Origin of the sequence: Enteractinococcus coprophilus (genome assembly GCF_006716305.1) — a bacterium.
GTDB classification, from domain to species: domain Bacteria; phylum Actinomycetota; class Actinomycetes; order Actinomycetales; family Micrococcaceae; genus Yaniella; species Yaniella coprophila.
In genome coordinates this window covers 1-115,343 of sequence record NZ_VFOU01000002.1, presented here as the reverse complement: position 1 = coordinate 115,343, position 115,343 = coordinate 1, and the positions used below count along the sequence as shown (strand labels likewise).

Genomic DNA, 115,343 nt, shown 5'->3' with positions numbered 1-115,343 from the left:
AGTAACCACGCGACATTTCTCCGGATGTCAGAGAGCCATCCCAAACACGACTAAACGCTAGCGGCTTATCGTGCATTCCCACTATTCGCTCAGATCCATAGTACTCTGCGAGGCGCGTATAAAATTCAGAGTCGCCACCGCGATTCACCGGATCCCAATCACCAACTTCACTCGGAACAGTGCGGCGGAACATCAAGGAAGAATAATTCATCTGCATGAACTTGGCTTGAATATTCAATCGACGCAGGACCGCATCTTCGGTCGCTCGAATATGAGCAGTGGTTGTTGCGACGACAGCGGGTTGTTGCAACAGCACCCGCGCTTGAGTTGCGATCTTGTCTGGATGAGACCAGTCATCATCGTCGTGGGTAGTAATGAACACACCGCTGGCCACCGCGAGCCCTGCATTGCGGGCAACGTATGGACCTAGGTTTTTTTCTTGATGCAGCACCCGAATTCGTGGGTCAAGCTCCTCTACTTCCTTAAAGAGATCGTTGAAGCGACTCGGAGATGCGTCATTTACGACGATAATCTCTAGGTTTTGCCATGATTGGTCCAGTAAACTGCCTAGCGCGGTACGTATCCCGGGCCCAGGGGCGAAAGTGGGCATAATGACGGACACCTTGGGACCGTCCAGAGGTCTTGTAGGCCCAGCTGTGAGTCGATCCATCAGAGGAAGCGATGCATTAGATAGTAGCCGAACATTCGACATATCGAGCGAGGTATAGATGGCATTAAGGGCACTGAGCCACGCGTCAGCAGATGGATTGACCTTTCGAGTTCGCTGTAACTCGAGTAATTCGGTCTGTAGAGGCGCAATGTCATTGATGTCAAATGCTCTTGCAAGCTGCACAGATCGGTCATATAAACCTACTTCATTAAGTGCTTCAACGTACTGCAGAATGTGCTGTTTCAAAAACGGATTTTGACCATATAGCTTGTATGCGAAAGCGTAGATCTGGACCGCCGCGTGCGTATCTAAATCATCACGTGCTGTATTGGCTAAAAGATCAGCAAGTGTTAATAACACTGAGCTGTCGAAACGGTCCTTCAAGAAACTTGTCTCGGGCTCCGTCAGGTGATCCGCATCCAGGTTCTCTACGACGGTTAGCAGGTCCGCAAGGTCCCACCCGTCCGATGATGCCGCTTTTGCAAACGTGTCTCGTATAGCTAAGGAACGTGTTTGAAGAGCAAAGCGGTAGAACACCGGGAGGTTAGTCTTCACCTTGTGGCGATAGTAGCTGTCGACAGGATTGGTAACCTCAGTGGAGCGTTCCGAGTCTACGCCACGGGGAGTGCTATCTGATTGTTTCGCCATCCTCCATGATCTCTTCAACCACGACTTCAAATTTCCTACGCCCTCTGAGCTCACCTTAGACTCCCCCATAATTGCGTTAATGTATTTCAGATCAATACTGAAATGAGTACAAAAGAAAAAATAGGCCATCTAACCAACATACTCACGGTTAAATGGCCTATTTCGACTGTTTTATTAGCGACGACGGTCGGTATCGACCACGTCAACGCGCACCGAATATCCTGCAAGTCCTTCAACTACAGCACGAAGAGCATTCGCTGTGCGGCCTTTTCGCCCGATCACTCGACCGAGATCATCTGGATGAACGTGGACACTCAGCATTTCTCCGCGCCTGTTGTTGCGAAGATCGACCTGCACGTCTTCGGGATAATCAACAATCCCGCGTACTAGGTGCTCCAACGCTTCTTGCAACATGGACACTATTCAGCTGCCTCTTCAGTCTTTTCCTCAGCAGGTTCAGCTGCGGCAACTTCAGTCTTAGGTTCTGGTGCTTCAGGAAGCACAACGGAACCCTTGTCTGGCGCCACGAAAGCCTCTTTTTCAGCAGGGTGCTTCATGAGCGATTCATCGTACTCTTCGCCTTTGAACTTCTGCCAGTCACCAGTCAGCTTCAGTAGTGCGGTGACCTGTTTGGATGGCTGTGCGCCAACGCCCAACCAGTACTGGGCACGGTCAGAGTCGATCTTGATAACCGACGGATCTTTTGTCGGGTGGTAGATGCCGATCTCTTCGATGACAGCACCGTCACGCTTTGCGCGCTGGTCTGCAACGACTACACGATAGTGTGGAGAACGGATTTTACCAAAACGCTTTAAACGGATTCTTACGGCCACTTTTGTGGGTGCTCCTGTTTCATATATTTTGTGATCTTTCTTTCGCGCCTGGGGGCAGGAGCGAAGATACATCACGAACGGACACATCGATCAGAGAATAGAGGGTAATCTGACCGACGGATCAGTACCGAACTATTATGACAGACTCCGATAGCATTTATCCAATTGGCATGGCTTTTGGTTACAAGATATATGCTTCTTCACTATTTGCCACACCGCGTGTGTCAAAAAGTAGCTTGGCTTTCGAGGCAATATCAGAAAGATCGTATTCACGGTGTGCTTGCAGCAGGATCACGATATCTGCTTCCTCGACGGCGGCATCTAGATCTGTGACGGAGTGATACTCTGTACCGTTGAATGCCCAGGTCGGCACATTGGCATCGTGGTAGGAAATCTGCGCGCCCTTGCCCGCTAGGCCGTTTCCTACTGGAATAGCTGGTGAGTGCCGTTGATCTGCGATATCGGCCTTATAGCTCACTCCGAGGAGCAACACTTTCGAACCTTTGAGAGACTTTTGGTGTTCGTTCAGAAGATCCTGAACCCGCTGCACCACATAGTTTGGCATGGAGTTGTTTATATCTTCTGCCAAATCGACGAAACGGAAGGGGTGACCGAGTGCTTTACGGACCGAATAGTTTAGGTAACTAGGATCAATCGGGATACAGTGACCGCCGACTCCTGGGCCTGGATAAAACGCCTGGAAGCCGAAAGGTTTGGTTTTGGCAGCTTTGATGACTTCCCAAATATCGATGCCAAGTTCATGACTGAATTTGGCCATCTCGTTCACTAAGCCAATATTGATGTGACGGTAGGTGTTTTCTAGCAGTTTCGCCGTTTCGGCTTCTTTGGCCCCTTTGACCTGGACAACCTCTTGGATAAAGCGATTGTAAAATGAGACGGCACGCTCCCCGGAGTCGGGCGAGACGCCACCCACGACTTTCGGAGTATTCTCTAACCGGTACGTTTTGTTGCCCGGGTCGATACGCTCGGGGGAAAAAGCGAGGTAAAAGTCTTCATCGAGCTTTTTGCCCTCAGCTTCTAGGGCTGGCAATAACAGTTCCTCAGTTGTTCCAGGGTAAGTAGTGGATTCGAGGACCACCAAGGACTTGCGACGAAGGTTTTGGACGATCGATTCAGTAGCAGATTCGACCGCTTGTAGATCAGGGCGACCAGCATCACCGAGCGGCGTCGGTACACAGATCACTACGACATCAGCCTCTTGGATGACCGTACTGTCCGTCGTAGCTCGGTAGCCGTTGTCAAGCATCTCTTGTAGATCAGCGTCAGGGATATCTTCGACGTGTGAGGTGCCTGCATTGAGGTCATCGACAATGCGCTGGCTCACGTCGAGGCCTGTGACATTGAACCCAGTCTTACTAGCTGCCTGAGAGAGTGGCAAGCCGACATATCCTTGACCTATAACTACGAGATCTTTCACGCGGTTTACTCCAAACCAATATATTCTTCACGAAACAGACTTTGTGTCGTGGCAATTTTAGAAACAAATAGGTGCGCTCAGCCGAATTTGACGAGGCTGAGCGCACTGTGTGAAGTCGTCACCCATGGCGGGCTTACTTCAAGTATTTTTCGAATCCCTTGGGAAGGTTCAGCTGGGAAGGATCGAAGTCTTTCGGATCAGCACCGGCTCCGAATGCTGAACCGATTTCCTGAGTCGCTTTTTTGGCTTGGCGTTCTTGCTCTTTCCGAGCTTCGGCTTCCGCTCGGGCTGGGTTGCCAAAACGCTGCTGTTTACGGTTTTTGGCCTTGCCTTTACCCTTCCGGTGGGTACGGCGCCCGCCAGCACCACCGCCAGGCATTCCAGGCATGCCTGGGATCCCGCCACCTGCTGCCATACGCTTCATCATCTTCTGGGCTTCGCGGAAACGCTCTAGCAAAGTATTGACTTCGGAAACGTGAACGCCAGAACCAGCAGCGATACGAGCCCGACGAGAGCCGTTAATAATTTTTGGAACGTTGCGTTCGTAGGGGGTCATGGAACGAATGATTGCTTCGATGCGATTCACCTGTGAGTCGTCGAATTGCTCGAGCTGCTGACGCATGCCCTGTGCTCCAGGCATCATCATGAGCATCTTCTTCATCGAGCCCATTTTCTTGAGCTGCTGCATCTGGTCCAAGAAGTCTTCAAGTGTAAAGTCTTCTTGATCGACAAACTTCTGCGCCATTTTTTCGGCTTGCGATTTGTCGATCGTCCGCTCTGCCTGTTCGATGAGCGACAGCACGTCGCCCATGTCGAGGATGCGGGAGGCCATGCGATCGGGGTGGAAGACTTCGAAGTCATCCAGACCTTCACCGGTCGAGGCGAACATGATGGGCTTACCGGTGATGTATTTGACGGACAGTGCAGCACCACCACGAGCGTCACCGTCCATCTTCGACAGGACTACCCCGGTAAAGCCGACGCCTTCGTTGAATGCCTGAGCAGTGGCTACCGCGTCTTGCCCAATCATTGCGTCAATAACAAATAGAACTTCATCAGGATTGGTTGCAGCGCGGATATCAGACGCCTGCTGCATGAGCTCTTGGTCGACACCCAGGCGGCCTGCGGTGTCGATAATCACGATGTCGTGCTGGCGGGTCTTTGCTTCTTCGAGGCCAGCTCTTGCAACTTCTACAGGGTCACCAGTTGGATCTTCGTGTTCGGACGAAACACCAGGGTGTGGAGCAAATACCGGTACTCCGGCACGCTCACCGTTGACCTCCAACTGTTTGACAGCGTTTGGTCGCTGAAGGTCAGCTGCGACTAACAGAGGGGTATGGCCCTGTTGTTTCAAATGTTTGGACAGCTTCCCAGCCAGGGTAGTTTTACCGGCACCCTGCAAGCCCACGAGCATGATGACCGTCGGAGGGTTTTTCGCAAGCTGGATGTTTCGAGTCTCTCCACCAAGGATCTCCTCGAGCTCATTTTGGACAATCTTGACGACCTGTTGGCCAGGGTTGAGAGCTTCGGATACTTCCTCACCAAGGGCACGTTCTTTAACGTGGGCAATAAATTCACGAACCGCTGGTACCGCAACGTCAGCATCCAGTAAGGCGCGGCGAATTTCGCGTGCTGTTGCATCAATATCTGCTTGTGTCAGTCGCCCTTTACCACGAAGATTCTTGAAGGTAGAGGACAGACGTTCCGTCAAAGTATTGAACACGTGCGATTATCCTTGTTGTCGACTCAGCTCGAATTAGATGTGTCGAGCAGTAAAAAATGGTACCTGGCATCTCACTTTATCAAGTCAGAGCGCCAGGTACACATCCGCTGTAATTGTTTTATCTTGCAGCAAAGCAGTTTTAGCTCGCAATGAGGGCATCAACAAATGCTTCTGCTTCGAATGGTGCGAGATCATCCGCACCTTCGCCAAGTCCAATGAGCTTGACGGGCACACCAAGTTGACGTTGGATCGCTACGACAATACCGCCCTTGGCTGTACCGTCCATTTTCGTCAGCACGATACCGGTGACGTTGACGGCTTCGGTGAAGACTTTTGCCTGAGCCAGACCGTTTTGTCCTGTAGTCGCATCGATGACCAAGAGTACTTCGCCAACCGGAGCCTGTTTTTCGGCAACACGTTTGACCTTACCGAGTTCCTCCATGAGGTTTGCCTTGGAGTGCAGACGTCCTGCGGTGTCTACAAGCACCACGTCGGCCTCTTGTGCTATGCCTGTCTCAACAGCGGAAAAAGCTACCGAGGCAGGGTCGGCACCTTCTTGTTCAGAACGGACGGTTTGGACACCTACGCGTTCACCCCATGTGGTCAGTTGTTCTGCGGCTGCCGCGCGAAAAGTATCTGCGGCACCAAGAACAACCTCACGATCTTCAGCGACAAGCACCCGGGCGAGTTTACCAACGGTCGTTGTTTTGCCAACTCCGTTAACACCAACAACCATGATGACAGCGGGCTTATCGTCCTTGCGGGTGGCAGATAGCCTGCGATCCATTGCCGGGTCCACCATGGCAACGAGCTCTTCGCGCAACATAGCCCGTACGCTTTCAGGATCGCGAGTGCCTTCGACGGTGACACGTTCCTTGAGACGATCCACGAGTTCCAGAGCCGGGTCTGCGCCCAGGTCTGAGATCAGCAGGGTCTCTTCGATCTCATCCCAGACATCTTCATCGATATCGTCCTGGGCAAGAAGAGCGAGCAATCCTTGAGAGAAGACGTTATTCGACTTTGCCAGGCGCGCACGTAACCGAGCCAACCGCCCTGCCGCAGGGGCAGGCTTTTCGAGCTCAACTTCCGGCTCAGCGATGACCTCGGGCTCTGGATCAGGTGCTAGCTCTGGCTCAGGCTCGACAACAGCTTCTTCTTCAACTGTTGGCGCTTCAACCGGCGCAGGAACCGTCACTGGTTCAGGTGCGGGTGGCTCAAGTACTTTGACTTGGGGTTCGTCGACGGGACGGTCAAGTGCTACAACTGCGCCGGCACCGACCAGGACAGGTACAAGAAAGGCAATAAGAAGAAGTTCCACAGGTTATAGTTTGGCATACTTTTCACGTGACGCAGTCTTCGTGTTATGCCACCGGCACAGCTTGGCGCTGCGAATCGCGATTTCTTGCGTGTCATAATGAGCTGTATGTCTGCGTCGATGGAAAAGATTAAAATCCCCGGTGAAGTTCGTGTTCTTATTGCAGCGGCTTTCATCATCGCTATCGGCTTTGGCATTATCACCCCGGTCCTCCCCCAATACGCCGAGTCCTTTGGGGTTGGAGCCTTTGGTGTATCTGCAGTCGTATCTATCTTCGGCTTGGCAAGGTTGATACTCGCACCGGTATCGGGCCGAGCAACGATGAAGTTTGGCGAATCAGGGGTATACATTACCGGGGTGACCATCGTTGGCATCTCGATGTTCTTGGTTGCTTTCGCTCAGACATATACGCAACTATTGATTTTCCGAGGCATGGGTGGTTTCGGTTCCACGCTGTTTACCGTGTCAGCGATGTCATTTCTAGCGGCAAAATCACCACCCACCATCCGCGGTCGAGTGTCCGGGGCCTATGCTTCCGCATTTTTGATCGGGAACATTACCGGCCCCCTCGTGGGAGGTCTCCTAGTTTCTCTGGGGCCTCGAGCGCCATTCCTGATTTACGGTGGTGCTTTGCTGATTGCGTCACTCGTGGTCTATCTCGGCCTGCATCGGCGTAAGAATGGCGAGCGCCATAAGGTGGTCGATGAACGCGTGGCGTGGTCGTTCACTGATGCTGTCAAAGAACATCCCTATCGAGCTGCATTAGGATCCTTCTTTGCTAACGGGTGGGCCACCTTCGGTGTCAGGAACGCCATCATGCCGCTCTTCGCGGCATCAGCTTTTGCTGGGACCGGGTATTTCCTTGATGGTGCCCAGACTGCTGCTGTTGCTTTGTCCATCTTTGCTGTGGGCAACGTTGTTGCAGTGACATTCTCCTCCCGGCTCTCAGATCAATACGGGCGCAAACCGCTGATCGTTATAGGACTGGCTGTAGCAGCGCTTGGAACCGGAGTGCTGGGCTTCATGACGAGTCCGTTCCTGTTCTTCCTCGCCTCACTGATTGCAGGAGCTGGGACCGGTATGCTCAATGCTCCTCAGCAAGCAGCCATTGCAGATCTTGTGGGTCAAGAACGAAAAGCGGGTTCGGTAATGTCCGCTGCACAGATGGCTTCTGATGTGGGCGCCATCATCGGCCCGTTATTCATCGGCTGGATCGTAGATGTTTACGGCTTTGAACTCGGGTTTGCGATTACCGGCACCATTTTGGCGCTTGCTTGCATTGTGTGGATATTCGCGCCAGAGACCAATACTCGAGCAATTAATCGAGAACCAAAATCCTATGCCAGTTCGAACGTGTCACAGGCAGAGAAGCGACATGGTCCTGACACTGATTAAACGTGATCAAGTTTTTGACTAATCACCTGCGATACCCCATCGCCACGCATGGAGACGCCATAGAGCGCATCTGATATCTCCATGGTCCGTTTCTGGTGGGTGATAATGATCAGCTGCGAATCGACCTGGAGCTCTTTGAAGATTGTCAGCAGTCTTGTGAGGTTGGTGTCATCTAAGGCGGCTTCGACTTCATCCATGACGTAGAACGGCGACGGTCGGGCTTTGAATATCGAGACAAGCATGGCAATCGCCGCCAACGATCGCTCGCCACCTGAAAGTAGCGAGAGACGTTTCACCTTCTTGCCAGCGGGCCTTGCTTCAACTTCGATACCGGTCTCTAGCATGTTGTCCGGCTCGGTAAGCGACAATCGTCCTTCCCCACCGGGGAACAGCGTTGCGAAGACATGCTCAAATTGCGCTGCAGTGTCCTCGTAAGCCGAAGTGAAGACCTTCAGCACTGTCTGGTTGACATCTTCGATGATCTTCAGCAGATCTCTGCGTGAGGTTTCGAGGTCTTCAAGCTGCTGGGTCAGGTATTCGTGGCGTTCTTTCACCGCAGCGTACTCTTCGAGCGCTAGTGGATTGATCTTTCCCAAGGCGCTGAGATTTCGTTTGGCAGTACGCAAACGGTTCTGCTGCTCCTGCCGATCATAGAAGACAACTACCGTTGACTCATTGTCACCAGTATCCACTGGTTGATCGGGGCCGAAATTCTTCACCAAATACTCGTGTGAGTAGCCAAGCTCGGTGAGCGCTCGCTCGCGAAGTTGTTCCAGCTTGATCTCGTGTTCCTGACGTACCAATCGTCGTTCATGCAGGTTGTCTTGTACCTGTGCGAGTTCTTTTCGCAATCTCGCTATGGCTTTTTCGCTATTCTCAAGCTGAGTTGCCATCTCGGCACGCTGTGATTCGAGTGTCGTGTGATCAGATTCAGCTCGGGTCACACTCTGCTCGATGTGCTGTATCGCGCTTTCAATTCCTTCTGAAAGCGCTGTGAGGCGTTGTCGCATTCGGTGCTGCCGTGCCAGCGCACGTTGATACTCTTGATGCGCGATCTTCACAGCGGATAACCGTCGCCGAGACTGCTCTACTCGCTGCTCTGCTTGCTGAGTAACATTCTCAGCAGTTCGTAAAGCTAGACGTGCTTCGGTCTCACGAGCCCGGGCCGTTGTAGCATTTTGTTCGACCTCTTGTTGGGCTGCAGCAGCCTCTTCAGTTCCCCCAGCGGTAGCTCCGACCAGAGAGGCTGCTGCCTGTAGTGCCTCGAAGCGTTCAGTAGCCTGCTCGTATACTTTCCGAGCTTCGGCGAGCTCCCTGTGCAGTTTTTCCTGATGCTCAGCGCGACGTTTCTGAGCCTTACGCTGTTCGTCGATAGTACGTGTCTGGAGCTTGATGCGCTCACGCAGGGTTGTACCTTGTGCTTGCAGCTGCTGAATCGCGGATGCATACTTCTGGCGAGCTTGGATTAGCGCCTCATGGCGTTGTGCTGCTGCTTGCACTTCGAGTCGTGCCTGTTCGAGTGTGTTCGCGACATGATCAGCGTCTGCAACGGCACGGTCATAAGCTGCGCGCTGTTCGAGCGAAGACGTGGTCCCATCACCACGAACCTCTACCCAATGCCGGGTAACCAGATCCCCCTGTTTTGTGGCGATACGAAGCTCAGGATATGCGCTAAATAGATCCTGGCTCTGCAAGAGTTCTTGTACCTGCTCGAGGCTTTCCACTGCTATTGAAGAAGCAAAATACGACCTGAGAGTTTCAAAGCTGGCGTGCTGCCCGTCGCGCGGTCGCAAAATCTCCGAAAGCTGTAAAGCATTCTTGACAGGTACCTCGATCGAGGAGGGTTGTGAGAAGTCGGCAAAGAATATGCGAACATCAGGAGCTTCCTCGTGCTGAAGTTTCTCCGCAGCCCGGTATCCGACTGTCCATGTGTTGAGCCACAAGGATTCGGTAGAACCCGATAAGAGCGCCGCAATCGCTTTTTCCCATCCCGGTTCGATATCAAGAATCTCGGAGAAATCCTGTCCTCCGATGTTTGCAATGGAAGCCTTAGCGGAGCCTGGCACAGGTTGCAAGGATTGGGCTAGCACTTCAACACGCGCCTGAGCTGCGCTTTGAGCATTTCGCAGCTCGTTGGCCACGCCTTCAGCGGTTTTAAGTTGCTGGCGTGCTTCTTGTTCCTGATCGCGGGCTTTGGTCTCCTGCTCTCGTTGCTGTCTCAGCTCGCTTTCTACCTCAGCCAGGGTCTGCTTATCTGACGAAATTTCCTGCTCAGCGTCAGTATATGACTCAGCATGGAGAGATTCGTCCTGGGTAATCCGTGCAACTTGCGCTTCGATTGATTGCAATTTCGTTTCTGCTGAAGCTTTTCGACTCTCGGCCAGGACAAATGATTTCTGCTGCTCCGCTTCCTCGCGAACCAGTTGAGTATAAGTCTCGCGAGCGACCCGAACCTGCTTCTCCGCTTGTTCACGCACCACCACAGACTCGTTCAGAACATGGGTGAGTTCTTCTTGTTTCTGCCGACTCTCCTCGAACGCCTGTTGGTTTTCGACGAGCTGAGTCTCGGCTTCTTCCGGTGACAGGCCCGATGAAGCAACGGCAGGTCTGGTGTTGGTTTTCAGACGTTCCTTTGCCAATGCTTGGAGAGACCGGAAGCGTTCGGCGAGCGATCTCAGTTGATACCGGTGGTCACGCGCACTCGCTGCTGCTTGAGTCGTTTGTTGGGTACGTGTGGCAAGTTCTTGGCTACGCTTTTCGGCCTCTTCCAGCTGCTGGGTAAGCCTCTCGTGTTGCTCTTCTAGTGTGTTGTCAGCGTCGAGAAGTTCTTGGAGGCGTGACGAGGCGGTGACAATGTCATCTGCTAAAAGCCGTGATGTCGCGTCGCGGACATCGTGCTGAACGCGCTGAGCTTTGCGTGCGGTATTTGCTTGCCGAGATAGCGGTCCTAGTTGTCTGTGAACTTCTTCGGTGAGATCTCGAAGCCGATCTAAGTTGGCACGCATGGATTGGAGCTTGCGTTCTGAACGCTCTTTTCTCCGCCGGTGTTTTAGGATTCCTGCAGCTTCCTCAATGAAGCCTCGGCGTTCTTCGGGAGTTGCTTGCAGGATGCGATCAAGCTGGCCTTGGCCGACGATGACATGCATTTCGCGGCCCAGGCCAGAATCTGAAAGAAGCTCTTGGATGTCGAGAAGGCGTGCCGCCTCGCCATTGATGTGATATTCCGAACCGCCAGACCGAAACAGCGTTCGACTGATGGTGACTTCCGAATAATCAATTGGCAGCGTACCGTCGGAATTGTCGATGGTAAGTTCTACCTGAGCACGGCCTAATGGTGCTCTTCCAGTGGTGCCAGCGAAGATGACATCTTCCATCTTCCCACCACGCAGGTTTTTTACTCCCTGCTCCCCCATAACCCATGCCAAGGCATCAACCACGTTTGATTTGCCCGAACCATTAGGACCGATAACAGACGTGACGCCCGGTTCGAATTCAAACGTGGTCTTCGATGCAAAGGACTTGAAACCACGAATCGTGAGGGTTTTGAGGTACATGGGGAAGCTAAGCGAGCCGTGGGGATCTAATTATTTAGACCATCATCAAATTCTGGCATTCGTTCGCCCACGCCTAGTAACTGCGCAATGGCGGATACGGTGCGAACACCCGCCTTGCCATCACCATAGGGGTTTACGGCTTCTGCCATCGCATCGTAGGCTCCTGCATCTGTGAGCAGGGTGTGGACTTCGTTAAAGACACGATCCTCATCAGTGCCGATCAGGCGGACGGTTCCTGCGGTGACAGCTTCTGGACGCTCAGTGTTTTCGCGCATAACAAGTACTGGCTTGCCGAGACCCGGAGCCTCTTCTTGAACTCCTCCAGAGTCGGTGAGCACGACGTTCGATAAACTAATCAGGTGCGTAAACTGCCCGTAAGCCAACGGCTCGGTAACAACTACATTCTGCTTGTCTTCGATATACGGCAGGACGGCTTCACGAACGACCGGGTTCTTGTGAGCCGGCAAAACGAACACAACGTCTGAATGCGTTTCGGCTAGGCGCGCCAAGGCGCGACCTACGCCGCGCATTGCATCGCCTTGGTTCTCTCGGCGGTGTGTAGTGACCAGGACCAGCTTCTTCCCCGCTGCAACTTCGGCCGCGACTTCACGGAGTCGCTCATCCTCGAATGGGACTTTCTTATCGACAACGTCGTACAGGGCATCGATAACAGTGTTACCGGTGACATAAACATCATTGGCCGGCACCGTTTCTCGCAGCAAGTTATCACGGGATACCGACGTGGGCGCTAGATGTAATGAGGCCAGCTGGGTGGTGAGCTTGCGATTGGCTTCTTCCGGGAATGGTGAAAAAATGTTGAATGACCGAAGTCCGGCTTCGGCATGCACTACCGGTATGCCACGGTTGAAAGCAGCGATTGCACCAGCCGTTGAGGTTGTTGTATCGCCCTGGACGACAACGGCATCTGGTGCAACCTCTTCTAAAATTTCATCCAGTCCCATGAGGGTCTTTGCCATGACGGCATTAAGCGTTTGTCGCGGCTGGATAATGTTCAAGTCGTGAACGGGTGTAATGCCGAACAGCTCGTTTACCTGATCTAACATTTCCCGATGCTGACCGGTCACCGCGACAACTGGCTCTAAAACATCTGATAGTTCCAAGGCTTTGATGATGGGTGCCATCTTAATGGCCTCAGGACGCGTGCCATATACAGGCATTACTTTTTTCAACGTGCTCCTCTATTTGTGTACCAGCACTCAAGGATGTGCTTTTAGGACTGCTGAGCTGAAACCGGACGTTCTCTACCCTATCCTTGGACTAGTGTAGTCTCTCAAACCGTGACGGCACGGGGTTGATGAGAGATAACTGACACCGCTCAGACGGACGGGACCCTGCTCACATGTTCTTAAGCGATCGACGCAGCGATTACCGCCGTATCTAGAATTGTGAAAGTATTATAGGTCGATACCGTAGCGTGAGCTTTTGGTTACGAACCCCGTGTTCGTAGTCACTGAAAGGAAACTACATGGCGACTGAGGGTGTACCCAACCCGTCTCGTGAAGGTGGTGCCGAACTTATACAAGTCGACGGCACCGGTTTCAACCGGGTAGGACGTCGCGAAGGCCTGTGGACATATCTTAAGCGGGTGTGGGATTTCCGACACTTCGTCATTTTTGATTCAAAGTCTCGAATCGCCGGCGAATCCTCTGACGATAACCTCGGCCGCTTGTGGATGGTACTGAACCCCATACTCAACGGTGCCGCCTATTTCTTGGTTTTCGGTATTTTGCTGGGCACCAGTCGAGGTATCGAAAACTTCATCGCTTATCTCATTATCGGCGTCTTTATGTATCGGTTCACGGCATCGACTATTGTTGCCGGGTCGAAGGCGATCTCAGGCAACCGTGCCCTCGTGACAGCGTTTAACTTTCCGCGGATGACGCTGCCTCTTGCCATTAACGTGCGAGAGATGATGCGAAACGTGACAACCTACGTCACGATGTTCGCCCTGATCCTTCTCATTCCACCGTTGGAGCCCATCACGTGGAAATGGCTGGTATTCATCCCGATTGTCGCCCTGCAGTTTTTATTTAATCTTGGCTTGAGTCTCGTGCTAGCGCGGATTGTTGCCGATTGGAATGATTTCACGCACATCCTCACCTTCGGTACTCGTATCTGGATGTACCTATCCGCTGTGTTCTATAGCGTTGATCGTTTTGCTGATTTGCCCCTTATTCTTGCTCTCATGAATGCCAACCCGCTGTTCAATGTGCTCGATATGTCTCGTGATGTGCTGCTCTACGACACATGGCCCGACCCTATGCGATGGTTGATTCTGGGAGGATGGACCGTCGGACTACTGATCATCGGAACTCTGATGTTCTGGCAAGGCGAAGAAAAATATGGAAGGGAACGCTGATGAGCACAACACACGCCATCCAAACTGCGATTACGGATGCCACCGTGGTTGCAGACCAGGCTTCTCTGACCTACACAGTACGGAGCGCGTCCCAGGACAATAGCCCACGCGGTCTCCGACAACGGATCAAAGGGCTGGCGGGAGTCTCTGAGCAGCACGTAGAAGCCTTGAAGCCGCTGTCGCTTGTTGTCCGCACCGGCGAATCCGTCGGCGTGATCGGAACTAATGGCTCCGGTAAATCCACGCTCATGAAGCTTCTCACTGGTCATTTACCTCCGACCCAGGGGGCAATCTACGCGACTTCGACACCGATCATGCTCGGAGTCAATGCAGCTCTTGTTCGCCAGATTTCTGGTTATGACAACATCACACTTGGATGCTTGGCTATGGGAATGACACGTCAGCAAGTCGATGAAAAGCGCGAGGCTGTCATTGAACTCTCGGGCCTGGATGACCGGGCGCTCAGATTACCGATGAAGGCCTACTCATCCGGTATGGCCTCCAGGTTGCAGTTCGCAATTGCAACAAGCATGGATCCAGAGATTCTCATTATTGATGAAGCCCTTAATACCGGTGACGCACAATTCCGAGATCGTACTGCGGCACGGATCACCGAGCTTCGCGAACAGGCAGGATCTGTCTTCTTGGTAAGTCACTCATTACCTACGATTCGTGAGATGACAAATCGGTGTATCTGGATCCAAAAGGGCGAACTCGTCATGGACGGTGATCCAGCCGAGGTTACGAAGACCTACCATGGCTATACCAAGCGCATGGCTCAAAAGAAATACGAGGCTGGAGCTGCCTACTTGGAAGAAGTTCGCAGTGCATATGTCTCCCAAACCGTTTCCTGGGTTTAGAACCACAGCGCTCACCCCCGCTCCGTCCTTGATAGACGTTCAAACGCCACACATGGGTCCCGTCTCACCAAAGCAGTTATCATTAGGGCCGAACGTTGTAACGAAAGGCTGTTAGATTCATGCGATCCTGGGCTAAGCGCCTTTACGAGTTTTTCCGAGGTACAGGCCGTCCCCAGCAGTTTCGCGCTCAACAGCTGACCTATACTGAGCATGACTTTACCTACGGCAATCTAAATTTTGCGGCAGCTAAACGCCAAGCATCGATTGGTAAACACTATGCCCGCCACGCTCAATCAGAACAAGAACTGCGCGACCTGAAACAAGGGACTATCACGCTACCCCCGCATAAGCCCTGGACGGGCGATTACACTGACTGGACCGCAGACCCATTCAGTGATCTGAACTGGCGTTTCCAGTTCCACACACTTCGCTGGATCAACCCCCTTCTGTGGGCCGCTCTCGATAGAGATGAAGAAGCCAAGGCCGAATGGAAACGAATTGTCCGTTCCTGGTCTGAAGCCAACATCCCCCCAGAAAACGCAGAGGACAAATACGCCTGGATGGATATGACCGATGGCAATCGAGCTATCCAGGTCAGTTTGGGGGCTCCTTTAATGGACTCCTCCGATCACTGGTATGTCGACTGTTTAGCGACACACCGCAACTGGCTTCTCGACGACGACAACATCGTGCCGGGGAATCACGGCCTGCATCAAAATTTGGGGCTCTTCGTGGTGGCCAGCGTGCTCGACGATGATAAAGGGGTGTTGCGAGCTATCGAACGCCTCGGGGCACAAATCCTTGACGCCTTCGACAGCGAGGGGCTCAACGAAGAAGGTTCCGTGGCATACCACCAACACAACCTGGTCTGGTGGCTCGAGGCCCGAGAGCGACTCCAGCTCGAAGGATACGATTTTTCACAAGAAGCGCTCGATCGGCTAGATAAAGCCGGTGAGGCAATGGGCTATCTTCTCTTACCAGATAAAACCATGCCGCAAATCGGGGATGGCGGGCGGGGCATGGGGCGTCGCGGTATTCACCCCCTAGTTGATGAGGTCCTCTCCCAGGATATCCAAGACAAAAGCCTGCCACTATTCCGTACATTCCCCAATGGCATGGCGGTCTCGCGCAGCGGTTGGGGGCAGGACAAGCCGTTAAGACATGAATCGCACACTATCGTCCGTTACGGCCCGGACCTCGAACGACACTCGCATAATGACCGAGGTAGCGTCCATATATATACGCTGGGTCGGCGGTGGATAACAGATGGCGGCTTCCACAGTTATCAGCATCGAAATAGCGACCGGAACTATACCAAGTCCAGGTCTGCACATAACCTCGTTAACCTCCCGGAGCAGAAACACGACAAGACAGGAGATGTTCCTGCTCTTCTTGTCCAGCATGACGAAGATCTGCATGTCGTAGAAGTTGTCGATGAAAACTTCGAAGCAGCCCGGTGGCTACGCCGCGTCATGTATCTGCCCGCCCCGAACTGCTGGGTGATATGGGATCGTATTGAAACTGACACCCCACAAAAGATCCGTCAGCAATGGCTCATGGACATAGGTATTGAAGTGACACAAAACGATACGACATCACTCCAGTTGACAGATAGCAAGCGTCAGCTGGGTATGCGCTGGTTCGGAGACCAACCGACCTTCGATATAGTCAATGGTGACCGCAAGACGAAGTCCAAGCGCGGACTGATCGGAATTCGTTGGAAAAGAATGAAAGAAGGCACCTCAGTGCACGCTAACTTCATGGCTGACGAAGCAGAATCTGTAGTGGTTATTGCACCGGGACTAAATCAAGACCTGAACGTTTCGCTCACAAAGCGTTCAGAGATGCACTCTTTCGAGCTGGCTATTAGATCACCACAAAACTTCTATGATCTAGAGGTTGGTGCAGACCACACACGACTTCACAAGCACAAACCATAGACACCGGGGAATATCCTGAGTACTGACGGCAAAGTTCCTGAGCTGCAGCGATTGTATTTGCCTCCTGACTCTATGGTCACTATTGTCAGAGCATGCCGAGCATGACCACACAGCCACCGCAGACGTCGGCTCCCATCAGAGGCTCATTTCGTTTAGAACTTCAAGGGCTCCGTGCCCTAGCAGTGGGTCTTGTTCTGCTTTTTCACCTGTGGCCTCACCACATCAGTGGCGGATTCGTCGGTGTTGACGTTTTCTTCGTCGTATCTGGCTTCTTAATCACCGGTCACCTCTACCGGGAATTGTCACAGACGGGACGCATTTCTTTATCGAAGTTCTGGGCGCGCCGTGTGATGCGCTTGCTACCGTTGGCTTTCACAGTCCTGGTGATCAGCTTTATCGCCATGTTGGTGTTCCTCCCCCAGACCGTTTGGTCGATGAACGTCCGACAGTTGTTGGGATCTTTGTTCTATATCGAAAACTGGGTATTAGCAGCTGATTCAGTGGACTACATGGCCGCGGATAACGAACCGTCACTGGTCCAACATTACTGGTCATTATCGATTGAGGAGCAGTTCTATGTCCTACTCCCCCTCATCTTCGTCGGGATATACCTGTTAACGAAGCACCGAGGCGATCAGTTAACATCACAGCAACATGCTCGACAGGTCATTATCTGGTCTCTGACCGGCATCATCGTGTTGTCGTTTATATTCTCAGTTGGGTTCACCAACTACAATCCAGCACAAGCCTATTTCGTCACGCCAACGCGCTTTTGGGAGTTTGCGACTGGCGGATTGCTGGCTATGCTCCCAGCTACATCTCGGATCCCTACCGGCTGGCAAAACGTGTTGGGATGGGCCGGCATCGTGGCCATCGTCATCGCAGGACTGCTCTACAGCGGCGAGACTCCATTCCCTGGTTATACGGCACTGCTACCAGTCCTTGGTGCAGCATTGTTCATTCGCTACGGCTCTCATCAGCCAGGCTCTGGCGTCTACTGGTGGGCCTCGCTTACGCCTTCGGTTCGGATGGGTGACTGGTCGTACGCTATCTATCTTTGGCACTGGCCGCTTATCATTGTCGCAACTTATCAGTTGGAACCATTCTTGTGGTATCAGAAACTTGTGATCATTGTCGTCACTTTTGTCCTTTCAGCGGCGTCGCAGAAACTCGTTGAGGATCCACTGCGTCGGGCTAAACCCTTCAAGGTGCCACGGCGAGCCTTCACTCTCATGGCTTCGAACATGGCGCTCATTGCTGCAGTGACGTTTTTTATTCCGCAGGTGGTGGCTCCTGAAACACACGAGGAGATCGCAGTCTCAGAGTGTGTGGGTGCTGATGCGTTTCTATCTGACTGTGAGGAACTGGGTACGAACGGTGAGCCTAAGATTCCGGCGACTCAAGTGCAGGTGGAAGCTGAAGAACCGACCTATCCGGAATGCAATATTCCCGATGGCTATACCAATTTCGATCGGTCAGGCTGCAGTCTCGGTGCTCCCGAAGACTCGGCCGCACTGAAGATCGCTGTCATAGGTGACTCCCATGCTCGGGCCTGGTTACCCCTCTTCGATGAACTCGGTAGAGAGAACAACTGGAATATTCAGGGATATACCAAAAGTGGCTGTACGCCTGTGCCACTGTCGAGTGCTGCCCCCGGGACAAGTGGCGCTGGTCGCGATTCCGCAGATGCATGTGCGGAATTCGTGGTCAATTCCTCAGAAGATTTCCAGCATGATGCAGAGCTGGATCTCATCGTGACCGCTGCTGCTGCCACGGATAGGGACTTTTATGGTGCTGATGGTGAAAGCTCAGAATCGATTACGACCCAAGCTGTAGCTGATATGTGGTCGGCGTGGAAGAAGGCCGACAAAGAAGTCCTGGTCATGGGTGAACTACCACACTTCAACCAAATGAACGTGCCAACCTGCGTAGCTTCAAACCCAGGTCAGATCGCCGAAGAGTGCTCACAGAATGTCGAAGGCCTTATCGGCGACCGGGGAACAATCCTCGCGGACACTGCACTACAGCACTCATCATCAGTGAAATTCTACGACCCGACTCCTGGCTTATGTGATGACCAACGCTGTTACAGCATGGTCGGTGGGCTCATCACACGCTACGACCATCATCATGTATCGAGTGATTTCGCAAGATCCTACAGTGCCGACTTTATGAGATTTCTCGAAGAACATCGCGGCTTAGATTTGTAATCTCTTCGTACTACCTGGAGCTAACCGTTGCGACGTTGCAATACTGCTAGCCTGCTCGTCCCGTGCTCAATTTTCTCAAAGTCAGGATATGCTTGCAGCCATGCATCAACGATATTAGCTTCGTCTTTACGGTGGGCGTCATCGAGAACAACTAAGGCCTTTGGAGCCAAGCGATCAATAAGCTTCGGCAAGGATGGGTACCGCGCCTGGGGTCCTGTTGATTGCGGCGGGCCGTCTGCTATAAGCAGGTCAATATCGTGCTGATCTTCTAAGGCGTCGGCTGAGTACCAGTCAAAAGTTCGGCCGTCACATTCGGTTTTCTCTAAAGGTGCGAAACGGCACTCTATCTGTTCTTCGAGCTGATGACGTTTGACTGCTTGCTTCGTTAAGGCTAAATACTTCTCTAAGTGGTCTAAAGAAACCAGCTTGCCACCGTAAGTGCGACAGAGGTAACCAAGCCATATGGTCGAGGTGCCACTGCCTAATTCAAGAATTCGCATCGGCTGACGCTCATCGACCAACGTTATGAGATGTCCGAGCGCTTGCGCGTCGATGGCGTAGCCACCGGTGTTGGGCATCGGGAGTTTGAGGTTGTCATACCGTCCGTACAACTGCAGCATTGCTTCAATTTGTTGTGTGCTATCGTGCACTATACTGCGAACGTTTCTGGCGTTGCCGCGCAGGGTATTTTGGAGGTTTTGATCCAGGTCGTTCATTCTCGTCTCAGCACGCTTATATGACCGTTGTGAATCATTGTTCCCCTCATGGATCAGCTTCTGCGTCTTCAGAATCTGTCGTTGAAGCTGAGCATGCGACTTTTCGAAACCTTGCGTCGCCACATTAATTCTCGCCGCTAGTTTCTGTGTTGTAAGCTTCGCGTTGCGTTCACTCGTGCGCACATTATGTGTCATGAACTGCACACCGAAGAAGATCGATATCATTGTCAGCAGAAGTGTGACATAACCTGTAATCGCGGCAAGTACCCATTGCTGGTACGCCACCGCTAAGGTACCGATCACGGCTAACGCTATGAGTGTGACAATGCCTATGAGGCTGATCTTGCGCAAGCGTGTCATGCGTGTTCTCCAGTCGTGGTAGGGCGCTGTGGCTTGTCAGTCAAGACTATGCGCGGGTCTTGTATCCGGCTACAAGTTTGACAGATTTAGGAATGTTATCTGATGAACTGTGTACGACTGTAATCTATGAGCTCGCGAGGTTCTGGTAGCTTTCGACAAAAGTCTCGGCCACGATCCCCCAGTTCCGATGCACCACGACCCAGTCTCGGCCGTGTTGTCCCAGAGAGACCCGCAGCTCTGGCTCATCTACGAGCCGCTGAATAGCACGCGCAAAACCTTCGATATCACCGTTACGGAATACCAGACCGCGTTCATTATCTCCGGCAATCTCTGCCAGTGGTGCTACGTCACTCACGATAATTGGTTTAGCCAACGCTAGCGCTTCGAACGGTTTCAACGGAGTAATGGTCTCAGTAGCTCCGGTTGATCGTCGTGGATAAACCAGCACGTCCATCATCTTGTACTGATCAATCACTGCTTCATGCGGCACCCTGCCGGTCAGTTCAAAGACTTCATCGAGGCCGTCAGCTTTGATCCGCGAACGAACAGCGTTGTACTGTAACCCGTCCCCCACCATGCGGACGCGGACTTGCGTTCCACGGACCCGAAGGATTTTAACTGCCTCGATAATATCTTCGAGTCCTTCATAGTCCTGGAAACTGCCAAGATAACCAATGGTGAACACTTCATTGTGGGGAGGCGGTAACGGTGAGAAGCTATCTACGTTCACCGCGTTCGGTACAACCTGAATCTTGCTAGCATCTACACCACGATCGATTGCAATCTGTCGGACCGCCTCATTCATGACCACCAGCTGATCAACCTTGGTCATGGTGAGCGTCTCGGCAAGTTCTGCAAACGGTGACCGTTTGAGCAAGTGAGACGCCTGCTCACGATCTTGGTATACCAGTTCCCACAGACCGCTGACCTCGTAGAGGATTTTCAGTCCGAGTTCACGTGCAGCAATCAATGCCGGTAAGGCAATTAGAAAGGTCGACCTGACATGAATGATCCCGATCCCCCGTTTTTTGAACAACGCTTTGAACGGCTCGATGAATGACATCATGTACCGGATCTCGCCGTGGTTTCGGGTAACATCCGTGGCAGGAAGGCGTTGATAGTCAACCTCATCAATGGTGACGGTAGAACGCTCCGTAAGTACCCCAGTCGGAAAACCTGGACGAGTCACCGCGGTAATCTCTACACCAGCATTCCGCAAGGATTTCAGGATGCCATGGGCACGAATGGCGTACCCGCCTGTCTGATCAGGTACAGAAGCGTGCGAGACACAAAGTATTTCATCAGGGTAGGAAACCTGTATGGTGCCAACGGTGGACGGAAGGTGTGCTACACGGTCAGTCAGGGCAAGTGCGGCCTGTGCTTCACCGTAGAAGAACTGAAATGCAGGCTCGAACCCGTAGGGAATTTCCTCAATGTATTCAATTACTTCTTCAAAGCGGTTCTCACCAAATAGCTGTGCGGTGCGAACCAGGTGTTGATAAAAACTATCGTTTTTGGAAAGTACTGAGGCACTGTTTCTGTGAATCCAGGACTCCCCGACCAGCCGTATGGCTAGTCTGGACCGAAACATGCTGACGCGTTGAGTTGCGGGAAGTTTCTCCAAGAATGCTAAAGCGAGGCCTCTTACGTCGTCCGCTTGATAGGTCGTGCGAGCTGCCGAGAACTCTCTGCGACGGAATCCCCAGATTGGTTGTGACGGTGTGAGAGCTCGGACCAGCCCCTTATCTAGGGGACACAAATTGATCCCTTCGCGCAGAAGACCTGACACCGCCAGAAGTACGCTGATTTGATCGTATATCCCAGTAGAGCCGAGCCCCTGCAATTCTTGACCAGTATGGACTTCAGTGATGTCCCACTTGTTTACGGTTTGGGGTTCTGCGACGATTCGCCAGTGCGGTGCCCACAGGGCTGCGGGGGCTGCTGAAACAAAATGATCCGGTGCGTGGGGTTCTAAACTGATCTCTAGGTATGGAGCAGCGAGTACCTGATGTAATATTCGCGCCCACTCATTGTGCTCGTCCGCAAACGTCATGATCGCCAGTTGGAAAATTCGAACGTCTGCTGCAAAAAAGTGTTGCAGAACGGCAGAGATGTCCTGAACCCTCAATTCATCGTTCTGTGCGTGCTCTACGAGTTCCTGGATTGGAGTGGTTCGGCTGGTCCAGACCGGGGCATCTGGACGGCGAAGATTGGTGCCGTCACTGACGAGTTTCCAGTCTTTGATTGAGTACGTTGTGTAACCGGTGCGTTCGCGAAGGATTTGGAAGTGTTCTGCAAGATCCGGTCGCGATTTCAATACGGCTTCAGTATCCCCGATACGCGCTAAGATCCTAGGCCCATACTTTTTCCAACTCGTATGCCGAATTGTATCTAGGAGGTTTATTGCATCGGGAATGCTCTCTAAGCCTGCTACCAAACGGTGCAAAAGGAGCTCTTGGATCCCGTCAGCAGGTTCGTCGGCAATCGATGAGAAAAACTGGACCGATTCGAACCGTCCGGCACGAAGTGCCTGGGACTGCAATAACGCACCAAGATACTGTCGTTGCCAGCCTTGTATAGCCATATCTAGTCGTCCCCACTCGCCTGCTGGTCGGTCGCTTCATGAACCATCAGTGTCCAAAACTTTTGGGCTTCTTCAGATTGCCATTCATGGTCCCCATATATTTGGCCGAGTTCTGCGATCGTTTTAATGGCTCTGGGGCGTTGATCGGCAGGAACATCGGCTAACTTGCGCAAGTACCATCCCGTGAAGAACGTTTCCATGCGAGTACTCCGGTAGTCCTCAACCAAATCTACTTCGCGTAGCCACTGACTGCGTGCTTTTTCTAGCGGCAAATATTTATCGAAGAATTTTGCATTGACCGTGTTGACTACGGAGTTTTCGACCTGTGCGTAATAGGTATGCGCGGGCAGTTTCAAGATAGCAAAAGTGTCCGCGTAGTACAGCATCTGTTGGAAGAAATACGAGTCCTGTCCTACAGCCCCAACCGGTTGTGTAATCCCGGTGTCGCGTAACCAGTCGGTACGGGCTACTAAGGCTTGAATGCTGATCGGCATGAATTGCATATCCACAAGAGCTTGTGGCCCACCGCGGCCTACGCGACCTTCTATTCCAAGACGGTCTTGGAGGAATTTTGTGTAGCGCACCGCGTTATTACTGCCGCGCCATCTCGTCATGTCTCCTACTGCGAAGTCGACATTCGTTTCGATGACTGCGTGTAAAAGTTTAACGTATGCGTCATTGAGGGCTTCGTTATCGGGATCGAGATACGTGACGTAGTCACAGCTCGCCAGTTCGAGACCTTTGTTCCGTGGCCGTGATGCGCTCCCAGAGCCGCCCGGCTCGAATCGGTACACCTGGACCCAGTCCAGCTCCTGTTCCAGTTTGTCGATTGCTTGTATGGTCGCAATATCGGTTGAGCCATCGTCCACGAGTACGATTTCCAGTTGGTCGAATATGCTCGACCTCCGTAAAGAAGCTATGCACTTGTGTAATAGGTGCGGGCCATTATTGTAAATCGGCACGACTACGGAAAGAATTGCGGGCTTCTTTGAACCTCTTAGCGGTTCTGTAAGTTTTATAGATGAGCTCCGGGGTGTGATCCCGATTTCATCAATACGGTAGCCACTACGTGGATTAATGTGGGCAGGCACGTCCCCAATGTATTCGGCCCCAAACCTTGTTACATTGTCGGGCTCTGCGTACATATGTCGGAGTGCGCTTCCAACGGTCGACGGCACCTTTTCGACAGTGCGTGCATCGGTATAGCGGAACGCATTGACTAGATCTTCCACGTGGGTCGGAGCGTACTCGTAGTCGGTATCGACGTGCACGACAATATCCGCCTGTTCCTGCAGTTGCCGTACCTCAGCTACGGTTTCTTTTTTGATGACCTCCACGATATTGCGGTAGGTCTGGCGGTCGATTTCTGTATCCAGATGATCATCGTTACCGTGTTTCACGACCACCACTCGGGGGTCTGCAACGTGGGCACTAGTCCCGACAGTTTCGATAATTTTTGCGATACGCATCAAGGCCAGATCGTTAGAGAACACCGAACGAATACCAGCTGCCTGGATCTCTCTGATCTGAATATCATTTAGGCTATTGAGCGCTGCCAGAGTATCCGTGAAACCGTTGCTGATGTGCACATGCGGGTACCGCGAATTCAAACCGACGTTGTAGTTACTCAGTACGACCGTACCTTGTGCTTGAAGTTCGATGGCGCGGTTAGCAAACATCGATGATGAGTTTGATACCGAATTGAGGTTGATGCTGACATCTACCAGTCGCTGGATATCCAGCAAGGGCTGATGCTCTATTGCAGGTGTGACAAGATGAGCGAACCGATTCGGGAACTTGTAACGCTCGTCGTTGAGACGGGAATTGCGATCAAAAATGACGAGATCATAGCCTTCAGATGCGACGACCGCATCGAGGATGTCATTCCCCCAGCGACTACGGTCTTCGTATTTGTGGTTAAACCACGAACCGGCAAACGGAATGATCCGCTGAATCTCTCCTTGTTGGCTTCCAATCGGTGAGTGATGGTTCGGGTTAATCCCGAACGGTAGAACGTCTATGCTCTTCGCTTCGGAGCAATCACGCTGGTATTTTGGAACCATTTCTGCGGCAGAGGTAAAGATATAGTCGGCCTGTTGAGCAAATGGCAAAAAGTGATTGTAGTTTGGGGGGTCTTCTTTTGAGTAAAAGACAATTGGGATGTCCAACGCCCGGTAGTACGGCAGGATTTCTTCAAACAGTTTCTGACGTTTCTCGCTGGTCTTCGTGGTCACACCTTTCCACGAAACACCATCGACGCCACGCCACGTCGAAACCATCAAGAGAATATCGAGGTCGGGAAATTGCGTGTAGTTATCCGGATAGATGGGTTGGAAATCCGCGAGACCTTCGAAGCTCTTGTACAGAAAGAGATCTGCGATAATGCCAATTTTGGTGGTGAACGGTTTGTTCGCAATACCAGCGCTTGTCGGTGGTAAGTCTGCGATCTGCTCCAGAAGGCCTGCTCGCAGTTCTGGCCCCGACGGGGCTGAGAATGCATATTGCAGTCTTTCGGTGATCGGCTGTGCTTTGACCGCTGTGATTTGCTCTAGTGAGCTTTGTGAAGCGAGGTCTTGGTAGGTCGAGGCACGGTTGGCAACAGCGCGCTTTTGCAGCGCAAGTTCATCAAGGCGTTTCTGCAGGACATCGAATCGGCGTGGTGAAGCCTCTGGTGCCAGACCCATTAATGAAACACTTTCTTTAGACTATGTGCGACAGCATGGAACGGGGCTACTTACCGAGATTCTTGAGACCGTGGTAAGCGCGATGCACCCCCGGGAGTTTTCCGAGTGCGCCGCGGACGCGTTTGCGTAGCGTCCGGTTTTTAGGCGCCTGGATTTCGCCTTGCTTCTGAAGCTCAACGGTAAGATCGCTACCTTCCGCCATACGTTGAAGTAGTTGCTGAGCGTCTTTTACACGATTGGGGTATTTGCGTTGCAGATATGCCCACAGCAGGTCGTTCTCGAGACGAAGACTCCGCTCGCTTTCCAGCGCAGCGCTGAGTTCCGACTGCAAACGTTGCTGTGCTTCGAGTTCTTCCAGCAGGCGCTGTTGAACCGTCTCAAGACTCGCTTCGTCAAGGTTCATGCTCATAGATCGACAGTCTACTTGCTATCGCGCCATTGGCCGCGGGTGTCTATGACGCGTTTTTCGTAGGCTTTTGGACCCAGGTCGGCAAACGCGGTGTGATCCACGAGCAGTACGACGATATCGGCACGATCCAGGGCTGTCGCGACGCCGCAGAGCTCCAGGTTGTCGTACCCCTGCAAGCGAGCGGGGAGTTCGTCAATATGGGGTTCCACGGCCAGGATGTGCGAGCCGGTGAATTCTTTGGCGAGAGCCTCGGTGATATTCAAGGCTGGGGATTCGCGCAGATCGTCAATGTTCGGTTTGAAGGCCAGTCCGAGGGTCGCGATGACGGGGGTGCGTCCGGTGGCTTGTTGGACATCAAAGGCTTCGGCCTTGATCTGACGGATGACCCATTCGGGTTTGGCGTCATTGATCTCGCGCGCATTGCGAATGATCGTGGCCGTCTCGGGAGCGGCGGCGACAATAAACCAGGGATCCACCGCGATGCAGTGCCCGCCGACGCCGGGCCCGGGCTGGAGGATATTCACCCGCGGGTGGCGGTTGGCTAATTCGATGACTTCCCAGACGTCGACGCCGATTTCATCGGCAATCATCGACAGCTCATTGGCAAACGCAATGTTCACGTCGCGGAAGGAGTTCTCCACGAGCTTGGACATCTCGGCAGTCCGAGGGTCAGTGGTCACGAGTTCGGCTTCACAAAATGTCCGGTACAACGCTACGGCCCGCTCGGCCGCCTCGGGCGTGGAGCCGCCAATAATCCGGTCGTTCGTGACCAGTTCTTGCATGACTTTGCCGGGTAGGACTCGCTCGGGGGCGTGGGCAAATTGCAAGGTGCCCGCAGCCTTCAGATCCGGGCGTTGTTCGTGGATGACCTCGGCGAGGCGTTCGGTGGCGCCCGGCGGCGACGTCGATTCCAGGATCACCAGCTCATCGCCCGATAGCTGGGCGGCCAAGGTGCGCCCGGCGGCCTCAATGTATGATAAGTCCGGAGTTTTGTTCTCCAGAAACGGGGTCGGGACCGCGACGATATAGGCATCAGCAGCCGGCGGCTCGGTGGAGGCGGTAAGTCGACCAGCGGCCACATTGCGGGCGACAAAGTCTCCCAGCGCGGGTTCGACAAAAGGGACCGAGCCGGCATTGACAGCTTCGACCGTCTTCGGGTTGACATCCACGCCATACACGCGCAACCCGTTGTCCGCCAGGATCGCCGCCGTTGGCAACCCAATATAGCCCAGCCCGATCACGGCAACACTGGAAATATTCGACATTCACTATCCTTCTCACGGCACGGCTTTGCACCATATTGCTTGGAGACTCTAACTAACCAAAGTTATCCAGCTGACTATTATAAGTCAAAACCAACAGTGCCCTTCCGTGCCGGTCACGTAACTCGACTTCTACTGTTATTGAGCCAAAATTCGGCGATAAAGCTCATCGTACTTTTGAGCGTTAGCCTGCCAGGTGCGTTCTTCCATTACCCACTGTCTCCCAGCAGTGCCCATCCGGTGAGCTAGATCGGGATCGTCTAGCAGACTTGCAATTGCGGCCGCCCAGGCCGCCGGATCTTCAGCGGGAACCAAGAGACCGGTCTTTTCATGATGAACTAGTTCTGATAATGCCGGCAGATCGGAAGCTAGGACTGGTTTTCCGCTAGCAGAGGCTTCCACTGACTTCATAGGGGTCACCATGCGGGTCACTTTGGTCGATATTCTCGGCACGACGAAAATATCGAGAGCTTGATGATACAGGTGAGATTCTTCTCTACCGACGCGGCCCGGTGCGATGACCCGGTCCGCAATGCCAAGCTTCCGAGCCTTCTCCAGAATATTGGGCAGCGCCGTGCCATCCCCCACTATCAACAAACGCAAGTGAGGGCGTTCTGGCACTAGTTTCGCGGCTGCTTCGATAACAGTCTCAATACCTTCGTAGGGAACTAGTGAGCTGACCGTTCCGACATATTCCAGATCAGGGTCTAACCCCAGCTCGATACGGGCCTGTCTTGTGTCGCCGGGTTCTTGGAGGAATTGACCACCAACAGCATTTGGGGATAGTACAATGCTTTCACTCTCAGCACCGAAGTCAACGAGGTTGGCCTTCATCTGCTCTCCCAGGGTCACCAACCCGTCAGCCGCGAGGGTCGCCTCTTTTTCGCGAGTCTGGAACAACCGGTAATAATCCGTGTAGATCGCGTCCTCGCCTCGGGTAGAAGCCCACGTGTCAGCAAGCTGTCCGCGCACTTCATAAACCCATGGAATGCCAACAGCGTTAGCAACGGCTTGCACCACGACTGCATTAGTCCAATGGGTGGTGGTATGGAGCAACGCCGGGCGTTTCCAAAGAACGTGCTGGAGGAGCATCTCAGCATTTTGTTGCAATCGCTCACTGAAGTGCGACGCTAACTGTTGAGGCAAGAGCCGTTGATAGCCGATACCGTCGACGAAATCTTGAGATTCAGCCAGCAGCGCGCCGGTTGTGATCGGCCAGCCGATTCTGGTGACTGCAGACAGATCCCAGCCGAGTTCTTTGAGGGCTAACATGATGGAATGTGAACGCTGAGCATAACCGGAGGGCGTATGCGGCAGGGAGTTTGTCAGAACATGTAGCACTCGCCCTTCGGTGGGGTGATACTCCCCTATCGGCTGCAGCTGCGGCATGGCACCTTGGAAGCTTTTAAGCTCCGATGACCAGCGCGCCACAGTTTTCCGTTCACGCTCTGCGGTTTTCATCAGCTCAACCGCTTGTGCCATATCCCCACGAGTCCATGCCACCCAGGCGCGAGCCGCAACGAGCCCACGGGTGTTTGGTCGCACCCGATCAAGGAACCACTCGGCGGTCTGAAGATCACCCAGCGCAATAAAAACCCGAGCGTAATCAATAATCTTTCGATCGGTCCCACGCTTACCGAGGAGTGCACAAGCTTGAGTTTCCAGCTCATCGGTTCGACCAAGCACTGCTTTCCCTATAGCTGAGACGGTATCCAGAGGTCCACCATTAAAGTTGGACGCGACCATAGCTATCGGCTCGCGTAGCCGCTGTGGTAGACGCCGAAGAACGAGCAGGCCAAATAACGCCCGGTTATTTTTCAGATGCTCTAAAGCAGCCGTAGCTGAGATCGAAGCTGCCGTCGAGGAACGTTTGAGGAAGCTCGTGTTGGTTTTTTGTGGGAGTTTTCGTTTCAAGACCGAGTCCAATTTCATTACTTGAGCTGTATCCGATGCGTGCTCGGCTACCCAGGCTTGGCCCGCTTTCTGAGTAGGTGTCGAATGCGCATCTTGTGCCAACCGCAACCAGGTATCGGCCAGTGATTGCGGGTCATTGTGCACGACCTCGTGGTCGCCTGCCTGTTTCAAGATGTCGGCTGCTTCTCCGCAGACCACACCGGTGATGTGCTTGCCGTACGACAATAACTCATAAGTCTTCGAAGGGACGGTGTGGGCGAAGCTTGCCCAATCAGAACGCAAGCTCACAACACAGGTATCGGCCCAACGATAATTCTCGACGGTGTCGCGGCCGAATGTCGGGTCCAACATCTCAACGGGTCGGCCCAAAGAGTCATTGAGTGCCATAAGTGCAGGCTTCTGCGTACCGTCGCCCACGAATCGCACTGTAATCTTCGGATTCTGCGTCCGAGCTATCTCTGTTGCTTCTATAAGGAGATCCAATTGCTGAGATTCTCCATGATTGCCCAGGTATAACACGTTGAGTTCGCCAGCGGTTCGCTCGCGTGCTCGTAGCAGCGGGAGGTCCTCGGTCTGTCGACTGTTGAAGATCACCTCGACAGGGGGCATTTTGCGTTGTTCTAAGGTCTCCGCAAAGCCCCTCGTGACGGCAATGAGCTGATCGGAAGAACGCTGAAGCCGTGTGATAATATCCGCCACCAGGGTGCCAAAGAATTTACCACCGGTCTCGGATTCAAAGATAAGATCTGGCCATGCATCGCGCATCTCGACCACAAAAGGCACACGTTTTATCGAGGCGATAATTCTGCCAGCCACCAGATTAGGCAATGCAGGCACTGTAGCCACAACTATGTCCGCGTCGGAAAACACAGACAAAGGTACTGACGCAACAGCATGAATAACAGCTCTAGCTAAGCGGCCGCTTCTACTATCAGGAAGAAACCCTACATCGGGAGTTCGTCGGATCTGCAGGTACGGCTCACCAGTCTGGGCTAGATCTACATAGCGTGGATCGGCCGGCGGTGTTAAGACTTCAACATCCCACCCTGCAGCAGTTAGCCCCGCTAGGAATTTCTTCCATCGACGTTGCGGTGCAGTCGATTCAGGGGTGTAGGAATGAGTAACGAGCAGTAAACGACGATTCACTACAGAATTTCATCTTCCGGTGCAGCGGGGGCTTCTTGCACTGGCGCATCTTCAGCTGAGCCACCAGTCCCATCGAGACGTTCTTCTTCGAGTCGAGCTTCAAGCTCTTCAACGAATTCTGTCATCCTGCCCTCGTCCATAGCCGTGCGCATATCGGCCAGGCTTTCCTCATCTGGCCAGACCACCGACGCTCCCCCAGGGGTGGTACCGGTCCCAGTGTTTGGAATGGTAAAGCTCGTGATAGCTGACGGACGCAGTTTATTCATGGACATGCCGTAATTAACGAGGGTTTCGGCATCTAACGATTCATCTACGGTGAGATACGGAGTGAAGGCGCTCACCATGCCTGAAATCTTCGTGGGGTTGGTCAGTGTAGCCGAGTCAAGAACCCCGGCGGCAATTGCGGTGAGGAACTTCTGCTGGTTTTTTACCCGCTGATAATCCCCGTCGATGAATGCTTTGCGTTCTCGAACGAAACGCAGGGCATCGGTGCCTTCTAACCGAAGTGTGCCTTCAGGGTAGAAACTGGGGTTGACCTGACCGGAAGAAAACGCCATGTCGTTGTCGATTTCTACTCCACCAAGGGCTGTTGTCAGATCACGGAAACCGTCAAAGTCGACGACCACCATGTGATCAATCTTGGCACCGGTCAGACCTTCAATGGTCTTAATGGTCAGCGGGTACCCACCGTAGGTCTGAGCTGAGTTCACTTTCGACATGCCGACCTCGGGAACCTCAACCCATAGGTCACGCATAATCGACATCACGTACATTTCGTCGCGTGACTCGGGTATGTGCACGAGCATCATCGTGTCAGAGCGCTGGTCTTCAGCCTCTTCATCTTCGCGAGCATCAGAACCTAGCACCAGAATATTCATTTCGCCGTCATCGAAGGCGGCTGTATCCAGGTCGATCCCTGTTTCAACGACTTCTCGGTTGGTATCGAAATCATCTGCTATCTGTGTGGTGAACTGTGATGCCGCAAAGATTGTGGAACCAACCACGAGTGCTGCTGAGCCGACAATTGACCATGCTGCACCGCGCCGAGGTAAGCGAACGCGGCCGACACGCTTTGGTGCTGGCTGTTGGCGCATATGCAGGCAGGTTCCTTCTCTTCAGATGCAGGACTATACGAAGTGTCATGGACGAGTATAGACGGTTTTACCACCGCGCACGCCGCGGTATAGGTTGACACTTCGGGCAATAATATGATGATCGGTTCATGAATTTTCGGCGTACGATGAGCGTCTCAAGACCGTCTTCTTGACACACGACGCACGGTTTACCCTCACGCCCATATACATTCAATGAACGATCAAAATAACCCGATTCTCCGTTGACGTTCACATATAAAGCGTCGAAAGAGGTGCCGCCCTGGGCCAACGCTAAACGCATGACCTGTTCGGCAGCTGAATAGACCCTGGAGACTTCCTTCCGAGTCAAGGTCTCCGTTGGCCTGGCGTAATGCAGTCGAGCGCGAAACAGTGCCTCATCGGCGTAAATGTTGCCGATCCCGGATGACACGGATTGGTCCAGTAATGCGCGCTTGAGGCTGGACTTTTTCTTCCGGAGCGTCCGAAATACGGTCTCGGTATCAAACAGGGAGTCGAGTGGGTCTCGGCCAATGTGTGCCACGGTTGCGGGAATAAGCTGCTCGGGATGATCTTCTGCAGGTATCAGCGTGTCGAGATATAGCCCGCCGAAGATGCGCTGATCGACAAAACGCAATTCTTGTATCCGGTCGTTTTTTGAGATGGTGATGCGAATCTTCAGATGTTTAGGATCAGCGATATCGGGGTCTGAAATAAGTACCTGGCCGGACATACCTAAGTGGATGACTAATGCGAGGTAGCCTTCGTCGAGTGCAATCCACAGATATTTGCCCCGCCGATAACTCTCACCCAATCGCTGTCCGGCGAGTCGAGCGATAAAATCTTCCGGTCCCTGCGCGTGGCGGCGGAGGCTTCGATCATCTAAGACTTCGACATCAGTGACTCGGGCATGACTGGCCCACTGCTGTACACCGCGTCGGACAACTTCAACTTCGGGGAGTTCAGGCATTAGTGTTTTTCAATGTCACTCAAGCTATGCCAGGCGGCCAGCCGTTCTGCATCTTTTTTCGTTTTTGCTTGTGCCGTGGCGTAGGCCTTACCACCAACCAGTAGCGTGGCTTCGAACGTGCGGTCGTGATCTGGGCCAGTGCCATCAACCCGATATTCAATGGCTCCAAGACCACGTTTATCCACGGCGATTTGAACTTGCGTCTTCCAGTCTTTGCCCGCACCCATAATGCGTTGGTTATCCAGCAGTGGAATGACGTGCCGCTTGACAATAATCCAGGCGTCGTCGAACCCAGCGTGCAAATATGTGGCGCCGATCAGCGCTTCAAAGGTATCCGCTAAGATCGAGTCCTTATTGCCACCGTGGGTGCGGATCTCTCCTTCTCCAAGGAGGATGTGCCGCCCGAGGTCCATTTCTCGCGCCACGTGCGCTAAGGCGAACGTCGAGACGATCGAGGCGCGCTTTTTGGCAAGCTCGTTTTCGGCTTCGTCGGTGTAGGTCTTGTAGAGATAATCTGTCACAAGGACACCAAGTACTGCATCGCCGAGAAACTCGAGCCGCTCATTGGTGGGTAACCCATCGTGCTCGAAGGCATAGGAACGGTGGGTTAAAGCAAGGCGAAGCATCTCGGGGTCAAAACTGACGCCGAGATGCTTCGATAAGTGTTCTTTTGTGTTCTCAGCGGCCCACGGAATGTTGGGCGTGGAATGTGCTGAGGTAGTCACTTTAGATGTCTGCGACTTTGCGACCCTTGTATTCCATGAATAATGGGGTGCCAGCTGAGTCGGATACGACGTGTGCCTGGTGTGGCAGACGGTATTCTACTTTGCCGTTTTCGACGACCTTCACGAGTTTTGGTGCGGTCGCTTTCCATTGTGCACGGCGTGAGCGTGTGTTGGAACGGGACATTTTCCGCTTTGGTACAGCCACAGTTATCTCTTTTCTTGTTGCTCGGAATTTTTAGATGAAGTTTCTTCGTTTCCATTACCCGAAACAAAATCAGCTAATGCAGCCCAACGTGGGTCTAACTGTTCGTGGTGGTGATCTGGGCCGGCTTCTTCAAGACGGACTCCGCACTGATCACATAGACCTTCACAGTCTGGTGAACACCGAGGTTGGAACGGTAACGAGGTTACCAGGGCATCACGCATAATTGGCTCAAGATTGATCAAGCCGTGTTCCACGAGATGTTGCTCATCTTCTTCAAGCATCGGATCATGCTCGAACTGGAACAGTTCTTGGATATCAATGGTGACGGGTTCGGAAATGGGATCTAGACACCGGGAGCACTGACCTGTGAGTGTGCCCTCTACGGTTCCAGAGACCAAGACGCCTTCATGGACCGAATCGAGACGAATATCCACTTGCATTGCTGAGTCCTGTTCAATTCCGAGTAGTGGAACTGAGAGTTCAGCTGGGGCTGGCCAGGTCACTTCGGTGTGTTCTGAAGAGCCTGGTGAATCGATTAGGTTGCTAATCGATAGAACCCATGGTTTCGTTTTATCAGGAAGTGTAACTCCTGATTGAATACTAATTTCTGACATGAGCCGCACCTCCTGGTTGCTCATATAGCGAGTCTAATACGTTACCGGTATACCGGTTGAATGAATATCTAGTATCACTAAAATTCAGTCAAGGCCAGCCAGTAACTCTAGTCCATAATGCAATCAGGACAAAATCGGCAACCGGAGATTATAACGCCGACGTTCGTGCAGTTATTCCAGGGCAGACCAAAAATCAGCCCTGGCGCTTATTTTAAGCCGAAACGCTGGGCGACAGCATAGGGAATGAATTCCGAGATGTCCCCTTTGAAGCCAACGATCTCTTTGACCAGTGTCGAGGAGACATGCTGGTAGCGCGCATCAGCCGGTAAGAAGACTGTCTCAACGCCTGAGAGGTGGCGATTGAAAGTGGCCATGGGCATCTCGTAATTGAGGTCGCCTGAGTTGCGTACACCTTTGACGAGGGCTTGCGCGCCGTGTTCACGTGCGAAGTCTGCAATCAGCCCGCTACCCATCGGGATGACGGTGACGCCTTGGATGGCGCGAACGGTCTCGGTAATCATGTCCATGCGCTCTTGTAGGCTGAACCGGTAATTTTTTGCCGGGTTATTCGAAACTGCGACAATCACTTCTTCAAAAAGTGAGGCGGCTCGAACAATGATTTCGATGTGGCCGTTGTGGACTGGGTCAAAGGAGCCGGGGCATACTGCACGTTGCATACGTGTCAATGTAGTCCATAACAATAGGGTCTGCTATCTTCCACCACCGAGGTTACGAAAAATAATTAATACCCAACTCGGCGCACGAAGTAGACCATGGCTTCGCCATATCGTCTAGCATCCACCACGTAGGTGCCCTCAGGCCATGCTGGCTCGTCAGATTTCACTGCTTGTTCTAAGACGAACAACCCGTCGTCCATCAGCGCCTGGAATGCTTGGGTGATAGTCACCAGTAGTTCGTCTTGGTCAAGATCGTAGGGTGGGTCTGCCAGAATAACGTCCCAACTGGATTCCGGGGTTGTTTGTAGGAAGCGGTGGACTGGCATGTGACTGATGTCCACGATCTGTTGGCCCAATGCCTTGTTGACTATGGCGGCGTTAGCTTCAGCGACTTGCACTGCTGTTCGAGCGGTCTCGACCCCGATGACTTTGACTGCACCGCGGGAAGCTGCTTCCACGGCCAGGCCTGCGGAGCCCGTGTAGAGATCCAGGACCGCATTGCCTTCAAGCCAATCCCGGGACTCCAGCCACGAGAAGACGGCTTCCTTAGCGCGTTCGGTAGTGGGACGAGTATTGGAACCGGGCACGGATTTGAGTGGCAGTCCCCCGGCTTGACCGGCAACAATCTTTGACATCGATTAGTTCTTCTCAAGGTAGTCGGATGATTCTTCGTGCGCTGTTTCCCATTCCTCAACGGCCGCTACTAATTGCGGGTATGCCGTGAGGCCTTCGTCAGCGCTCAGTGCCTGATTCACCCAGCTGGCAGCGTCATTGATCAGCTCGGCGTGCTGGATGACGCGTAGCACCTTCAACTGGCTCGCATAGCCGTGTTGGGCGGCACCGAGCACGTCGCCTTCACCGCGCTGTTCTACATCGGCCTTGGCGATCTCAAAGCCGTCTTCGGTGGCTTCAATAATGGCCAGCCGATCCAGCGACGGGTGGTGATCGGGCAACCGGGTGGCCAAGAAGCAGCGAGCGGCAGCTTCTCCACGACCTACACGGCCGCGGAGCTGGTGCAGGGTGGACAGCCCGAAGTATTCGGGGTCCAGGATGGCCATCACGGTGGCGTTGGGGACGTCGACACCGACTTCGATGATGGTGGTTGCCACGAGAATGTCGATCTGGCCAGCAACGAACTCCCCCATGATCTCATCCTGGGTTTGCTGGTCTTGTCGACCGTGCAGGCTATCGATGGTCGCGTTGGCAAAGACTGGAACATTGCGCAGGGTTTCGGTGATGTCGACCACGTTGGCAGCGTGGGCATCTGAGGAGAGGTCATCGGCATCCTCGTGTCCTGCGGTATCCGACGGGTCGATCTTCGGACAGACGACGAAGGCCTGGCGTCCAGCGGCGATCTCTTCGGCGATGATCTCCCACACGCGCTGGATAATTCTTGGACCATGAGCCATGCGCGCCAGATAGGTGGTGACCGGTTTACGACCAGACGGCAGGCCGTAGAGCACCGTCACGTCCAGGTCGCCGAAGACCGTCATGGCCACTGAACGTGGGATCGGGGTGGCGGTCATGACCAGCATGTGTACCCCAGGGTTGGCCTGACGGAGGGCTTCGCGTTGGTCGACGCCGAAGCGGTGCTGTTCATCGATCACCACGAGCCCAAGATCGGCAAAATTTACATGATCCGAAAAGATCGCGTGCGTGGCGATGACAATGCCAGCCTGTCCAGTGGTGATCTTCAGCAGGGCTTCTTGTTTTTGCCCCGTGGTCATCGAGCCGGTGAGTAAAACGACTTCGGTCGCTGGTCCCTGCCATGAGGTCAGTTGTCCGGCGGTCGCCAACGGTCCCAGCGTGTTGGTGATCGATCGGTAGTGCTGTCCGGCGAGCACTTCGGTGGGCGCGACGAGCACGGCTTGTGCGCCGGCGTCCACGACCTGTGCCATAGCTCGCAGCGCCACCAGGGTCTTGCCCGACCCGACCTCACCCTGCAGCAGGCGGGACATCGGGTGTTCGGAATTCAGCTCTGCTGCGATTTCGGCCCCGGCCTCTTGCTGCCCCGGGGTCAATTCGAAAGGTAGCTGGGCGTCCAGATGGGCCAATACACCGGCGTCTGTGGGCGGGTAGGGCGTGGCCGGGATGACCGTGCGGTTGTGCAGGCGGCGTCGTGCCAGCAACGTTTGCAGAATGAGTGCTTCCTGGGCTGCGAAGCGGCGGCGAGCAGCTCGTGCTTGGCCGAGGTCCGCGGGCCGGTGAATGTGCTGGTAGGCCACCGACAGTGCCGGCAGATCCTGGTTGAGCGTGTTCAAGAACTCTTGGGGCACCGGGTCGCTGATGGCTGCCCAGTTGATGGCGTCGAGCACGAGTTCAATGGCAGAACGGATAGTCCAGGAGGGCAGTTTAGCTTTTGCCGCATAGACGGGCATGGGTGACAGGTCGGCCTCGGAGAGGTCATGTTCTTCAGGCAGGACCGTGAACTCGGGGTTGGTCAGGGTCAGCTCGCCGCGATAGGTCGAGGTCTTGCCGTGGAACATCGCCAGGGTATCGGGTGTCAGCTGGTCCTTGGCGGCGTAGCCGTTGAAAAACGCCATGGACAAGGTCCCGGGTAGGCCGGTATCGGAGGCCTCGTCGGAGACCGTGACATTGACTATGAAGCCTTTGCGGGCCTGCATGGGTCGGACCGTGGTTTTTTGCACCCGGGCGATCACGGTGACCTGTTCGCCCAGGGGCAGTTGGACGATGGGGGTCAGTTCGCCGCGTTCGATGTACCGGCGGGGAAAGTAGTTCAGGGCGTGACCGGTGGTGGTGATCCCAAGGTGCTTTGCGAGTTGCTCGGCGGTTTTGTTTCCGAGCAATGGTGCAAGCGGCTGGTTGAACGGGTCCACTACTTAGGGTTCTCTGTGCTGGGCTTCTGTGATGGGTTGACACGAGACATCAACGTTGTTGCCGGTGTGCAGCGGGGTGATGGCCAGGTTTTCGGTCTCCCCCAGCGGCTGGATCAGTCGCATCGCGTCATCCGGTTCTGCCACGTGGACGTGAACGCGCCAGCGAATACGGCCTTCGTCGTCTTCGATCGTGTTGATCGGGCTCATAATGACCGAGTTACCGATCTCGTTGAGCCCAATGCGCAGGGTTGCGGCATCTAACGGGGTCAGCTGCAGCGAGCACATGATCTCGTAGGCTTCGGCGACTTCCATGCCCTGGTGCACGTGGGGGTGGGCCACGTGGAACCCGTGGATGGATTCCAGGATTTCGGGGTCAAGCGATTGGCCCTGGACGGTGGCGCGCAGGGAATCAAAGACTAATAGCAGCCCGGTGGCTCCGGCGTCGACGACCTGAGCTTCGGACAGCTGGGCCAGTTGGTTTTCGGTTTCTTCGACCGCCAACCATACGGTTTCCACGATGCGCGAGGTCATCTCACCTAGGGTTTTGCGGGAGTTCTGGGAGTCCTCGGGCTGGTGAGTAATTGAAGCTCGGAAGTTTGCTGCGGTAGCAGCAGCGGTGTCCAGGATGGTCAGCATGGTGCCCTCCTGGGGATCGGACAGTGCGGCCCAGGCAGCTGCACTGGCACGCTGCAGGCCTAGAGCCAATAGCGGTGCGGTCAGGCGTGGACCTTTGGTGAGGGGTTCGGCAAGGGCGTTGAGCATCACGGCGATCAGGGTGCCGGAGTTGCCTTGTGCGTGATCCAGGGCGGCGGTGGCGGCAGTGGCCAGGGCTGTACCGGCGCTGGCATTGGCATCGACGTCCTCGAGCGCCCGGGTTGCAGCGGCGACCGTGTGGTAAAGGTTGGAACCGGTATCGCCATCGGGCACCGGGAAGATGTTGATCGCATTGAGACGATCGGAGTTGTTGCCGAGGGCTGACTCGGCGAGCTTTAACCAATTGAAGATAAGCTTGGCCGACCCGTGGTCATTGTGAGCACCGGTGGCAAGTGGTGGTTGCGTTACTTCAGTCATAGTTTGGTCATCCCGTGTCCAACCCTCGTTCGAAGGGTCTACATCACATGCCACCATAGTATCGCGCTTGAGCCCTGTCACGTTGGCGCGCAGGACAAGAGCCGAAATTCTTGATGGCTGCCAGCGGCGAAAACTGCCGGGAGCGGGTCGTTGGGTGTTTTAGGGTTAGTGGTATGTCGAAAACAACTCGTGTCCTGCGTGGTGCTGCACTGGCTGCCGTGTCTGGTCTGACCTTGACGGCCTGTACTTCGATAGTTGCCGGGATTGAGGTTGCCCCGGATGCTACGAACCCGCAGTGTGCTGAAGCCATGGTGGCAATGCCCGAGGAGATTGCGGGGCATGAGCGTCGTCGGACGGATTCGCAGTCGACGGCCGCCTGGGGGGATCCTGCCGTGGCGGTGTTTCGCTGTGGCGTGGAGATTCCCGGCCCAACCACGGATGAATGTGTTGGGGCCAATGGTGTGGACTGGGTTGTTCGTGAAGAAGGTGCCAACTGGCGGATTACCACCTATGGGCGGGATCCGGCCATGGAAGTGCTCTTTGATGGTGAGCGGGTCGCTTCTTCTTCAGTGATGGTAGATGTCGGCAATGCTGCTGCACGGATTCCGGCCGACGGCGGGTGTACTGACCCCAAGGATGCTGAAGTCATTCCGGGTGTGGATGATCTAGATGATCGGATTCCTGAGGGTCAGGCTCCGCAGGAGGATCAATAGCGCAAGCCTAGCCCTGTTGGGCCAGTTGCAGCAGGGTGTCGATGAGTTCCGGGTACTCAATGCCGGTGCGCTGCCACATTTGTGGGTACATCGAGATCGGGGTGAACCCGGGCATCGTGTTAATTTCGTTGATGATCAGTTCGTTGTCGTACGTGTAGAAAAAATCCACTCGGGATAGGCCTGCAGCATCTACGGCTTGGAATGCGGTGACCGCCTGGGTGCGGACGAGCTCGGTGACATCTTCGTCGAGTTCTGCCGGGCAGGACAGTTCGGCGCTGTCGGCCGATTGGTATTTCGAAGTGAAGTCGTAGAACTGGAAGTCTTGATCGTCGTCGGTCACCACGATCTCGCCCGGGTAGGATGCCTTGGGTTTGGCACCGTTGAGGCCATCGAGCACTCCGCATTCGATTTCGCGGCCTAGGATGCCTTGTTCGACCACGACTTTGGTGTCGTATTCGCGAGCGTGTTCGATGGCTTTCTCGAGCTCTGAGAGCATGGTGATGCGGGTGATGCCCAGCGAAGAGCCTCCGCGTGCGGGTTTCACAAACAGTGGCAGTTCCAGTGCGGCGATCGCTTCGAGTGCTGCGGTGCGGTTGGTGCGCCAGTCGGCGTCGGTCACCGTGACCCAGGGGCCGACTTTCAGCCCGGCGTGTTGGAAGGCGATCTTCATGAAGTGTTTATCCATGCCCACGGCTGAGGCCAGGACTCCGGCACCGACGTAGGGCACGTTGAGGGTTTCAAACAGGCCCTGGACCGTGCCGTCTTCACCGTTGGGGCCATGGAGCAGTGGGAAAGCCACGTCGATATCGGCGATGACCTTGCCGTCGACATCGATCAGCTGGGTGGACGAATTCACGGAGCGCAGAGCGACCGGCGTGGTCGTTGCTGGTACTTCGGGCAGCTCATCTGATAGCGCGGTGGTGTGCGTCGTCTCGACGGGGCGCTGGTTGATCAGGGTGGCCACCGACCAGGGGGCATCTTCGGGTTGGTGGGTGCCAGCCAGGACCCAGTCGCCGTGGTGGTTGATGCCTACCGGGATGGGCGTGTAATCGTCGCGGTCCAGTGCGTTGAGGACCCCGACTGCCGTGACGATGGATACGGGGTGTTCTGGGGATTGGCCGCCGAATAGAACAAGAACGTTTTTGGTCACAGTCGTGCCTCCGGTTTTAGATCACGTCCGAGCAGCAGCTGGGCGATATCGGTGATTTCGATGGTGCCGTTGACGACGGCATTGACGGCTTCAGCGATCGGCATTTCGACCCCGACCGAGTGTGCCAGGGCCACAACGGCGCTGACGGATTTGATGCCTTCGGCGGTTTGGCGCATTTGGGCCACGACTTGATCGGTGTTGTGGCCTTGGCCGTAAAATTTGCCGGCTGTGCGGTTGCGCGATAGCGGGGAGGCGCAGGTGGCCACCAGGTCGCCGAGGCCTGCGAGCCCGGCCAGGGTGTCGGGGTGGGCGCCCAGCGCGGAGGCCAACCGGGTGGTTTCGGTCAGTCCGCGGGTGATGATCGATGCTTTGGAGTTATCCCCGAAGCCTTGCCCGTCGGTCAGACCCACGGCCAGGGCGATGATGTTCTTGACCACGCCGCCGATTTCTACGCCCACAACGTCGGTATTGCGGTAGGGACGGAAGTAGGACGAGGCGGTCATGGCCGCAACCCACTCGGCGGTGGGTTCGTATTGGCAGGCGATCACGGTTGCGGTAGGTTCCCGGCGCGCGATTTCTTTGGCCAGGTTGGGTCCGGAGACCACAACGAATTGTTCGGGCGGCAGGTTGAGTTCTTCGGTGAAGACCTTCGACATTGTCGCCTGGGTGGAGCGCTCCAGCCCCTTGATCAATGAGACCAGGATGGCGTCAGAATCGATATCTTCCGCGACGTTGGCGATCGTTTCGCGGGCCTGTTGAGCCGGTACGGCGACCACCACGAGTTCGGCACCGGTGACAGCTTCCACCGGGTCGATGGTCGCGATGATCGACTCGGGCAGGATTAGGTCATCGAGATATTCACTGTTGAGGTGATGAGTGTTGATGTCTTCAACGACCTCCGCTCGGCGTGCCCACAGTCGGATGTTGATGGTCTCTTCGCGCTCAATGGCAGCGTCGGCTAATACTTTGGCAAATGTCGTCCCCCACGACCCAGCACCAAGGATTGCCACGGTTACGTGATCGGTGGTCATCGAGACTCCTTAGCGTTGTTGTGCCGGGTTGAAACGTTTCTCTGGTGGGGTTTCGCCGCGGAGCGGTGCCATCAGGTCGGTGATCTCGCCCATAACCTGATCGGTGGCTGCGCCCAGATCTTTGGCGGTTGGCTGCTCCAGATCGCGCAACCACGCAAGGTCAGACTCTGTACCCACCCGAATAGCCGAGGTGCGCCGCGGGAAGACCTTGGGAACCTTTGCACCCTTGGGAAGGGTTTCATGGACTCCCCACTGACCGACCGGGATCACCGGTGCGCCAGTGGACAGCGCCAGGCGTATCATCCCGAGCCTACCAATCATGGGCCACATATCCGGGTCTTTGGTAGTCGTGCCTTCGGGATAGATGACGATGACCCCGTTTTCGGCGAGGACTTCTTCGGCCATTTTCAACGAATCGATGCTGCGTCCGGCGCGATCCACGGGGATTTGTTTCATCCAGTACAGCGATCGGCCGATAATAGGCAGATCGAAGAGCTCTTTTTTAGCTAAAAAGTGTGGGATGCGCCCGGAAGTGTAGACCATGTGTCCCACGTAGAGCGGATCCAGGTGGGAGATGTGGTTGGCAGCGAGAATCATGCCGGTATCTGGCAGGTTTTCTTGGCCTTGCCAGTCGCGACGCATCAGCAACATGTTCATGGGCAGCACGATGGATGCCGCTGACGCATACACGGCACGCTGCCCCAGAGAATAGGACACTTGAGAGAGCTCTCCAGAAGTTAGTTCACTTTAACGGGGATTTCGATATCTGCGCCGAGGCCTTCAAGTTTATCGAAGAACTTCTCGTAACCGCGATTGATCACGTCAATTCCGGTGGCGCGTGAGGTGCCTTTAGCGGCCAGTGCTGCCAGCACGTGGGAGAAGCCTCCGCGCAAATCAGGAATGGTGAAGTCAGTTCCGGTCAGCTCTGCTGGACCGGAGATAACGGCGGAGTGCAAAAAGTTGCGCTGGCCAAAACGGCAAGGCACCGAGCCCAGGCATTCACGGTGCAATTGGATCGAGGCGCCCATGCGAATCAAGGCGTCGGTGAAGCCGAACCGATCTTCGTATACCGTCTCGTGGACAATCGACACGCCTTCGGCTTGACTCAGCGCCACGACGAGTGGTTGTTGCCAGTCGGTCATGAATCCGGGGTGAACATCGGTTTCTAAGACCAGTGGGTTGAGGTCTGCTCCCCCACGCCAGAACCGGATCCCGGAGTCAGAAACTTCGAAGTCGCCGCCGATTTTACGGTAGACGTTCAAGAACGCGGTCAGATCGCGTTGGGTTGCGCCTTCGACGTAGATGTCGCCGTCGGTGACTAACGCTGCGGTGGCCCAGGATGCGGTTTCGTTGCGGTCGTTCAGTGCGGCGTGGTTGTAGCCGCCCAGTTCCGGAACCCCTTCAATGCGGATAGTCCGGTCGGTCTGGACAGTAATGATCGCACCCATTTTTTGCAGTACGTGGATCAGATCGTGGATCTCGGGTTCGACAGCTGCACCTTTGAGTTCGGTGATGCCATCGGCTCTGACCGCGGTCAACAACACCTGTTCGGTGGCACCAACTGACGGGTAGGGCAGCTCGAGTTTGGCGCCGGTGAGACGGTGCGGGGCACGAATGTAGGTACCGGTGGGTTCTTTGGAGACTTCGGCACCGAATTGCCGTAGCACTTCGAGATGGTAGTCAATGGGACGGTCACCGATCTTGCATCCCCCAAGATCAGGAATGAATGCCGCACCGATGGTGTGCATCAGCGGGCCGCAAAACAGAATCGGGATCCGCGAGTCTCCGGCAAAGGCATCGATTTCTGCGTTATTGGCGGTTTTCAGCCCGGACGGATCCATGTAGATCTCACCGGCTTCTTTATCGTGCTCAACAACGACTCCGTGCAACCGGAGTAGCCCGGTGACAACCTCAACGTCTTTAATTTCCGGGACGTTGCGGATCACCGATGGTTTAGAGCCCAGTAAGGCAGCGACCATCGCTTTGGGAACCAGGTTCTTGGCCCCACGAACGGTGACTTTACCCTTGAGAGGTTTTCCTCCGTGAATGGTCAACACGTTAGACATATATGCTTCTTACCTTCCATACCTCGTGACACGAGGTCGCTCGCAAACCACCGGTGGCGCGCTGAATTCGTTGCCAACGATTTACATTGTAAGCGACGAAGCCTAAACCTCGGAAAGTTTGGCCGGGAGCGTTTTCGGTTTGAAGCTGGGCCGAGTTTTCTCAAATTCGGTGATGTCTGTTTCGTTTCGCAAGGTCAGACCAATATCGTCGAGACCTTCCATCAAACGCCAGCGGGTGTAGTCATCAATGTGGAACCGTGTTGACACCGGACCGCATTCGATCAGGCGATTTTCCAAATCGACGGTGACTTTCGCACCCGGATTATTTTCCAGTTCTTTCCAGATCACTTCGACATCTGTCTGGTCGATCTGTGCGGCCACCAGACCCTGTTTGCCAGCGTTGGAACGGAAGATATCACCGAAGCGTGCGGAGATCACGGCTTTGAAACCGTAGTCGCGCAGCGCCCAGACGGCGTGTTCACGTGACGACCCCGTCCCAAAGTCTGGGCCGGCTACCAGCACGGTGCCGGTGGAATAGGGTGCTTTATTGAGGATGAAGTCTTCGTCGTTACGCCAGCGGGAGAACAGGGCGTCCTCGAAGCCGGTTTTGGTGATGCGCTTCAAAAAGTGTGCCGGGATAATCTGATCGGTATCAACGTTGGATGCGCGAAGTGGAACGCCCACACCGGTGTGCGTTACGAATTTTTCCAATGACATGGTTGTGTGCCTCTTTCGTATCGTGGGTGCAGGTTAGTTCGGTGCAACGATGTAGTCGGTGATCCCCAGATCAGATGGGGAGGCCAGCGTGCCGCGCACGGCGGTGGCTGCTGCGACCACCGGGGAGACCAGGTGGGTGCGGCCGCCTTTGCCTTGGCGGCCTTCGAAGTTGCGGTTTGAGGTGGATGCAGCGCGTTCGCCTGGCTCTAATTGGTCGGGGTTCATACCCAGACACATCGAGCAGCCGGCAAAACGCCAATCGGCACCGAATTCCCGGAAGATCTTATCCAAGCCCTCTTCTTCGGCCTGCAAGCGGACCTGCATCGAGCCCGGCACGACCATCATGCGGATGTTCTCGGCTTTCTGACGGCCCTGAATCACAGCGGCTGCCATACGAAGGTCTTCGATGCGAGCGTTAGTGCACGAACCCAAGAACACGGTGTCGACCGGGATGTCCTTCATCGGAGTGCCGGCTTCTAAGCCCATGTATTCCAATGCACGTTCGGCCGCGGCTTTATCCGACGGATCATCGAAGTCTTCTGGCCCAGGCACGGTATCCGATAAGAACACACCCTGGCCCGGGTTGGTGCCCCAGGTGACGAACGGTTCGAGCTCGTCGGCATCGATGGTGATCTCGGCATCGAAGGTTGCGCCCTCATCGGTGGCCAGGGATCGCCAGTACTCTACGGCTGCATCCCAGTCGTCGCCTTCTGGCGCGTGTGGGCGGCCCTTGAGGTATGCAAAGGTGGTGTCATCCGGTGCGATCATCCCGGCGCGAGCCCCGGCTTCGATCGACATGTTGCAGATGGTCATGCGCGCTTCCATGGACAGCGCTTCGATGGCTTCGCCACGGTATTCCAGCACGTAGCCCTGACCGCCGCCGGTGCCAATTTTGGCGATCACGGCCAAGATGATGTCTTTCGACGACACCCCTGGTTTCAGGGTGCCGGTGACGTTGATGGCCATGGTTTTGAATGGCATCATCGGCAGGGTCTGGGTGGCCAGAACGTGTTCTACCTCTGAGGTACCAATACCAAAGGCCAGCGCGCCAAAGGCACCGTGGGTCGAGGTGTGCGAGTCACCGCACACGACCGTGGTGCCGGGTTGGGTCAACCCGAGCTGGGGGCCGACCACGTGGACAATGCCTTGTTCGGCGTCGCCCAGGGAGTGCAAACGAATGCCGAATTCTTCAGCATTGGTGCGCAGGGCGTCCACCTGCTTGCGCGAGGTGGGTTCAGCGATCATCTCGTTGATGTTCATGGTTGGGACGTTGTGGTCTTCAACGCCAATCGTCAGATCGGGGCGGCGCACTGGGCGGCCAGCCAAGCGTAGGCCTTCGAAAGCCTGCGGGGAAGTTACCTCATGCACCATGTGTAGGTCGATGTAGAGCAGGTCAGGGGTCTGAACGTCGCCCTGTTTTTCTCCTTCAACGACAATGTGGTCGTCCCACACTTTTTCTGCCAAAGTTCGTGGCGTACTCATGAGAGGTATTCCTACTTTCTTCCGATCAAAAGGTCTTCGTGCCATTAATCTCGCACTTGAGAGAAAAATTTGCCAAAGAGACGCCAAGTGTGTCTCAATAGATGAGACGACGATATCATAGTTTGGAATATTTAGCAGATTGGCTGAGGTGCCCGCATGGACAATCCATCAGGTGTTGGAGTGATTGATCGCTCGATAAAAATCCTGACTCGCCTTGAGGAAGGACCCGCGACCCTGCTGGAATTAGTCGAGGCCACTGGCATTGCACGCCCCACGGTGCACCGTTTGGCCGCGGCCCTGATTCATCACCGAATTGTCGCTCGTGATGAGATGTCCCGCTATGTTCTGGGCAAGCGCCTCAGCGAACTCGCCACCGCCGCCGGCACGGACCGGCTGACCGCTCTGGCCGAGCCGGTGTTGAACTGGTTGCGTGAAACCACCGGTGAATCCGCACAGATTTTTCGGGCTTATGGCCAAAGCCGAGTCTGTGTCGCATCGGTTGAACGCCCCATTGGGTTGCGCGATTCGATTCCAGTGGGCACCGAATTTTCGATGAAGGCCGGATCTGCCGCCCAGGTGTTACTCGCCTGGCAAGATCACCTCTCTCTGGCCGGGGGTCTCCAGGAGGCCGCATTTTCCTCTGCAACCCTAGCCTCGGTGCGTCGTCGCGGCTGGGCACAATCGGTCGGCGAGCGTGAAGCCGGAGTCGCCTCGGTGTCTGCTCCAGTACGCAATGGTCAGGGGCCCGTCATTGCTGCGATCTCGATTTCCGGGCCCGTTGAGCGTTTGACCCGCAACCCGGGACGCTATCACGGCTCGACCGTGGTGACCGCGGCCAACCGGTTGAGCCAGATCATCGAGTACGAAGGTTAGAAATGATCCCAGCCAGTAGTCGCCGGGCGCTCTTGGGGCTGGCTGGTGAGCTGACCAATGATCTCCCAGCCTGCTGGCAGGTCATGTTCGGGGTTCAGGATGGCAAGTAGCCCGTAGTCCTCTCCCCCGGTCAACACCCATTGGCTGGCATCGGCGTCATAGCGATCGGCTAGTGGCTGCAGGTGTGCTGCTGTGCGTGCCACCCAAGCTGGATCGATGTGCGCATGTAGGTTATTAGCTGCTGCGAGCCGGTCAGCATCAGTCAAAATACTGTCGGAAACATCCATCATTGCTGAGACGACCCCCGCGACCTTTGGACCTTGGTCTAGGGGCGGGCGCGGGCGGAGAAATAAGCGCAGCGCCTGCAGTTCATCGCGACGCAACTGGTTGTGGGTCCCCTGGGACGCGACCACATACCCGGCGTGGGACATGCCCGCGTTGCCGGTGTGAATCAAGTGAAAGCCGGCAACATCTTCGGCAGCTTTTCGCAGTACTGGTTGGCCAATGAGGTTGGCGGTCGCGGTGATCGCCGTGGCAATCGTCTCAGCCCGAGTCAGATCCCCTCCGGAGATCACGGTCTGGGATGCGCCCAGCCAGCGGCAAGCATTGGCAATCCCGCGGCCGAAGTGAAACACCCACGCCGCAGGCGTCGTCGTCGGCATGGCTAATGAGACGCTGACTGACGATGTGACGGCTCCCATGGCATTCATATCGGAAAGATTCTGTGCCGCAAGTTTCCAGCCCGTCGAGTACCCATTATCGGTGATGCCCGAGGGCCAGGTGCGCAGAAAATGGTGGCCTTCGTTCATGGCGTCGGTGGCAATAACGAAATGGCCGCCAGGTGCGGGAATGACTGCGGCGTCGTCGCCTGGCCCAATGACACCATCGCCACTGGTGAGTCCCTGATAGCTTGCGGATAACAGGTCCAGGATCCCGGCTTCCCCAAGTTCGCCGACAGTGGTGTGGTGCAGGGCTGATAAACGCATGAGTTCTAGGGTACTCAACCCGGTGCGGCTCGCGTACCGATCACTCATTGTCACCAGCCAAGCAGGCAACGGGCTACTCGTGGTGGTGGCGGTGTGGACAGTAAGATGAGGTCATGGATGCTTCATCGACGCGTCGCCTTGCGGCCTATGGATTATGTGTACAAGATCGCGCGGTGTTGTTGGTTCAGGTGAAACACCACGATGGCTCCCGGTCCTGGACGCTGCCGGGTGGTGGTGTGGAACCGTTAGAGGATCCATTCGACACAGTAATCCGGGAGTTCACTGAAGAGACCGGGTATACCGCGACCGTGCACCGCCTATTGGGTGTCGATTCGCGCGTGATTCCGCCCGGCGAATCCTGGCGACGGGTAGCCCACCAAAACATCGGGATTTTCTACCACGTGAATATTATGAGTGGAGCCCTGCGTCAGGAGGCCAATGGTGACACGATGGACCCCACGTGGGTCGCGCTGGATCGGGTGGCCGAGCTGGATCGCTCGTCACTCGTAGACGTGGGGCTACAACTGTTCCGTAACCGACCGGTGACCGGCCATGTGGCGTCTGTGCCAATCGGCGGACCCATCCGGCACTGATCCTACTGAACTAGGATCAGTCAGAACGTACACATTTATCTGTTCTAGATCGAGTGAGTCAGAACCCACGCGCGTCTGAAGAATCTTTCCCTGGCTAGGGCAATACAGGAAGCTTTCTAGGGTTTGGCGACGTAAGAGATTCCTACGTTGGTACCGACAGCAAAACAAAAAACGACATGCATTGCGATAATGCATGTCGTCCCTCTTGTGACCCCAACGGGATTCGAACCCGTGCTACCGCCGTGAGAGGGCGGCGTACTAGGCCGCTATACGATGGGGCCGCGCTACCCTGAGGCAGCCGGTAATTTCTGTTGAAAGAAATCGCTGGGGTACCAGGACTCGAACCTAGAATGACGGTACCAGAAACCGTTGTGTTGCCAATTACACCATACCCCATTGGCTTGCTGCGTCGTGCGCAACGAGAGATAACTTTACCCTAATTTTTCCCGTTGTCAAAACGCAGCGAAGGAATGTGCAGAACATCACTGAGCGACTCAACTTTGTATACCCGATCCGGGTTGACGCGAGTATTATCGCGGTCGACCAGCAGTGATATCAGTCCGGCATCCCGTGCCCCCAGCCCGTCGTTAATGACGTCATCACCGATCATCAGGGTGTTTTCTGGGTCGGTTCCTAACTGGCGTGCCCCTTCTAAGAACATCGAGGCATGCGGCTTGGGCTTACCTGTCACATCGGTGCCGATCACGACCTCGAACGGCAGACCTGCTTGTTCCAACTTATGGGCCTGATAGTCAGTTACGTTATTCGTAGCAGCCCCATACGCGATCCCCAGATCGGTGAGCGTCTCCAACAGCGGTGGAACATCGTCGAAAGGCTTCCAATGCCGCGAGACGATGTCCTCGTAACCCACCAGCCAGAGTTCTTCATCGGGCTTGCCGTCCAGTTCCAAGATGTCCATCGCATCAACGACGCGGGCCATGCGTTGCTCGCCGAAGCTCAGTCTCCCGTTGATGTAGGCGTTGTAGTAGTCCTGTGGATCATGGACGAACGCGTCGACTGCTACTTCCAGGGCAGGATGCGATGACACCTGGTCGCCGAATTGGGTGGTCAGCTGCTGCCGGAAGGCAACATGCTGTGCCCCAGCCAGGTTGACCAGGGTGTCATCGACATCGAATAAAACGGCTTGGACTAGGATTGTGCGACCTTAAATTGGCTGATGCGTTCAAGCGATTTCTCGCGTCCTAAAATGACCAGCGACTCGAACAGCGGTGGTGACACCCGGCGTCCCGACACGGCCGTGCGAACCGGCCCGAAGGCGTGACGTGGTTTAAGTTCCAGTTCATCAATCAATGCGGTGCGCAGTGCGCCTTCGATGGACGCCAGATCCCAAGTTTCCAGGTCGGCCAGGACGTTTTCAGCTGCAGTGAGGACCTCAACCAGGTTTTGTGGCATGCCCTTCATCGCACCCTGTTCGACCTCGACGGTGTCGGTGAAGAGGAAGGCCAGCATATCAGCGGCTTCGCCCAGCAGGTGGACACGTTCTTGAACCAGTGGTGCACCCTGGGTGAGGATCTCGTATTCGCGATCCGTGAGCTTCGCGCCCACCAGCTTGCGGTCTTGCAGGTATGGAATGAGGCGATCGCGGAAATCTTCGGCCGCAAGCTTGCGGATGTGCGTGCCGTTGATTGCGATGGCTTTCTTCTCATCAAACCGTGCCGGGTTGGCTAACACGTTATGGATATCGAAGTTCGCCACGAATTCATCGGGGGTGAAGATATCTTCGTCGGCCGATAGCGACCAGCCCAGCAGGGCCAGGTAGTTCAGTAGGCCTTCGCGAATGAAACCGTTTTCGCGGTGGTGGAACAGGCTGGACTGTGGGTCACGCTTGGACAGCTTCTTGTTGCCCTCCCCCATCACGTAGGGCAGGTGACCAAATTCCGGCTGGTACTTTGCAACGCCAATGGCATAGAGCGCACCATAGAGTGCGACCTGGCGCGGGGTGGACGACAGCAGGTCTTCACCACGTAGCACGTGGGTAACACCCATCAGGGCGTCGTCGACGGGGTTCACCAGGGTGTACAGCGGAGAGCCGTCGGCGCGCACGACGACAAAGTCGGCCACGGATCCAGCACTGAAGTTGATCGGTCCGCGCACGATGTCGTTGAAGGCGATGTCGTGGTCTGGCATGCGCAGACGCCACACGGGTTTGCGGCCTTCGGCTTCGAAGCCAGCGATTTGTTCCTCGGTCAGATGGCGGTCATAGCCGTCGTAGCCCAGTTTAACGTCGCGGCCGGCTGCTTTGTGGCGTGCTTCGGTTTCTTCAGCGGTGGTATAGGACGGGTAGATGAATCCACCGTCTTTGAGTTTGGCAATGACGTCCTGGTAGATCTCCCCGCGCTGTGATTGACGGTAGGGTTCGTGCGGTCCGCCGACCTCAACGCCTTCGTCCCAGTCGATGCCCATCCAATCCATGGCATCTAACAGTTGCTGATAGGACTCTTCGGAGTCACGTTTGGCGTCGGTATCTTCGACGCGGAAGATCATTTTGCCGCCGGTGTGGCGGGCCCAGCCCCAGTTGAACAGGGCGGTACGGATCAGTCCAACGTGCGGGGTGCCGGTTGGTGAGGGTGCAAAGCGCACCCGCACTTCGGCGTCGGCTGGAACTGCTGGAATATCGTCAGGGTTACGAAGCTCGCTCATGACTGCCAAGTCTAGCGTGACCAGTTATGGTGACCTGTGTGCGTGACCGTGTTTCTAGCGGTTAGCCGACAGTGGGACGGCGCACAGTCGTGGACAGGGTACCGATGCCCTCGATCTCACATTCCACGGTTTGACCGTCGTAGATCGTCCCGACGCCCGCCGGCGTGCCGGTCAGGATGACATCCCCGGGCAGCAGAGTGAAGGCTTCGGAGATATACGACACCAGGGTGCGCACATCAAAGACCATGTCCTGGGTGTTACCGTTTTGGCGCAACTCACCGTCGACCCAGGACCGGATCTGGACATCGTCTGGATCCAATTCGGTTTCAATCCACGGGCCCAGCGGGCACGAACCATCAAAGCCTTTGGCGCGAGCCCATTGGTCTTCGGCACGTTGCACGTCGCGTGCGGTCAGATCATTGCCGACGGTGTAGCCGAAGATGACTTCATCGACGCGATCGACTGGTACGTCTTTGGCAATGCGGCCAATAACCACAGCCAGTTCCGCCTCGTAGGATACTTCTTCGGTCCAATCGGGCAGCATGACCGGTTCATCGGGACCCACCACTGAGGTGTTGGGTTTGAAGAACAGCAGCGGCGAGCTTGGGACCTCGTTGCCGAGTTCTTCGGCGTGCGCCTGCCAGTTCCGGCCGACACCGACGACTTTGGAGCGCGGCAAAATCGGGGTCACAAGGCGCACGTCGTCGAGTTTCAGGGTCTCGGTCGTGGGCACGATGCCCGCATAGAGCGGATCGTTGGCTAATACCGTGATGGTGTCGTCCTGGACGACGCCGTAGTGAAAATCTTCCCGGTGAACAAAACGTGCAATGCGCAAGGTATTTTCCCCTATCGAAAACGTGCGGTGACTTAGGCTAGGCGGTGCATCCAGCCGTAGATGTCTTCCTCATGACCGGTCTGGATACCAACCAGACGGTTGCGCAGGGCATTGGCCACCGGGAAGTCGGTTGATGGGGTGGTGTGGACTTCTTCGCGGTCGGCGACCCGCCCAATCGGGGTGATCACAGCAGCTGTCCCGCACGCAAAGACCTCTTGGAAGTCACCGGAGGCCACACCGTCTTTCCATTCGTTGAAGGTGATGCGGCGTTCTTCGACGTCCAGTCCCTGGTCTTTACCCAGTTGCAGGATCGAATCGCGCGTGATGCCTTCCAGAATGGTTCCGGTGAGTTTCGGGGTGATGAGTTTATTGTCTTTGGTGACGAAGAAGACGTTCATGCCCCCGAGTTCTTCCAGGGACTCATCAGGGCTGCGATCCAGGAAGATGACCTGGTCATGGCCGCGGGATGCGCCTTGAAGCTGGGCTGCCAGGGAGGCTGCGTAGTTGCCACCGAATTTTGCAGCTCCGGTGCCGCCCTCCCCTGCGCGGGCAAAATCGCGCGACACCCAGATGCTGACCGGTTTCAGCTCGCCACCGAAATAGTTGCCGGCGGGCGAGGCGATCACGTGGAAGTTGAAGTTGCGAGCCGGGCGGACCCCGAGGAATGCTTCGGTGGCAATCATAAATGGCCGCAAGTACAGCGACTGGCCCTCACCCTTTGGAACCCAGGCGGCGTCTCGGACCATGAGTTCTTCCAGCGCCTTGACGAAGGTTTCTTCTGGCAGTTGTGGCATGGCCATGCGGTGCGCTGAGCGGTTCATGCGAGCTGCGTTGGCGTGCGGGCGGAAGGTCCACACGGAGCCGTCGTCGTGGCGGTAGGCTTTCAAGCCTTCGAAAATTTCTTGGGCGTAGTGCAGCACGGCAGCGGCCGGACTCAGTGCCAGGGGTCCGTATGGCTCAACGCGAGCGTTGGACCAGTCCCCCACCATTTTGAGATATTCACCGGCTTCGAATGCCTCATTCTGACCTTCGACATCGGCGGTCCATTCAATGGTCACCATGTGATCGGTGAAGTACTGCCCGAATCCTGGGTTTGCTAACACGTTTGCGCGGTCTGTGTCCGCAAGAGGACTCTGGTTAGCGTGGTACTGAAATTCCATGATTGACCTTTCTGCCGGCCCTGCCGGGCGAAAATTCTTTTAAAAAGCTACCGGGGATGTGCGTCGTTAGACTGCGGCTGCGATCGCGTCGCCGATTTCTTGAGTGGTGCGCGGCGTGGAATCGCGTGCGGCGAGGTCTTCCCATACTGCCTTATTAACCCGCAGTGCCGCATCCGCATAGCCTTCTTGTTCCAACAAAATCGCGGCTGACAAGATGGCCGCCGTCGGGTCTGCTTTCTGAGTGCCGGCAATGTCCGGTGCAGAGCCGTGGACCGGTTCATACATCGACGGGGCGGTGCCGTTAATGTTCAGGTTGCCCGATGCGGCCAGACCGATACCACCGGTGACTGCTGCGGCGAGGTCGGTGACGATGTCGCCGAACATATTGTCCGTCAGGATGACATCAAAACGGCCCGGATCGGTGGTCAAGAAGATCATCGCCGCATCGACGTGCAGGTAGTCGTGGGTGACGTCGGGGAACTCTTCGCCCACCTCGTTGACAATGCGGTTCCACAGGTGCCCGGCGTGGACTAACACGTTGTGCTTATGTAACAGGGTCACGTGTTTGCGTTCGCGGTTCTGAGCGTACTCAAACGCGGCACGAACGACCCGCTCCACACCGTAGGCGGTGTTGACGGAAGTTTCGTTGGCGACCTCGTATTTGGTCCCGGTGCGCATCGACCCGCCGTTGCCAACGTAAAGACCCTCGGTGCCTTCGCGGAAGACCACAAAGTCAATATCGCCGGGGTTAGCCAACGGTGAGGTCGCACCCGGGTAGAGCACAGACGGGCGGAAATTCACCGCGTGGTCGAAAGCAAAGCGCAGTTTGAGCAGGATCTCGCGCTCCAACAACCCCGAAGGGATCCGAGTGTCATTCGGAGCGGCCCCAACGGCACCGAACAGGATCGCCTGGTGACCGCGGATAGCCTGAAGGGTCTCATCAGTCAGCGTTTCGCCGGTTGCCAACCAATGTTCGGCACCCAGGCCGTATTCGGTGGTGCTGACGTTGTCTTCACCGATGGCAGCCTTAAGCACTTTCAAGGCCTCGGCGGTGACTTCTGGGCCGATGCCATCGCCGGGGATCAGGGCGAGATCTAATACATTTTCGCTCAAAATGCTCTACCTTCTTATTCGTCTTCTTCGTGGCGTGGGAATACCGGGGTCGGTTTGGCGATCGGTGTGCCCGGGGCAAGCTGATCATCCCAGGCCGCATAGGACCGTGGACCTTCACCGGAGGCATTAGTGCGCCCGGCGTCTGCTGAGGCGTCGACGCCCAGGGCATCCAGCAACTTGGTCGCCGAGCCGGGCATGACCGCTTGAATCAGCAGCGCAATGCGGCGCACGACCTCCAGGGTCACCCACAGCACGGTTTGCATCCGAGCCTCATCGGTCTTGCGCAGTACCCAGGGTTCTTGATCAGCAAAGTAACTGTTCGTGTCGTCCAAAACTTTCCAGGCGGCACCCAGGGCCCGGTAGAAGTCTTGTTTTTCAAAGTGCGTGCGCCAGGTGTCCAACAGGCCTGCGGCATCGGCCAGGATCTGTTCGTCTTGGGCGGTCAGCTCGCCGGGTTGGGGCACCTGACCGTCAACGTTTTTGTAGACCATCGACAGGCTGCGCTGCGCCAGGTTGCCCAGGTTATTTGATAGGTCAGCGTTTTTGCGACGCACCACACCATCGTGTGAGTACGAACCATCGGCACCGAAGGGGAATTCCCGCAGCAAGAAGAACCGCACGGTGTCCAGGCCGTAGCGTTCGACCCACCCGGCCGGGTGGACTACGTTGCCCAGCGATTTGGACATTTTTTCGCCCTCGTTATTGAGGAACCCGTGGATCATCACGCGCTTTGGCAACTCAATGCCCGCTGACATCAAAAACGCCGGCCAGAAGATGCAGTGGAACCGGGAAATGTCCTTACCGATGACGTGTAGATCAGCCGGCCAGTACCGCTTCAGCTCACTGTCGGCATCCGGGAAGCCAGCGCCGGTGATGTAGTTGGTGAGCGCATCGACCCACACGTACATGACGTGCTTTTTATCGGTTTTCAGCGCCGGGTCGGTGGCCTCCGGAACCGGGATCCCCCAGTCAAATGAGGTCCGCGAGATCGACAGATCTTCTAGCCCACCTTCAACAAACCGGATGACTTCATTGGCTCGCGTCTGGGGTGCAATGAAATCCGGGTTGGCCTGGTAGTGGGCCAGCAGTTTATCGGCGTAGTTCGACAGGCGGAAGAAATAGGATTCTTCTTCGGTCCAGGTGACCTCGGTGCCCGTTTCGGTGGCAATCCGCACGCCGTCGTCGTTGACATGGGTCTCGTCGTCGGCAAAAAACCGTTCATCGCGCACGGAGTACCAACCGGAGTACGTGTCCAGGTAGATATCGCCGGCGGCTTCCATGCGACGCCAAATTTCTTGGGCCGAGGCCTTGTGATCGGCGTCAGTGGTGCGGATGAACCGATCATAGGAGACATCCAGTACGTTATCGTCCATGTCCTGGAAGACATCAGCATTGCGCGTGGCAAGTTCCATCGGGCTGATACCCTCTTGCTCGGCAGTCTGCTGCATCTTTTGACCGTGCTCATCGGTTCCGGTCAAAAAGCGCACATCGTAGCCGTCAAGCCGTTTGAACCGTGCCATGACATCGGTGGCGATGTATTCGTAGGCGTGGCCAATGTGCGGTTCGCCGTTGGGGTAGGCAATGGCCGTGGTCAGGTAGTAGGTGGTGTTCACCGTCCGGTTTCCTCCAAATCAACCTCAGCGGTCTTGGCTGCGTGGATCGCTTCGCCGACTTGTTCCATCAGACCGGCGGGTAGTGCCGAGTCCAGGGTCAGCACGGCCAGGGCCTTGGCACCGTCGTGGCGCAGTGCGACGTCCATGGTGGCGATGTTGATGTTGCGATCACCTAATTGCATACCCATGGTACCGATCACCCCTGGTCGGTCATGGTATTCCAACACGAGCATGTGGTCGGCGATCGCGACTTCGAACTCGTAGTCGTTGAGCCCAACCAATTTCTCGACCTGTTTTGGTCCGGTCAGCGTGCCAGTCACGCTGAACTGTTGGCCATCGGCAGCAACGGACTTCACAGTGATGGTGTTGCGGTAGTGCGGTGAGTTCGTGGTGGTCGACAGGCGGGTTTCAATACCGCGGCCCTCGGCCAGCACTGGTGCATTCACATACGAGACATGACCGGAGACGACGTCGGTGAACACACCTTTGAGGGCGGCAAGTTTCAGCGAGTCGACATTCTTCTCGGCAAGTTCCCCGGCGACTTCGACCTCAATGGCCGAGACCGACACACCCTTCATGACGGCCGAGAGGATGCGACCGAGTTTTTCGGTCAGCGGGATACCGGGACGGACGTATGGGTCGATGACGCCACCGGCAACATTGACGGCGTCTGGGACGAGTTCACCCGCCAGTGCCAGGCGGACCGATTTGGCGACAGCGACACCGGCTTTTTCCTGGGCTTCTTCGGTTGACGCACCCAGGTGTGGGGTCACGGTCGCGGAATCGTGTTTGAAGAAGGGCAGGTCTTTTGCTGGCTCTTTGACAAAGACATCAATCCCGGCGCCAGCAATGAGGCCGTCGTCCAGGGCGCGACCCAGGGCTTCTTCATCGATCAGCCCACCGCGGGCAACGTTGATGACGTAGGCGGAGTCTTTCATGATTTTGAACTGCTCATCCGAGAGCATGCCCAGGGTCTCGGGGGTCCGCGGCATATGGATTGTGATGAAGTCGGAGATTTCCAACAGCTCATCCAGGCTCACCAGGTGGGCGCCCATCTTTTGGGCGCGGGCGGCGGTGACATATGGGTCATAAGCCACGATATTCATGTCGAAGGCCTTCATGCGCTCGGCGACCAGCGAGCCGATGCGGCCCAGCCCGATGATGCCCAGGGTCTTTTCGTAGAGCTCGATGCCCTTATATGCGGAACGCTTCCACTGACCGGCCTTGAGTGATTCATTGGCCGGGGCAATGTTGCGAGCAGCTGCAAGAATGTGGCCGCACGTCAGTTCTGCAGCAGAAATGATGTTGGAGGTGGGAGCGTTGACCACCATCACGCCGGCTTCGGTCGCGGATTGCGTATCGACGTTATCGAGTCCGACGCCGGCCCGTGCGATCACTTTGAGGTTTTTTGCGGCCGCGATGGCTTCGGCATCCATGAGCGTTGCCGAACGGATCAACACGGCTTCGGCATCTGCGAGCGCTGGGAGTAACTGGTCTCGGTCAGCACCATCGGTGTGGCGAATCTCGAAGTCGGTCCCAAGAGCATCCATGGTGGCCGGAGAGAGTTCTTCTGCGATGAGCACTACGGGTTTGGACACGAACGACACACTTTCAATAAATAGATAAACACTGTCGTGAGCTCACTTATGGCTCACCGCAACCATCTTACGGCGTTTTATCTTGCGTGCTGACACTCAGACGCTCGGTGAAGCGATGTTCGATGTGACATAGTGCATCTTAGGCTCGTGGCGCTCATCAGCGGTGGAGGTCGTAGACCGCTCCGGGGTTCAAAATGTTGTCTGGATCGAGGGCTTTTTTGATGCGGTGATTCAGCTCCAGGGCGTCTTCCCCGATGGAGTCCACCAACCAGGGTCGTTTGAGCCGACCGACACCGTGTTCACCGGTGATCGTTCCACCCAACCGGACAGCCAGGTCCATGACGTCACCGTAAGCGAGTTGAGCGCGTTGCTGCTGCTCCTCGTCCGTGGGGTCAACGACCAGCAGCGGGTGCGTGTTGCCATCTCCGGCGTGGGCGATGACGGCGATTGGCACCTGCCGGGTCTGGGAGATCTGCTCAACTCCAGCAACGAGGTCGCCCAGTCGTGGCAATGGTACGCCGACGTCTTCTAATAGCAACGTACCCTTGCGTTCGACAGCGGGAATCGCCATGCGTCGGGCCGCGATGATGGCTTCAGCTTCGTCAGCATCTGAGGTCGAGAACACATCGGTTGCGTTGTGCTCCTGGCACAGCTGTTCAATGAGTGTTATCTCATGAGCAGCATGTTCTGTCGGTTCATCGGTTTGGATCACCAACATTGCTGCGGCGTCACGCTCCAGGCCCATTCCCGTAAGGTCGTCCACCGCATTAATCGTGTAGTTGTCCATGAACTCCAGCATCGAAGGGCGCATTGAGGAAGTGACCGCTAGAACAGCGTTAATCGAGTCGTCCAGGGTCGAAAACGTCGCGACCAATGTAGTGGCGGGGCGTTGAGCTGGCACCAACCGCAGGGTGATTTCGGTGATCACGCCCAGCGTGCCTTCACTACCGATAAACAGTTGCTTCAGGTTCAGACCCGCGACGTCCTTGACCTGCGTACCGCCCAGCTGCACTTGCCTACCATCAGCCAGCACGACTTCCATGCCCAAGACGTAGTCAGCGGTGACCCCGTACTTCACACAGCACAGCCCACCGGCATTGGTTGCAACATTGCCACCAATCGAGCAAAACTCATAGGACGACGGATCAGGTGGATACCACAGCCCATGCTCGGCAGCTGCGGCCTTGACTTCAGCATTGAAAACACCAGGCTGCACCACTGCCGTTCGGGTCAGCGGGTCTATCGTCATGTCGCGCATGTTTTCTAGCGACAGCACGATGCCGCCGTCGACAGCAGAGCTTCCTCCAGACAGTCCCGAACCTGCGCCACGAGCTACCACAGGGATACCCTGGGAAGCGGCGAACCGGATCGTGGCCTGCACATCTTCTGCAGTTGTGGCACGAACGACGGCGATCGGTGTTCCAGCATCGGGATCATTGGCCCGATCTCGGCGATAGTTATCGATTGTGGCTGGGTTGGTGACGACGTTGTCTTGGCCAACGGCTTCAATGAGTTCTTGAAGCTGCTGGGTCCCTACGAAAGATTGTTACACCAATCCCCATTCCTTCCACACCAAAACCACTTAGTGATGCACATCACCTGCGTGGATCCTAGCACGTGGCAATTCTGGAGGAAAGAAATGATCTCAACCCGCCCGTGAGAACCGCGGAGTCTCATACTGGTTTAGGAAATCAGATCTTAAGGGCTCGCCACCGAGTAAAGACGGAGTGAACAATCTGCCAAACGTGCATAGAACGTTGATTCGTGTTTCAACTGGGAGCAATATGTAGTCAATGTACTATTCGGTTCAATCGCACGAGGAGTCACGATGCAGGCTACCGACATGTCCAAAGGGTTCACCATTATCCGCTACATTGAGGCGACCCCAGAACAGGTATGGCACGCGTGGACCGAACCGGAAGCTATTGCACACTGGTGGCATCTACCCTTGACCTCCACACCGCGCGAGGAACTCGAGTTCGATGTCCGCCCGGGTGGTCACTATATTTACACCAGTCTGCATCACGAGACCGAAAAACGGATGACCTCGGGTGGAGTCTACAAAGAAGTTCAGCCATACGATCACCTGGTCTTCACCTGGGGCGCACCAGGTCTCAATCCAGAAGACCTCCCCATCATTACGATCCGCCTCGATCGCGTTTCTGATGGCACACACATGAGTCTTGAGTTTCGGGGGTTCTCTGGAGAACCCGGCGATGACTCCTACTACGACACCTGGGATGTCGCGGTGAAGAACCTCAAGGAATACCTCACCCCGGCCGCAGCGTGATCTCACGAGATACCTGAAGTCATCAGCCGGTCAACTGATAGCCTGCTGGTGGCTCATTTATTTCTCAAGGAGGATGCTTTGGAACTCAGCATGGATAAGGGCAATCAATTTGTCGAAGATACTCAATCTCCTGAAGGGGCTGCCGCCTGGAAGCAACAACTCGATGAGTTCGCACCCGGTGCTTCAGATTGGGTTGTGGGTGCGGTCTTTGGCGGAACCTACCAGCGCGAAGGATTAGAACTTCGTGATCGTCAGATGCTGAACATGGCGGCACTCGCGGCCATGGGTGGCACCGAACCGCAGCTGACCGGTCACATCAAAACCGCGGTCGACGTCTCGGGCATGACCAAAGAAGAAGTTGCCGAATGTTTCGTGCACCTGATGCCATACATCGGAGTGCCGAAAACCTTGGCTGCGATGCGGTGCATGAAAGCTGCCTTCGCGGAGTAGCTCAAGGACCACATAAGAGAAAACTGGAACTATAGCTTACATAGTCCCCCTTTCTTACGCTAAGTGGGACCATAGGGTGCTATTGGAGCTATGACAGAGCAAACACCGCAACGCTACCGCCACAGCAACGCTTGACCGTCGGTTGGGGTCAACAGTTTCTGGAGTTAGATTCTTACCTGTAGAAAAGTAATCGACAGTGGATACCGCCACGCCTGCAGGTTGCCGGCTTTGACGGCGGCAATGATACAGAACACCGCGTCCAGCACGACCAGCACCGGCCACATGACCCACCCGATAAGTACGATCATCAACACTGATGACGCAAGCAGATAGATGAAGTAGCTAATCCCCCAGTTCAGGGCGGCGCGGCCCTGTTGGTTGAGGGTTTCGCTGCGGTCGCGATAGATCAACCAAATGATCAGCGGAACCAGAAAGCCCAGCAGCAGGTTGCCGATATGCATCAATACGCCCCAGACTTTCTCGTCGTCGGGCGATAGCGGCCGGGGTGCAGCATAACCATAGGCAGCCGGTGGCGCCTGGTAGGTGCCTGACCATTGCGCTGGATCAGGATAGGGCTGTAAGTGTGGTGGTTCTTGCTGGTTGACCGGTGGCAACTCGTAGATGAAATTGGCAAGCTCAGCATGGCAATTCGGGTGCTGCAGGATCACCTGGCGGAGATCTGGGCGGGCCAGGGCGATGGTCCGCAGGGTTTCAGCATCGATCTGCGGGTTTTGTAGATCCGCTGCGGTCACGCTTGAAGGGTCCAGGTTATACATGTCATGCTCCATTGCCTTTACCCGGCCATCGTCCGCGTCTGAGCAGCGCCGTGCCGGGTGATGGTTCATTTCTTATCGTATGCCTGCCCAGGCGGCAGGGTCATGGGTCGCCATAACATGGCTGACGTTAACGTACTGACGGGGTACCGGACATGCATCCGATACCCCGTCGTCGTGATTCTATAACGACGCAGACTTAGCGAGCGGCGGTGCCTTCGGTGTAGTCGTCGTCAGTGTCCTGCAACCAGGAGAACATCTTGCGCAGTTCGCGGCCGGTGGCCTCGATTGGATGCTTCTCCTGCTCAGCGCGGATGGCCTTGAACTCGGTGCCGCCAGCGGCCTGGTCATCCATGAAGCGTTTGGCAAAGGTGCCGTCCTGCACGTCTTTCAGCACTGCCTGCATGTTTTCTTTGACGCGGGCGTCGATAACACGTGGACCGGAAACGTAGTCACCGTATTCAGCGGTATCCGAAACGGACCAGCGCTGCTTGGCGATGCCACCTTCGACCATGAGGTCAACGATGAGCTTCAGCTCGTGCAGGACCTCGAAGTAGGCAACTTCTGGCTGGTAGCCGGCTTCGGTCAGGACTTCGAATCCTGCCTGGACCAGGTGGGATGCGCCACCACACAGTACGGCCTGTTCACCGAAGAGGTCGGTTTCGGTTTCTTCGGTGAAGGTGGTTTCGATGACACCTGCACGGGTACCGCCGACACCCTTGGCGTAGGCCAGGGCGAGGTCTTTGGCTTTACCCGAGGCGTCTTTTTCTACAGCGATCAGTGCTGGGACACCGCGGCCGGCTTCGAATTCACGACGCACAACGTGGCCTGGGCCCTTGGGCGCGACCATGGCGACGTCGACACCCTCTGGGGCAGTGATGTAGCCATAGCGGATGTTGAAACCGTGGGCGAAGAACAGGGCGTCGCCGTCTTGCAGGTGTGGTTCGATGGATTCTTTGAACACCTTGGATTGGTGCTGGTCTGGGACCAGGATCATGATCAGGTCAGCTTCTTTTGCTGCCTCGGCGACGGTGAGTACCTTCAGGCCTTCTGCTTCGGCTTTGGCCTTGGACTTGGAGCCTTCAGCCAGACCGATGCGTACGTCGACACCGGAGTCGCGCAGGGACAGCGAGTGGGCGTGGCCCTGGGAACCGTAGCCGATTACGGCTACTTTGCGGTCCTGCAGCAGCGACAGGTCGGCGTCTTCGTCATAGTATTTTTTGGCCATGAGAGTCTAATTCTCCTTGGGATGGGTGTGTGGTTGGTTATTTGGTCAAAGCACGGTCGGTCATAGATTTACCGCCGCGGGCAACTGCGATGGTGCCGGAACGCACCAGCTCGCGAATGCCAAAGGGTTCGAGCACTTCTAATAGGGCTTCCAGTTTCTGTGCGGAACCGGTGGCTTCTACGGTCACGGCGTCGGTGGATACGTCGACGACGTTGGCGCGGAAGAGTTCTACAGCTTGGACTACCGATGCGCGGGTGGATGCATCGGAGCGAACCTTGACCAGGATGTGGTCGCGCTGGGAAGACTGTTCCGGATTCAGTTCAACGATTTTGATGACGTTGACAAGTTTGTTGAGTTGTTTGGTGACCTGTTCTAAGGCGTTGGCTTCGGCTTCGACCACGACAGTCATGCGGGATAGGCCTTCGACTTCGGATGGTCCCACGGTCAGGGATTCGATGTTGAAGGCGCGGCGCGCAAACAGGCCAGCGACCCGGGTGAGTACACCGGGAACGTCTTGGACCAGAACAGAAAGGGTATGGCGTTGCATGGGTTAGTCCTCCTCGTCCCATTCCGGGGTCATATCCCGGGCTACTTGAATCTGGTCGTTCGGGACACCGGCGGGCACCATTGGCCACACCATCGAGTCGGCTGAGACCACAAAATCGATCACGACCGGACGGTCGTTGATTTCCATGGCCCGCTCAATAGCCGGGGCGATGTCTTCTTCCTTTTCAACGCGGATTCCCACAGCACCGTAGGCTTCGGCAAGTTTGACGAAGTCTGGCACGCGGATCGAATCGGCACCGGTATTCAGATCAGTATTGGAGTACCGGGAATCGTAGAACAGGGTCTGCCACTGGCGGACCATGCCCAGTGAGGAGTTGTTGATCAACGCGACCTTAATCGGGATCTTATTGATCGTACAGGTGGCCAACTCTTGGTTGGTCATCTGGAAGCACCCGTCACCGTCAATGGCCCAGACCGCGCGGTCTGGTGCACCGATCTGGGCACCCATCGCCGCTGGAACGGCAAAGCCCATCGTGCCAAGCCCAGCAGAGTTCATCCACTGGTCTGGCCGGTTGTATTTGACAAACTGGGCGCCCCACATTTGGTGCTGACCGACGCCGGCCACGTAGATCGCTTCTGGTCCGGCGACATCCGAGAGGACTTCCAGCACCTTTTGTGGTGCTAACAGACCGTCATCGGTCGCCGTGTAGCCCAGCGGGTAGGTGTCGCGGGTCTTGTTGACGATCGTCCACCACTCGGTCAAATCCGGGGTGCCGTGTTCGCTGAAGTTTGTGCGAAGCTGGTCGGACAATTCTGGCAGGATCGCTTTGATATCGCCCACGATGGGCACATCAGCGATGCGGTTCTTGGAGATCTCAGCCGGGTCAATATCGGCGTGAATGACTTTGGCCAGCGGGGCAAATGACGCTAACTGTCCAGTCACGCGGTCATCAAAACGCGCTCCCAGGGTGATCAGCAGGTCTGACATCTGCAGCGCGGAGACCGCAGCAACCGTGCCGTGCATGCCGGGCATGCCAAGGTTCTGTGGGTCGTCGTCGGGGAAAATACCGCGAGCATTCAGAGTGGTCACCACTGGTGCGCCGGTCAGTTTGGCCAGCTCGGCCAGTTCTTCGGCCGCCTGAGCTCGCATGGTGCCGCCGCCAACGTAGAGTACCGGGCGCTTGGCTTCTTGAATCAGCTTGGCGGCTTCGCGCACCTGGCGGGAATGTCCGCGGGTCACCGGACGGTAGCCTGGCAGGTCCATGACCGGTGGCCAGGAAAATTCCATCTGGGACTCTTGGGCGTCTTTGGTGATATCCACCAGCACTGGACCTGGGCGGCCGGTGTTGGCAATGTAAAACGCTTCGGCCAGAGCCTGTGGAATGTCTTCAGCACGACGCACCAAAAACGAGTGTTTGGTGATCGGCATGGTGATCCCCACGATATCGGCTTCCTGGAAAGCATCCGAGCCGATCAGCTTGGATCCGACCTGCCCGGTAATAAACACCACGGCCTCGGAGTCCATATTGGCATCGGCAATCGCGGTCACCAGGTTGGTTGCCCCAGGCCCGGAAGTCGCAATAGCCACACCGGTTTTGCCGGTGGCCAGGTAGTAGCCCTGGGCTGCGTGGCCGGCGCCTTGTTCGTGACGGACCAGGATGTGGCGAATACGCGAGGTATCCATCAGTGGGTCATAGGTCGGCAGAATCGCTCCGCCGGGCAATCCGAAAACATCGGTGACGTCGAGTTCTTCCAGTGAACGAACTATCGCCTGGGCCCCGGTCATCTTGGTGGGCTCTACGACCCGGTTGGGGCCAGGAACAGCCTGTGCGTCAGAGTCATGTACGGTTTTTTCCCGCTGCGGCGGGTGAGCTGGCATCACCGAAGGGGTGATATTTGATCCGGAACTCATCTCAGTGTGCCTCGATCAGTCGTAAGTTGTGTAGTTATTGCTGTCGACGTCGTTCACGTCGTTGGGTGGTTCGCGGTTTTGCGATGCCCATAAAAAAACCCCGGCTGCGGCGGGTTTGCCTGCTCGGGGTTCAGCGCATGGATGGCGTTGCTGCCAACTGAATTCTTCAGTCCATGCGCTGCTAAATAACGACTACTAGGGTCTTCGACATGCCCTAATAATTGTCGTTTCGCCCGAAATTGTCAAATCGAGCACACTCCCCGAGCAGGGGTATCGCTTAGTTGTCGTGTTCTACGTTACAGTGCGCGCCGACCGCGGCGGACTGTACGAGTTGTGAGAACTTGCCCAGCACTCCCCCGGTGAACTTCGGTGGGATCGGCTGCCAGTTGGCTTTCCGAGCGGCAAGCTCGTCGTCGGAGACCTGCAGGTCGATGCTGCGGTTGGCAATATCCACCCGGATGATGTCGCCGTCTTCGACCAGTGCGATCGGACCACCAACCGCGGCTTCCGGTGCGATGTGGCCAATGCACAGCCCGGTCGTACCACCCGAGAAGCGACCATCGGTGATCAGCAGCACGTCAGAACCTAAGCCTGCACCTTTAATAGCACCGGTGATGGCCAGCATCTCACGCATGCCCGGTCCACCCTTGGGCCCTTCATAGCGGATGACGACGACGTCGCCGGCTTTGAGCTCATCGGCTGCCAGTGCATCCATGGCCTGTTGCTCGCGCTCGAAGACGCGTGCGGTGCCTTCAAAGACCTCGGCATCGAACCCGGCCGATTTCACCACAGCACCTTCCGGGGCCATCGAGCCGTGCAGAATAGTCAGTCCACCGGTTTTGTGGATTGGATTCTCCATGCTGCGCAACACCGAACCGTCAAGCTTTTTCGGCTGCAGTTCTGCCAGGTTTTCGGCAACGGTTTTACCGGTCACGGTCAACGCATCACCGTGGATCAGCCCTTCGTCCAGCAGCGCCTGCATCACGACAGGGACACCACCGATACGGTCCAGGTCGGTCATCACGTACTGACCAAATGGCTTCATGTCCGCGATGTGTGGGATCTTATCGCCAATGCGGTTGAAGTCGTGCAGCGACAGTTCCACACCGGCTTCATAGGCTATGGCCAACAGGTGCAGCACGGTGTTGGACGAACCACCAAAGGCCATCATGACGGCGATCGCGTTTTCGAAGGCCTCTTTGGTCAAGATGTCACGAGCGGTGATGCCCTGGGCCAGCATGTTGACCACGGCTTCGCCGGCTTTGCGTGCATCATAGTCACGACGACGGTCTGCCGATGGCGGGGCTGCAGCGCCCGGGATCGACATACCCAGTGCCTCGGCAACCGAAGCCATCGAGTTGGCGGTGTACATCCCGCCACAGGCACCTTCACCCGGGCAGATCGCACGTTCGATGGCATCCAGGTCTTCAAGCGACATCGTGCCACGAGCGCACGCGCCCACTGCTTCAAACGCATCGATCAGAGTAACCTGACGTTCCACGCCATCCGACAGCGTGGCATAGCCCGGCATAATCGAACCGGCATAGACGAAGACCGAAGCCAGATCCAACCGCGCGGCAGCCATGAGCATACCAGGCAGCGATTTGTCACAGCCTGCTAGCAAGACCGAACCATCGAGGCGTTCGGCCATCATGACGGTTTCTACCGAGTCGGCGATGACCTCGCGGGAGACCAGGGAGAAGTGCATGCCGTCGTGGCCCATGGAAATCCCGTCGGAAACCGAGATGGTGCCGAACTGTAGCGGGTATCCTCCGGCGGCGTGCACGCCGGTCTTTGCTGCTTCGGCTAGGCGGTCGAGCGACAGGTTACACGGCGTGATTTCGTTCCAGGACGAGGCGATACCAATCTGTGGCTTATCCCAGTCATCATCACCCATGCCCACAGCCCGGAGCATTCCGCGGGCTGGTGCACGCTCATATCCATCGGTTACATCGCGCGAGCGCGGCTTCATGTCAATTTCGGGATTCTTAGACGTCATGGGACAAATCCTACTGATCTTGTGTCCTACAAAACTTCACGTGACCGATCGTGTCTCAGACAACAGGTTCTTGCAAGGCTCGCGTGCAGAAATTTTGCTTCCGGTATGCTGGTCACTACGAAGCTGACCTTGAATTTTACCTAGCGAGAATTCTTTGATAAAGTCTTTTTTCGTTGCTCAGAAGCAATACGCTCCTCTAGCTCAATGGTAGAGCACCTGACTCTTAATCAGTAGGTTGCCGGTTCGAGTCCGGCGGGGAGCACTTTTTATGCCTTGCCTTAGCTCATTCCGAATTTTTCTCCACTGTTCGCAGTGACCCAGAGGGGCAAGCGTGAAGTACTCACTTGCTTCCTGATCCTCGCAGCTGCGACTAGGCTGAGGCGTAGATCACACCAGGCGGTCGAGGAGGAAAGCTGCTATGGACACAACGTCCCCCATTACTCAACTGACAGTCGAAGAAACTCTCGCGTTTCTGTCTGATAAAAACTTCGGCAGACTCGCCATCTCACTCGACGGCAAGCCAGATATTTTCCCCATCAACTTCGCCGTCCATGTCAACGACGTTGACGATGTCGTGGCCTACATTCGTACTTCTCCTGGCAACAAGCTTTTTGCGACCGCAACCGGCGGATACCTCGCGCTCGAGACAGACCGCATCGAAGGAAACTCTGCCACAAGTGCCGTTATATATGGCACCGGACGTCAGGTGGAACACCGTAAAGAACTTGAACTCGTCGATACTCTAGGTCTCGAAGCCTGGGTGGCCGTACGAAAGCCTGACGTAATCGCCATCGATATAGACCACATTTCGGGTCGACGGTTTACTCTGGGTCCCGGTCCTGAGACCACAATCGCTGAAGCACCTGATTAAGCGTCGTCTGATCTCAGCATCGCCTCCGTGGATTCAAACTCATCCAGTAGCTGCGCTTGAGGCTATTGCTGAGAACCGATTTCGGATACCGTGAAATTCATCACCAGGGGGCGGTCAGCATGACGAATACGAACCATTCCACCGAGGTCGGGTTCACTGAAGCTGAGTTGCATGAACCCCAGGTCAAACCCAGCTGGAACAAAATCGGCCCGGGGATTGTCGCGGCCGCAACCGGTGTCGGTGCGGCCGATCTCGTGGCCACACTCACCGCAGGCTCCCGTTATGGCTACATGTTGGTATGGGCGATCGTCGTCGGCGTCATCTTGAAGATTCTGCTGGTCGAAGGTGTTGGGCGCTACTACCTCTCCACCGGGAAAACGATCTTTCAAGGTTGGCGAACACTGGGTTCGTGGACGAGCTGGTATTTCGGTCCCTACATTCTGATTTGGGGCATCGTCTACGGAGCAACCGCCATGAGCTCCACTGCACTCCCCCTGGCCGCGCTGTTCCCAGCAATTGATCTGAAAATTTTCGCCATCGCAGCCGGCCTCATCGGTCTGGCATTGGTATGGCTTGATCGATATCAACTCATCGAGAAATTAATGATGATCCTGATCGGCATCATGTTCGTCACGGTGCTGCTCTCCGCCGCGCTCACAGTGCCAAACCTTGGAGACATCGCTGCCGGATTGATCCCACGCTTGCCCACCGAGGAAGGTGGCATGTTCTACGTCCTGGCACTAGCCGGTGGGGTCGGCGGGACGATCACGCTTGCCGCCTATGGCTACTGGCTTCGGGAAAAAGGTTGGAGCAAACCCAAATGGATGCGCGTCATGCGCTTCGACAATGCCACCGCCTACGTGCTGACCGGTATTTTCGTCTTTGGGACCATGATCATGGGCGTCGAGCTGCTCTATTCCGCAGGCCTTGCCATTTCCGCCGGTGATGATGGCCTGCTCGACATCTCAACGGTATTAGCAGACCGTTACGGGGAAGCCTGGTCGGTGGTCTTTCTCATCGGATTCTTTGCCGCGTCCTTCTCGTCGCTGTTGGGCGTATGGCACGGCGTCTCGTTGATGTTTGCAGATTTCTGGGCAAACTTCCGACGTCCCGCCGATGATCTAGATCAAGACGACGCTCCCACTTTGCAATCCAAACCAGCCCGTTTCTATATGCTGATGCTCACCTTCCCCACAATGGCATTGTTGTTCTTTGATCAGCCGATCTTTTTGATCTTGCTGTATGGCACCCTGGGTGCATTGTTCATGCCATTTCTTGCGATCACGTTGTTGTTCTTGAATAACCAGAAACGCTTTGTACCCACGCAATTTCGCAATAAGTGGTTCCACAACGTCCTGTTGGGCATGACCGCAGGGGTCTTTGTGGCCGCCGGAGCCAATGAACTCTATGAAGCGCTGGCTCCACTAGGGAACGGTGGCTAACCTGCCACTGAGCCGGACTGCACTCGTGGATGTTGAGCAATATACCGCCCCCAGCTGTGCCGATTCCTGCCGACCGCTGGGCGAATTTCATCAGCAGTGGCTTTGAGTTTTCACTCACGCATATCCTCGTGTCGCAGTGCTCCGTACAATGCTGCATACTTCTTCCGATGACTCAGGAGCACTCTCATGGCGCGCGCACTTGCTACCTATATCTCACTTCCAGGCACCACCGCCGAAGCTATGCATCATTGGCATGAAATCTTCGGCGGAGAACTCAACATCATGACCTACGACGACGTTCCGATGGAGGGTATGCCGTTCGAACCCCACCCAGGCGCGGTCGCGCACGCCACGTTAGACTTCCCCGGTGGCAGCATCGCCGGATCCGATGTGGTCGACGACAAGACCTATCCCATTCGCGATACGGCTTATTCTTTCTTGCTCACCACCCAAAACGCCGATGAGGCCCGTGGCTACATGGCTCAACTCATCGATGGCGGCGGCTCAGAAGCCATGCCATTTGAACAGGCACCCTGGGGTGGCTGGTATGGTCAGGTCTTTGACCAGTTCGGCGTCATGTGGGCATTTTCCTGCGATGAAGACTCACCGCGTCCACAGTTGATCTAAGCGTTGTCGTCGTCAGACTCCATATCGTCAGACGACTTCGTGGCTTTTGCTGCGGCTTTTTCGGCCTGCTCTTGGCGCTTGGCTTCTCGAAGCTGGTGACGGCGTTCGTCCCCAACCGCTTCGATCTGTAATTGCGCTTTATCAACCGGGCCGAGTCCTTCAATTTCTTCGCGACCGGTCCACACCTTGATGACGCTCCAAGCCACCGCGACCAGTGGGACGGCCAACACCGCACCGATGATCCCGGCCAGCACAGTCCCGGCGGTCAACGCCATCAAAATTACCAGCGCGTGCAGACTCAAGGTCTGCGCCATGACGACCGGTTGCAGGAAGTTCCCTTCAAGCTGGTTGACCAGAATGACCGCGCCCAACACGATAAGCGCCACCACCGGACCGTTGGCAACCAGTGCGACCAGGGTCGCCAAGATCCCGGCGATTGTGGCACCCACCAGCGGAATGAACCCACCGAGGAAGACCACCACACCCAGCGGGATGGCCAACGGCACTTGGAGAATCAACAGTGCCGTCGTAATGCCGATGGCATCGGCAGCTGCCACGATCGCGGTGCCACGAATATAACCACCAAAGGTGTGCATTGCACGGTCACCGGACGCGATCGTTTGCGCCCGGAAGTGGTCGGGGGCCCACGAGACGAAGAACGCCCAGATACGGTCGCCGTCTTTGAGTAAGAAAAATAGGATCACTAACAACAGCACCAAACTGGTGACAAAGGTTCCAGCCGCACTAATCGTGGTCACGGCGCCGGTGCCGAACTCCGCGGAGGTCAAGAACCCGGTGACCGTGGCAAGCATGGAATCAATCTGATCCTGATCAATAACAAAGGCCAGGCCGCCGAGGAGTTGTTCTGCCCCTTCGCGCAACTGGTTGAAGCCCTCTACCGCTTGTTCCACCAGCGTGGACCATTCGTTGATAACAGAAAACACCAGTGCTGTGCCGATGCCACCAAGGATCAACAACGACCCCAGGAAGACTGTCCAGGCGGCCAGCACGTTGGGCATGACCCGTCGGCACAACCGCACCAGGGGCCACAGAGCACACGCCAAGATGACAGCGATCAACGCTGGGATGACCACGACCGTTAGGTTGAGCAGGGCGAGAATCACCAGCCCGACGAGCGTACCGACGATGAGTAACTGCAGGGAGCGCACGCCGAGACGGCCAAGAGTATCCGTCCACAGTTGTGAAACGGTAAAATACGGTCGTTTTTCACTCGACTCGTTGAGCTCGTCAAGAGTACTGGCCACTTGCTGCCTCCCACTTTGAAAGGGCAATCCTCATCTCGGATTACCGTTGAGATAAAACCTACCGGAAGACCCCTATGCCAACATCAGACACGCCAGAATACCCAAGACACTACGCTGCATCCAAGAGCCGCGTGGTGTCATATTTGGCTCCCCAAATTTGAATGTTCGTTGAGACGAACATATGATCAATGCACACGACCTCTAGCACCTAGCTACCCTGAGTGACACAGAGGTATTCCCAGAAACCGTGCTCCTGACAAATGGGGTTGAACAGCTTCCCGTGGCGACGCTGCTGGATCGAAGACGAAAGGCCCGTCCGTGCCCGCTGACGTATTGACGATTGATAATCTGCACGTATCATATCGTGGTGTCAAAGCCGTGGAGGGACTGACCCTTTCGATACCGGCCGCCACTATGACGTGCATCGTTGGGCCAAACGGTTCAGGTAAGTCCACCACGTTGAAAGCCGCTCTTGGCCTCGTGGAACGCACAGCCGGGGCAATTCGTTTTTTTGACCAGCGCGTCGACAAGGTACGGCAACGCATCGGCTATGTGCCCCAGCGTTCCACGACCGACTGGGATTTTCCCATCAACGTGTTCGACACGGTCCTGCTGGGCACGTATCCACGGTTGCGTCTTTTTCAACGGCCCGGAACTGTCGAACGCGAGGTCGCTCGCCGGGCGTTAATGCGCGTGCACATGGAAGAATATGCGCATCGACAGATCGCGGATCTTTCCGGAGGACAACAACAACGGGTCTTCATTGCCCGGGCGCTCGCCCAGCAAGCCGACATCTTGTTACTCGATGAACCGCTCATGGGTATCGATGCCGCCAGCGAGCTGAACATTATAGAAATTCTTCGCGAACTCGTCTCCTCCGGCAAAACCGTGGTCATGGTGCACCACGATCTATCGAATGTCGAAAACTATTTTGATCACATCATTATGATCAATAAGCGCCTCATCGCTCAGGGGCCAGTGGCCGAGGCACTGACCGCACAGAATCTGACGGCAACCTTCGGAGCGAATCTGCTAGGGATCGGTGAGTAAGCCAGTGGAATTTTTCTACGATCTTGTGAACTACCCCCACCTGGCTCGAGCCGCCATCACAGCCGTCGTCATCGGTTTGGTCTCAGGCGTGGTGGGTTCGCTGATCATTCTTCGAGGTCTATCGTTGATGGGGGATGCGATCTCGCACGCTGTGATGCCCGGTATTGCGGTGTCGTTTTTCTTTGGCGCCAACATCTTCTTCGGCGCGCTCGTCTCCGGGTTGCTCGCCGCCGCCGGCATCGGGTTTATCAATTCAAATTCCCGGCTGAAACGCGACACCTCGATCGGGATTATTTTCACCGCCTTTCTCGCAGCCGGCGTGATCCTGCTCGCCCGTACAGAATCCTCCGTATCCCTCCAGGCGATCCTTTTCGGTGACGTTTTGGCGACCAGCCCCTCACAAATGTGGCAGTCGGTGATCATCACCGTGGTCATCACCACCCTGATTGTCATGTTTTATAAACAGCTGCAGATCACCACTATGGATGCGCAGCTGGCCACGGCCTACGGCTTCCCTACAAAAATGATCAATTATGCCGTCCTGATCGCTCTGGCGGTGGTCACCGTTTCCGCAGTGCAGACCGTCGGGGTGATACTCGTCGTCGCGATGCTCGTCACCCCGGCGGCGACCGCATTTTTATTGTCCAAAAAATTCTCGACCATGATGATCTTGGGCGCGGTGTTCGGCATGCTGTCGTCAATTATGGGGATGTACTTTAGCTACCGCTTCGAACTCCAGTCCGGCCCGGCGATCGTCCTGGTCGCCTTCGCTATGTTCGTACTGGCGTTCCTACTCAGCCCGCACCAAGGTTTCGTCTGGACCCAACTTCACAAGCTGCGCGACCGCCGCAGCATTCAACACTCCCCTGCCTCTCAGGAGGGCTCTTCGTGATGAACACCACCTGGAAAATACTCCTCGCCAGTATCAGCGCCCTAGCCTTGGCAGGGTGCGGCGATTCTTCTTCGGAGCCGGAAACCTCCGGGACAGTGCAAGCGGTCTCAACGTTTTCGATCCTCACCGACATCGTGGAAGAAATCGGTGGTGAGCATGTTGAGGTTTATAACCTCGTGCCAGTAGGTCAAGACCCCCACGAATACGAATCGACCCCTTCAGATACCAAAGCTCTTTCCGATGCTGATGTTTTCTTCGTCAACGGGTTGAATCTGGAAGGCGGGGAACAAGGGTGGGCCGCGCGTATGGCCAATTCTGTCGAGATGGAAGAAGACCGTTTCGTTGAGACCACGAACGGCGTTGAGCCACTCTATCTGACCGAGGGCGTTGTAGACTCCGTCAACCCTCACGCCTTTTTGGATCCGAATGTGGGCGTCATCATGGCCGAAAATATTGCCGCCACCCTGGTGGAGATCGATCCTGAGAACGCCCAGATCTACCAGGACAACGCGGACGCCTATGTCGGAGAACTCACGGCGATGCATGAGCAGTATCAACAAGAGATTGGCGACCTGGAAGAGGACCGCCGCGTCTTGGTGACGTCAGAACGGGCCTTCCAATACATGGCCGCGCGCTACGATCTGCTGGAAGGCTATATCTGGTCAGTCGATACCGATGACATCGGCACCCCGGATCAAATCATCTCAACCATCGATTTCGTAGAAGAACACCAACCGCCAGCATTGTTCTTAGAGTCCAACGTCGCCAGTGCGCCAATGGAGACCGTGTCGGAAGATACCGGCGTCGAAATCTATGCGACCGTCTTCTCCGATGAGCTCGCCGCCGAAGGCGAACCGGGCGATACGTATCTAGGATTACTCGAAGAAAATCTCACCAGGATATCTGAAGGCCTGCAGCAGTAGACTACCCAGTATCGAACACCTGAAAGGATGATTTATGACTGCAAACCGTCTTTCCGCGGGCGATACTGCCCCGAATTTTTCCCTACCCGACGCCAACGGCAACACCGTTTCACTTTCCGACTTCGCCGGCGAAAAAGTCATTGTCTATTTTTACCCCAAGGCCATGACGCCGGGCTGCACCACTCAGGCCTGCGATTTTCGTGACCGCATGGAGCGCTTTACCGCAGATGGTTACAGAATCATTGGGATCTCCCCCGATCCGGTGACCAGCTTGGATAAATTCACCGAAAAAGAGGGCCTGAACTTCCCGGTGTTGTCCGATGAGGATCACGCGGTCGCCGAGGCGTATGGCGCCTGGGGTGAGAAAAAGAACTACGGCCGCGTCTATGAAGGACTGATTCGCTCGACCATTGTCGTGGATGAACATGGCAAGGTCGACGTCGCACAATACAACGTGAGAGCTAAGGGCCACGTCGACAAACTGCGTCGCGACTTGGGCCTCGAGGCCGCATAATAGGCAATTAGGTAATTTGTTGTGAATGGGCTAAGCTTATTCCTCGGTCCATCACAACGGATTAGCGGGCGTGGCGGAATTGGTAGACGCGCTGGATTTAGGTTCCAGTGTCTTAATCGACGTAAGGGTTCAAGTCCCTTCGCCCGCACACATGTCCTGAGTCGCGACATCGTTGACAGATGAGTCGCGACATGGATGACAAAAGCCGCAGAATGTATTTTCTGCGGCTTTTGTCGTTCCCGGGGTTGTTCATGGGTTCATTCACTGAGGGGTTTGCGCCAGGTCGGTTTCTGATAATCCTTGGTGGCGTCCAAGATATATTCGGTGAGGATCTCGCCGGTGGCCGCATCTGAGATAGTGACGTGGTCGTTGTGGATGAGCATCAGCACTTGCTTGCCGCGGTGCGCGGAGCCGATGCCCAGATGGCGGATTTTGCTGGCGTAGCGCAGTGTGACTTTCCCGTTGTTGTCCACCCGGTCGGTGCGGGTGCGGTATTCGGTGTCATGGGTGGTGTTCGGGGTGGCTTTGGGTAAGGCCGTGTAGGCCTGGGCTGGGGTGCGCCGGTTGATCGCTCGGTGGGGTCGTTCGGTGTTATACCAGGTAGCAAAGGTATCCAAGAGCATTTGCAGTTGTTCTAGGGAGGCCGGCAATGAGCGGGCGCCCAGCCAGCGTTTGAGGGTTTGGTGGAAGCGTTCGATTTTGCCTTGGGTTTGCGGATGTGATGGTGCCCCGTTGCGTTGTTGGATGTGATGGGCGGCTAGCAGTTTTTCGAACCCGTTTTTGGCCCCGGGCCGGCTGGTGAATCGAGCAGTGAACACCATCCCGTTATCCGTCAACGTGGCAGCTGGCGGCCCATAGGTGGTGATCAGCTGGTCCATCACGGCCACGACATCGGCGCTGGTCCACAGGGCTTTGGCCTGGATGGTCAATAGCAACCTGGAATGATCATCTAAGAAATCTAGGATCTCCACCCGGGTGCCATCGACTAAGAACCAGTAGGTGATATCGGCTTGCCAGCACCCATTGGGTAGTTCGGCTTGGAATCGGATATACGAGGATTTCGGACGCTTCTTCGGCTGGGCCACCACCAGTCCGGCGGCGCGCAGGATGCGTTGGATGGTGGAGGTCGATGGCACGTGGAAGCCCTCTCGGGCCAGATGCCAGGCAATGGTCTCTGGGCCAGCATCGGCCCCGTTAGCCACTAGGGTTTGACGCAAGCCAATAACCCGGGCCCGCACCGTCTCGGTCGTCGTTTGCGGCCGGGATTTGGGTGCCTTAGATTGCGGCAAGACCGCCGCAACCCCACCGGATCGATACCGTTGCACGAGCTGATGGACCCATTGCCGGGACACTCCAAACTTCGCTGCAGCCTGAGCAATACTCAAGCCTTGATCTACCACCGAGCGAGCAATAACCAGATTCTTTTGTGAGCTAGACATAGCTCATCATTGCCGGCAGCACTGTCAACGATGTCGCGACTCACCGGTCAACGATCACTGTCCCAAAATGTCAACGATGTCCCGACACATCGGTCAACGGTCTCTTGGGTTCAGTCCAGTCAAAACCTGTCAACGATGTCGTGACACTAGACACCTTCGCCCGCACACATGTCCTCCGGGTAACTGAATACTTCTTCCGAAACCCGCTCTTCGTGAGCGGGTTTTTGCATACCCTAAAGAGACATAAGAGACACAGCGCAAGAGATGTCAGGTCGACGACTAATGGGTATGAGATCACGCAACGAAACACGATGGAATGTCCCATTCCACCACTACGCGTCGTTAGAAGCATTCCTCGCCGCTCCCCTGCAGGTCGGTGGGAACACCTTCAGACACCATGGCCGTGAAATTGATGTACTCATCGAGAACCGCAGAGCCGCAACCACGCTGGTGGTATTCAACGGTGCGATTCCGTTAAATGTGCAATATCTGCCATATTTCACCGGTCGCGGGATTGCCGAAGACCTTGGGCTTAACCTTATTGCGGTTTCTGATCCAGTACTGGCGCATCGCGACATGACGGTCGCCTGGTACCTGGGTGATGAGACCACCGGCCCGCTGCGTCCCATCCTGGTTCCGGCAATTCAGCACGCACTAGAACAGCTCGGCGCAGACCAGACCATCCTCTTTGGCGCATCCGGGGGCGGGTTTGCTGCCGCACATTATGCTCCGTACTTCCCGAACTGCACCGCGCTACTGGTCAACCCACGGCTCACTCTGGAACGTCGCGCCCAAGACAAAATGGCCACCTATCTTCGGCTGGCTCACGGGCTGGATTCCAATGGTGCGATGACCAGCTCTGTCAGGGGTCTGTTGGCCGATTTTGGGCCCACGGATCTTGCTGCGGTAGCCCAACATGGCCTGAATCATGACCTGCTGATCTATCAAAACTTCTTCGATTCCACCTTCTTGCAGCATCACCTTTTACCCTTCCTGCGCGTGGCCGGTGCCGGTCCGCGGTGCTATGTCCGATTCACACACGATGGCCACGGCCATGTGCCAATACCGCCTGCCACGATTCGTGAAATACTCGATGTGTTGGCCTCAGATCGCACCGCTGCTGTTGACGCCGCCGGGTTTTCTCCGGCGTCGGAGGTTTCAAATTTGACCGGTCAGTTCCTTCCAGAGATTGCCGAACGGCTTGATTCTTTGGGTAAAGAAAATCGACGCCTGGGACGTGAACGAGATGCGCTCGAAGTTCAACAGGTCAAACTCCAGGAACGCGTCGCCGACCTCAGATCCCGCTCCGATGCCCTCGATGACAAAATCCGGGTCCTGAATCGCCGAGTGGAGCACTTGCGCACCGAACCGCCTTTGTGGCGGCGCATGTGGCACGTGGTGCCGCGCAGTTTCCGCGAGCGCCTCCAGCGCTTCATCCGGCGCAAGCACGCGTGAGACTACATCATCATGGCCTGTGATGTTGTGCGGCGTCGTCGTGAAGATTTCACTTGTACACTAGAGCCTGGCTACGATAGTGGCACCGAGCATCGCATCGGTGGGTCCAGATCAAATTGAGTGCGGAAGGATTTCAATGCATCTTTCCCGACGCACCGTGCTGGCCGGACTCGCCTCCCTCGGGCTTGCGCCATTGATTCGTGCAACCTCAAGCACTCCCACACCCGCCAGCGAAGTGATCACTCCGGAGCCCGGCGCCAAAACGTTCCGCATTGGCGTGCCAGCGAAGGCTTTGACCACCGATCCTGCGGTGACCAATGACGTGGAAACCCACCGGCTGGCCCGGCAGGTGTACCAGACGCTGATCGGGGTGGATGAAGAAACCGGCGAGACGATCCCCCAGTTGGCGGCCGACTGGACGGTGTCAGACAACGGTCGCGAAGTGGTCTTCGAGCTCGAGCCCGACCTCACCTTCCACGATGGCACCGAGCTGACCGCCGACGTCGTCGTGGATAATTTCCAACGCTGGGGCACAGCCGATAAAATGCTGGGATCACAGTTAGATGATCTAGGCAGGCTACCGTTTTCGAACGTGTTTGGGGGCTTCACCTCCGAGGATGCCTGCCTGCTCGAGACGGTTGAGGCCACCGGTCAGCTCGAGGTGACTGTCACGCTGCGGAGTCCGGTGACCAACCTGATTGCCGCACTAACCCACCCGGCCTTTAGTATCACGTCCCCCGCGTCCTGGGCGGAATTTGATGCAGCCCTGGCCGATGGGCTACCGCTGATCCCGCTGGCGGGTACCGGCCCGTATCGCTGGGGCGCCCTAGACGGGGCAACCATACATCTCGACGCCGTAGATGCCGAGCACGACGTCGAAGTATTCTCGGTACCCAATCTGCACGAACGCCTCTATGGCCTGTCCACCAAACAACTGGATGTATTCGATGGGGTCTCACCTGCGGTGCTGCGTGAGCTGGTGCAATCCGGCTACCAGGTGCTGCTGCGCGACCCGCTGGCCGTATTGTATTTGGGCATCAATCAGGCCCACCCGGTGCTGGCCAACTTGCACGTGCGCCAAGCGGTAGCCCACGCCCTGTATCGCACCGACATGGTTGATACGCTGCACCTTGATGGTTCGTATGTAGCCCACCAATTCAACCCGCCGTCACTATTAGAACGCACCGACGACGTCGTCACCTACAACGCCGATGCGTCTCGGGCCGCTGACCTCTTGGCCGTATCCGGGTATGACGGCGAGCCCATTGAGTTTTGGTATCCGACCGGGGCCGAACGCGTCTACATGACGCAGCCGCAGAAACTCTTTGCACACCTGTCAGGGCGGTTGACGGCCGCGGGATTCAACATTGTGGCCAAACCGGTGCCTTGGACTGATGGCACTTATATGCGCTCGGTGCTCGGCAAAACCACCGGGCGCGGACTGCACCTGTTCGGGCGGAACTTTTTTGTGCGAGATGCCCTGTACGTGCTCGCTGATTTATTCGAATACCCCAATAAAGAATTCGGGTGGGACAACCCGGCCGTGACGCAGGCGCTCACCGCCGCGCGTACCGAAGAGGACCCGCAGCTGCGCACCGCCCTGCTGCAGCGGGTGGAGGCCGCCATCAGTTTAGATATCCCGGCGGTGCCCCTGACCTTCCCGATTACGGCATTGGCTTCGGGGCACGGCGTCGGATTTTATCCCATCTCACCGGTGCTGGATGAGCAGTACGTCCGCGTGCGGCTGACAGACTAAAGATTTCCGTTTTGACTATGCGCCGGTAGTAGAGTTGCATGGTTAGAAGTGTTCAGTTGAACAGATCAATGAGGATCAGGAGTTACAACGTGCCGCAGTCAGGATCATCCCCCGAAGTCGATGTTGTGTTGATCGGGGGTGGGATCATGTCGGCAACCTTGGGCACCATGCTCAAGGAACTGGAACCGAACTGGTCCATCGCACTGTATGAGAACCTTCAGCAGGCCGGTCAGGAATCATCTGACCCGTGGAATAATGCCGGCACCGGCCACGCCGCACTGTGCGAGCTGAACTACGCGCCCGCCCAGCCCGATGGTTCCGTGAACATCACCAAAGCGTTGAACATCAATGAGCAGTACCAGGTTTCGCTGCAGTACTGGTCGCATCTGGTCAACAATGGCACGCTGACAGATCCCAACAGCTTTATTAACTCCCTGCCACACATGTCCTTTGTGTGGGGTGATGACCACGCGAAATACTTGCAAACCCGGTATGAGGCAATGGCGCCGAACCCGTTGTTTGAGCAAATGCAGCACACCGAAGACCATGACGAAATCGCCGCCTGGGCGCCCCTGCTGATCGACGGACGGGCTTCCGGCCAGCGCGTTGCGGCTTCCCGCTTTGAACACGGCACCGACGTCGATTTTGGTGCCTTGACCCGGCAGCTGATCGACAAGATGGCCGACGGCGGCGCCGAAATCCACTACGGCCACAAGGTCACCGGCCTGACCCGAGACACCGACGGCCGCTGGTCCATCGACGTCAAAGACCGCTTGAACGGTGAAAAATTCACCACCAAGGCACGCTTTGTATTCATCGGTGCCGGTGGCGGTGCACTGGAATTGCTGCAATCTTCGGGCATTCCCGAGGCCAAAGGATTTGGTGGGTTCCCGATCTCCGGGCAGTTCTTGCGCTCCACCAACCCGGATGTCATCGAACAGCACCACGCCAAAGTGTACGGTCAGGCCGCCGTCGGCGCCCCACCGATGTCCGTGCCACACCTGGACACCCGTTTTGTCGACGGACGCCGTTCGCTGATGTTTGGTCCCTATGCCGGATTCTCGACGAACTTCTTGAAGACCGGTTCGTTCTTCGACCTGCCGAAGTCGGTTCGCCCACATAACCTGGGCACGATGCTCAACGTAGCCAAGGACAACTTCGATCTGGTCGGCTACCTGGTCTCCGAGGTCACCAAGACCCACGGCAAGAAAGTTGATACGCTGCGCGAGTTCTACCCCAACGCCGTCGATGGCGAATGGGAACTGATCACCGCAGGCCAGCGCGTCCAGGTTATGAAGAAAGACCCGGTCAAAGGTGGCGTGCTGCAATTTGGTACCGAGCTGGTCTCGGGCGCCGAAGGTTCGATTGCTGCGCTGCTAGGGGCCTCCCCCGGTGCTTCCACCGCCGCACCAATCATGGTCGAGCTGTTGCGTCGCAGTTTCCCAGACCGTTTCACCGGTTGGGAAGCCACGCTGCATGAGATGATCCCCTCGCTGGGGCAGCGCCTCAACGATAACCCGACCCTGCTGGCCGAGATTCGCAAGGAAACCGACAAGACGTTGCAGTTGGTCTAACGCTCACCTACAAGTCCCAGGCTCGATGATTGCGGGCCTGGGATTTTTTGTGCCCACAGGGAGTTCCTCCGCTCATTGAGTCAGTTGTGGATACTCGGCAGTCTGCGTGTGGTTATCCACATTGCCGGCCCCCCTAGCTCACTCCTGGTGGCTTGGAGTGCCACGATGGGACACCAAGGAGGTGCACCCCATGACCACAACACAACCGACCGCCGACGTCGTCGACAGTCCCGTGGACTGGGGTGCATTCACCACCGAGGAAATCCACGCGGCCATGCGCGGCGCCTACACTGAACTAGACGCCCGGGAAGAAGACGCCCCGACAGACGGCGTGTTACATCGTTCGATACAACTCGAGGAAACACTACGCGCAGCCACCCCGCTGCAATACCGCTACGCCGGACTGCTCAAAGACGCATTCGAACGCGAGCCGCTCCGAGACTGCGTGAACCTGCCACAGGGCAAGACGGCCTTTCGAGATGCCACCGATTTTCTTGCAAAGACCCACGGGATCCGGGCGAATGAAGCTGCCTCGCGGCTACGACTGGCCGCATCACTGACGCCGGCACGAGTAACCGACGTCGAACGCAAAGACGATGTGGGTGAGACGCATCTGCCGATCCTCAGTCGGTTTCAAGGGCAAGTCCATCCCGGAAAATTGACGTCGGCGCTATCCATGCTGGACGAGATCGATAGGAATGCGGAGGCGGCAGGCAGAGACGAAACCTTCCGCACCAAGCTTCGCCAGCTCACTGAAAAAGACCTTGCCGAGAAGATTGAACACACTACACCGGAAGAATTCAGCCGGTATGTTTCACAGCGCAAGAAGGATCTGCTGGCCTCGATCGATCCGCCCGAGGGGAATTTCATTCAGGCACACACCAATATGATGTATGACGTCCGCCGAATCGGGCCGGTACGCGGCAACAAGAATGCGATCGGCTACGAGATGGTGGTTGACCCAGAGTGCGACGAGATACTGCAAACCTATTTGATGGGCCGTACAAACCCGCGTGGCAAAGACGATAGGGACACGGACCTTGATACGCGCAGCCGAGGCCACCGACGCATGGCCGCGCTGTGTGACGCGTTGAAGTTTGTGACCGCAAACCTCGACAAGACTGGCTTTCGTGGGGCCAGTGGTGCCCACGCTCAGATGCTGGTCCTGATCGATTACCCGACCCTGCTGGACGGGTTGCGTCGAGAAATTGGCGATCATCTGCCCGAGATCTCAGCGGCGCAACGCGACAGGCTCCTAGCAACCCTTGCCAAAGACCGTGAAAACACGCGTCCGGGCAGCACAGGGACTCATCTAGCAGAGGTACCCGGTGACACCAATGGCACCCACCCACCACCTGATACGCCTCCATCGACGATCCGTCTCGGTGACAATGTGATTTCTTTGCCCCCGCCGAAAACCACGAGTATCGACGACATCTTGGACGACGACAACCTCGACCGATTGCATCCGAGGATTTCTCAAGGTGTGTACACCCCATACTTTCCACCGGATATTTTGTTGCGGATGCATTGCGATGTTGGGGTCACGCCGGTCACGCTAACAGGTAATCAACAGGTATTATCCGTGGGGACCGCTGTGCGGCATTTTCGTGAGCATATTCGAAGAGCCATCCAGGCTCGTGATCGAGGATGCGCGGTTCCAGGCTGTCATGTGCCGGCCTCGCTATGCGAAATTCACCACGTCCAACCGTGGTCCCGTGGCGGTGCCACCAGCACCGATAACGGCGTCATGCTGTGCAGTCATCATCATGCTGCGATACATGCTCAAGCTTTAAAGATCACGAAGGTGGACGGCGAATTTCGTTTTATACTCCACCCGCTGATCGATCCCGACCAGCAACCACGGGTCAACTACTTCTTCCAGACCTAGTAGGGGCATTAACGCACAAAACCCGCCTAGCCGGCGGGTGGTGAGCGTTACATTTGGCCCCAGGGATCCTTGGTCTCGACAATACTATGTCGAAAAAACTCTCGAACTTTTTGCCAATCTACGGTGGCCTGGTCAAGATGCTCGACCATTCGCGAGATCTCTGCGTGCTGTTCAATTCTGCGTTCCACTTGTGCACGAGCTTGCATACGGCGTCGTACTTCGTGTTGCAAGTGCACCAAGCGCTGATCAGTTTTAGTGAGCAGCTCCAAAAGTTCCTGATCCGTAAGGTTGCGCAGTGCCCTATCGGAAGGATTAGACGTGGTCATATCTTCTCCTAGGTCTCCGAAGGGTTTAGAACAGCGAGCTAATACCGATCATGATAGCCGGAAGCACGACGAACAGTCCTGCCAACCAGGCGACGACATAGAGCTTGTTCTTCGCCCCCAGGTTCCCCAACCAGGTTGCTCCGATCACTGGGAGGGGGCGGAGGAACGGCACGCAGAAGATGACCAGTGCAGAGAAGAGGTTATAGAACAGGTGTACCGCAGCTGCAGTCATGGCCGCAGCAGCAGCGGAACCGGAGAAGCCAAACGCTGCAATCATGGCCGTCATGGTCGTGCCGATGTTGGCGCCAACGGTAAACGGATAAATCTGCCAGATCGAGAACTTCCCGGAAGCGGCCAGTGGCACAGCGAGCGAGGTGGTAGTGGAAGACGATTGAACCATCACCGTGATGAGCAGACCGGAGAAGATACCCGAGATCGGGCCACGGCCAATAGCGCTGTGGAATACCTTTTCCACGTTGCCGACCAGCAGGACTTTCAGCATGCTGGAAATGAACCGAATGACAAGGAGAATGCCCGCTACGCCCAACACGATCATGGCGAGGCCAGCCCACATTGGGGGCATGAGACCAAGCAGGCTGGCTTCCACGAGATCGGCGCCTGGGTCCGTCACCGCGGTAACGGCGTTCCCAAGGCCCGTAAAGACCGTGGCGATGACGCCGCCGTCGGAACCCATGGTCGCACCAGCAAACCACGTGCTGACCCGATCCAGGATTCCAAAGGCCCACTCTAGTGGGAAGAAGATCGCGACCGACAGCAGATTGTACATATCGTGTACCGAGGCTGCGGTGAATGCGCGGCGAAACTGGTTGCGGTCCCCTGCTGCACCAAGAGAGACCAGGGTGGAGGTCATGGTGGTGCCGACGTTGGCGCCCATCAGGATGGGGATGGCAGCGCCCAACGGCAGACCACCGGCTACCAAGCCCACCACGATTGAGGTCGTCGTTGAAGACGATTGGGTCAGCACGGTGGCCAGGATACCGATGACCAGACCAACGACGGGGTTTTGTGCAAATGAGAAGATTTCTTCTGCGCGGCCACCGGTTGCGGCGCCGAATCCTGATCCAATGACGCTGACTGCGGTGATCAGAATGTACACGGCGAAGACTACGGAGAACCATTCAACGATTGTCCGGGTTCTGCCGGTGATAGGTAAGCGATCGAGGAGACCTGGACGCTTGACGGGGGTGGTGTCTTCCTCAAGATGAGGTGCGTCGTGAATCGGAGCGTGGAGGATCTGGCGCTCAGTCGAGTTATCTAGGCTCATACCCGAGTTGTTCCCTTTCCTGCGGGTGATGTCGCGCCTAGTGAAACACTGCAAGGTAAACCGGAGGTAAACAACGAGTCAATGTCGGGTTTTGGGCCTCAACTGTGACACCTTTTCCTGCTCATCCACGTTGTGAAACAGGGCAAAACGCCTAGTCAAAATCCCACATGAGGGTTTGATCACAAACTCGGAAATCTCACCGCTGCGACCCCAAAGTGAACAACAAGATGCGCCACCTCAGCCACGCAGGCGTGCCAGGCTCTCTCACCGCACGAGTCAGAGCAATCAGCACCACAAAAGCGTGCGCTGGTTCATGATGAAGTCAGGTTTTTGTGGTTGTTGCCTCTCCCGCTGTTCACCGACGGTTCACCGTTTTGGGCCTGTTGCACTGGCGTAGATGGGAACGAGGAGTGGGCTACGCCAGATTCGGACCGATGATGTTAACCTTCGAACCGGCTTGGGATTTTTGGACTTGGATGCGGTGTGGGATCTGTTGTTTCATGGATTCCACGTGCGACACCAAGCCGATGAGTCGGCCATCGTCCTGCAACGCGGCCAGCACGCCCATGACTTCTTCTAGGGTGTCAGCATCTAACGACCCGAAGCCTTCGTCGATGAACAGGGTGTCCATCGCGACTCCACCGGCTTGGGCTTGGACGGCGTCGGCGAGGCCGAGTGCAAGGGCTAACGAGGCCATAAAGGTTTCGCCACCTGACAGCGTGGAGGGGGTACGCACCGTGTCGTTGAGGTGGTCGATGACCTCGAGGTTCAGCCCCGAGTGCCCGCGACCGCCCTGACCGACTGCGTGTTTGAGTTCGTAGCGGCCACCGGTCATGCCGGTCAAACGCTCTGAGGCATTGGCAGCGACTTGTTCTAGCCACCCGGCCAATACGAAGGAGCGCAATGGCATGCTCACGGCGTTTTCGCCACGTCCTGCGACGACGTCGCTCAGCCCCACGAGCTCTTCATAGATAGCTAATTGTTCGGCGGCACGCTCGCTCAGCTTGGTCAGCAGTTCCTGTTGACTGCGGCACTGGTTTTGGGTGGCCTGGATGCTGCCATGTTCACGGGTAGCCTCGGACAGTGCCTGTTCGGCGGCGCGCTGGGCTTCGTGGGCGGTATCAAGCACCTCTTGCGATGGTTCAGCAACGTCGTCTTGCAGCAATTGCAGACCCGCAATCACGGCGGTCTGGCCGGCTTTTTCAGCAAGGCGATCACCTTCGGTGGTCCACTGCCGCACCAGCGTTTCGTACTCACTTTGCGTGGCAGGGTCTAACAGGTGCTCGCGCGCTTGGGCAGCATGCTCATACGCCGGGTGGTCCTTGGTCGCTGAGTCGGCTAGTGCGTCGTTGACGCGCTGCTGGGCGGTGGTATGGGTGGCGACGGCGGTGGTCACGGCATCGCCAGCGCGCACGATTTGGCCGACCAGCCGGTGCGCCGGTTCTACGGCGACCCGGAAGGCTGCAACGCTGTCATAGTCGCCCAGCGCGTCGGTGAGGTTTTGCTGCAGTTGGTCAAGTTCGGTGGTCTGGGAGGTGATCTGCGTGGTGATCTCGGTGAGCTGCTGCTGGGCGGTGGCTTTGTCTTCGCGCAGTTGTTCCGTTTGGGTGTCTTGGTCCTTAATGCGCGCACCGAGCTCGGTCAGCTCGGTGACCTGACGCTGGGCGTCGTCAACTGTTTGGTTCGCTGCCGTCGCCGCGGCATCAGCCTCGCCGATGCTGAGCCCGCCGGCCTGAGTCTGCAGTGCTTGGAGGTCTTGTAGCTTGGCTTGGTAGGTCTCGTCGGCGGCGTTGGCGGCGCGGCGTGCCTGGGTTGCACGCTGTTCGGACTCTTGGACGGCGTCGTTGGATATCTCGGCGAGGTCATGAGCTTCGGCAGGTTGCGGGTGGGTGGTCGAACCGCAGACTTCACAGGGTTTGCCGGGCTCAAGTTTTTCCGCAAGGAATCCGGCGGCCGCATCAATGCGACGGCGCAGTAGGTCTTGGGCGTCCTCCAGGGCCTTCTCGGCATCGGCTCTCGTCTCATCGCGCACACGCTTGGCATCCTCGGCAGTGGCTTGTGCGGCGTAGGCGTTCCGAGCGGCGGTCTGCTGAGTCTTAGCATTTTCGAGCTGCCGGGTCGCGACCTCAAGGGTTTTCTCCACGCCGGAGAGCTGTTCGGCCCGCTCACGACCCGTGGTCAACTGTGCACAGACCGTGTCGAATTGCTGTTGGAGCTGGACGATACGTTCGGTCAGGGTCTGCTGGGTGGTTTTGCGCTCGGCAAGTTGTTGCAGGCCGGATTGGATCGCGGCATGGGTTTTCTCGTGGTGTGTGAGCTGCTCGAGGCTACGAATCGCAGCGGCTTCAACGGTCTTCCAGCCATCGATCAGCGGCTGGGTATCGGAGGCATCAACGGTGAAAATATCCTGCCCGGCCGCCCAGGCCACAATGATCGGAACCTGTTGGGCGGCATCGCAGCGCTGTTGTAACGTGTCCACGGCGTCGGTGAGATCGGCCTGAGCCGCGTCGCAATGCTGTTGCGCCTCGACGACGGCCTTGGCGCGGGCGTGGTGTTCAAGGTCCAGTTTGGCCTGGCGCACGACGGGTGCCTGCTGGTCGTGGACGCTGCGACGACGGCGGTACTCCTGGGCTTCGCGCAGGTGTTCCTGTTGCTGTTGCAGCCGCGCCAGTTCATCGCGAGCAGTTTTCAGCACGCTGTGGGACTGCTGCACGCGCCGCTGTGCGCCAGCTTCCAGTTCGGTCATCACACCGTCAACGTGGGCAATGAGCTCGGCGTCATCCAGGTCTTCAAGATTTGGTGTTGCAGCGTCCGGCTCGGCAGCCGCGTAGGTTTGGGCGGTGTCGATGATGCCGGCGCGCAGGGTTTGGCGTCGTTGGGCATCAGCCTCCACGGTGCCGCGGAGTGTCTTCGCTTCGGCGGCGAGATACTCGCCGATTTCATCAAAGCGGTGGGTGTTGAATAGCTGTTTGAGAATTTCGGCGCGATCGGAACTCGAGGCCTTCAAGAATCGCGCGAACTCACCCTGAGGCAGCAGCACAACCGAGGTGAACTGTTCGCGGCTCAGCCCAATGACGCCGCGCAGAATCTGCTGGGCCTCATCAACGCGGGTGGTCAGCTGGCGATGCTCGCCGGCCACGATTTCCACAAGCGACATGGCGGCCTGGCGGGTGACGACGTCGGAGGGGTCTTTGGCGCCGCGGCGCGAGGCGAAGTGCTGCAGGGTTCGGTCGATCAGAAATCGGCGGGTGCCAAATGTGACATCAAGTTGGATGGTCGGCGGCACACCAGGGTCAGCCAGTGTCGAGTGGAGTTCGGTATTTTTGCGTTCGTCATCGGCTTTGCCGTAGAGCGCAAACGTGATGATGTCCAAGATGGTGGATTTGCCGGCGCCGGTGGGCCCATCGAGCAGGAACAGGCCGACGTCGTCGAGCTGGGTGAAATCCAGGTGCTGACTGGTGGCGTACGGGCCGATGGCCTGGAAGGTCAGTGCGTGGATGCGCATTATTTCACGTCCTGTTCTTTAACGCGGTTGACGTGGTGCAGGGCATCAGTGAGCCAGCGACGTTCACTCTCCGAGGCCGGGCGGTTGCGGACGTGGTCGACGAAGTCTAAGACCAGGTCCATATCCGTTGTGGCTTTGGCCATGCGCTCGGAGTAGGTGGTTTGGGTTTCCACCCCGCCGGTGGGTGCCAAGATGAAGTTCAACATGCCCGGGAAGCGTTCTTTCAGGCGACGAAAGGCGTGCGGTGGGCGCTTGGGATCGGTCACGGTGATCTGGCACCAGGCATCCTCGGCCCAGGAATATTCATCGGATGCCAGTAGCGGGGTGATCTGGTCTTTGAGCACCGCCAGCTGCTTGAGCTGCGGGATGTCGACGGGCTCTATCGTCAGGTCGCCGTCGCCGATATCCAGAAGCCACATGCCCTTGGTGTGGTTGGCTTCGGAAAACGAGTAGGCAATCGGCGAGCCGGAATAACGCACGGTGGGCGCCATGGTCTGACGGCCGTGGAGGTGACCCAGCGCGACATAGTCCATGCCGTCAAAGATATCGGCGGGCACCTGGCCCAGCGTGCCGACTTCGCCTTCGCCAATATTGCGCTCGGACTCGGATCCGGAGGCGCCGGCGGCAAACAGGTGGGCCATCATGATGTGGGTAGCGCCCTCCAGGCCGCGGGTGGCCATCTCGTCGCGCACCTGGTCCATGACGTAGCGCATCACGGCTGTATGGTTGGCGGCAACCCCGAATTCGGCGGCGTGGTAGCGCGGCTCCAGATAGGGCACCGTCCAAATGCACACGGACCCGGCGTCATCGGTATTAAACACGATCGGATCGGTGATGGCCTCGGGCATCGTGCGAATATAGACGTCGCGCATCATCCGAGACATAAAGCCCAACCGGATAGCCGAGTCATGGTTGCCCGAAGTCACGACGACGGTGGCTCCGGCCGCATGCATATCGACCAGCGCCTGATCAAACATCGCCACGGCATCCACGGGTGGCAGGGCGCGGTCGTAGACGTCGCCTGCGATCAGCACCAGGTCAATATCGCGTTGGGTGATGGTGTCGACGATGAAATCGATCGCGTGCTGCTGGGCGTCGGCCATACCCACGTTATGAAATGAGCGGCCCAGGTGCCAGTCCGAGGTGTGGAGAATTCGCATGCCACTCAGTCTAAGCAACCGGGTGGGACACGCTAAGGTGGTTACTATGGATAACTATTCTTCGCGTGTCGCCGGGTTATTTGCCGGCGGGGCTGCCGCCGAGGCCGCCGCGATTGCTGAAGAGAACACCGAAATTTCCACCGGCACCCAGTTGAGCCTCTATGTTGCCGACGGGCTGTTGGAGGTGCTCGAATGGGCAGCCCAGGGCCAGGCCGCTGACCCGCCTGCGGCCATCTGGTTGGCCCTGCTGCGCTGGTACAAAAACCGGTACGGCGCTTTCCCGGAGGGTGTCCCAGCCGCCCCGGATCGCTGGATTGACCACTATGAGTTCTATCCCGGCGACGTCGACGCCGCGACCAAGACTGGGCTGGAAGAACCCGAGATGGGGCTGGTGCACAAACCTCATGGTCTTGATGCCACCGGTGCTGATGCCTTAATGCGTGCGGCACCACTGGGCATGCTGCCGCAGCTCGATGCTGAATGGGTCACGACCATGTCCCGTCAGATTGCGGTGTTAACGCACGCCGAATGGGTCACCCCGACGGCGTACAGCCTGTTGGTCCATCACCTCATCGGCGGCAAGACGCTGCTGGAGGCCGTCACCGAAGTCCTGGAGTGGTTGGATACCACCGACGACGGCGCGCCGCTAGCCTCCCGCATCCGTTTGAGCCTGGGCGAAGGTATCCAGCCGCCCTCCACTGCGGCCGATGTGCTGGCCGCCGCCATCGCAGCGGTGGCCGACACGCTCGAAGAGGCTGTGGCCCCCGAGCAGCTCTACGCCACCGCCGTCACCAAGGCGGTCAACGCCACAGGCCACACTCAAGCCACCGCCCTGGTGGCCGGGCAACTAGCCGGGGCACTATTGGGCAATACGGCTGTCGGTACGCCGTCGAAACTGAAAAATTATCCCATGGTCGAAGACGCCATCGACCGGTGGATCAAAGTGACGACCTAGGATTCATGATGCCGCGCAATGACTGGGAGTCCATCGTCGCCGAGCGGGCGCCTGGTCCCGGAGGCGATGCAGTGCAGGCCGCGATGCGTCGCCGTCGTCGCAAAAATTTTTTACCCCAAGATCAGCGCAAACTTGCCGGCTACAATCGCCCGCTGCCAATCGGTTACGGCCAAACCAATTCCCAACCCAGCACGGTCGCCGACATGTTGTGGCTACTCGAGGTGCGCCCCGGACACACGGTGTTGGATGTTGGGGCCGGTTCGGGGTGGACGACGGCGATTCTGGGCGATCTGGTCACTGAGGCAGGCAGCGTGTTGGGGCTGGAGATCATCCCAGAACTGGCCGAATCCGCTGCGGCCACGCTCGAACACCAGCAGCTGCCGTGGTGCCGCATCGAAACTGCCACCCGCGGGGTGCTAGGCGCACCCGACCAGGCTCCGTTTGACCGGATCCTGGTCTCGGCAGAGGCCACGTACCTTCCGCAGGAATTGGTTGAACAACTGACCGACGACGGCATCATGGTGATGACGGTCGCAGGCTTCATGTTGCGGGTGGTGCGCCACGGCGAAGATCCGCACGACGCTGAGATCACCCGGCACGGTCCGTATCGGTTCGTGGATTTGATTACCTAACGGCCTCCCGCAGCCCCACCTCCGCCACCACCGCCCACGGCCCCACCTCCGGTTGATCCGGCGGTTGGGCTTGCCGTCGACGCCGCAGAACTCACCGAAGACAACATCGCACCCAGCGCCGACTCCGCGCTGCCATGCCGACCGCTAAACAGCAGCGGATACCAGATCGGTGCCGACCAATTGTACTGCGTGTAGGTTGTGGCCATGACCTTGGTCCACTCTTTCTCGCGCCCGAACTGCACCGCATAGGGCAACAACCGGTCATACATCTGCAGGTACGAACCCTCGTCATCCTGCTGGCGCGGAGCGTTGGAGAACGACTGCAGCATCTCCAACCGTTCGGCATCACTGGTGCGCATCAGCTGTTGCATCCGTTCCAACTGCTGGCGTACGGCAGCGCCCCGCGGGGTGAGCACGCGATGAGTCGTTACGCACACGGCAATCAGCACCAAGCAGACCATCCCCAGCAGCACACTGATCCCGCCCATCGCGTTGTTATCACGGCTAATCCCCATGATCAACAACACCGTCGCAGGGATCAACAACGCCAGCGCGCTCCAACCGGCCAGCGCGGCTCCGCGGTGACGTTTTTTGACCAGGTAACCGCGTTCAAGCACGGCCTCCCCGCTGGCTTTGATCACGGACTCGGTAGCGTGACGAAACGGTTTCGAATCCTTCGGGAAATCAAAGGTCTCCCCCGGCACCAACTCGGGGAACATGCCACGCAGTAACACCCGCTCCTGCGGATCCTCGACCAGCTCGGGCGCAAGTAACCGCAGCACGGGTTTGGTTTCGGTCTGTTTCAACCACCGTGAGGTCTGCGACGTTTCTTCAATCCGGACGACGCCGCGCACGGCCAAATCCAGGATACTTGCGACAATCGGATCATGGCTCTTGCCGGCAATCGGCCCGGCCAACAGCGGGTTCATCTGCTCCGGAATCCCGTAGCCAATACTCGCCTGGCTGGTGTCGCTGCGATGACGCCGCACCATCGCCCACACGGCGAGCGCTCCGAAACCGGCCACCAGCGTTGCCGCAATAACCAACAGCAGTGGCACGACGTCGAGCAGAAAATTGTCGTGCCGTTCGGGTGGCTGCGTCACGGTGCCAGGGTCAACCCCGATGGCCACGGTCAGCCCGTGCCCGCCCGGCAGTGGACCCTCAGCGACCCGAAAGACCGCCTCGTCCTCCGAGAACTCCAAGTCGCAGGACTGTGAGTCCTCCGGGGTGCCAACATAACAGGCCGCTGATCCAGTCAGGGCTGAGGCCAACTCTGGGTCGAGTCGAATCTGGGCGGTAGCATTTTCGATCACTTGCCCACGATCCGATGGGATGACATCCCAGTAGAATTCATCTGCCTGATCGGTCGCGTGCATGACGTCGTCAAGCGTGTAGCGGATGACGTAGGTCTCAGGCCCGTGCACAAAATCGTCGTCGCCCACGAGGATACTTCGGAAACCCTCTTCATCTTCGACTTCAAAGGGCACCTCGTGACCGGCCTCGTCGGTGACGGAAATATTCTCCGGCGCCGCCGGTGCTGAGTGATAGCGCACCGGTAGCGACCGAATAATCCCCCGGTTTTGATCCACCTCAGGGAATTCGGCGTGTAATTGTTCGGTCACCTCGGCGATCGCCCGTCCCTGGGTATCCAGGCTGACGTCGTAGCTCAGGTCCCACCGAGAAAACTGAAAATTTTCCACATCGTGCTCAGCGTCGTCGGCAACCGCTGGCACCGCGACCCCCACACCGCAGGCCAGCACCCCGGCGACGATAGCAAAACTCTTTCGCATAGCAACAGACCACGTCATGGGGCCAGTCTAGAACATCGGATCACAACCCCATTGACGCTCACCCATCACCGGCGTACCGTACGAAACACCAGGTTGTCCGTCTTCCGGCGCTCGCGGTTTCCTTCGCCAGACCAGTTCGACAGTGCTGCTTTCCGGCCCCGGAATGGATCGTGCAGGACTCTGGTCCACGGCAACCGTAATTTCATGTGCCGTCCTGTGCACGGCACCACGATGAGAGGATCAGTCATGGCGATTACTGCTATAGACACCGACCGCGACGCGCTCACGGTGACGTTGGTGGCAGACTTCACGGTTCCGGTCCAACGCCTGTGGGATGCCTATATGGATCCGCGCCAACTCGAACGATTTTGGGGCCCACCGTCTTGGCCTGCGACCTTTACCCAACACGATGTGCGCCCCGGTGGGCGTTCGAACTATCACATGACCGGCCCCGACGGTGAACAATCCGGTGGGTATTGGGAGTTTGTCAACGTCAATCCGCCGCATGCCTTTGAAGTGCTCGACGGCTTCGCCAACCCCGACGGTACCCCAAATACCGAGATGCCTTCGATGACAATGCGGCTGGAGTTTCGCGAGCGGGACGGAGGTTCACGCCTGACCGTCACCACCCGTTTCGCCAATGCCCAGACCCTCGATCAACTCTTGGACATGGGCATGGTCGAGGGGAGTCGTGAGGCGATGGAACAAATTGACGACGTCGTTGCTGACGACTCGGCACTCGAGACGGTCCGCGCAACCCAATTACAGTTACTGGGTGACACGCAGGCTCGCGCGTCTCGGCTATTTCAGATGAACATTGACGATGTCTGGCGGGCGCACCATGATCCGGGGCTGCTGCGCCAGTGGCTGCTCGGGCCCGACGGCTGGGTCTTGAGCGTCGCGGAGGTCGGCCAACGACCCGGCGATACGTTTCGCTATGAGTGGGAGTCTGAAACTGGCGAACCCGGGTTTGGTTTTACCGGGCAGCTCCTGGAATCCCACCCGCCGCACCGGGAGGTCACCACCGAGAATCTCATCGGCGCCGAGGGCCCTGGAACCACCAATGCGATGAATCTGGTGGAGGTTTCGGGAGGCACCCTGTTGACGCTGGTCATTACCTATCCGGACGCCGAATTGCGCAACGAGATCCTGGAGACCGGGATGGTCGACGGGATGGAAGCAAGTTACGCTCGACTTGAGGAGTTCTTCCGCCAGGCGGCGGCCTAGTGTACGCGTTAGATCGCGGTGGCGTGTGGCCAGTTTTCGTTGAGCATCGCCAAGAACTCAGGTTCGGTGACCAACACGATATCTTGGCCCTGGGCCCGCCGGGAGACGACGTCGCGCATTTTGCGCTGCTGCAGGCGCGGATGGTTGTCGACGTCGGTCAATTCTTCGGGACGGATGCCATCGCCAATAATCACCATCGTCGTTGTGGCGTTAATGCGCGATTGGGTGCTTGCGCCATGCGCTGCAGCCTGATTCTTAGCTTCCTGCCGCGGGATGCCCAACATGCCGGTAAATACCACGTGATGTCCGAACAGCGGGTGGCGCGGATCGGCGTCGGGGTTGACCGGCGGGTTGGTGCCCTCGTTGGGCCACCGGATCAGATCCGGTAGGTGTTCGGCGGGGACCGCACCGTTGTTGGCGTCAAATATGCCGGGCATGGTCAGGGCGTGCCGAGTGGGTTTCGAAAGGTTCTCGCCCACGGCCCGGGCCTCGAGCACCCGGCGCTGCATCCCGGTCGCGTCCAACAGCGCATCCAGCGAGGCGGCCTCGACGCGTTTTGCGGCGTCAACCACAATCGCTGCGGCGGCTTTGGCATCTTCTAGTGCGTTGTGGTGGTTGTGCAGTACGTAGCCGGCTTCGGCGGCGGCCGAGGGCAACGCGTGGGAAGCCAGCTGATAGGTTTTGCGAGACAGGGTCAGCGTGCAGGCAAACTCGAGGCGTGGGATGGGCCTTCGTGAGACTTCCAGCCCGGCTTCGATCACACCGATGTCGAAGCCGGCATTGTGGGCCACGACGACGTCGTCGTTAATGAATGCATGCAGTTGCTCAAAGTGTTCGCCAAAGGCCGGTGCGGTGGCGACGTCGGCGGGGGTAATGCCATGGATAGCAATGTTGCGCGGGTCAAACCGGTCAAAACCGGCGGGCGGCTGCAACAGGGTGTAGTGGGTTTCGACCAGGCTGCCGTTGCGGAATTTGGCCGCGCCAATGGCACAGGCCGATCCGCGAAACCCGTTGGCGGTTTCGAAGTCGATTGCGGTGAAATTCACTGACCCAGCACACCTGCCAGATGCGGTGCCAGCGCGCGGAAGGCTTGACCGCGGTGCGAGATCGCATTTTTCGTCTCGGCGTCCAGTTCGGCGCAGGTTTTGCCGAGGTCGGGTAGCTCCATGATCGGGTCATAGCCGAAGCCGTGGGTCCCGCGCGGCTCAAACGTCAGGTCGCCGGAAAGTTGGCCGAATTCAACGTGGCGGGTGTCGCCGTCGGGGGTCGCAAAGGCTGCCGCACACACGAATGCGGCCCCGCGGTGCGGGTGGTCGATATCGGCCAGTTGGGCCAACAGCAGGTTCAGGTTGGCCTGATCATCCCCGTGGGTGCCCGACCAGCGGGCCGAGAAGATGCCCGGGGCCCCGTGCATCACGTCGACGGCCAGTCCGGAGTCGTCAGCGACGGCGATCAGGCCGGTCGCCTGGGCGGTTAGCGTGGCTTTTTTCATGGCATTGGCTTCAAACGTCACGCCGTCTTCGACCACATCAGGGGCGTTGACGGTCGCGGCGTCGACAATCTGTTCGGGGGCAAGCGTGGGGATGGCTTCGGTCAGGATCGCGCGCAGTTCGCGCAGCTTGCCGGCGTTATTGGAGGCCAGGACGATCAGCGGTTCCACGGTGCTACCCCTGTGCTGCCAGCTCGGTGGCGCGGGACTGCGCAGCGGCATCCAGCGCGGCCTGCTGGATCTCGGTCAGCTGGGCGGTGGCAGCCAGGGCCAGGTCAAGCATCGCATCGAGTTGGGCCCGGTTGAAAGGCTGTTCCTCGGCGGTGCCTTGAATTTCAATGAACTCGCCGTCGCCGGTGGTGACTACATTCATATCGGTTTCGGCGCGTACGTCTTCCTCATAGGGCAGATCCACCACGGCGACGTCGTCGACCATGCCCACCGACACCGCAGCAACCGAACCGGTCAGTGGCACGGCGGTTGAGCGGATGATGCGCTGTTCGCGTGCCCATTGAACAGCCAGGGCCAGCGCGACATAGGCTCCGGTGATCGCAGCAGTGCGGGTTCCGCCGTCGGCCTGAATGACGTCGCAGTCGATGACAATCGTGTTCTCGCCCAGGGCTTTAGTGTCGACGACGGCGCGCAGCGAGCGGCCGATCAGCCGGGAGATTTCCTGGGTGCGACCCGAGACTTTCCCACGCACGGATTCCCGGGCGGTGCGTTCGCCCGTGGCGCGCGGTAGCATCGCGTATTCGGCGGTGACCCAGCCGCGGTTTTGACCCTTGAGCCAGCGCGGCACGCCTTGTGTAAACGACGCGGTGCACAGCACTTTGGTGTCCCCAAAGCTGATTACGGCGGAGCCTTCGGCGTGGGTGGACCAGCCGGTTTCGATCGTGACAGGACGCAGCTGGTCGGCTGTGCGGTCATCGGCGCGAGTGGACAAAGGGTGTCTCCTTCTAAACGGTATAGGTCACACCGGATACGGCAACGGCCAGTTGTCCGGCAAAAGTTTCGCGAGCCTCCTGGGATGCGACCAGCGGGTCGTTCCACACGGGAATATGGGTTAACAGCAGCCGGCCGACGTTGGCTTGCGTGGCCATCTGCCCGGCGCGTTTTCCGGTCAGGTGCACGCCGTCGATTGCATCATCGCGGCCCTCGTGGAAGGCTGCCTCGCACAAAAACAGATCAGCATCGCGGGCGGCTTCGACGAGACCCGGGGCGGTGTCGGTATCACCCGAGTAGGTCAGCACCGAGGTCTGCTGTTCGCCGTCGTGGGTTTCTTCGGTGGCTTCGACGCGCAGCGCGTAGGCCTCATCGATCGGGTGGCGCACCGGATACGGGGTAATGTTAAACGGGCCGATTTCCACGGGGGTGCGGACCTGCCAGTCGATGAATTCAAAGTCCGGGTGCATGCCGGGATCCGGGTCCAACCCGTAGGCGATCGCTATCCGGTCGGCAGTATCGGCTGGCCCGTAGACAGGGATCCGCCCGACGTCCCACCCGTTGGGATTCCACCGGACCACGATGTGCAACCCGCACAGGTCCATGAAGTGGTCCGGGTGTAGGTGCGAGAGCATGATCGCATCGATATCTTCCAGTGCCACGTAGCGTTGCAGCGTGCCCAACGCGCCGTTGCCCATATCCAGGATGATGCGCCAAGTTTTCGGGTTGCCCTCGTCGTCGACCCCGTTGGCAGACACCAAGTAACACGAGGCGGGTGAGCCCGGCCCGGGAAATGAGCCTGATGCACCAATAATGGTCAGCTGCATGTCCTCGATTCCTTTGTTAGTGCGCCGCAGAGCCCGACGTCGGAGCGTTGATTACCGACAGTGTACCGGTCGGGAATTGTTCAGCGACCGTACGAATTTGGGTTACGCCGCCGACCTCCGGGCCTAAGAAGCGCTGGGCCAACTGGGCGAAACTGCCCGGATCGCCGGTCGACATGAACTTATGTCGCGTATTGGGGTGCGGATTTTCAGCTCGCGCGCCGGCGGGGTTCTCCAGCCCGTGGCGTACCAGTTCGCGGTAGACCGCGCGCGCCGTGGACTCTGAGGAGGTGACCAAGTTCACATTCTCCCCCATGACATAACTAATGACGCCGGCCAGCAGCGGGTAATGCGTGCACCCTAAGATCAGGGTGTCCACCCCGGCTGTTTTGAAGGGTTCGAGGTATTGTTCGGCAACCGAGATCAGCTCGGGACCGGTGGTGATCCCGCGCTCGACATATTCGACAAAGCGCGGTGCTGCCGATGACGTGATGTCCAGGTGTGGGGCCGCGGCAAACGTGTCCTCATAGGCTCGCGAGGAGATGGTCGCCTCGGTGCCGATGACGCCGACCTTGCCGTTTTGGGTGGAAATGACGGCGCGCTGGACCGCGGGCTGAATGACTTCGACCACCGGGATCCCGTAGCCGGCGGTGTAGCGTTCGCGGGCGTCGCGCAGCACGGCTGCGGTGGCCGAGTTGCAGGCAATGACTAAGAGTTTGACCCCGGCATCAACCAGTTCATCCATGATCGTCAGCGCGAGTCGGCGCACTTGGGCAATCGGTTTGGGACCATAGGGGCTGTGGGCGGTATCGCCCACGTAGACGATGTCTTCATCGGGGAGTTGATCAATGATCGCGCGCGCCACGGTCAGCCCGCCGACGCCCGAATCGAAAATCCCGATCGGCGCTTGAGGGTTGGGCTTGGTCACGATAAATCTCCGATCAACGCCTGCATCAGCGTTTCTTGTAGCCAGGACACGAAGTTGTATAACAACGCCATGTAGCTTTCGACGTCGGTGGCCTGGTCGACCGAGCCGATTGCGTGCACCCGTTCGGCGTCATGCTCATCGACGATGTTTAACCGCGAGGACAATACCAGGCGCACCTGGTTCAGCGCGCGCGAAAACGACTCGGCCTCAGCGCGGGTGAGCATCAATGATCCAGATTGCAATAGCGCATAGGCCCGTTGCAAATCCGCAATTTTCTCCTGGCGGATATCATCCTGGGCCAAGTCACGAAACTGCTCAGAGCCGGCCTGGGCGCCCTCCCCCGAACGAGCATCCGGCAACAGCCGTTTGACTGCCGGGTCGTCTAGGTTGATGTGCACCGGGTCCTCGGTCAGGGTTCCCACCAGGTCCCAGAATGCCGCATCCGTCGATGACGACGGCTGCGCAGGCTGCGGGGCATCGGGCAGTTTGACGGTGTCCGAGGTGCGGAAGCGGTCCAAGAACCGGGGTTTGTCGTCCTCGAGTGGATCATCAACCGGGGACACCCCGCCCAGTAGCGTCAACACATCGGAAAATAGCGATCGCAGAATCTGCCGCTCGGGTTTTTCAAGGAACGCGGAGTACCCGCGCAGAGTGGATTTAAACGCTAATGCCATAAGAAAGTCTGGTGTATCCTTACTGATTCTGCTCGTAGGTCGCCCACAGCCCAAAGCCGTGCATCGCAGCCACGTGCCGTTCGGCCTCTTCCTTGGTCCCGTTGGCCACCACGGCTTTGCCCTCATGATGCACCTGCAGCATGAGTTTATGGGCCACCGAGGCGGAGAACCCAAAATAGGTGCGGAAGACGTAGGTGACATAACTCATCAAATTCACCGGGTCATTCCAAACGAGGACCTTCCAGGGTTCGGCGACCGAGGTGGTCTCTTTGACGGCAATATCTGGATCGATATCGACAGCACACGTAATGGACATGCCCATATTCTAGGCAACAACTTCAGTCTCGGCGTGCCAATTCGTTACGGGCAAGGCCAAATTATGTTCTGCGCACGCTGAAGGGACTAGTGTGGGTCTCGTGAGTAACACCCAACGTGGCATCAGCCCCACTTCGTTTTTCACCGACCACTACGAACTGACCATGGTGGATGCGGCCCGCAAAGCCGGGACCGCGACGCGTCGTTCGGTTTTTGAGCTCTTCGCGCGCCGGCTGCCGGCCGGCCGAAGATACGGCGTCAGCGCAGGTCAAGGCCGGTTTCTTGAGGGCCTGGAGAATTTCCGGTTCGACGACGAGCACCTGGGTTTCCTTTCGGATCACGACGTCGTCTCCGAAGACACCCTGAACTGGTTGGCCGAATACCGTTTCACCGGCAATATTTATGCCTATGCCGAAGGTGAACCCTATTTTCCGCACTCCCCGCTGATGCAGGTTGAGGCGACCTTCCAAGAAGCAGTCATCTTGGAGACCTACTTGTTGTCGGTGCACAACTATGACACTGCCGTGGCTTCGGCTGCCTCGCGGATGACGATGGCCGCTGGCACTCGACCCTGCATTGAGATGGGTTCGCGCCGCGCGCACGAAGAAGCCGCCGCAGCCGCCGCCCGGGCCGCCGCGATTGCCGGTTTTGACTCGACGTCGAACCTGGCGGCCGGTCTGCGCTACGGGATTCCCACCGCCGGGACCGCTGCCCACTCATTCACACTGTTGCACGACGACGAAAAGGCCGCCTTCCAGGCTCAAGTTGAGGCGATGGGCCACCAGACAAGTCTGTTGGTCGATACCTACGACATCGAACAAGGGATCCGCAATGCCGTGGAGGTCGCTGGCCCCGAACTGGCCCATGTGCGCATCGACTCGGGCGACCTGGCCGAAGAAGCCCACCATGCCCGCCGACTGCTCGATGACCTGGGCAATACCAACACCGGCATCGTGGTGACCTCGGATCTTGATGAGTACGCGATCGCCGGGCTGCGTTCGGCCCCGGTCGATTCCTACGGTGTGGGCACCCAGTTAGTCACCGGCTCGGGGGCGCCAACGGCGTCGTTGGTCTATAAACTCACCACGCGCGAAGACCAGCACGGCAACTGGATCGATGTTCAAAAACAAGCCGAGGGCAAATCCAGCCGGGGTGGCCGCAAATATGCTGCCCGCCGGATGGCCAACGGGGTCGCGACCGCCGAGGTTGTGATTGCCGGAAAAGAACCCACCTGGGATGCCGACCACCGACCTCTCTTAGTTCAGGTGGTTACCGACGGTGAGATCGATGCCCGCTTCACCGGTGCGCAAGCCGTGACGCGGGCTGCGGCGCATCATGCCGAGACATTGACCGCGCTACCCCGTGATGCTCGTCGCTTACAGGCCGGTGAACCCGCCATTCCCACCATTTTTGCACTACACTAGGCTTCCCGGTCACCTACACCGGAGAAACACTCCCATACAAAGGATGAAACCCCATGCACGCTCTGATCATCGTGGACGTCCAACAGGACTTTTGCGAAGGCGGATCCCTCGCGGTTGACGGCGGGGCACATACGGCTGCATTGATCACCGAATATATCAACCAGTGCGGTACGAAATACCATGTCATTGCCACGACCCGCGATTGGCATATCGATCCGGGCCCGCACTTCTCAACCCGGCCAGATTTTGAAACTACCTGGCCCATCCATTGTGTTGCCGGCACCGACGGTGCCGAACTCCATGAAAACATTGATGCTGAAGTCATCGACGCCGAATTCCTCAAAGGCCAGTACACCGACGGTTATTCGGGGTTTGACGGCGTGCTGGGCGAGCCCGATACGATTCGCAGTAACGACGGCGTTGCCGGCCCATACGGTGCCACTGCCGCAGCGGCTGCTGCAACCGATGCTGACTCCATGACCATGGACGACTGGCTGCGCGAACACGATGTCGAGCGAATCACCATCGTCGGTATTGCTACCGATCATTGCGTTCGGGCCACCGCCCTGGATGCCTCGGACGCCGGATATGAAGTCCGTGTCCTCACCAACCTGACGGTTGGCGTCTCCGAAGACACCATCGACGCTGCACTGGAAGAAATGGAAGGCGCCGGCGTTATGCTGTCTGAATGGCCCGGGGCCGACGCGTTCGCGCACTAACCTTCGCTCGTTCACAGACCGGTGGACCGTTCGGTTCGCCGACCTGTAGCAGTGAACCACTGGGCCGCGCTGCAAGAAGTCAATGTGGTTAGTCGCTCCTGTGGGCAACCTCGTGGTATCCACAAATGGCCTCTGCAAGCCACGGCTAAGTTGCGCTAGCGCCTAGCCTGAAGGTATGACGACAACCACAGCGCCGGGGCTCAAAACCCTCGCGGAACTCCCCGAGGTGCTCTCGTTACTTGCACCCGCCGAAACCCAGGCTGGGAATATCGATCAAATCGAGTTCTATGAACGCATCAAGGCCGCAGCAGAAGCCGGCCAAGCACGGGCAACCGCGAAATTAGCTGAGCAGCGCCACGACCAAGAGAAGGCTCAAGGGATCCCCAAATCTAAGCGCTGCAAAGGTTTGGGTGCCGAGATCGGACTGGCCCGGAAAGAATCACCAGCTCGCGGTAAACAGCGGCTCGAGCTGGCTCGAGTACTCGTCGAAAATTTGCCCCGGACATATCAGGCACTGTGTGACGGTCAGATTCGCGAAGAGCATGCCCAGGCCATGGCCAACGAGATCAGTGCCCTCCCTGCTCGTCACCAACGCGAGATCGATGACATCCTCAGCGATCGTCTCGGCGCCATCGGACCACGCCAGCTCGCCAATGAGGCTCGTGCCCAGGTCCAACGTCTCGACCCTCAGGGTGCCGCCAAACGGCTGCGAGATGCCGAAGCTGAGCGGCGAGTAGGGATTCGTCCTGCAGCAAAGGGACTCTCCCAGCTTGTCGCAATTGGCCCCACACCACAGATCGCCGCGCTCTGCGATACCCTACGACAAGAAGCCAATTCGGCACTCAGCACCGGCACTACGAAAGATCACCGAGGTGAGTCTCGCACCCGTGACCAGCTGATGTTTGACATGTTGATCGAACGCGGCACCGGACAAGCCGCCGCACCTGCCGTGCCCGTCGAAGTCATGTTAGTCATGACGCCAGACACACTGTTTGCCCAAGGGGGTACTCCCGCCTGGCTGACTGGACACGGTCCGATTCCAGCTGCCGTGGCCCGTGACTGGCTATCCCAGAAGGACGTCTCGGTCTTGCTCCGTCGACTCTTTACCAATCCCGAAGCCAACCAAGTCGTGGGTCTCGAGTCCAGAGCTCGTGGCTTCCGATCCAATCTGCGCAAACTGATACTACTGCGCGACAACATCTGTCGAACGCCTTACTGTGAAGCGCCCATCCAAGATGTCGATCACATCACTCCGCGTCGCGACGGCGGTGCGACCGCATGGGAGAACGCCTCCGGCCTGTGTGCAGCGTGTAACCAAACCAAAGAAAATCGCGGATGGCGCCACACTGGCGATTCACAAGGGATGCAGATTACTACCCCAACGGGACATGTATATACCGTTGCGAGCCAACCGGTCTTGCCCGGTAGAGATCCTCGTCCGAGAACACCGCGCAGACCGTCCAGCGGACAACATGACAAAGAACCAGCTGACAACCCGCCACAGATACCGCGCGCCGGAGGATCTCAGCGCTGCCCGGAGGCCGGGCTATTTTCGACCGACAAACCAACCTTGTAGGGTTTCCAGTCGCTGTTCGATCTGTTCCCTAGTTGCCTGAGCCACGGCTGGTCCACCAGAAATCTCACGCAGCTGATTGTGAATCACCCCGTGCGGTGTGCCGGTGCGAGCCGACCAAGCAGACACGGAAGATGACAGCTTTTTGCGCAGTTCCTTCATCTGCCGGTGATCAACCACCGTCGCATCTTCTTTCGGTTGGTTGCGCGGTTGGCGACGTAGTTGTTCGGCCTGCCGCTGTTTCAGCAGCATGGAGACCTGGTCTGGGTCAAGTAAGCCAGGAATACCCAAGAAGTCGAGTTCTTCTGCTGAACCAATGGCTCCGCCCGTGCCGAATTCTCCCCCGTCAAAGAGGACCTTATCGAAAAGAGCCTGGGACTCCAGGGCCTGGAATTTGGCGCCCGACAAAGATGAGGAGGCTGATTCTTCGCGATTTGCTTCACGCATCAGGTCTTCTTCCGGTGCGTCTTCGAGGTCTTCGACGGAGACACCGGTATCAAGCTCTAAAGCATGATCGCGTTCTTCTTCCATCTCATTCGCCAACTCCATGAGTTTTGGCACGGACGGCAGAAAGACCGAAGCCGTCTCGCCACGTCGACGAGAACGCACAAAACGTCCAACCGCCTGAGCAAAGAACATCGGCGTCGACGTCGATGTCGCATAGACCCCCACACACAGTCGTGGCACGTCCACGCCTTCAGAGACCATTCGCACCGCGACCATCCAGCGCTGAGCGCCGTCGGAAAATTCTTCGATTTTTGACGAGGCGGTGGGATCATCCGACAGGACAGTGATAACTTTTTCGCCCGAGAGCCGTTCCAAAGTATCAGCATAAGCGCGAGCATCTTCATGATCCGTGGCGATGACCAGTCCCCCAGCATCGGGCACGTTACGGCGCACTTCGGTCAGGCGCAGATCGGCTGCTTTGAGTACCGCTGGGATCCATTCACCTTTGGGGTTCAAGGCTGTCCGCCAGGCATTGGCCGTCATATCTTTGGTCGCGGCTTCGCCCAGTTGAGCTTCCATGACCTCTCCGGTCGAGGTCTGCCACCGCATCTGGCCGGAATATGCCATAAAAATCACCGGACGAACCACATGGTCACGCAGGGCCGGGCCATAGCCATAGGTGTAATCGGCTCGTGAGCGCAACACACCGGTACCGTCGTCGACATAATCAACAAACGGGATTTGCGCATCATCCGACCGGAACGGTGTACCGGTCAACGACAAGCGCCGAGCGGCCGGTTCGAAGGCCTCGCGGATGGACTCACCCCAAGACAGGGCATCACCACCGTGGTGAATCTCATCAAGGATCACTAAGGTTTTGGCGGCTTCGGTGCGGTTGCGGTGCAAAATCGGTTTGGAAGCGACCTGGGCGTAGGTCAGGGCCACCCCCATGTATTCCGAGCCGTGACGACCATCGGAGTTTTTGAAGTTCGGGTCTATCGCCAGACCAATGCGCGCCGCTGAGTCGGCCCACTGGCTTTTGAGGTGCTCTGTTGGCGCGACAACGGTGATTCGTGAGATGACTCCGGATTCGTGCAGCATTTTGGCCACGCGCAGCGCGAAAGTCGTTTTACCCGCGCCGGGGGTGGCCACCGTCATGAAATCCTTGCGCGGTTTCTCGAAATACAGTTCAAGGGCTTCTTGCTGCCATTGCCGTAGTTTCGGTGCGGTCCCCCATGCAGCCCGTTCGGGGAGTGCGGGTGGGAGATCTTCTCCGATCTGAAACAGCGCTTCACTCATGAGTGACTACACAGCCTCCTTCATGGCCTAAGTTCGTGATGAAGACAAACAAATATTGACCACCAAATCATGGTGGTCAACATGTGTGACGGGTTAAATTTTACTTTTTACGACCGAAACCGAAGAAACCGCGTCCTTTGTCGGAGTCACCGGAATTACCGTCCCCTGATTCTAGCCCGTCCCAAATTTCTTGGCAGGCAGGACACATCGGGAAACGTTCTGGATCGCGCGAAGGTACCCACACTTTGCCACATAGAGCAACAACGGGTGTGCCGTTGATGATGGCTTCGGTGAGCTTGTCTTTTTGCACGAAGTGTTTGAACCGTTCGTGGTCTCCAGGTTCCGTAGCGTGGAGCTGCTCTTCACGTTCCAATACACCGGTTGCGCCCTCGTGCGGATCGTAATCAGTGGACGAAGCGTACACAGAGTTCATCGGATTCATGCCTTCCATAGTAGTCGGAACAGCGGACCGTCATCGTCCGCGACAGGCTGTGTGCTCAGTATAGCGCCGCAACCTTGACAATTGACTGATAGGTCTCTGGAAGGGCCCGTTCATACCATTTGGCACCGATTCGCACTCCCGCCCACAACATCCCAGCACCGTATAGCACCCCAATCATCAACGTGATAATACCCCATGCCGGGCTGCCCACGATCAGCGCGACGACGGCGGGAATGACCACGGGCAAGGCGATGAAGAACTGCATCAACATTCCCACGGTTTGCACTAACATGATCCGTCCCATTCCCCCTTCGGGTTGAGCCATCAAACTCGTGCCGGGTGGCGGCACCGGGTAGATATACCGTGCCGAGATGACCGCGGATAATCCTGTTCCAGACAGCAGCACACCGATCGACAACCCGAGCCACGCAGCGAATTCGTGACTGGCGTCGGTTGCAAACACCATGGCGATGGTCAGCAAAAGGGTCAGCGGTAGCGCCCAGGTCAATAATCCAAACACCCGGCCCAGGCGGTCATCGATCCCGCGCACCCCGGTGGTGATGTGTAACGAGAAGCCAGTCGAGTCATAAGACAAGTCAGCAGAAATCGAAAAGGCCAGCAAATAGGCAATCAGGGCGGGCAAAATCTTGGGGATAAGCGAGAAGTCTTGGGACTTCAAGATGGTAATTTCGAATATGCCAAACAGGACAAATACTGCGACCAATATGAGACTTGCCGCATAGCGAGGGTCTTTGAACCAGTACAGCAGTGAGCGCGCCCAAATTGCTTGCATTGGCGAGTTCGCCCGACCCAACAGCCCGATGCCGGCGGGTTCGCGTTGGCGTTCGCGCATCGTGCCGGCGGCTTCGGTAGCGCAGTTGACGATGGCGTTATACGCCCAGGCAGCCAACCCAATGTACGCAAGCATTACCACGAGATGCAGTGCTGCCATCCCCCACTGCGCCTGGGCTACGAACCAAGGCAGCGACAAAAAGCCCGCGGGAGTAAACGCTATCCATGTAGCGACCTGAGGAAGAAGCTCCCAGAACTCTTGAATGGTTTCAATCGCCCCCATTAGGATGAACCCGGCGAGCATCAAGGGCACCAGCACAATGAGCTGCATGGCATCGCGCACGGCGCGCCGAGAGATGAGGTTATTCAGCGCTCCCACGATGACCTGCATGATGATCACACACAGCACCGTACCGATGAGCGCGGCCAGGACCCCGGCCACGATGGCGGCCGGATGCCAGCCCCACAGTACGCTACCGGTCAGAAACAATATCAGCGTCCCAAGGCCGGTGGGCGCTACGACTCCCCCGAGGACGACCCCAGGAATGAAGGTTTTATTGGGAATCCCGAAGACGAGAAAATTCTGCGGATTCGTAAAAGGGTTGGATGTCGAGAAAACAATCGGTCCGATGATCCAGACGAGCACTGTGACTGCTCCGCATAGAACGAACACGGCGCCACGGTCGGTGTACGTGACCTCTTCGGGTGGGGCAAATGCCGCGACAGACGCCAGGATGTAGGCCATCACGATGAAGTAGAGGAACCCTAATGCGGAAAAGATCGCCCCGATCATGGTGCCCACGGAACGCCGGAAGCTGTTCCACATCAGTACATAACGCAGACGGATTAGGTGTGGAACCATGACAGGCCCTCCCCGGCGTGGTCGCTGGAGACCATGCCTACGAAGCGGTCTTCAAGTGAAGCGCCGTCGGTGACTTCTTCCATCGAGCCCGAGGCCAGCACCTGGCCTTTATCGATGACGGCCACGTGATCGCAGGTGCGTTCGACCAGGTCCATCACGTGTGAGGAGATCATCACGGTGCCACCGGAGCTCACGTACTCATTGAGAATGGCGCGGATGCGCGCCGAAGAGACCGGGTCAACGGCTTCGAAAGGCTCATCCAAGATCAAAACCTGCGGTGAATGGATCATCGCGGCAGCCAGCGAGACTTTTTTGGTCATCCCGGCTGAGTAATCGGCCACCATTTTATGGGCCGCTTCTTCAAGATCCATGACACGCAACAGATCGGGGACGCGTTCGGCGACGACGTCGGCTTCCATGCCACGCAGCAGCCCAGAATAGGTGATCAGCTGGGTGCCGGTGAGCCGTGGGAACACCGCAGCGCCGTCGACCAGCACTCCCAGCACCGATTTGGCGTGTTGCGGGGATTCCCACATGTTGATGCCGTGAACCCAGACCTGACCGTGATCCGGGCGCAACAGGCCGGTCATCATGGACATCGTCGTGGTCTTCCCGGCGCCGTTGGGACCAACGAAACCATAGAATGACCCGGCGGGAATGGTCAGGTTGATGCCGTTGACGGCAACTTTGTCACCGAATTGTTTGCCCAGCGACCGGATCACGACCGCGTGGTCAGGATCGGGTAGAGAAGATTTTTCTAACATGGTTCCAGTGTAAAAATTTACGCACACAAAGTGATCCCCCGTCCGGTTGAACTTCATCTCGGACGGGGGATGGAAAGTGTCAGCTGACCGGCTTAGAACAGGGCGGCGGCCAGCTTGCGACGCGAGGTGGCGACCCGGGCATCGTCATCGCCCACGACGGCATAAAGCTCCAGCAGGTGAACGCGAGCGGCGTCCTTATCCTCCCCGGCACTGCGGGCAATGAACTTCACCAGCCGGTCGAAGGCATCTTGCACGTGACCACCCAGCAAATCGAGGTCTGCAACGGCCATTTGGGCTGTGACATCGTTGGGGTTATCGGCCGCGGTGGCTCGAACCTGTTGAATGTCCATGTCGCGGGTGCGTTGCACGAGCCCGACCCGGGCTTTGCCGCGGATCGCTTCTTGGTCCTGCGGGTTTTCGGCGAGGGCTTTGTCGTAGGCTGCGATGGCGTCGTCGTAATTTTCGGCCTGCAAGGCGGCTTCGGCTTCTTGGTGCAACGGTGGCAGCACGGCGTCGCCTTCGGCATCGGTGGCTTCCACGAGGGGTGGCACAGTGTCGGCCATGCCGGCTTGGACGGCCGAGGCGTTGATTTCATCCAGGAGCTGTTCAAGCTGTTCGGCAGCCACCGGGGCGTTGAATAACGGCAGGGCTTGCTGGCCCATCAGTGCCACGACCATCGGGCCGGCGGGCACCCCGAACATTTGGAGCAGCTGCGGGTGTTTTTCGGTATCGATGCGTCCCATGACCATGCGGCCGGCGCGCGCATCAATGGCGGGCTGCAACACGGCATCGATCTGATCCGAGGCTGGATTCGAGGGAGCCGCCAGGTGAATGATCAGCGGGACGGTCGCTGCGTGTTGTAACAGGGTTTGTAATGATTGCTGGTCGACGTCGTCCAACACCCAGGAGCGTTGGGTTCCGCCGTCTGCGCCCGTCGATTGGGCGGGCAGCTGGGTCAGGTCGATGGCGTCGCGCGAGTGCGACGGGGTGGAGTCAGGCTGTTGAGTCATAATCCTCTTCTTGTCAGATTCGGCTCGTGGTCTTCAGCACCAGTCTAGTGGGCTGGCTAGTCCACGGTAGATAGGACGGTCTCATATCCGGCGAGCGAAACTTCGCCCTCGGCGGGAATCACCAGGGCAAATTGTTCGCGATAGCGGATTCGGACCTCGCCTTCGTGGGACGACGACGCAAATTCGCCGACCTCTTGAACCAAGTCGGTCAGATCCACCGTGGCACCGTCTTCTTGCGGGGTGAGCGACTCTAGCGAGTTCATCGTGCCAAACACCAGGGCTGAGCCGTTGGGTAGGCGAACCGAAGTGATCGAGTCGTCGAAGAGGGTCCGGGTGACACTGGCATCGATGTCATTTTCGCTGTGGGTTGCTTCGAGGTCGGCCTGGTGCTCGTGGACCATGTCGATCCACTCGTTGTCGGCGATTTGGTCGGCGGCGTCGGCTTCAGGATCGGTCAGGTATTCGGCCAACGCTTCGACGGCGGCCTCTGGCGACATGACGAGCTCGGTGGATTCGTCATTGGGCATGTTTTCCACATTGTGGTCCATCAGACTGCCTGAAGGCAGTTCTGCACCCGGGGCGAACGGGGCGTTTTGGATGAGCTGATATTGCGAGCGCGCATCTTCTTGGCGCAAGACCAACAGCTGAGTCGCGGAGCCTTCGGCATCACTGGTTACCGCGTAGATGGTGCGAGGGAAGGAGTCATCGCGATCCATCCAGGTTGCCAAAATCTCATCTGCGGCGACCGGGGTGCGGCGCGGGTAGTCTTCTTCGATCGTGTTGTTCCGGTAGGAATCTTGACGCGAGCGCAACGCATGACCGGCTACCCGGCCGGCCAGTACATCGGCATCCAAGGCTTCATCGCCCTGGCGCGCGGTGGTCGCCACAGCTTCGAGAATCTGTTCGAACTGGGCATCAACGACGACGGGGAAGGTGTCGGGCTCTTCAGGATCAACCTCATCTTCCAGCTGTTCCTGGTCTACCTGGTCGGAAATGTCTTCGTCTTCTGGGGTTTCGGAGGCTGCGTGTGCCGGACCGACGCCCAGACCGATCGCAAGCCCCACCGCCGATAGCGCGGTCACGGTACGACGCAAGAATCCACCGTTGTCTTTCGTCTCGTCTTGTTCATCGCGACCCTCGGGGTGTTCCTCCAGTAGCGGTAGGTTCTCGGTGCGGGTGTCCTCATCGGGCGTGGAGGAACCGGAACCTGGGTCGTCGTCGCGATCTCCATCGTCGCGGTCTTCATCGTCAAGGTTGGCACCGTCAGACGTCTCATCGTCGGGCTGTTCGTCATCGTTAGGCGTTTCAAGGCCGGGTGGCGTGGCGGTTTGATCATCGCGAACCGCCAGTTCGTCTTCGTCGGCAACCTGATCGCCTTCGGTAATGGGCAGTCCGGCTACCACCTCGGTGGCCTGGTCGTTGTCGGGGTGTGCAACCGGTTCACCGGCATCAATGTGTTCTACCGACAGCGTCTGGGTGGTGGGTTCACTGCCGGCCATGACGTCGGCTGCGGTCAGGCCCGTGTAGTCCCCGCGGACCACCGCACGGCGTCCCGAGGTGCGTTTAGCGCGACGTCGGAAATCCATAAACCGCCAGATCAACAGTGCAATACCGATCAACACCAGGACGATGCCGGCGATCATCAACGGTAGGATCAGCGGCGAGTTGGGTTCGATATTGACCCAGGAGACGCTGAAGTCAGTGGGGGCTGGTGCGACACCGTCGACGGCGATCAGCAGTCCCCATTGGCCTGCGTCCGTCCGGGTCCAGCGCTGGGTGACCTCATCGGTGACCTCCTGAGTGGCCAGCCACAAATCCGAGTTCACCGGATTGGGCACTTCGGCTTCGCCATCGACATAGGTGATGTTCACGGTCGGGTCTGCGCCGCGCTCGACGTCGGTATTGACACCATCGATACGGTGGTGTGCAGCTTCGCCAACCCAGGCTTCGATATCGCGCAGTTGCCCGTACATCAGACTGAATTCGCCGTCGCCACGCACGGTGTATTCAATGGCTTCATCCGGATCAATATCCACGCCGTCGGTGATGACGGTCAGCGGGGCTTCTTGGGTTGTTTCGGTCGTCGCATCAAATACGGCCGGGGGCGCCCAGATGGTTTGGAGTCCCACGGAGACTAAGATCGCGACGACGCCCAGAATTATGGCGCCGATACCGCCCAGAGTTTTCAAAACCTGCCACCTTTTGTTCGATTGCTCGGCTTGGCGCACCGCGTTGATGCCACCTGGCTAATTTTCCATCATAGTAGCAATCCCATCCTCACCGCGCCGTTCGGATCTGCCACAGCAGCGGGCCGGTGCCGTAGTGTGGTAATCGTGGCGGATAAGTCAAATACCAGCGGGCGGTTTTCGAACCTGTTCCAGAACCTCAAACAGCGTGTGACCGGGGCACATGACCAGTTGGCTACGGCGCGCGCGAAGCAGCAATTCCGTGTGCCCGATCCGGAAGACTACCCGCACACGCCTATCACCCGGGCTGACCACTTCACCTCCGAACGGCCCTCGGTCAAACCCGCAGAGCTGGTATCGCGCCCGATCAGGACCGGGTTTTTACTCACCGTCGGCGTCGGGTTGGCTCTGGCTCTCTATGTTCTGGTCTCGACGAATGTCCAACTACTGGTGTGGATCCTTGTCGCATTCTTTATCGCGCTGGGCCTGGACCCGATCGTCGCTTGGATCCAAAGCTGGGGTGCACCCCGCGGGGTCGGGGTTGCGGTAGCGGTGGCAATTTTACTTGGCATCGTCACGGTGTTTATTTCCACACTGATTCCCGTAATCGTGGAACAGACCTCCGAATTTGTCCAAATTTTACCAACCGTGGTCTCGGACTTCATTGCCTCGGATTTTTTCCGGGCTATCGATGATGAATTCGACGTCGCCACGGTCCTCACCACTGAAGTCAATAAGTTTGTTTCGGATACGACCAATATCACGACCCTGCTCGGCGGCATCCTAGGAGTCGGCAGCGCGATTTTCAACGTTGGTTTTTCGGTACTGATCGTCGTCGTTTTGACCCTGTATTTCCTCGCCTCACTGCCCACCATCAAAAAATGGCTCTACCGTCTGGCGCCCCGCTCACGACGCGAACGTCTCGAGTACCTCTCGGAGAAAATTTCCGACTCGGTCGGGCATTATATTGTGGGCCAAACACTAGTGGCTACGCTCAACGGGATCGTCGCCTTTATCGCCGTGTCCATTGCTGATCTACAATATGCTGCCCTGCTCGCGCTCTTTGCCGGGTTCATGGCATTCATTCCGCTGGTCGGGGCGGTGACCGGCGGTGTGATCATCTCGCTGCTGGCCCTATTTGCCGGCTGGCAATCCGCGCTCATTTTTGCCGCGATCTACTTTATTTACCTTCAGGTTGAGGCGTATGTGATCTCGCCGCGAATTATGCAACGGACCGTGGCGGTTCCAGGGTCACTGGCTGTTATCGGCGTTATTGCGGGTGGGTCGCTACTGGGCGTCCTAGGGGCTCTGATGGCGATCCCCGCCGTCGCCGCCATCTTGGTACTCGTGCGCGAAGTGTACGTTCCGTATCAGGACCTCCGCTAATACCGCAGATCTTGGCGCCGGTTATTCCAACAGGCCGTGTGCCAGTGACGACGTTGTTGCCCGGCGTCGTCATCACCCATAAGCCAGTCCGAACGCCACGTCACTACGTGGGGCTGGCCCTGCGGAATGGGACGCAAACACCCGGGACACGTGTAGATTTTCACTGCGCGCCAAGCCTGGACCTGCCGGACGTGCCATCCACCATCAAAGGCGTCTTCGTGTGTGTAGTTGGTGTCGAAAGCGGCTCGATGCAATTCACCGACGGGCCGGGTTCTTCTGCCGCGCTTGGGATGTTGGTCACGACGGCGCTTATTTTTGCGAGCCATGACCCCTATTGTCACATACTCGCCGAGTCCGCCTGCTGCACTATGAACCAGCAATTACCCAGTAGACTAATGCCCGTTATGCGACTTGTCATTGCTGAATGTTCTGTCACCTACGCTGGCCGGCTCAATGCCTACCTGCCCCCCGCCAAACGGCTCATCATGTTCAAGGCCGACGGCGCGGTGTTGATCCACTCCGACGGTGGTTCCTATAAACCCCTGAACTGGATGACGCCGCCCGCCCGAGTGATCGTCTCGGAGCCATCCGAGACCCAGCAGCACGAAGGCATCGAAACAGTATGGACGGTGCAGTCGCAGAAATCCGATGACCGCCTGATCATTAGTATCTACGCTATTGAGCACGATTCCAGTCACGAGCTCGGGGTGGATCCTGGATTAGTCAAAGACGGCGTCGAAGCCGACTTGCAACGACTGTTGGCCGAACAAATTCACCTGCTGGGATCGGGCTATCAACTCATCCGGCGCGAATATATGACCGCCATTGGTCCGGTCGACATTCTGGCCAAGAACGGCACCGGAGAGACCGTGGCCGTGGAGCTGAAGCGGCGCGGAGATATCGACGGCGTCGAACAACTCTCCCGCTATGTTGAACTGCTCAACCGGGATCCACTGCTGGCACCCGTGCACGGAGTGTTTGCCGCTCAACAAATTAAGCCACAGGCGCGCGTACTCGCTGAAGACCGGGGTTTCAGCACGGTCACGCTGGACTACGATGCCATGCGAGGCGTCGACGATGTTGACTCCCGCCTTTTCTAAATGCACCAACACGTTCGCTGACCGCCACATCCATGGCGTGGCCGGGGTTGATTTTGCCACCTCCGATGTCCAGTCGATCCAGGCCGCGTTGCGCTTGCTGGCATCTCGGCGCACCACTGGGGTTACCGCCTCAATTCCGACGATCGGACTGGCCGCGTTACCCGATACACTGAACCGGCTACGTGCAGCTCATGTCGATGGGCTGGTGGACGGCGTGCATCTGGAAGGCCCATTTCTTGCGCCAGAGTTTGCCGGCGCGCATCCCAGGTCGGCACTGCTGGCTCCCAACGAAGATCCCGGCAAGCGGTTCCTAGAAACCGTGTTCAACTACCAGGACCCCAGCCGGCTGATCACCATGATGACGCTAGCACCCGAGCTCCCGGGGTTTGAGGCCACCGTTGAGCAACTCGTTGAAGCCGGGATTGCGCCTGCGCTAGGCCACACCGGTGCAACCTATCTCCAGATGCGCCACGGCATAGCATTCGTCTACGCCCTGACGGGAGAACCGGTGACCATTACCCATCTCTATAATGCGATGCGTGGTTTTCACCATCGGGACCCAGGGCCAATTCTTGCGGTCATGGAAGCAGCAGCCCGCGGTGAGGTCGTCGTGGAATTGATCGCAGACGGCTTCCATGTCGATCTTGAGGTGGTCCGGTGGTGGTTTGACCTGTGGCCCGCCACTATCCGGTTGGTTTCAGATGCCTCGGCTGCGACCCTTCCCACCGGCGTTCAGCCACTTACTGCGCAGCCACCCAGGTTGGGACATGTTGAACTGCACTATCCTACAGCTGCGAGCCCGCAGCTTGCGGGACGGGCCACGTTGGCATCGGGTGGTAAAGATCTGTTGGCGATCCACGATGACCTGGTGGCAGCAGGGCTGAATCATGATCAGGTATGTGCCGCGATGCAGCGCTAGCCGGTACCGACCCGCCTAAGGCCGTGGCTTAAAGCAATCGGTCGACAGAGCCATCCACGTACCCTGTCGACCGATTGTCATATGAAGTTAGAAGTATCGACGACGCTGTCGCCGTTGTGGCGGTTCTCGCCAGTGCCCAATCCCAACTGCGGGACCGGACTCGTACCACGTGGTGAGCTCAGAGACGTGCGCTTGGGCTGCACTGAGCTTGAGGTATGCACCGGTTTCCAGATCGTCTAACCGCACCCAGGCACGGATGCGAGTTCGGCGGGGAAACCGTGTTACGTCTAGCGAGTGACGCGGTACGCTGGCAAACGGGCGAGGCCAGATCGAGTAGACGGCGAAGATTTCCACCGAGTATTCGTTATATGACACCACCACGGGTTTGCCGGGTTTTTCGTCGTCGTGTTTGCTGACCAGGCGCGCTTTAAAGGAACCGGGTGTTCTAAGCAGCATAAATAATCGCCAGGCGATCATCACTGCCGTTACGAACGCTATGACCGCGATTCCGATGAGCGTCCAGGCCAGCCACGACGGCATCTTACGCTGACAGCTCCGCTTGTGTTGCGGCGATGGTCACCCGGTTCGAATCAACCGAGAAGAACCCGCCATTGGCTTGTGCAACCACGGCTTCACCGTCTGCTGCTTCGACGACGACTTCGCCGTCACCCAGCACCGCAAGCATCGGGGTGTGACCGGGAAGAATCCCGATCTCACCGTCAATCGTGCGGGCGGACACGGAGCGGGCTTGCCCGGACCACACGAAGTGGTCCTCGGCAACGATTTCGACGTCCAGGAGGTTATCGGCCATGAGTTAGCCTTCCTTCTGGATTTTCGCCCATTCCCGCTCCACGTCATCCAGGCCACCAACATTGTAGAAGGCCTGTTCTGCGATGTGGTCCAGGTCGCCGTCGGCGATGGCCTTGAAGCCTTCGATGGTGTCCTTGATTGGAACGGTCGAGCCTTCGACACCGGTGAACTGCTTCGCAGTGTAGGTGTTCTGCGACAGGAACTGTTCGATCTTGCGTGCACGGCCGACGACGACACGGTCTTCTTCGGACAGCTCGTCAACACCGAGGATCGCGATGATGTCTTGCAGTTCTTTGTTCTTCTGCAGAATCTGCTTGACGCGGGTCGCGACGTCGTAGTGTTCCTGACCAACGTACTGTGGGTCCAGCAGACGCGAGGTCGAGGCCAGTGGATCAACCGCTGGGTACAGACCACGCGAAGCCAGGTCACGAGTCAGGTTCGTGGTCGCATCCAAGTGCGCGAACACGTTGGCTGGAGCAGGGTCAGTGTAGTCGTCCGCTGGGACGTAAACGGCCTGCATCGAGGTAATAGAGTGACCGCGAGTTGAGGTAATGCGTTCCTGCAGGATACCCATTTCGTCAGCCAGGTTCGGCTGGTAACCCACAGCAGAAGGCATACGACCCAGCAGGGTCGAAACTTCCATACCGGCCTGCGAGAAGCGGAAAATGTTGTCAATGAACAACAACACGTCCTGCTTCTGGACGTCACGGAAGTACTCGGCCATAGTCAGACCGGTTAGCGCAACGCGTAGACGGGTGCCTGGTGGCTCGTCCATCTGACCGAACACCAGTGCGGTGTCTTTCAGTACGTCGGCTTCGTCCATTTCGACCCAGAGGTCGTTACCCTCACGAGTACGCTCGCCAACACCAGCGAATACCGAGGTACCACCGAAGTTGCGTGCAACACGGGTAATCATTTCCTGGATCAGAACGGTTTTACCAACACCGGCACCACCGAACAGACCAATCTTTCCACCCTGAATGTAGGGGGTGAGCAGGTCGATGACCTTGATACCAGTCTCCATCATCTGGGTGGAGGCTTCCAGGTCAGCGAAGTTTGGTGGCTGGCGGTGAATTGGCCAGCGTTCTTGAACATCAAGTTCAGCAATATCAACGTCGAGCGAGTCGCCCAGCGCGTTGAAGATGTGGCCTTTGACGACGTCGCCCACGGGCACCGAGATTGGCTGGCCGGTGTCGACGACTTCCTGACCGCGGACCAAACCGTCGGTTGCCTGCATCGCGATGGCGCGAACCAGGTTTTCACCCAGGTGCTGGGCAACTTCGAAAGTAATGGTCGAGGTTTGACCACCGAGGGTCAACTGTACTTTCAGAGCATTGTAGATCTCCGGCATGGCGTCCGCTGGGAATTCAGCGTCGATGACCGGTCCGGTAATGCGGGCAATGCGGCCCACGGCGCCGGTTTTAGCGCCGCTACCGGATTCATTCATAGTGGCAGTCATGTAACTCACTTCTATGTGGATGTTGAAATATGGGTCAGTGAGGCTGTGGTGTCAGCCCGTTTAGGACTCTGCTAGTGCGTCTGCACCAGCGATGAGTTCGGTGAGCTCCTGAGTAATGGAAGCCTGACGGGCGTTGTTCATCAGCAAAGTGTATTCACGGATGAGATCTTCGGCGTTATCTCCGGCTGCACTCATAGCTCGTTGACGGTTGGCCAGTTCTGATGCGGCAGCCTGCAACATGGACGAGAAGATTCTCGACTCGATGTATTTGGGCAGCAATGCATCCAAGACTTCTTCTGGGGCGGGTTCGTAGTCATAGAGCGGGAACAGTTCCGACGCATCGGTGACTTCTTCTTCCACAACTTCCAGTGGCAGAAGACGAACAACCGTTGGTCTGTCACATGCCCTCAACGGCACGC

The 115,343-nt window shown here is 57.1% G+C and carries 98 protein-coding genes and 4 tRNA genes (1 of these 102 running past the window's edge); 32 read left to right on the top strand and 70 right to left on the bottom strand.

Going from position 1 to position 115,343, the window contains the following annotated elements:
• The 6 genes from FB556_RS05295 to ftsY form a co-directional block, all read right to left on the bottom strand.
• On the bottom strand, positions 1-1,318 hold the 5' portion of the coding sequence (locus FB556_RS05295) for a glycosyltransferase family 2 protein (RefSeq protein WP_170200380.1). 1,199 nt of this gene lie to the left of the window's left edge; only the first 1,318 of its 2,517 coding nucleotides appear in the window; the start codon lies at positions 1,316-1,318; the stop codon falls past the left edge of the window.
• Between the two features lie 174 nt (positions 1,319-1,492).
• The gene (locus FB556_RS05290; protein WP_141865552.1) at positions 1,493-1,732 is read right to left on the bottom strand and encodes an RNA-binding protein; all 240 of its coding nucleotides are present in this window, start codon (positions 1,730-1,732) and stop codon (positions 1,493-1,495) included.
• 5 nt (positions 1,733-1,737) lie between these two features.
• Entirely contained in the window at positions 1,738-2,151 is a 414-nt protein-coding gene (gene rpsP, locus FB556_RS05285) for a 30S ribosomal protein S16 (protein ID WP_141865550.1), read from the bottom strand.
• Positions 2,152-2,332: 181 nt separating this feature from the next.
• Positions 2,333-3,589, bottom strand: a complete 1,257-nt coding sequence (locus FB556_RS05280) for a nucleotide sugar dehydrogenase (protein ID WP_141865548.1) — start codon at positions 3,587-3,589, stop codon at positions 2,333-2,335.
• 133 nt (positions 3,590-3,722) lie between these two features.
• Positions 3,723-5,312 carry a signal recognition particle protein gene (gene ffh, locus FB556_RS05275; RefSeq protein ID WP_141865546.1) on the bottom strand — a complete coding sequence of 530 codons (1,590 nt, stop codon included), beginning with the start codon at positions 5,310-5,312 and terminating at the stop codon, positions 3,723-3,725.
• Positions 5,313-5,451: 139 nt separating this feature from the next.
• The gene (gene ftsY / locus FB556_RS05270; RefSeq protein ID WP_141865544.1) at positions 5,452-6,630 is read right to left on the bottom strand and encodes a signal recognition particle-docking protein FtsY; all 1,179 of its coding nucleotides are present in this window, start codon (positions 6,628-6,630) and stop codon (positions 5,452-5,454) included.
• Positions 6,631-6,735: 105 nt separating this feature from the next.
• On the opposite strand from ftsY, the gene FB556_RS05265 reads away from it, so the two are divergent.
• Positions 6,736-8,022: an MFS transporter gene (locus FB556_RS05265; protein ID WP_246057226.1), complete on the top strand. Its 1,287-nt coding sequence runs from the start codon at positions 6,736-6,738 to the stop codon at positions 8,020-8,022.
• On the opposite strand, the gene smc is transcribed toward FB556_RS05265, so the two are convergent.
• Together smc and wecB are read right to left on the bottom strand one after the other, a co-directional pair.
• A complete protein-coding gene (gene smc / locus FB556_RS05260) occupies positions 8,019-11,576 on the bottom strand; it encodes a chromosome segregation protein SMC (protein WP_141865540.1) in 3,558 nt (1,185 codons plus the stop codon). The genes FB556_RS05265 and smc overlap by 4 nt on opposite strands.
• Before the next feature lie 26 nt (positions 11,577-11,602).
• A complete protein-coding gene (gene wecB / locus FB556_RS05255) occupies positions 11,603-12,766 on the bottom strand; it encodes a non-hydrolyzing UDP-N-acetylglucosamine 2-epimerase (protein ID WP_141865538.1) in 1,164 nt (387 codons plus the stop codon).
• A 296-nt stretch (positions 12,767-13,062) separates the two neighbouring features.
• Between wecB and FB556_RS05250 the strand changes: the two genes are divergently transcribed.
• From FB556_RS05250 to FB556_RS05235, 4 genes are all read left to right on the top strand, one after another.
• Positions 13,063-13,956: an ABC transporter permease gene (locus FB556_RS05250; protein WP_141865536.1), complete on the top strand. Its 894-nt coding sequence runs from the start codon at positions 13,063-13,065 to the stop codon at positions 13,954-13,956.
• On the top strand, positions 13,956-14,816 hold the full coding sequence (locus FB556_RS05245) for an ABC transporter ATP-binding protein (protein WP_141865534.1): 861 nt from the start codon (positions 13,956-13,958) through the stop codon (positions 14,814-14,816). The genes FB556_RS05250 and FB556_RS05245 overlap by 1 nt, the downstream gene beginning before the upstream one ends.
• A gap of 119 nt (positions 14,817-14,935) precedes the next feature.
• Entirely contained in the window at positions 14,936-16,756 is a 1,821-nt protein-coding gene (locus FB556_RS05240) for a heparinase II/III domain-containing protein (protein WP_141865532.1), read from the top strand.
• A gap of 101 nt (positions 16,757-16,857) precedes the next feature.
• The gene (locus tag FB556_RS05235) at positions 16,858-18,966 is read left to right on the top strand and encodes an acyltransferase family protein (protein WP_170200379.1); all 2,109 of its coding nucleotides are present in this window, start codon (positions 16,858-16,860) and stop codon (positions 18,964-18,966) included.
• Between the two features lie 20 nt (positions 18,967-18,986).
• On the opposite strand, the gene FB556_RS05230 is transcribed toward FB556_RS05235, so the two are convergent.
• From FB556_RS05230 to FB556_RS05160, 15 genes are all read right to left on the bottom strand, one after another.
• Positions 18,987-20,042: an O-methyltransferase gene (locus FB556_RS05230; RefSeq protein WP_141865528.1), complete on the bottom strand. Its 1,056-nt coding sequence runs from the start codon at positions 20,040-20,042 to the stop codon at positions 18,987-18,989.
• A gap of 124 nt (positions 20,043-20,166) precedes the next feature.
• Positions 20,167-22,626: a glycosyltransferase gene (locus FB556_RS05225; RefSeq protein WP_141865526.1), complete on the bottom strand. Its 2,460-nt coding sequence runs from the start codon at positions 22,624-22,626 to the stop codon at positions 20,167-20,169.
• Positions 22,627-22,628: 2 nt separating this feature from the next.
• Complete coding sequence (locus FB556_RS05220; protein WP_141865524.1) at positions 22,629-25,310, bottom strand: glycosyltransferase family 2 protein; 2,682 nt, start codon at positions 25,308-25,310, stop codon at positions 22,629-22,631.
• Positions 25,311-25,356: 46 nt separating this feature from the next.
• On the bottom strand, positions 25,357-25,719 hold the full coding sequence (locus tag FB556_RS05215; RefSeq protein WP_141865522.1) for a hypothetical protein: 363 nt from the start codon (positions 25,717-25,719) through the stop codon (positions 25,357-25,359).
• Between the two features lie 11 nt (positions 25,720-25,730).
• Entirely contained in the window at positions 25,731-26,984 is a 1,254-nt protein-coding gene (wecC, locus tag FB556_RS05210) for a UDP-N-acetyl-D-mannosamine dehydrogenase (RefSeq protein WP_141865520.1), read from the bottom strand.
• A 135-nt stretch (positions 26,985-27,119) separates the two neighbouring features.
• The gene (locus FB556_RS05205) at positions 27,120-30,041 is read right to left on the bottom strand and encodes a glycosyltransferase (RefSeq protein WP_141865518.1); all 2,922 of its coding nucleotides are present in this window, start codon (positions 30,039-30,041) and stop codon (positions 27,120-27,122) included.
• Positions 30,041-31,135: an LCP family protein gene (locus tag FB556_RS05200; protein ID WP_141865516.1), complete on the bottom strand. Its 1,095-nt coding sequence runs from the start codon at positions 31,133-31,135 to the stop codon at positions 30,041-30,043. Before FB556_RS05200 ends, FB556_RS05205 begins: the two co-directional genes overlap by 1 nt.
• A 67-nt stretch (positions 31,136-31,202) precedes the next feature.
• Positions 31,203-32,102 (bottom strand): bifunctional DNA-formamidopyrimidine glycosylase/DNA-(apurinic or apyrimidinic site) lyase, encoded by a 900-nt coding sequence (gene mutM / locus FB556_RS05195; RefSeq protein WP_141865514.1) that lies wholly within the window; start codon positions 32,100-32,102, stop codon positions 31,203-31,205.
• Positions 32,102-32,827: a ribonuclease III gene (gene rnc, locus FB556_RS05190; protein ID WP_246057225.1), complete on the bottom strand. Its 726-nt coding sequence runs from the start codon at positions 32,825-32,827 to the stop codon at positions 32,102-32,104. The genes mutM and rnc overlap by 1 nt, the downstream gene beginning before the upstream one ends.
• 1 nt (position 32,828) lies before the next feature.
• Positions 32,829-33,032, bottom strand: a complete 204-nt coding sequence (rpmF, locus tag FB556_RS05185) for a 50S ribosomal protein L32 (RefSeq protein ID WP_043055764.1) — start codon at positions 33,030-33,032, stop codon at positions 32,829-32,831.
• Positions 33,033-33,034: 2 nt separating this feature from the next.
• Positions 33,035-33,670, bottom strand: a complete 636-nt coding sequence (locus FB556_RS05180) for a YceD family protein (RefSeq protein WP_246057224.1) — start codon at positions 33,668-33,670, stop codon at positions 33,035-33,037.
• Positions 33,671-33,852: 182 nt separating this feature from the next.
• On the bottom strand, positions 33,853-34,323 hold the full coding sequence (coaD, locus tag FB556_RS05175; protein WP_141865512.1) for a pantetheine-phosphate adenylyltransferase: 471 nt from the start codon (positions 34,321-34,323) through the stop codon (positions 33,853-33,855).
• A 65-nt stretch (positions 34,324-34,388) separates the two neighbouring features.
• Positions 34,389-34,958, bottom strand: coding sequence for an RsmD family RNA methyltransferase (locus FB556_RS05170; protein ID WP_141865510.1), 570 nt, complete (start codon positions 34,956-34,958; stop codon positions 34,389-34,391).
• Between the two features lie 3 nt (positions 34,959-34,961).
• Positions 34,962-37,160: an ATP-dependent DNA helicase RecG gene (locus FB556_RS05165; protein WP_141865508.1), complete on the bottom strand. Its 2,199-nt coding sequence runs from the start codon at positions 37,158-37,160 to the stop codon at positions 34,962-34,964.
• A gap of 3 nt (positions 37,161-37,163) precedes the next feature.
• On the bottom strand, positions 37,164-38,231 hold the full coding sequence (locus FB556_RS05160) for a DAK2 domain-containing protein (protein WP_246057223.1): 1,068 nt from the start codon (positions 38,229-38,231) through the stop codon (positions 37,164-37,166).
• Positions 38,232-38,404: 173 nt separating this feature from the next.
• On the opposite strand from FB556_RS05160, the gene FB556_RS05155 reads away from it, so the two are divergent.
• Positions 38,405-38,944, top strand: a complete 540-nt coding sequence (locus FB556_RS05155) for a DUF3515 family protein (protein ID WP_141865506.1) — start codon at positions 38,405-38,407, stop codon at positions 38,942-38,944.
• Between the two features lie 7 nt (positions 38,945-38,951).
• On the opposite strand, the gene FB556_RS05150 is transcribed toward FB556_RS05155, so the two are convergent.
• From FB556_RS05150 to leuC, 6 genes are all read right to left on the bottom strand, one after another.
• Positions 38,952-40,094, bottom strand: coding sequence for a D-alanine--D-alanine ligase family protein (locus FB556_RS05150; RefSeq protein ID WP_141865504.1), 1,143 nt, complete (start codon positions 40,092-40,094; stop codon positions 38,952-38,954).
• The gene (locus tag FB556_RS05145) at positions 40,091-41,125 is read right to left on the bottom strand and encodes an NAD(P)H-dependent glycerol-3-phosphate dehydrogenase (RefSeq protein ID WP_141865502.1); all 1,035 of its coding nucleotides are present in this window, start codon (positions 41,123-41,125) and stop codon (positions 40,091-40,093) included. Before FB556_RS05145 ends, FB556_RS05150 begins: the two co-directional genes overlap by 4 nt.
• A 9-nt stretch (positions 41,126-41,134) precedes the next feature.
• Complete coding sequence (locus FB556_RS05140; protein ID WP_246057222.1) at positions 41,135-41,842, bottom strand: lysophospholipid acyltransferase family protein; 708 nt, start codon at positions 41,840-41,842, stop codon at positions 41,135-41,137.
• A gap of 20 nt (positions 41,843-41,862) precedes the next feature.
• Entirely contained in the window at positions 41,863-43,191 is a 1,329-nt protein-coding gene (gene murA / locus FB556_RS05135) for a UDP-N-acetylglucosamine 1-carboxyvinyltransferase (protein ID WP_141865500.1), read from the bottom strand.
• A 102-nt stretch (positions 43,192-43,293) separates the two neighbouring features.
• Positions 43,294-43,902 (bottom strand): 3-isopropylmalate dehydratase small subunit, encoded by a 609-nt coding sequence (leuD, locus tag FB556_RS05130; protein ID WP_141866486.1) that lies wholly within the window; start codon positions 43,900-43,902, stop codon positions 43,294-43,296.
• 39 nt (positions 43,903-43,941) lie between these two features.
• The gene (gene leuC / locus FB556_RS05125) at positions 43,942-45,390 is read right to left on the bottom strand and encodes a 3-isopropylmalate dehydratase large subunit (RefSeq protein WP_141865498.1); all 1,449 of its coding nucleotides are present in this window, start codon (positions 45,388-45,390) and stop codon (positions 43,942-43,944) included.
• Positions 45,391-45,546: 156 nt separating this feature from the next.
• Between leuC and FB556_RS05120 the strand changes: the two genes are divergently transcribed.
• Positions 45,547-46,263 (top strand): IclR family transcriptional regulator, encoded by a 717-nt coding sequence (locus tag FB556_RS05120; protein WP_141865496.1) that lies wholly within the window; start codon positions 45,547-45,549, stop codon positions 46,261-46,263.
• Here the strand turns inward: FB556_RS05120 and FB556_RS05115 are convergent.
• Positions 46,260-47,249, bottom strand: coding sequence for a thiamine-phosphate kinase (locus FB556_RS05115; RefSeq protein WP_170200378.1), 990 nt, complete (start codon positions 47,247-47,249; stop codon positions 46,260-46,262). The genes FB556_RS05120 and FB556_RS05115 overlap by 4 nt on opposite strands.
• A 113-nt stretch (positions 47,250-47,362) precedes the next feature.
• Here FB556_RS05115 and FB556_RS05110 point away from each other — a divergent pair, with 113 nt between their 5' ends.
• Positions 47,363-47,842 (top strand): NUDIX hydrolase, encoded by a 480-nt coding sequence (locus tag FB556_RS05110; protein WP_141865492.1) that lies wholly within the window; start codon positions 47,363-47,365, stop codon positions 47,840-47,842.
• 208 nt (positions 47,843-48,050) lie between these two features.
• Here the strand turns inward: FB556_RS05110 and FB556_RS05105 are convergent.
• From FB556_RS05105 to FB556_RS05060, 10 genes are all read right to left on the bottom strand, one after another.
• Positions 48,051-48,123: transfer RNA gene (locus FB556_RS05105), tRNA-Glu, on the bottom strand.
• 43 nt (positions 48,124-48,166) lie between these two features.
• Positions 48,167-48,238: transfer RNA gene (locus FB556_RS05100), tRNA-Gln, on the bottom strand.
• Between the two features lie 40 nt (positions 48,239-48,278).
• Entirely contained in the window at positions 48,279-48,998 is a 720-nt protein-coding gene (locus FB556_RS05095) for an HAD family hydrolase (protein WP_141865490.1), read from the bottom strand.
• Positions 48,992-50,503 (bottom strand): glutamate--tRNA ligase, encoded by a 1,512-nt coding sequence (gltX, locus tag FB556_RS05090; protein ID WP_141865488.1) that lies wholly within the window; start codon positions 50,501-50,503, stop codon positions 48,992-48,994. Before gltX ends, FB556_RS05095 begins: the two co-directional genes overlap by 7 nt.
• Positions 50,504-50,564: 61 nt before the next feature.
• Positions 50,565-51,338 carry a fumarylacetoacetate hydrolase family protein gene (locus tag FB556_RS05085; protein WP_141865485.1) on the bottom strand — a complete coding sequence of 258 codons (774 nt, stop codon included), beginning with the start codon at positions 51,336-51,338 and terminating at the stop codon, positions 50,565-50,567.
• Between the two features lie 32 nt (positions 51,339-51,370).
• Positions 51,371-52,498 carry a branched-chain amino acid aminotransferase gene (locus FB556_RS05080; protein WP_141865483.1) on the bottom strand — a complete coding sequence of 376 codons (1,128 nt, stop codon included), beginning with the start codon at positions 52,496-52,498 and terminating at the stop codon, positions 51,371-51,373.
• 66 nt (positions 52,499-52,564) lie between these two features.
• Entirely contained in the window at positions 52,565-53,611 is a 1,047-nt protein-coding gene (locus FB556_RS05075; RefSeq protein ID WP_141865481.1) for a 3-isopropylmalate dehydrogenase, read from the bottom strand.
• A gap of 14 nt (positions 53,612-53,625) precedes the next feature.
• The gene (metG, locus tag FB556_RS05070; protein WP_141865479.1) at positions 53,626-55,224 is read right to left on the bottom strand and encodes a methionine--tRNA ligase; all 1,599 of its coding nucleotides are present in this window, start codon (positions 55,222-55,224) and stop codon (positions 53,626-53,628) included.
• A complete protein-coding gene (gene serA, locus FB556_RS05065) occupies positions 55,221-56,822 on the bottom strand; it encodes a phosphoglycerate dehydrogenase (protein ID WP_141865477.1) in 1,602 nt (533 codons plus the stop codon). The genes metG and serA overlap by 4 nt, the downstream gene beginning before the upstream one ends.
• Before the next feature lie 157 nt (positions 56,823-56,979).
• On the bottom strand, positions 56,980-58,287 hold the full coding sequence (locus FB556_RS05060) for an FAD-binding oxidoreductase (protein ID WP_342774658.1): 1,308 nt from the start codon (positions 58,285-58,287) through the stop codon (positions 56,980-56,982).
• Positions 58,288-58,650: 363 nt separating this feature from the next.
• Here FB556_RS05060 and FB556_RS05055 point away from each other — a divergent pair, with 363 nt between their 5' ends.
• Both FB556_RS05055 and FB556_RS05050 read left to right on the top strand, forming a co-directional pair.
• The gene (locus tag FB556_RS05055; protein WP_141865473.1) at positions 58,651-59,112 is read left to right on the top strand and encodes an SRPBCC family protein; all 462 of its coding nucleotides are present in this window, start codon (positions 58,651-58,653) and stop codon (positions 59,110-59,112) included.
• A 78-nt stretch (positions 59,113-59,190) separates the two neighbouring features.
• On the top strand, positions 59,191-59,562 hold the full coding sequence (locus FB556_RS05050) for a carboxymuconolactone decarboxylase family protein (protein ID WP_141865471.1): 372 nt from the start codon (positions 59,191-59,193) through the stop codon (positions 59,560-59,562).
• A gap of 164 nt (positions 59,563-59,726) precedes the next feature.
• Here FB556_RS05050 and FB556_RS05045 read toward each other — a convergent pair whose 3' ends face one another.
• The 5 genes from FB556_RS05045 to ilvD all read right to left on the bottom strand — a co-directional run bounded on the left by FB556_RS05045 (position 59,727) and on the right by ilvD (position 65,981).
• A complete protein-coding gene (locus tag FB556_RS05045) occupies positions 59,727-60,338 on the bottom strand; it encodes a DUF4870 domain-containing protein (protein WP_170200377.1) in 612 nt (203 codons plus the stop codon).
• Between the two features lie 196 nt (positions 60,339-60,534).
• The gene (ilvC, locus tag FB556_RS05040) at positions 60,535-61,563 is read right to left on the bottom strand and encodes a ketol-acid reductoisomerase (RefSeq protein ID WP_141865467.1); all 1,029 of its coding nucleotides are present in this window, start codon (positions 61,561-61,563) and stop codon (positions 60,535-60,537) included.
• A 37-nt stretch (positions 61,564-61,600) separates the two neighbouring features.
• Entirely contained in the window at positions 61,601-62,110 is a 510-nt protein-coding gene (ilvN, locus tag FB556_RS05035) for an acetolactate synthase small subunit (protein ID WP_141865465.1), read from the bottom strand.
• Between the two features lie 3 nt (positions 62,111-62,113).
• Positions 62,114-63,982 (bottom strand): acetolactate synthase large subunit, encoded by a 1,869-nt coding sequence (locus FB556_RS05030; protein WP_141865463.1) that lies wholly within the window; start codon positions 63,980-63,982, stop codon positions 62,114-62,116.
• A gap of 277 nt (positions 63,983-64,259) precedes the next feature.
• A complete protein-coding gene (gene ilvD, locus FB556_RS05025) occupies positions 64,260-65,981 on the bottom strand; it encodes a dihydroxy-acid dehydratase (RefSeq protein WP_141865461.1) in 1,722 nt (573 codons plus the stop codon).
• A gap of 190 nt (positions 65,982-66,171) precedes the next feature.
• Here ilvD and FB556_RS05020 point away from each other — a divergent pair.
• The 4 genes from FB556_RS05020 to FB556_RS05005 all read left to right on the top strand — a co-directional run bounded on the left by FB556_RS05020 (position 66,172) and on the right by FB556_RS05005 (position 68,921).
• Positions 66,172-66,243 (top strand) — tRNA-Lys (locus FB556_RS05020).
• Positions 66,244-66,399: 156 nt separating this feature from the next.
• Positions 66,400-66,852: a pyridoxamine 5'-phosphate oxidase family protein gene (locus tag FB556_RS05015; RefSeq protein WP_141865459.1), complete on the top strand. Its 453-nt coding sequence runs from the start codon at positions 66,400-66,402 to the stop codon at positions 66,850-66,852.
• A 119-nt stretch (positions 66,853-66,971) separates the two neighbouring features.
• Complete coding sequence (locus tag FB556_RS05010; protein WP_141865457.1) at positions 66,972-68,294, top strand: Nramp family divalent metal transporter; 1,323 nt, start codon at positions 66,972-66,974, stop codon at positions 68,292-68,294.
• A 186-nt stretch (positions 68,295-68,480) separates the two neighbouring features.
• Complete coding sequence (locus FB556_RS05005) at positions 68,481-68,921, top strand: VOC family protein (RefSeq protein WP_141865455.1); 441 nt, start codon at positions 68,481-68,483, stop codon at positions 68,919-68,921.
• On the opposite strand, the gene FB556_RS05000 is transcribed toward FB556_RS05005, so the two are convergent.
• On the bottom strand, positions 68,918-70,186 hold the full coding sequence (locus FB556_RS05000; RefSeq protein WP_246057220.1) for an AI-2E family transporter: 1,269 nt from the start codon (positions 70,184-70,186) through the stop codon (positions 68,918-68,920). The two genes, FB556_RS05005 and FB556_RS05000, sit on opposite strands and share 4 nt — an antisense overlap.
• A 318-nt stretch (positions 70,187-70,504) precedes the next feature.
• Between FB556_RS05000 and FB556_RS04995 the strand changes: the two genes are divergently transcribed.
• From FB556_RS04995 to FB556_RS04975, 5 genes are all read left to right on the top strand, one after another.
• Positions 70,505-71,236, top strand: coding sequence for a metal ABC transporter ATP-binding protein (locus FB556_RS04995; RefSeq protein ID WP_141865451.1), 732 nt, complete (start codon positions 70,505-70,507; stop codon positions 71,234-71,236).
• Entirely contained in the window at positions 71,229-72,128 is a 900-nt protein-coding gene (locus FB556_RS04990) for a metal ABC transporter permease (protein ID WP_211343995.1), read from the top strand. Before FB556_RS04995 ends, FB556_RS04990 begins: the two co-directional genes overlap by 8 nt.
• Positions 72,128-73,051 carry a metal ABC transporter solute-binding protein, Zn/Mn family gene (locus FB556_RS04985; RefSeq protein ID WP_246057270.1) on the top strand — a complete coding sequence of 308 codons (924 nt, stop codon included), beginning with the start codon at positions 72,128-72,130 and terminating at the stop codon, positions 73,049-73,051. Before FB556_RS04990 ends, FB556_RS04985 begins: the two co-directional genes overlap by 1 nt.
• A gap of 34 nt (positions 73,052-73,085) precedes the next feature.
• On the top strand, positions 73,086-73,565 hold the full coding sequence (gene bcp, locus FB556_RS04980; protein ID WP_141865447.1) for a thioredoxin-dependent thiol peroxidase: 480 nt from the start codon (positions 73,086-73,088) through the stop codon (positions 73,563-73,565).
• Between the two features lie 64 nt (positions 73,566-73,629).
• Positions 73,630-73,713: transfer RNA gene (locus tag FB556_RS04975), tRNA-Leu, on the top strand.
• 109 nt (positions 73,714-73,822) lie between these two features.
• On the opposite strand, the gene FB556_RS04970 is transcribed toward FB556_RS04975, so the two are convergent.
• Positions 73,823-75,004, bottom strand: coding sequence for an IS481 family transposase (locus FB556_RS04970; protein ID WP_141864361.1), 1,182 nt, complete (start codon positions 75,002-75,004; stop codon positions 73,823-73,825).
• Positions 75,005-75,292: 288 nt separating this feature from the next.
• On the opposite strand from FB556_RS04970, the gene FB556_RS04965 reads away from it, so the two are divergent.
• The 4 genes from FB556_RS04965 (at position 75,293) to FB556_RS04950 (ending at position 81,680) form a co-directional block, all read left to right on the top strand.
• On the top strand, positions 75,293-76,459 hold the full coding sequence (locus FB556_RS04965) for a hypothetical protein (RefSeq protein ID WP_141865445.1): 1,167 nt from the start codon (positions 75,293-75,295) through the stop codon (positions 76,457-76,459).
• Positions 76,460-76,595: 136 nt separating this feature from the next.
• A complete protein-coding gene (locus tag FB556_RS04960; protein WP_141865443.1) occupies positions 76,596-78,215 on the top strand; it encodes an ABC transporter substrate-binding protein in 1,620 nt (539 codons plus the stop codon).
• Between the two features lie 68 nt (positions 78,216-78,283).
• Positions 78,284-79,789 carry a malate:quinone oxidoreductase gene (locus FB556_RS04955; RefSeq protein WP_141865441.1) on the top strand — a complete coding sequence of 502 codons (1,506 nt, stop codon included), beginning with the start codon at positions 78,284-78,286 and terminating at the stop codon, positions 79,787-79,789.
• A gap of 190 nt (positions 79,790-79,979) precedes the next feature.
• Positions 79,980-81,680 carry an HNH endonuclease signature motif containing protein gene (locus FB556_RS04950; RefSeq protein WP_141865439.1) on the top strand — a complete coding sequence of 567 codons (1,701 nt, stop codon included), beginning with the start codon at positions 79,980-79,982 and terminating at the stop codon, positions 81,678-81,680.
• A 47-nt stretch (positions 81,681-81,727) separates the two neighbouring features.
• Here FB556_RS04950 and FB556_RS04945 read toward each other — a convergent pair whose 3' ends face one another.
• The 4 genes from FB556_RS04945 to FB556_RS04930 all read right to left on the bottom strand — a co-directional run bounded on the left by FB556_RS04945 (position 81,728) and on the right by FB556_RS04930 (position 87,956).
• Entirely contained in the window at positions 81,728-82,006 is a 279-nt protein-coding gene (locus FB556_RS04945; RefSeq protein ID WP_141865437.1) for a hypothetical protein, read from the bottom strand.
• Positions 82,007-82,031: 25 nt separating this feature from the next.
• Positions 82,032-83,291 carry a Na/Pi cotransporter family protein gene (locus FB556_RS04940; protein ID WP_141865435.1) on the bottom strand — a complete coding sequence of 420 codons (1,260 nt, stop codon included), beginning with the start codon at positions 83,289-83,291 and terminating at the stop codon, positions 82,032-82,034.
• A 415-nt stretch (positions 83,292-83,706) separates the two neighbouring features.
• The gene (locus FB556_RS04935) at positions 83,707-86,796 is read right to left on the bottom strand and encodes an AAA family ATPase (RefSeq protein ID WP_141865433.1); all 3,090 of its coding nucleotides are present in this window, start codon (positions 86,794-86,796) and stop codon (positions 83,707-83,709) included.
• The gene (locus FB556_RS04930) at positions 86,796-87,956 is read right to left on the bottom strand and encodes a metallophosphoesterase family protein (protein ID WP_141865431.1); all 1,161 of its coding nucleotides are present in this window, start codon (positions 87,954-87,956) and stop codon (positions 86,796-86,798) included. Before FB556_RS04930 ends, FB556_RS04935 begins: the two co-directional genes overlap by 1 nt.
• A gap of 46 nt (positions 87,957-88,002) precedes the next feature.
• On the opposite strand from FB556_RS04930, the gene FB556_RS04925 reads away from it, so the two are divergent.
• Together FB556_RS04925 and FB556_RS04920 are read left to right on the top strand one after the other, a co-directional pair.
• Complete coding sequence (locus tag FB556_RS04925; RefSeq protein ID WP_170200376.1) at positions 88,003-88,911, top strand: ADP-ribosylglycohydrolase family protein; 909 nt, start codon at positions 88,003-88,005, stop codon at positions 88,909-88,911.
• Positions 88,912-88,916: 5 nt separating this feature from the next.
• The gene (locus FB556_RS04920; RefSeq protein WP_246057218.1) at positions 88,917-89,543 is read left to right on the top strand and encodes a protein-L-isoaspartate O-methyltransferase family protein; all 627 of its coding nucleotides are present in this window, start codon (positions 88,917-88,919) and stop codon (positions 89,541-89,543) included.
• Here FB556_RS04920 and FB556_RS04915 read toward each other — a convergent pair.
• Positions 89,540-91,351 (bottom strand): DUF2207 domain-containing protein, encoded by a 1,812-nt coding sequence (locus FB556_RS04915; protein ID WP_141865427.1) that lies wholly within the window; start codon positions 91,349-91,351, stop codon positions 89,540-89,542. The genes FB556_RS04920 and FB556_RS04915 overlap by 4 nt on opposite strands.
• 228 nt (positions 91,352-91,579) lie before the next feature.
• On the opposite strand from FB556_RS04915, the gene FB556_RS04910 reads away from it, so the two are divergent.
• Complete coding sequence (locus FB556_RS04910; RefSeq protein ID WP_141865425.1) at positions 91,580-92,560, top strand: SRPBCC family protein; 981 nt, start codon at positions 91,580-91,582, stop codon at positions 92,558-92,560.
• 8 nt (positions 92,561-92,568) lie between these two features.
• Here FB556_RS04910 and FB556_RS04905 read toward each other — a convergent pair whose 3' ends face one another.
• Genes FB556_RS04905 through clpS form a run of 7 tightly spaced genes read right to left on the bottom strand, consistent with a single transcriptional unit; the run spans position 92,569 to position 97,739 of the window.
• Positions 92,569-93,606 carry a 3'-5' exonuclease gene (locus tag FB556_RS04905; protein WP_141865423.1) on the bottom strand — a complete coding sequence of 346 codons (1,038 nt, stop codon included), beginning with the start codon at positions 93,604-93,606 and terminating at the stop codon, positions 92,569-92,571.
• The gene (rdgB, locus tag FB556_RS04900; protein WP_246057217.1) at positions 93,603-94,220 is read right to left on the bottom strand and encodes an RdgB/HAM1 family non-canonical purine NTP pyrophosphatase; all 618 of its coding nucleotides are present in this window, start codon (positions 94,218-94,220) and stop codon (positions 93,603-93,605) included. Before rdgB ends, FB556_RS04905 begins: the two co-directional genes overlap by 4 nt.
• A gap of 4 nt (positions 94,221-94,224) precedes the next feature.
• Positions 94,225-94,992: a ribonuclease PH gene (gene rph / locus FB556_RS04895; RefSeq protein WP_141865419.1), complete on the bottom strand. Its 768-nt coding sequence runs from the start codon at positions 94,990-94,992 to the stop codon at positions 94,225-94,227.
• Between the two features lie 13 nt (positions 94,993-95,005).
• Positions 95,006-95,818, bottom strand: a complete 813-nt coding sequence (locus tag FB556_RS04890; protein ID WP_141865417.1) for an MBL fold metallo-hydrolase — start codon at positions 95,816-95,818, stop codon at positions 95,006-95,008.
• A 16-nt stretch (positions 95,819-95,834) separates the two neighbouring features.
• Positions 95,835-96,743: a glutamate racemase gene (murI, locus tag FB556_RS04885; RefSeq protein WP_246057216.1), complete on the bottom strand. Its 909-nt coding sequence runs from the start codon at positions 96,741-96,743 to the stop codon at positions 95,835-95,837.
• Positions 96,740-97,417 (bottom strand): DUF2017 family protein, encoded by a 678-nt coding sequence (locus tag FB556_RS04880; protein WP_170200375.1) that lies wholly within the window; start codon positions 97,415-97,417, stop codon positions 96,740-96,742. The genes murI and FB556_RS04880 overlap by 4 nt, the downstream gene beginning before the upstream one ends.
• A 19-nt stretch (positions 97,418-97,436) precedes the next feature.
• Positions 97,437-97,739 carry an ATP-dependent Clp protease adapter ClpS gene (gene clpS / locus FB556_RS04875; RefSeq protein ID WP_141865411.1) on the bottom strand — a complete coding sequence of 101 codons (303 nt, stop codon included), beginning with the start codon at positions 97,737-97,739 and terminating at the stop codon, positions 97,437-97,439.
• Between the two features lie 157 nt (positions 97,740-97,896).
• Between clpS and FB556_RS04870 the strand changes: the two genes are divergently transcribed.
• From FB556_RS04870 to FB556_RS04860, 3 genes are all read left to right on the top strand, one after another.
• Complete coding sequence (locus FB556_RS04870) at positions 97,897-99,156, top strand: nicotinate phosphoribosyltransferase (RefSeq protein ID WP_141866479.1); 1,260 nt, start codon at positions 97,897-97,899, stop codon at positions 99,154-99,156.
• Between the two features lie 53 nt (positions 99,157-99,209).
• Complete coding sequence (locus FB556_RS04865; RefSeq protein WP_141865409.1) at positions 99,210-99,875, top strand: isochorismatase family protein; 666 nt, start codon at positions 99,210-99,212, stop codon at positions 99,873-99,875.
• 175 nt (positions 99,876-100,050) lie between these two features.
• Positions 100,051-101,451, top strand: a complete 1,401-nt coding sequence (locus FB556_RS04860; RefSeq protein ID WP_141865407.1) for an HNH endonuclease — start codon at positions 100,051-100,053, stop codon at positions 101,449-101,451.
• On the opposite strand, the gene FB556_RS04855 is transcribed toward FB556_RS04860, so the two are convergent.
• The 6 genes from FB556_RS04855 to FB556_RS04830 all read right to left on the bottom strand — a co-directional run bounded on the left by FB556_RS04855 (position 101,422) and on the right by FB556_RS04830 (position 109,253).
• Complete coding sequence (locus FB556_RS04855) at positions 101,422-103,194, bottom strand: DEAD/DEAH box helicase (RefSeq protein ID WP_141865405.1); 1,773 nt, start codon at positions 103,192-103,194, stop codon at positions 101,422-101,424. The two genes, FB556_RS04860 and FB556_RS04855, sit on opposite strands and share 30 nt — an antisense overlap.
• 100 nt (positions 103,195-103,294) lie before the next feature.
• A complete protein-coding gene (locus tag FB556_RS04850; protein WP_379985210.1) occupies positions 103,295-103,636 on the bottom strand; it encodes a DUF3039 domain-containing protein in 342 nt (113 codons plus the stop codon).
• 55 nt (positions 103,637-103,691) lie between these two features.
• Positions 103,692-105,290 carry a hypothetical protein gene (locus FB556_RS04845; protein WP_141865403.1) on the bottom strand — a complete coding sequence of 533 codons (1,599 nt, stop codon included), beginning with the start codon at positions 105,288-105,290 and terminating at the stop codon, positions 103,692-103,694.
• Positions 105,275-106,054 (bottom strand): ABC transporter ATP-binding protein, encoded by a 780-nt coding sequence (locus FB556_RS04840; RefSeq protein ID WP_211343993.1) that lies wholly within the window; start codon positions 106,052-106,054, stop codon positions 105,275-105,277. The genes FB556_RS04845 and FB556_RS04840 overlap by 16 nt, the downstream gene beginning before the upstream one ends.
• 92 nt (positions 106,055-106,146) lie before the next feature.
• The gene (locus tag FB556_RS04835) at positions 106,147-107,064 is read right to left on the bottom strand and encodes a co-chaperone YbbN (RefSeq protein WP_141865399.1); all 918 of its coding nucleotides are present in this window, start codon (positions 107,062-107,064) and stop codon (positions 106,147-106,149) included.
• A gap of 56 nt (positions 107,065-107,120) precedes the next feature.
• On the bottom strand, positions 107,121-109,253 hold the full coding sequence (locus FB556_RS04830) for a DUF202 domain-containing protein (RefSeq protein WP_141865397.1): 2,133 nt from the start codon (positions 109,251-109,253) through the stop codon (positions 107,121-107,123).
• 144 nt (positions 109,254-109,397) lie between these two features.
• On the opposite strand from FB556_RS04830, the gene FB556_RS04825 reads away from it, so the two are divergent.
• Positions 109,398-110,636, top strand: coding sequence for an AI-2E family transporter (locus tag FB556_RS04825; protein ID WP_246057215.1), 1,239 nt, complete (start codon positions 109,398-109,400; stop codon positions 110,634-110,636).
• Here FB556_RS04825 and FB556_RS04820 read toward each other — a convergent pair.
• A complete protein-coding gene (locus FB556_RS04820; RefSeq protein WP_141865393.1) occupies positions 110,633-110,962 on the bottom strand; it encodes a hypothetical protein in 330 nt (109 codons plus the stop codon). The genes FB556_RS04825 and FB556_RS04820 overlap by 4 nt on opposite strands.
• Positions 110,963-111,040: 78 nt before the next feature.
• Here FB556_RS04820 and nucS point away from each other — a divergent pair, with 78 nt between their 5' ends.
• The gene (gene nucS, locus FB556_RS04815) at positions 111,041-111,736 is read left to right on the top strand and encodes an endonuclease NucS (protein WP_141865391.1); all 696 of its coding nucleotides are present in this window, start codon (positions 111,041-111,043) and stop codon (positions 111,734-111,736) included.
• A complete protein-coding gene (locus FB556_RS04810; RefSeq protein ID WP_141865389.1) occupies positions 111,714-112,655 on the top strand; it encodes a hypothetical protein in 942 nt (313 codons plus the stop codon). The genes nucS and FB556_RS04810 overlap by 23 nt, the downstream gene beginning before the upstream one ends.
• A gap of 87 nt (positions 112,656-112,742) precedes the next feature.
• Here FB556_RS04810 and FB556_RS04805 read toward each other — a convergent pair whose 3' ends face one another.
• From FB556_RS04805 to FB556_RS04790, 4 genes are all read right to left on the bottom strand, one after another.
• Complete coding sequence (locus FB556_RS04805; RefSeq protein WP_141865387.1) at positions 112,743-113,195, bottom strand: DUF2550 family protein; 453 nt, start codon at positions 113,193-113,195, stop codon at positions 112,743-112,745.
• Between the two features lies 1 nt (position 113,196).
• Entirely contained in the window at positions 113,197-113,466 is a 270-nt protein-coding gene (locus FB556_RS04800) for a F0F1 ATP synthase subunit epsilon (protein WP_141865385.1), read from the bottom strand.
• A 3-nt stretch (positions 113,467-113,469) separates the two neighbouring features.
• On the bottom strand, positions 113,470-114,924 hold the full coding sequence (gene atpD / locus FB556_RS04795) for a F0F1 ATP synthase subunit beta (protein WP_141865383.1): 1,455 nt from the start codon (positions 114,922-114,924) through the stop codon (positions 113,470-113,472).
• 60 nt (positions 114,925-114,984) lie between these two features.
• Positions 114,985-115,343: F0F1 ATP synthase subunit gamma (locus FB556_RS04790; protein WP_211343992.1), on the bottom strand; the 359-nt coding region annotated here is incomplete at its 5' end.

Bases quoted from the DNA above. Each gene is read 5' to 3' on its own strand.
- FB556_RS05290 (WP_141865552.1), bottom strand. From the start codon at position 1,732: ATGTTGCAAGAAGCGTTGGAGCACCTAGTACGCGGGATTGTTGATTAT.
- FB556_RS05265 (WP_246057226.1), top strand. From the start codon at position 6,736: ATGTCTGCGTCGATGGAAAAGATTAAAATCCCCGGTGAAGTTCGTGTT.
- smc (WP_141865540.1), bottom strand. From the start codon at position 11,576: ATGTACCTCAAAACCCTCACGATTCGTGGTTTCAAGTCCTTTGCATCG.
- FB556_RS05250 (WP_141865536.1), top strand. From the start codon at position 13,063: ATGGCGACTGAGGGTGTACCCAACCCGTCTCGTGAAGGTGGTGCCGAA.
- FB556_RS05245 (WP_141865534.1), top strand. From the start codon at position 13,956: ATGAGCACAACACACGCCATCCAAACTGCGATTACGGATGCCACCGTG.
- FB556_RS05240 (WP_141865532.1), top strand. From the start codon at position 14,936: ATGCGATCCTGGGCTAAGCGCCTTTACGAGTTTTTCCGAGGTACAGGC.
- FB556_RS05235 (WP_170200379.1), top strand. From the start codon at position 16,858: ATGACCACACAGCCACCGCAGACGTCGGCTCCCATCAGAGGCTCATTT.
- FB556_RS05230 (WP_141865528.1), bottom strand. From the start codon at position 20,042: ATGACACGCTTGCGCAAGATCAGCCTCATAGGCATTGTCACACTCATA.
- FB556_RS05225 (WP_141865526.1), bottom strand. From the start codon at position 22,626: ATGGCTATACAAGGCTGGCAACGACAGTATCTTGGTGCGTTATTGCAG.
- FB556_RS05220 (WP_141865524.1), bottom strand. From the start codon at position 25,310: ATGGGTCTGGCACCAGAGGCTTCACCACGCCGATTCGATGTCCTGCAG.
- FB556_RS05215 (WP_141865522.1), bottom strand. From the start codon at position 25,719: ATGAGCATGAACCTTGACGAAGCGAGTCTTGAGACGGTTCAACAGCGC.
- wecC (WP_141865520.1), bottom strand. From the start codon at position 26,984: ATGTCGAATATTTCCAGTGTTGCCGTGATCGGGCTGGGCTATATTGGG.
- FB556_RS05200 (WP_141865516.1), bottom strand. From the start codon at position 31,135: ATGCGCCAACAGCCAGCACCAAAGCGTGTCGGCCGCGTTCGCTTACCT.
- mutM (WP_141865514.1), bottom strand. From the start codon at position 32,102: ATGCCTGAACTCCCCGAAGTTGAAGTTGTCCGACGCGGTGTACAGCAG.
- FB556_RS05180 (WP_246057224.1), bottom strand. From the start codon at position 33,670: ATGAGCAACCAGGAGGTGCGGCTCATGTCAGAAATTAGTATTCAATCA.
- coaD (WP_141865512.1), bottom strand. From the start codon at position 34,323: ATGCAACGTGCAGTATGCCCCGGCTCCTTTGACCCAGTCCACAACGGC.
- FB556_RS05170 (WP_141865510.1), bottom strand. From the start codon at position 34,958: ATGTCAAAGATTGTTGCCGGTCAAGCCGGGGGACTGCCACTCAAATCC.
- FB556_RS05160 (WP_246057223.1), bottom strand. From the start codon at position 38,231: ATGACTGAAGTAACGCAACCACCACTTGCCACCGGTGCTCACAATGAC.
- FB556_RS05155 (WP_141865506.1), top strand. From the start codon at position 38,405: ATGTCGAAAACAACTCGTGTCCTGCGTGGTGCTGCACTGGCTGCCGTG.
- FB556_RS05145 (WP_141865502.1), bottom strand. From the start codon at position 41,125: ATGACCACCGATCACGTAACCGTGGCAATCCTTGGTGCTGGGTCGTGG.
- murA (WP_141865500.1), bottom strand. From the start codon at position 43,191: ATGTCTAACGTGTTGACCATTCACGGAGGAAAACCTCTCAAGGGTAAA.
- leuC (WP_141865498.1), bottom strand. From the start codon at position 45,390: ATGAGTACGCCACGAACTTTGGCAGAAAAAGTGTGGGACGACCACATT.
- FB556_RS05120 (WP_141865496.1), top strand. From the start codon at position 45,547: ATGGACAATCCATCAGGTGTTGGAGTGATTGATCGCTCGATAAAAATC.
- FB556_RS05115 (WP_170200378.1), bottom strand. From the start codon at position 47,249: ATGCGTTTATCAGCCCTGCACCACACCACTGTCGGCGAACTTGGGGAA.
- FB556_RS05110 (WP_141865492.1), top strand. From the start codon at position 47,363: ATGGATGCTTCATCGACGCGTCGCCTTGCGGCCTATGGATTATGTGTA.
- gltX (WP_141865488.1), bottom strand. From the start codon at position 50,503: ATGAGCGAGCTTCGTAACCCTGACGATATTCCAGCAGTTCCAGCCGAC.
- FB556_RS05080 (WP_141865483.1), bottom strand. From the start codon at position 52,498: ATGGAATTTCAGTACCACGCTAACCAGAGTCCTCTTGCGGACACAGAC.
- FB556_RS05055 (WP_141865473.1), top strand. From the start codon at position 58,651: ATGCAGGCTACCGACATGTCCAAAGGGTTCACCATTATCCGCTACATT.
- FB556_RS05045 (WP_170200377.1), bottom strand. From the start codon at position 60,338: ATGTATAACCTGGACCCTTCAAGCGTGACCGCAGCGGATCTACAAAAC.
- ilvC (WP_141865467.1), bottom strand. From the start codon at position 61,563: ATGGCCAAAAAATACTATGACGAAGACGCCGACCTGTCGCTGCTGCAG.
- ilvN (WP_141865465.1), bottom strand. From the start codon at position 62,110: ATGCAACGCCATACCCTTTCTGTTCTGGTCCAAGACGTTCCCGGTGTA.
- FB556_RS05030 (WP_141865463.1), bottom strand. From the start codon at position 63,982: ATGAGTTCCGGATCAAATATCACCCCTTCGGTGATGCCAGCTCACCCG.
- ilvD (WP_141865461.1), bottom strand. From the start codon at position 65,981: ATGACGTCTAAGAATCCCGAAATTGACATGAAGCCGCGCTCGCGCGAT.
- FB556_RS05015 (WP_141865459.1), top strand. From the start codon at position 66,400: ATGGACACAACGTCCCCCATTACTCAACTGACAGTCGAAGAAACTCTC.
- FB556_RS05010 (WP_141865457.1), top strand. From the start codon at position 66,972: ATGACGAATACGAACCATTCCACCGAGGTCGGGTTCACTGAAGCTGAG.
- FB556_RS05005 (WP_141865455.1), top strand. From the start codon at position 68,481: ATGGCGCGCGCACTTGCTACCTATATCTCACTTCCAGGCACCACCGCC.
- FB556_RS04985 (WP_246057270.1), top strand. From the start codon at position 72,128: ATGAACACCACCTGGAAAATACTCCTCGCCAGTATCAGCGCCCTAGCC.
- bcp (WP_141865447.1), top strand. From the start codon at position 73,086: ATGACTGCAAACCGTCTTTCCGCGGGCGATACTGCCCCGAATTTTTCC.
- FB556_RS04970 (WP_141864361.1), bottom strand. From the start codon at position 75,004: ATGTCTAGCTCACAAAAGAATCTGGTTATTGCTCGCTCGGTGGTAGAT.
- FB556_RS04965 (WP_141865445.1), top strand. From the start codon at position 75,293: ATGAGATCACGCAACGAAACACGATGGAATGTCCCATTCCACCACTAC.
- FB556_RS04960 (WP_141865443.1), top strand. From the start codon at position 76,596: ATGCATCTTTCCCGACGCACCGTGCTGGCCGGACTCGCCTCCCTCGGG.
- FB556_RS04955 (WP_141865441.1), top strand. From the start codon at position 78,284: ATGAGGATCAGGAGTTACAACGTGCCGCAGTCAGGATCATCCCCCGAA.
- FB556_RS04950 (WP_141865439.1), top strand. From the start codon at position 79,980: ATGACCACAACACAACCGACCGCCGACGTCGTCGACAGTCCCGTGGAC.
- FB556_RS04945 (WP_141865437.1), bottom strand. From the start codon at position 82,006: ATGACCACGTCTAATCCTTCCGATAGGGCACTGCGCAACCTTACGGAT.
- FB556_RS04940 (WP_141865435.1), bottom strand. From the start codon at position 83,291: ATGAGCCTAGATAACTCGACTGAGCGCCAGATCCTCCACGCTCCGATT.
- FB556_RS04935 (WP_141865433.1), bottom strand. From the start codon at position 86,796: ATGCGCATCCACGCACTGACCTTCCAGGCCATCGGCCCGTACGCCACC.
- FB556_RS04930 (WP_141865431.1), bottom strand. From the start codon at position 87,956: ATGCGAATTCTCCACACCTCGGACTGGCACCTGGGCCGCTCATTTCAT.
- FB556_RS04925 (WP_170200376.1), top strand. From the start codon at position 88,003: ATGGATAACTATTCTTCGCGTGTCGCCGGGTTATTTGCCGGCGGGGCT.
- FB556_RS04920 (WP_246057218.1), top strand. From the start codon at position 88,917: ATGATGCCGCGCAATGACTGGGAGTCCATCGTCGCCGAGCGGGCGCCT.
- FB556_RS04915 (WP_141865427.1), bottom strand. From the start codon at position 91,351: ATGACGTGGTCTGTTGCTATGCGAAAGAGTTTTGCTATCGTCGCCGGG.
- FB556_RS04910 (WP_141865425.1), top strand. From the start codon at position 91,580: ATGGCGATTACTGCTATAGACACCGACCGCGACGCGCTCACGGTGACG.
- FB556_RS04890 (WP_141865417.1), bottom strand. From the start codon at position 95,818: ATGCAGCTGACCATTATTGGTGCATCAGGCTCATTTCCCGGGCCGGGC.
- FB556_RS04880 (WP_170200375.1), bottom strand. From the start codon at position 97,417: ATGGCATTAGCGTTTAAATCCACTCTGCGCGGGTACTCCGCGTTCCTT.
- clpS (WP_141865411.1), bottom strand. From the start codon at position 97,739: ATGGGCATGTCCATTACGTGTGCTGTCGATATCGATCCAGATATTGCC.
- FB556_RS04870 (WP_141866479.1), top strand. From the start codon at position 97,897: ATGGTGGATGCGGCCCGCAAAGCCGGGACCGCGACGCGTCGTTCGGTT.
- FB556_RS04865 (WP_141865409.1), top strand. From the start codon at position 99,210: ATGCACGCTCTGATCATCGTGGACGTCCAACAGGACTTTTGCGAAGGC.
- FB556_RS04860 (WP_141865407.1), top strand. From the start codon at position 100,051: ATGACGACAACCACAGCGCCGGGGCTCAAAACCCTCGCGGAACTCCCC.
- FB556_RS04855 (WP_141865405.1), bottom strand. From the start codon at position 103,194: ATGAGTGAAGCGCTGTTTCAGATCGGAGAAGATCTCCCACCCGCACTC.
- FB556_RS04850 (WP_379985210.1), bottom strand. From the start codon at position 103,636: ATGAATCCGATGAACTCTGTGTACGCTTCGTCCACTGATTACGATCCG.
- FB556_RS04845 (WP_141865403.1), bottom strand. From the start codon at position 105,290: ATGGTTCCACACCTAATCCGTCTGCGTTATGTACTGATGTGGAACAGC.
- FB556_RS04840 (WP_211343993.1), bottom strand. From the start codon at position 106,054: ATGTTAGAAAAATCTTCTCTACCCGATCCTGACCACGCGGTCGTGATC.
- FB556_RS04835 (WP_141865399.1), bottom strand. From the start codon at position 107,064: ATGACTCAACAGCCTGACTCCACCCCGTCGCACTCGCGCGACGCCATC.
- FB556_RS04820 (WP_141865393.1), bottom strand. From the start codon at position 110,962: ATGGCTCGCAAAAATAAGCGCCGTCGTGACCAACATCCCAAGCGCGGC.
- nucS (WP_141865391.1), top strand. From the start codon at position 111,041: ATGCGACTTGTCATTGCTGAATGTTCTGTCACCTACGCTGGCCGGCTC.
- FB556_RS04810 (WP_141865389.1), top strand. From the start codon at position 111,714: ATGTTGACTCCCGCCTTTTCTAAATGCACCAACACGTTCGCTGACCGC.
- FB556_RS04805 (WP_141865387.1), bottom strand. From the start codon at position 113,195: ATGCCGTCGTGGCTGGCCTGGACGCTCATCGGAATCGCGGTCATAGCG.
- FB556_RS04800 (WP_141865385.1), bottom strand. From the start codon at position 113,466: ATGGCCGATAACCTCCTGGACGTCGAAATCGTTGCCGAGGACCACTTC.
- atpD (WP_141865383.1), bottom strand. From the start codon at position 114,924: ATGACTGCCACTATGAATGAATCCGGTAGCGGCGCTAAAACCGGCGCC.